This is a genomic window from Cellulosimicrobium sp. NPDC055967, assembly GCF_042269845.1.
In the GTDB taxonomy this organism is placed as follows: Bacteria; Actinomycetota; Actinomycetes; order Actinomycetales; family Cellulomonadaceae; genus Cellulosimicrobium.
Map to the genome: position 1 here is coordinate 396,519 of NZ_JBHJYJ010000001.1, position 114,664 is coordinate 511,182.

General features: G+C 74.7%; 103 protein-coding genes and 4 tRNA genes (2 of these 107 only partly in view). 50 read left to right on the forward strand and 57 right to left on the reverse strand.

The annotated features are described in order from the left end of the window. The 3 genes from topA to ACFC2L_RS01640 all read right to left on the reverse strand — a co-directional run. Positions 1–1,287, reverse strand: partial view of a type I DNA topoisomerase gene (gene topA, locus ACFC2L_RS01630; protein ID WP_375822487.1) — the 5' portion only. 1,491 nt of this gene lie to the left of the window's left edge; only the first 1,287 of its 2,778 coding nucleotides appear in the window; it begins with the start codon at positions 1,285–1,287; its stop codon lies off the left edge, out of view. Between the two features lie 168 nt (positions 1,288–1,455). Next, positions 1,456–2,577 (reverse strand): phosphatase PAP2 family protein, encoded by a 1,122-nt coding sequence (locus ACFC2L_RS01635; protein ID WP_375822488.1) that lies wholly within the window; start codon positions 2,575–2,577, stop codon positions 1,456–1,458. A gap of 62 nt (positions 2,578–2,639) precedes the next feature. Next, a complete protein-coding gene (locus tag ACFC2L_RS01640; protein ID WP_375822489.1) occupies positions 2,640–4,355 on the reverse strand; it encodes an ABC transporter substrate-binding protein in 1,716 nt (571 codons plus the stop codon). Between the two features lie 136 nt (positions 4,356–4,491). Between ACFC2L_RS01640 and ACFC2L_RS01645 the strand changes: the two genes are divergently transcribed. Further along, the gene (locus ACFC2L_RS01645; protein ID WP_375822490.1) at positions 4,492–5,199 is read left to right on the forward strand and encodes a TetR/AcrR family transcriptional regulator; all 708 of its coding nucleotides are present in this window, start codon (positions 4,492–4,494) and stop codon (positions 5,197–5,199) included. Between the two features lie 76 nt (positions 5,200–5,275). On the opposite strand, the gene ACFC2L_RS01650 is transcribed toward ACFC2L_RS01645, so the two are convergent. From ACFC2L_RS01650 to ACFC2L_RS01660, 3 genes are read right to left on the reverse strand one after another with little or no spacing between them, the layout of a single operon-like run. Further along, the gene (locus ACFC2L_RS01650) at positions 5,276–8,944 is read right to left on the reverse strand and encodes an ATP-binding protein (RefSeq protein ID WP_375822762.1); all 3,669 of its coding nucleotides are present in this window, start codon (positions 8,942–8,944) and stop codon (positions 5,276–5,278) included. Next, positions 8,944–9,708 carry a DUF4194 domain-containing protein gene (locus ACFC2L_RS01655; RefSeq protein ID WP_375822491.1) on the reverse strand — a complete coding sequence of 255 codons (765 nt, stop codon included), beginning with the start codon at positions 9,706–9,708 and terminating at the stop codon, positions 8,944–8,946. Before ACFC2L_RS01655 ends, ACFC2L_RS01650 begins: the two co-directional genes overlap by 1 nt. Further along, positions 9,705–11,414, reverse strand: a complete 1,710-nt coding sequence (locus ACFC2L_RS01660) for a DUF3375 domain-containing protein (protein WP_375822492.1) — start codon at positions 11,412–11,414, stop codon at positions 9,705–9,707. The genes ACFC2L_RS01655 and ACFC2L_RS01660 overlap by 4 nt, the downstream gene beginning before the upstream one ends. Before the next feature lie 369 nt (positions 11,415–11,783). Here ACFC2L_RS01660 and ACFC2L_RS01665 point away from each other — a divergent pair, with 369 nt between their 5' ends. Next, positions 11,784–12,485, forward strand: a complete 702-nt coding sequence (locus ACFC2L_RS01665; protein WP_375822493.1) for a vitamin K epoxide reductase family protein — start codon at positions 11,784–11,786, stop codon at positions 12,483–12,485. A gap of 134 nt (positions 12,486–12,619) precedes the next feature. Here the strand turns inward: ACFC2L_RS01665 and ACFC2L_RS01670 are convergent, their stop codons facing one another. The 6 genes from ACFC2L_RS01670 to ACFC2L_RS01695 all read right to left on the reverse strand — a co-directional run bounded on the left by ACFC2L_RS01670 (position 12,620) and on the right by ACFC2L_RS01695 (position 19,170). Beyond that, positions 12,620–14,116, reverse strand: a complete 1,497-nt coding sequence (locus ACFC2L_RS01670) for a S1 family peptidase (RefSeq protein ID WP_375822494.1) — start codon at positions 14,114–14,116, stop codon at positions 12,620–12,622. 117 nt (positions 14,117–14,233) lie between these two features. Then, on the reverse strand, positions 14,234–15,205 hold the full coding sequence (locus ACFC2L_RS01675; RefSeq protein ID WP_375822495.1) for a LysR family transcriptional regulator: 972 nt from the start codon (positions 15,203–15,205) through the stop codon (positions 14,234–14,236). An 84-nt stretch (positions 15,206–15,289) separates the two neighbouring features. Beyond that, positions 15,290–16,969, reverse strand: coding sequence for a methyltransferase (locus ACFC2L_RS01680; RefSeq protein ID WP_375822496.1), 1,680 nt, complete (start codon positions 16,967–16,969; stop codon positions 15,290–15,292). A gap of 103 nt (positions 16,970–17,072) precedes the next feature. Then, positions 17,073–17,609 carry a hypothetical protein gene (locus tag ACFC2L_RS01685; protein ID WP_375822497.1) on the reverse strand — a complete coding sequence of 179 codons (537 nt, stop codon included), beginning with the start codon at positions 17,607–17,609 and terminating at the stop codon, positions 17,073–17,075. A gap of 109 nt (positions 17,610–17,718) precedes the next feature. Next, on the reverse strand, positions 17,719–18,339 hold the full coding sequence (locus ACFC2L_RS01690) for a hypothetical protein (protein WP_375822498.1): 621 nt from the start codon (positions 18,337–18,339) through the stop codon (positions 17,719–17,721). Between the two features lie 93 nt (positions 18,340–18,432). After that, positions 18,433–19,170, reverse strand: coding sequence for a DUF981 family protein (locus ACFC2L_RS01695; protein ID WP_375822499.1), 738 nt, complete (start codon positions 19,168–19,170; stop codon positions 18,433–18,435). Positions 19,171–19,332: 162 nt separating this feature from the next. Here ACFC2L_RS01695 and ACFC2L_RS01700 point away from each other — a divergent pair, with 162 nt between their 5' ends. After that, entirely contained in the window at positions 19,333–20,016 is a 684-nt protein-coding gene (locus ACFC2L_RS01700; protein WP_375822500.1) for a TetR/AcrR family transcriptional regulator, read from the forward strand. A 132-nt stretch (positions 20,017–20,148) separates the two neighbouring features. Then, positions 20,149–22,386, forward strand: a complete 2,238-nt coding sequence (locus ACFC2L_RS01705; RefSeq protein WP_375822501.1) for a glycoside hydrolase family 3 N-terminal domain-containing protein — start codon at positions 20,149–20,151, stop codon at positions 22,384–22,386. Positions 22,387–22,471: 85 nt separating this feature from the next. On the opposite strand, the gene ACFC2L_RS01710 is transcribed toward ACFC2L_RS01705, so the two are convergent. Continuing rightward, the gene (locus tag ACFC2L_RS01710) at positions 22,472–24,796 is read right to left on the reverse strand and encodes a sodium-translocating pyrophosphatase (RefSeq protein WP_375822502.1); all 2,325 of its coding nucleotides are present in this window, start codon (positions 24,794–24,796) and stop codon (positions 22,472–22,474) included. Between the two features lie 234 nt (positions 24,797–25,030). Here ACFC2L_RS01710 and ACFC2L_RS01715 point away from each other — a divergent pair, with 234 nt between their 5' ends. Together ACFC2L_RS01715 and ACFC2L_RS01720 are read left to right on the forward strand one after the other, a co-directional pair. Continuing rightward, entirely contained in the window at positions 25,031–25,612 is a 582-nt protein-coding gene (locus ACFC2L_RS01715; RefSeq protein ID WP_375822503.1) for a sigma-70 family RNA polymerase sigma factor, read from the forward strand. Continuing rightward, positions 25,609–27,030 (forward strand): hypothetical protein, encoded by a 1,422-nt coding sequence (locus tag ACFC2L_RS01720; RefSeq protein WP_375822504.1) that lies wholly within the window; start codon positions 25,609–25,611, stop codon positions 27,028–27,030. The genes ACFC2L_RS01715 and ACFC2L_RS01720 overlap by 4 nt, the downstream gene beginning before the upstream one ends. Before the next feature lie 21 nt (positions 27,031–27,051). On the opposite strand, the gene ACFC2L_RS01725 is transcribed toward ACFC2L_RS01720, so the two are convergent. Continuing rightward, the gene (locus ACFC2L_RS01725; protein WP_375822505.1) at positions 27,052–27,882 is read right to left on the reverse strand and encodes an alpha/beta hydrolase; all 831 of its coding nucleotides are present in this window, start codon (positions 27,880–27,882) and stop codon (positions 27,052–27,054) included. Between the two features lie 116 nt (positions 27,883–27,998). Between ACFC2L_RS01725 and ACFC2L_RS01730 the strand changes: the two genes are divergently transcribed. Genes ACFC2L_RS01730 through ACFC2L_RS01740 form a run of 3 tightly spaced genes read left to right on the forward strand, consistent with a single transcriptional unit; the run spans position 27,999 to position 30,760 of the window. Then, positions 27,999–28,592 (forward strand): sigma-70 family RNA polymerase sigma factor, encoded by a 594-nt coding sequence (locus tag ACFC2L_RS01730; protein WP_375822506.1) that lies wholly within the window; start codon positions 27,999–28,001, stop codon positions 28,590–28,592. Further along, positions 28,589–29,305, forward strand: coding sequence for a hypothetical protein (locus tag ACFC2L_RS01735; RefSeq protein ID WP_375822507.1), 717 nt, complete (start codon positions 28,589–28,591; stop codon positions 29,303–29,305). Before ACFC2L_RS01730 ends, ACFC2L_RS01735 begins: the two co-directional genes overlap by 4 nt. 54 nt (positions 29,306–29,359) lie before the next feature. Continuing rightward, complete coding sequence (locus tag ACFC2L_RS01740; protein WP_375822508.1) at positions 29,360–30,760, forward strand: M18 family aminopeptidase; 1,401 nt, start codon at positions 29,360–29,362, stop codon at positions 30,758–30,760. A gap of 150 nt (positions 30,761–30,910) precedes the next feature. Here ACFC2L_RS01740 and ACFC2L_RS01745 read toward each other — a convergent pair whose 3' ends face one another. After that, entirely contained in the window at positions 30,911–31,558 is a 648-nt protein-coding gene (locus ACFC2L_RS01745; protein WP_375822509.1) for an SRPBCC family protein, read from the reverse strand. 103 nt (positions 31,559–31,661) lie between these two features. On the opposite strand from ACFC2L_RS01745, the gene ACFC2L_RS01750 reads away from it, so the two are divergent. After that, positions 31,662–34,184 carry a DEAD/DEAH box helicase gene (locus tag ACFC2L_RS01750; protein WP_375822510.1) on the forward strand — a complete coding sequence of 841 codons (2,523 nt, stop codon included), beginning with the start codon at positions 31,662–31,664 and terminating at the stop codon, positions 34,182–34,184. Between the two features lie 121 nt (positions 34,185–34,305). Here the strand turns inward: ACFC2L_RS01750 and ACFC2L_RS01755 are convergent, their stop codons facing one another. From ACFC2L_RS01755 to ACFC2L_RS01765, 3 genes are read right to left on the reverse strand one after another with little or no spacing between them, the layout of a single operon-like run. Beyond that, positions 34,306–34,773 (reverse strand): Rv3654c family TadE-like protein, encoded by a 468-nt coding sequence (locus ACFC2L_RS01755; protein WP_375822511.1) that lies wholly within the window; start codon positions 34,771–34,773, stop codon positions 34,306–34,308. Next, the gene (locus ACFC2L_RS01760; protein WP_375822512.1) at positions 34,770–35,192 is read right to left on the reverse strand and encodes a TadE family type IV pilus minor pilin; all 423 of its coding nucleotides are present in this window, start codon (positions 35,190–35,192) and stop codon (positions 34,770–34,772) included. Before ACFC2L_RS01760 ends, ACFC2L_RS01755 begins: the two co-directional genes overlap by 4 nt. 3 nt (positions 35,193–35,195) lie before the next feature. Next, the gene (locus ACFC2L_RS01765) at positions 35,196–35,402 is read right to left on the reverse strand and encodes a DUF4244 domain-containing protein (protein ID WP_375822513.1); all 207 of its coding nucleotides are present in this window, start codon (positions 35,400–35,402) and stop codon (positions 35,196–35,198) included. A gap of 151 nt (positions 35,403–35,553) precedes the next feature. On the opposite strand from ACFC2L_RS01765, the gene ACFC2L_RS01770 reads away from it, so the two are divergent. Then, a complete protein-coding gene (locus ACFC2L_RS01770) occupies positions 35,554–35,961 on the forward strand; it encodes a hypothetical protein (protein WP_375822514.1) in 408 nt (135 codons plus the stop codon). 14 nt (positions 35,962–35,975) lie between these two features. Here the strand turns inward: ACFC2L_RS01770 and ACFC2L_RS01775 are convergent, their stop codons facing one another. Genes ACFC2L_RS01775 through ACFC2L_RS01790 form a run of 4 tightly spaced genes read right to left on the reverse strand, consistent with a single transcriptional unit; the run spans position 35,976 to position 39,211 of the window. Next, entirely contained in the window at positions 35,976–36,599 is a 624-nt protein-coding gene (locus ACFC2L_RS01775; protein WP_375822515.1) for a type II secretion system F family protein, read from the reverse strand. Next, the gene (locus ACFC2L_RS01780) at positions 36,596–37,246 is read right to left on the reverse strand and encodes a hypothetical protein (protein ID WP_375822516.1); all 651 of its coding nucleotides are present in this window, start codon (positions 37,244–37,246) and stop codon (positions 36,596–36,598) included. Before ACFC2L_RS01780 ends, ACFC2L_RS01775 begins: the two co-directional genes overlap by 4 nt. A gap of 7 nt (positions 37,247–37,253) precedes the next feature. Continuing rightward, positions 37,254–38,498: a TadA family conjugal transfer-associated ATPase gene (locus ACFC2L_RS01785; protein WP_375822517.1), complete on the reverse strand. Its 1,245-nt coding sequence runs from the start codon at positions 38,496–38,498 to the stop codon at positions 37,254–37,256. Continuing rightward, positions 38,495–39,211 (reverse strand): pilus assembly protein FlpE, encoded by a 717-nt coding sequence (locus ACFC2L_RS01790; protein ID WP_375822518.1) that lies wholly within the window; start codon positions 39,209–39,211, stop codon positions 38,495–38,497. Before ACFC2L_RS01790 ends, ACFC2L_RS01785 begins: the two co-directional genes overlap by 4 nt. Positions 39,212–39,355: 144 nt before the next feature. Between ACFC2L_RS01790 and ACFC2L_RS01795 the strand changes: the two genes are divergently transcribed. The 5 genes from ACFC2L_RS01795 (at position 39,356) to ACFC2L_RS01815 (ending at position 46,288) form a co-directional block, all read left to right on the forward strand. Then, a complete protein-coding gene (locus ACFC2L_RS01795) occupies positions 39,356–40,171 on the forward strand; it encodes an HAD-IB family hydrolase (protein WP_375822519.1) in 816 nt (271 codons plus the stop codon). 416 nt (positions 40,172–40,587) lie between these two features. Then, positions 40,588–42,075 (forward strand): NAD-dependent malic enzyme, encoded by a 1,488-nt coding sequence (locus tag ACFC2L_RS01800; RefSeq protein WP_375822520.1) that lies wholly within the window; start codon positions 40,588–40,590, stop codon positions 42,073–42,075. A 3-nt stretch (positions 42,076–42,078) separates the two neighbouring features. After that, on the forward strand, positions 42,079–42,912 hold the full coding sequence (locus ACFC2L_RS01805; RefSeq protein ID WP_375822521.1) for a TrmH family RNA methyltransferase: 834 nt from the start codon (positions 42,079–42,081) through the stop codon (positions 42,910–42,912). Between the two features lie 231 nt (positions 42,913–43,143). Next, on the forward strand, positions 43,144–45,174 hold the full coding sequence (gene acs, locus ACFC2L_RS01810; RefSeq protein WP_375822522.1) for an acetate--CoA ligase: 2,031 nt from the start codon (positions 43,144–43,146) through the stop codon (positions 45,172–45,174). Between the two features lie 139 nt (positions 45,175–45,313). Beyond that, complete coding sequence (locus ACFC2L_RS01815) at positions 45,314–46,288, forward strand: pentapeptide repeat-containing protein (RefSeq protein ID WP_375822523.1); 975 nt, start codon at positions 45,314–45,316, stop codon at positions 46,286–46,288. A 118-nt stretch (positions 46,289–46,406) separates the two neighbouring features. Here ACFC2L_RS01815 and ACFC2L_RS01820 read toward each other — a convergent pair whose 3' ends face one another. Together ACFC2L_RS01820 and ACFC2L_RS01825 are read right to left on the reverse strand one after the other, a co-directional pair. After that, positions 46,407–47,831 (reverse strand): MFS transporter, encoded by a 1,425-nt coding sequence (locus ACFC2L_RS01820; protein WP_375822524.1) that lies wholly within the window; start codon positions 47,829–47,831, stop codon positions 46,407–46,409. Between the two features lie 40 nt (positions 47,832–47,871). Continuing rightward, complete coding sequence (locus tag ACFC2L_RS01825) at positions 47,872–49,002, reverse strand: FAD-dependent oxidoreductase (RefSeq protein ID WP_375822763.1); 1,131 nt, start codon at positions 49,000–49,002, stop codon at positions 47,872–47,874. A gap of 236 nt (positions 49,003–49,238) precedes the next feature. Here ACFC2L_RS01825 and mshD point away from each other — a divergent pair, with 236 nt between their 5' ends. From mshD to ACFC2L_RS01840, 3 genes are read left to right on the forward strand one after another with little or no spacing between them, the layout of a single operon-like run. Then, a complete protein-coding gene (mshD, locus tag ACFC2L_RS01830; RefSeq protein WP_375822525.1) occupies positions 49,239–50,264 on the forward strand; it encodes a mycothiol synthase in 1,026 nt (341 codons plus the stop codon). A gap of 43 nt (positions 50,265–50,307) precedes the next feature. Beyond that, positions 50,308–52,572 carry an RNA degradosome polyphosphate kinase gene (locus ACFC2L_RS01835; RefSeq protein ID WP_375822526.1) on the forward strand — a complete coding sequence of 755 codons (2,265 nt, stop codon included), beginning with the start codon at positions 50,308–50,310 and terminating at the stop codon, positions 52,570–52,572. Positions 52,573–52,575: 3 nt separating this feature from the next. After that, a complete protein-coding gene (locus tag ACFC2L_RS01840; protein ID WP_375822527.1) occupies positions 52,576–53,613 on the forward strand; it encodes an NUDIX domain-containing protein in 1,038 nt (345 codons plus the stop codon). 55 nt (positions 53,614–53,668) lie between these two features. Here the strand turns inward: ACFC2L_RS01840 and ACFC2L_RS01845 are convergent, their stop codons facing one another. The 3 genes from ACFC2L_RS01845 to ACFC2L_RS01855 all read right to left on the reverse strand — a co-directional run bounded on the left by ACFC2L_RS01845 (position 53,669) and on the right by ACFC2L_RS01855 (position 56,469). After that, the gene (locus ACFC2L_RS01845) at positions 53,669–54,670 is read right to left on the reverse strand and encodes an anion permease (protein ID WP_375822528.1); all 1,002 of its coding nucleotides are present in this window, start codon (positions 54,668–54,670) and stop codon (positions 53,669–53,671) included. Between the two features lie 5 nt (positions 54,671–54,675). Next, a complete protein-coding gene (locus ACFC2L_RS01850; RefSeq protein ID WP_021482999.1) occupies positions 54,676–55,296 on the reverse strand; it encodes a DUF47 domain-containing protein in 621 nt (206 codons plus the stop codon). 573 nt (positions 55,297–55,869) lie between these two features. Continuing rightward, positions 55,870–56,469, reverse strand: coding sequence for a hypothetical protein (locus ACFC2L_RS01855; RefSeq protein WP_253055328.1), 600 nt, complete (start codon positions 56,467–56,469; stop codon positions 55,870–55,872). Positions 56,470–56,733: 264 nt separating this feature from the next. Here ACFC2L_RS01855 and ACFC2L_RS01860 point away from each other — a divergent pair, with 264 nt between their 5' ends. The 5 genes from ACFC2L_RS01860 (at position 56,734) to ACFC2L_RS01880 (ending at position 61,780) form a co-directional block, all read left to right on the forward strand. After that, positions 56,734–58,188, forward strand: coding sequence for a sugar porter family MFS transporter (locus ACFC2L_RS01860; RefSeq protein WP_375822529.1), 1,455 nt, complete (start codon positions 56,734–56,736; stop codon positions 58,186–58,188). 87 nt (positions 58,189–58,275) lie between these two features. Beyond that, positions 58,276–58,779, forward strand: coding sequence for a MarR family winged helix-turn-helix transcriptional regulator (locus ACFC2L_RS01865; protein WP_375822530.1), 504 nt, complete (start codon positions 58,276–58,278; stop codon positions 58,777–58,779). Between the two features lie 151 nt (positions 58,780–58,930). Continuing rightward, on the forward strand, positions 58,931–60,640 hold the full coding sequence (locus ACFC2L_RS01870; RefSeq protein WP_375822531.1) for an MDR family MFS transporter: 1,710 nt from the start codon (positions 58,931–58,933) through the stop codon (positions 60,638–60,640). Positions 60,641–60,792: 152 nt separating this feature from the next. Beyond that, complete coding sequence (locus ACFC2L_RS01875; protein WP_375822532.1) at positions 60,793–61,296, forward strand: MarR family winged helix-turn-helix transcriptional regulator; 504 nt, start codon at positions 60,793–60,795, stop codon at positions 61,294–61,296. A gap of 19 nt (positions 61,297–61,315) precedes the next feature. Next, positions 61,316–61,780, forward strand: a complete 465-nt coding sequence (locus ACFC2L_RS01880; RefSeq protein ID WP_375822533.1) for a DUF2809 domain-containing protein — start codon at positions 61,316–61,318, stop codon at positions 61,778–61,780. Here the strand turns inward: ACFC2L_RS01880 and msrB are convergent. Together msrB and ACFC2L_RS01890 are read right to left on the reverse strand one after the other, a co-directional pair. Next, positions 61,749–62,177, reverse strand: coding sequence for a peptide-methionine (R)-S-oxide reductase MsrB (gene msrB / locus ACFC2L_RS01885; RefSeq protein WP_375822534.1), 429 nt, complete (start codon positions 62,175–62,177; stop codon positions 61,749–61,751). The two genes, ACFC2L_RS01880 and msrB, sit on opposite strands and share 32 nt — an antisense overlap. Before the next feature lie 137 nt (positions 62,178–62,314). Beyond that, entirely contained in the window at positions 62,315–63,826 is a 1,512-nt protein-coding gene (locus ACFC2L_RS01890) for a DEAD/DEAH box helicase (protein ID WP_375822535.1), read from the reverse strand. A gap of 278 nt (positions 63,827–64,104) precedes the next feature. On the opposite strand from ACFC2L_RS01890, the gene ACFC2L_RS01895 reads away from it, so the two are divergent. Next, positions 64,105–64,821, forward strand: coding sequence for a M50 family metallopeptidase (locus ACFC2L_RS01895; protein ID WP_375822765.1), 717 nt, complete (start codon positions 64,105–64,107; stop codon positions 64,819–64,821). A 131-nt stretch (positions 64,822–64,952) separates the two neighbouring features. Here the strand turns inward: ACFC2L_RS01895 and ACFC2L_RS01900 are convergent, their stop codons facing one another. Next, positions 64,953–65,234 (reverse strand): HesB/IscA family protein, encoded by a 282-nt coding sequence (locus tag ACFC2L_RS01900; protein WP_375822536.1) that lies wholly within the window; start codon positions 65,232–65,234, stop codon positions 64,953–64,955. A gap of 367 nt (positions 65,235–65,601) precedes the next feature. Between ACFC2L_RS01900 and ACFC2L_RS01905 the strand changes: the two genes are divergently transcribed. Beyond that, positions 65,602–65,677, forward strand: a tRNA-Lys gene (locus ACFC2L_RS01905). An 88-nt stretch (positions 65,678–65,765) separates the two neighbouring features. On the opposite strand, the gene ACFC2L_RS01910 is transcribed toward ACFC2L_RS01905, so the two are convergent. Next, on the reverse strand, positions 65,766–66,119 hold the full coding sequence (locus tag ACFC2L_RS01910) for a hypothetical protein (RefSeq protein ID WP_375822537.1): 354 nt from the start codon (positions 66,117–66,119) through the stop codon (positions 65,766–65,768). A 114-nt stretch (positions 66,120–66,233) separates the two neighbouring features. On the opposite strand from ACFC2L_RS01910, the gene ACFC2L_RS01915 reads away from it, so the two are divergent. Beyond that, on the forward strand, positions 66,234–66,473 hold the full coding sequence (locus ACFC2L_RS01915) for a three-helix bundle dimerization domain-containing protein (protein ID WP_375822538.1): 240 nt from the start codon (positions 66,234–66,236) through the stop codon (positions 66,471–66,473). Positions 66,474–66,546: 73 nt separating this feature from the next. Next, entirely contained in the window at positions 66,547–66,834 is a 288-nt protein-coding gene (locus ACFC2L_RS01920; protein ID WP_375822539.1) for a DUF4287 domain-containing protein, read from the forward strand. A gap of 121 nt (positions 66,835–66,955) precedes the next feature. On the opposite strand, the gene ACFC2L_RS01925 is transcribed toward ACFC2L_RS01920, so the two are convergent. Next, entirely contained in the window at positions 66,956–68,602 is a 1,647-nt protein-coding gene (locus tag ACFC2L_RS01925) for a beta-1,3-glucanase family protein (RefSeq protein WP_375822540.1), read from the reverse strand. 198 nt (positions 68,603–68,800) lie between these two features. Between ACFC2L_RS01925 and rlmC the strand changes: the two genes are divergently transcribed. Continuing rightward, a complete protein-coding gene (gene rlmC / locus ACFC2L_RS01930; protein ID WP_375822541.1) occupies positions 68,801–69,925 on the forward strand; it encodes a 23S rRNA (uracil(747)-C(5))-methyltransferase RlmC in 1,125 nt (374 codons plus the stop codon). A gap of 107 nt (positions 69,926–70,032) precedes the next feature. Here the strand turns inward: rlmC and ACFC2L_RS01935 are convergent, their stop codons facing one another. Continuing rightward, entirely contained in the window at positions 70,033–70,647 is a 615-nt protein-coding gene (locus ACFC2L_RS01935; protein WP_375822542.1) for a DinB family protein, read from the reverse strand. Between the two features lie 48 nt (positions 70,648–70,695). Between ACFC2L_RS01935 and ACFC2L_RS01940 the strand changes: the two genes are divergently transcribed. After that, positions 70,696–71,298 carry a pyridoxamine 5'-phosphate oxidase family protein gene (locus tag ACFC2L_RS01940; protein ID WP_375822543.1) on the forward strand — a complete coding sequence of 201 codons (603 nt, stop codon included), beginning with the start codon at positions 70,696–70,698 and terminating at the stop codon, positions 71,296–71,298. A 16-nt stretch (positions 71,299–71,314) separates the two neighbouring features. On the opposite strand, the gene ACFC2L_RS01945 is transcribed toward ACFC2L_RS01940, so the two are convergent. After that, positions 71,315–71,917, reverse strand: coding sequence for an ASCH domain-containing protein (locus tag ACFC2L_RS01945; RefSeq protein WP_375822544.1), 603 nt, complete (start codon positions 71,915–71,917; stop codon positions 71,315–71,317). A gap of 161 nt (positions 71,918–72,078) precedes the next feature. Further along, positions 72,079–73,701, reverse strand: coding sequence for a class I SAM-dependent methyltransferase (locus ACFC2L_RS01950; protein ID WP_375822545.1), 1,623 nt, complete (start codon positions 73,699–73,701; stop codon positions 72,079–72,081). Between the two features lie 209 nt (positions 73,702–73,910). Here ACFC2L_RS01950 and ACFC2L_RS01955 point away from each other — a divergent pair, with 209 nt between their 5' ends. After that, positions 73,911–74,093, forward strand: a complete 183-nt coding sequence (locus ACFC2L_RS01955; protein WP_375822546.1) for a hypothetical protein — start codon at positions 73,911–73,913, stop codon at positions 74,091–74,093. On the opposite strand, the gene ACFC2L_RS01960 is transcribed toward ACFC2L_RS01955, so the two are convergent. Continuing rightward, entirely contained in the window at positions 74,080–75,225 is a 1,146-nt protein-coding gene (locus ACFC2L_RS01960) for a VanZ family protein (protein WP_375822547.1), read from the reverse strand. The genes ACFC2L_RS01955 and ACFC2L_RS01960 overlap by 14 nt on opposite strands. A gap of 316 nt (positions 75,226–75,541) precedes the next feature. Here ACFC2L_RS01960 and ACFC2L_RS01965 point away from each other — a divergent pair, with 316 nt between their 5' ends. From ACFC2L_RS01965 to surE, 5 genes are all read left to right on the forward strand, one after another. After that, positions 75,542–76,600, forward strand: a complete 1,059-nt coding sequence (locus ACFC2L_RS01965) for a 2,3-butanediol dehydrogenase (protein WP_375822548.1) — start codon at positions 75,542–75,544, stop codon at positions 76,598–76,600. 139 nt (positions 76,601–76,739) lie between these two features. Then, entirely contained in the window at positions 76,740–77,303 is a 564-nt protein-coding gene (locus ACFC2L_RS01970) for a TIGR03086 family metal-binding protein (protein ID WP_375822549.1), read from the forward strand. Positions 77,304–77,394: 91 nt separating this feature from the next. Further along, a complete protein-coding gene (locus tag ACFC2L_RS01975; protein WP_375822550.1) occupies positions 77,395–78,261 on the forward strand; it encodes a glycerophosphodiester phosphodiesterase in 867 nt (288 codons plus the stop codon). A gap of 9 nt (positions 78,262–78,270) precedes the next feature. Then, positions 78,271–79,272, forward strand: coding sequence for a 1-phosphofructokinase family hexose kinase (locus ACFC2L_RS01980; RefSeq protein ID WP_375822551.1), 1,002 nt, complete (start codon positions 78,271–78,273; stop codon positions 79,270–79,272). Positions 79,273–79,338: 66 nt separating this feature from the next. Beyond that, positions 79,339–80,106: a 5'/3'-nucleotidase SurE gene (gene surE / locus ACFC2L_RS01985; RefSeq protein ID WP_375822552.1), complete on the forward strand. Its 768-nt coding sequence runs from the start codon at positions 79,339–79,341 to the stop codon at positions 80,104–80,106. 49 nt (positions 80,107–80,155) lie between these two features. Here surE and ACFC2L_RS01990 read toward each other — a convergent pair whose 3' ends face one another. Continuing rightward, positions 80,156–81,805 (reverse strand): mechanosensitive ion channel family protein, encoded by a 1,650-nt coding sequence (locus ACFC2L_RS01990; RefSeq protein WP_375822553.1) that lies wholly within the window; start codon positions 81,803–81,805, stop codon positions 80,156–80,158. Between the two features lie 29 nt (positions 81,806–81,834). Continuing rightward, entirely contained in the window at positions 81,835–82,542 is a 708-nt protein-coding gene (locus ACFC2L_RS01995) for an antibiotic biosynthesis monooxygenase (protein ID WP_375822554.1), read from the reverse strand. A gap of 124 nt (positions 82,543–82,666) precedes the next feature. Between ACFC2L_RS01995 and ACFC2L_RS02000 the strand changes: the two genes are divergently transcribed. The 3 genes from ACFC2L_RS02000 to ACFC2L_RS02010 all read left to right on the forward strand — a co-directional run bounded on the left by ACFC2L_RS02000 (position 82,667) and on the right by ACFC2L_RS02010 (position 86,211). Further along, positions 82,667–83,083, forward strand: a complete 417-nt coding sequence (locus tag ACFC2L_RS02000; RefSeq protein ID WP_375822555.1) for a pilus assembly protein CpaE — start codon at positions 82,667–82,669, stop codon at positions 83,081–83,083. A 32-nt stretch (positions 83,084–83,115) separates the two neighbouring features. Beyond that, positions 83,116–84,417, forward strand: coding sequence for a threonine/serine exporter ThrE family protein (locus ACFC2L_RS02005; protein ID WP_375822556.1), 1,302 nt, complete (start codon positions 83,116–83,118; stop codon positions 84,415–84,417). A 357-nt stretch (positions 84,418–84,774) separates the two neighbouring features. Then, a complete protein-coding gene (locus tag ACFC2L_RS02010) occupies positions 84,775–86,211 on the forward strand; it encodes a D-alanyl-D-alanine carboxypeptidase family protein (RefSeq protein WP_375822557.1) in 1,437 nt (478 codons plus the stop codon). Between the two features lie 68 nt (positions 86,212–86,279). Here ACFC2L_RS02010 and ACFC2L_RS02015 read toward each other — a convergent pair whose 3' ends face one another. The 9 genes from ACFC2L_RS02015 to ACFC2L_RS02055 all read right to left on the reverse strand — a co-directional run bounded on the left by ACFC2L_RS02015 (position 86,280) and on the right by ACFC2L_RS02055 (position 93,292). Continuing rightward, on the reverse strand, positions 86,280–87,149 hold the full coding sequence (locus ACFC2L_RS02015; protein ID WP_375822558.1) for a prenyltransferase: 870 nt from the start codon (positions 87,147–87,149) through the stop codon (positions 86,280–86,282). Beyond that, positions 87,146–87,499, reverse strand: a complete 354-nt coding sequence (locus ACFC2L_RS02020) for a lycopene cyclase domain-containing protein (protein ID WP_375822559.1) — start codon at positions 87,497–87,499, stop codon at positions 87,146–87,148. Before ACFC2L_RS02020 ends, ACFC2L_RS02015 begins: the two co-directional genes overlap by 4 nt. Next, entirely contained in the window at positions 87,496–87,837 is a 342-nt protein-coding gene (locus ACFC2L_RS02025) for a lycopene cyclase domain-containing protein (protein WP_375822560.1), read from the reverse strand. The genes ACFC2L_RS02020 and ACFC2L_RS02025 overlap by 4 nt, the downstream gene beginning before the upstream one ends. After that, positions 87,834–89,510, reverse strand: a complete 1,677-nt coding sequence (crtI, locus tag ACFC2L_RS02030) for a phytoene desaturase family protein (protein ID WP_375822561.1) — start codon at positions 89,508–89,510, stop codon at positions 87,834–87,836. The genes ACFC2L_RS02025 and crtI overlap by 4 nt, the downstream gene beginning before the upstream one ends. Continuing rightward, on the reverse strand, positions 89,507–90,421 hold the full coding sequence (locus ACFC2L_RS02035; RefSeq protein WP_375822562.1) for a phytoene/squalene synthase family protein: 915 nt from the start codon (positions 90,419–90,421) through the stop codon (positions 89,507–89,509). Before ACFC2L_RS02035 ends, crtI begins: the two co-directional genes overlap by 4 nt. Before the next feature lie 87 nt (positions 90,422–90,508). Beyond that, positions 90,509–91,528, reverse strand: a complete 1,020-nt coding sequence (gene galE, locus ACFC2L_RS02040; RefSeq protein ID WP_375822563.1) for a UDP-glucose 4-epimerase GalE — start codon at positions 91,526–91,528, stop codon at positions 90,509–90,511. Positions 91,529–91,573: 45 nt separating this feature from the next. Further along, complete coding sequence (locus tag ACFC2L_RS02045; protein WP_375822564.1) at positions 91,574–92,497, reverse strand: cation diffusion facilitator family transporter; 924 nt, start codon at positions 92,495–92,497, stop codon at positions 91,574–91,576. Positions 92,498–92,589: 92 nt separating this feature from the next. Beyond that, positions 92,590–92,907, reverse strand: coding sequence for a metalloregulator ArsR/SmtB family transcription factor (locus ACFC2L_RS02050; RefSeq protein WP_204539642.1), 318 nt, complete (start codon positions 92,905–92,907; stop codon positions 92,590–92,592). 40 nt (positions 92,908–92,947) lie between these two features. Further along, positions 92,948–93,292, reverse strand: coding sequence for a metallopeptidase family protein (locus tag ACFC2L_RS02055; RefSeq protein WP_375822767.1), 345 nt, complete (start codon positions 93,290–93,292; stop codon positions 92,948–92,950). A gap of 138 nt (positions 93,293–93,430) precedes the next feature. On the opposite strand from ACFC2L_RS02055, the gene ACFC2L_RS02060 reads away from it, so the two are divergent. The 5 genes from ACFC2L_RS02060 (at position 93,431) to ACFC2L_RS02080 (ending at position 94,748) form a co-directional block, all read left to right on the forward strand. Next, a tRNA-Glu gene (locus tag ACFC2L_RS02060) sits at positions 93,431–93,503 on the forward strand. A 163-nt stretch (positions 93,504–93,666) separates the two neighbouring features. Then, positions 93,667–93,740: transfer RNA gene (locus ACFC2L_RS02065), tRNA-Asp, on the forward strand. A gap of 50 nt (positions 93,741–93,790) precedes the next feature. Continuing rightward, positions 93,791–93,863: transfer RNA gene (locus tag ACFC2L_RS02070), tRNA-Phe, on the forward strand. Between the two features lie 157 nt (positions 93,864–94,020). Then, positions 94,021–94,443 (forward strand): phage holin family protein, encoded by a 423-nt coding sequence (locus ACFC2L_RS02075; protein ID WP_375822565.1) that lies wholly within the window; start codon positions 94,021–94,023, stop codon positions 94,441–94,443. Beyond that, a complete protein-coding gene (locus tag ACFC2L_RS02080) occupies positions 94,440–94,748 on the forward strand; it encodes a DUF3618 domain-containing protein (RefSeq protein ID WP_375822566.1) in 309 nt (102 codons plus the stop codon). The genes ACFC2L_RS02075 and ACFC2L_RS02080 overlap by 4 nt, the downstream gene beginning before the upstream one ends. Before the next feature lie 88 nt (positions 94,749–94,836). On the opposite strand, the gene ACFC2L_RS02085 is transcribed toward ACFC2L_RS02080, so the two are convergent. Further along, the gene (locus tag ACFC2L_RS02085) at positions 94,837–95,049 is read right to left on the reverse strand and encodes a BldC family transcriptional regulator (protein ID WP_024839011.1); all 213 of its coding nucleotides are present in this window, start codon (positions 95,047–95,049) and stop codon (positions 94,837–94,839) included. Positions 95,050–95,457: 408 nt separating this feature from the next. Here ACFC2L_RS02085 and ACFC2L_RS02090 point away from each other — a divergent pair, with 408 nt between their 5' ends. Continuing rightward, positions 95,458–95,667, forward strand: coding sequence for a DUF3073 domain-containing protein (locus ACFC2L_RS02090; protein ID WP_047231363.1), 210 nt, complete (start codon positions 95,458–95,460; stop codon positions 95,665–95,667). Between the two features lie 237 nt (positions 95,668–95,904). Here ACFC2L_RS02090 and purM read toward each other — a convergent pair whose 3' ends face one another. Together purM and purF are read right to left on the reverse strand one after the other, a co-directional pair. After that, positions 95,905–97,038, reverse strand: coding sequence for a phosphoribosylformylglycinamidine cyclo-ligase (purM, locus tag ACFC2L_RS02095; protein ID WP_375822567.1), 1,134 nt, complete (start codon positions 97,036–97,038; stop codon positions 95,905–95,907). A gap of 76 nt (positions 97,039–97,114) precedes the next feature. After that, positions 97,115–98,662: an amidophosphoribosyltransferase gene (gene purF / locus ACFC2L_RS02100; protein WP_375822568.1), complete on the reverse strand. Its 1,548-nt coding sequence runs from the start codon at positions 98,660–98,662 to the stop codon at positions 97,115–97,117. Between the two features lie 319 nt (positions 98,663–98,981). On the opposite strand from purF, the gene ACFC2L_RS02105 reads away from it, so the two are divergent. The 5 genes from ACFC2L_RS02105 to ACFC2L_RS02125 all read left to right on the forward strand — a co-directional run bounded on the left by ACFC2L_RS02105 (position 98,982) and on the right by ACFC2L_RS02125 (position 104,314). Next, the gene (locus ACFC2L_RS02105) at positions 98,982–100,040 is read left to right on the forward strand and encodes a sulfate ABC transporter substrate-binding protein (protein WP_375822569.1); all 1,059 of its coding nucleotides are present in this window, start codon (positions 98,982–98,984) and stop codon (positions 100,038–100,040) included. Positions 100,041–100,043: 3 nt separating this feature from the next. After that, complete coding sequence (cysT, locus tag ACFC2L_RS02110) at positions 100,044–100,943, forward strand: sulfate ABC transporter permease subunit CysT (protein WP_375822570.1); 900 nt, start codon at positions 100,044–100,046, stop codon at positions 100,941–100,943. Next, positions 100,936–101,811, forward strand: a complete 876-nt coding sequence (locus tag ACFC2L_RS02115) for a sulfate ABC transporter permease (protein WP_375822571.1) — start codon at positions 100,936–100,938, stop codon at positions 101,809–101,811. The genes cysT and ACFC2L_RS02115 overlap by 8 nt, the downstream gene beginning before the upstream one ends. Then, positions 101,808–102,863, forward strand: a complete 1,056-nt coding sequence (locus ACFC2L_RS02120; RefSeq protein WP_375822572.1) for a sulfate/molybdate ABC transporter ATP-binding protein — start codon at positions 101,808–101,810, stop codon at positions 102,861–102,863. The genes ACFC2L_RS02115 and ACFC2L_RS02120 overlap by 4 nt, the downstream gene beginning before the upstream one ends. Before the next feature lie 68 nt (positions 102,864–102,931). Next, on the forward strand, positions 102,932–104,314 hold the full coding sequence (locus tag ACFC2L_RS02125; RefSeq protein WP_375822573.1) for a hypothetical protein: 1,383 nt from the start codon (positions 102,932–102,934) through the stop codon (positions 104,312–104,314). 87 nt (positions 104,315–104,401) lie between these two features. Here the strand turns inward: ACFC2L_RS02125 and ACFC2L_RS02130 are convergent, their stop codons facing one another. The 7 genes from ACFC2L_RS02130 to ACFC2L_RS02160 all read right to left on the reverse strand — a co-directional run. After that, entirely contained in the window at positions 104,402–104,905 is a 504-nt protein-coding gene (locus ACFC2L_RS02130; RefSeq protein ID WP_375822574.1) for a hypothetical protein, read from the reverse strand. Between the two features lie 176 nt (positions 104,906–105,081). Next, positions 105,082–109,842 carry an ExeM/NucH family extracellular endonuclease gene (locus ACFC2L_RS02135; RefSeq protein ID WP_375822575.1) on the reverse strand — a complete coding sequence of 1,587 codons (4,761 nt, stop codon included), beginning with the start codon at positions 109,840–109,842 and terminating at the stop codon, positions 105,082–105,084. Positions 109,843–110,141: 299 nt separating this feature from the next. Further along, positions 110,142–110,513: a sterol carrier family protein gene (locus ACFC2L_RS02140; protein ID WP_375822576.1), complete on the reverse strand. Its 372-nt coding sequence runs from the start codon at positions 110,511–110,513 to the stop codon at positions 110,142–110,144. Between the two features lie 29 nt (positions 110,514–110,542). After that, positions 110,543–112,117 carry an RNB domain-containing ribonuclease gene (locus tag ACFC2L_RS02145; RefSeq protein WP_375822577.1) on the reverse strand — a complete coding sequence of 525 codons (1,575 nt, stop codon included), beginning with the start codon at positions 112,115–112,117 and terminating at the stop codon, positions 110,543–110,545. Between the two features lie 220 nt (positions 112,118–112,337). Beyond that, positions 112,338–113,222, reverse strand: coding sequence for an ABC transporter ATP-binding protein (locus ACFC2L_RS02150; protein WP_375822578.1), 885 nt, complete (start codon positions 113,220–113,222; stop codon positions 112,338–112,340). Continuing rightward, positions 113,219–114,148, reverse strand: coding sequence for an ABC transporter ATP-binding protein (locus tag ACFC2L_RS02155; RefSeq protein ID WP_375822579.1), 930 nt, complete (start codon positions 114,146–114,148; stop codon positions 113,219–113,221). Before ACFC2L_RS02155 ends, ACFC2L_RS02150 begins: the two co-directional genes overlap by 4 nt. Continuing rightward, positions 114,145–114,664: the 3' end of an ABC transporter permease gene (locus tag ACFC2L_RS02160; RefSeq protein ID WP_375822580.1), read on the reverse strand. 686 nt of this gene lie beyond the right edge of the window; the window shows 520 of its 1,206 coding nt (coding positions 687–1,206); the start codon falls outside the window, past its right edge; its stop codon occupies positions 114,145–114,147. The genes ACFC2L_RS02155 and ACFC2L_RS02160 overlap by 4 nt, the downstream gene beginning before the upstream one ends.

A 114,664-nucleotide genomic window follows, 5' to 3' on the forward strand; every position in this document is an offset into this window, starting at 1 on the left:
GCCGAGGCGCACCGACGCCGTCGACCCCTTGGCGTCCGCCATCTGCGACGCGACGGTGCGCTTCCACACGAGCTCGTAGAGCTTGAACTGATCGTCGCTGAGCTCGCGCTTGACCTGCGCGGGCGTGCGGAACGAGTCGCCCGCGGGACGGATCGCCTCGTGCGCCTCCTGGGCGCCCTGGTTCTTCGCGGTGTAGACGCGCGGCTTCTCCGGGACGAACTCGGGACCGTAGAGCTCGGCCGCCTGGCGCCGGGCCGCGGTCGTGGCCTCGGCGGAGAGCGACGGCGAGTCCGTACGCATGTAGGTGATGTAGCCGTTCTCGTACAGCGACTGCGCCGTGCGCATCGCCTGGCGCGACGACATGCGCAGCTTGCGGCTCGCCTCCTGCTGGAGGGTCGACGTCGTGAACGGCGCCGCGGGGCGGCGCGTGTACGGCTTGGTGTCGAGCGACCGCACGGCGAACGCGGCGTCCGCGAGGCCCGCCACGACGGCGCGGGCGGTCGCCTCGTCCAGGTGCGCGACGTCGTCGCGCACCGCCGCGGCCTTCAGCTGACCGCGGTCGTCGAAGTCGCGGCCCGACGCGACGCGCGCGTCGCCGACCTGCACGAGCCGGGCGCCGAACGCCTTCCCGGCGTCGGCGGCGGACGCGTCCGCGTGCTCGAACGTCCCCGTGACGTCCCAGTACTCCGCGGCGACGAACGCCATGCGCTCGCGCTCCCGCTCGACCACGAGGCGCGTCGCGACCGACTGCACGCGCCCGGCCGAGAGCCCCTGCGCGATCTTGCGCCACAGCACCGGCGAGACCTCGTAGCCGTAGAGGCGGTCGAGGATGCGTCGCGTCTCCTGGGCGTCGACGAGGTGCTCGTCGAGGTCGCGCGTGTTCTGCAGCGCCCGCTGGATGGCCTCGCGCGTGATCTCGTGGAACACCATGCGCTTGACGGGGACCTTGGGCTTGAGCGCCTCGAGGAGGTGCCACGCGATGGCCTCGCCCTCGCGGTCCTCGTCGGTCGCGAGGTAGAGCTCGTCGGCGTCCTTGAGCGCGCGCTTGAGCTCCGCGACCTTCTTCTTCTTGTCCGCGTAGACCTCGTAGTACGGGTCGAAGCCGTGGTCGACGTCGACCGCGAACTTGCCGTACGGGCCCTTCTTCATGTCCGCGGGCAGCTCGGACGGCTGCGGCAGGTCGCGGATGTGCCCGACGCTCGCCTCGACCTCGTAGTCGTCGCCGAGGTAGCCCTGGATCTTGCGAGCCTTGGCGGGCGACTCGACGATCACGAGCTTGCGTGGCATCCGATCCTGCTTTCGTCCGTGCGTACGTGTCCGTGGCGGGCGCTCCCCGCCCGACGGCGGCCGGGCACCACCCGGGGCGCGTCCGGTGCGTCGTGGTGCCGCGAGGACGACCCTCCGGTCGTCCGCCGTGGCAGCCTACGACGTTACGCCAATCGCGCCAGCCGCACCCTACCGCCGAACCGGACGGGAGTCCGGACGGGCTGTGGACTGGCGGACGAGCAGCAGGACGGCGAACGCCGCGGCGGTCACCGCGAGCACTCCCGCCACCCCGCCGGCGTACGCGGTGACCTCCTGCGCGGCCGTCGTGTCCCACGTCGCGGGCGTCGCCCGCAGCGCGAGCGCCGCCGCCACGCCGGCCGCCGCGGCGCCGAGCAGGAGGAGGACGGCCATGACCGTCGAGCCCGGCGACGGGCCGGCGCCCGGGTCGAGGGCCGACCCCGGCGTGAAGGCGCACACGAGCGCCGCCCACGCGAGGACGACGAGGACCGCGGCGACGACGTCGCTCGGGCGGTGCCACTGCCCGACGAGCGTCGAGACCCCGGTCGCGGCCGTGTACGCGCCGCCGAGGACCGCCACGAGCGGACGGGCCGCGCGCGGCACCACGAGCAGCAGGGCGGCGGCGACCGATCCGGCGACGGTGGTGTGGCCGCTGGGCAGCGAGTTCTCCCAGTGCCAGCCGCCGATCAGCTCCTCGCGACCGAGGAGCGAGTGCTTGACGAGCTGCGTCGTCACGTTCGCGCCCACGACGAGGAACGCCACCTGCACGGCGAGGCCCCAGCGGCGGCGCAGGAGCGCGATGCCCATGGCCGCGCCGAGCCCGCCGACGACGAACGCGACCGAGACCGTGTCCAGGACCGGCTTGGCCACCGCCCAGAGCTCGCCCTGGCCGGCGACGGCGCCGTCGAACGCGGCCCGCTCGAGCATCTGCCCCGCGAACGTGTCGACGAAGAACCGCCACACGAGCCACGCGCCCGCGACGGCGAGCACCGCGACGACCGCGGCGACGACGCGCGACGCGGTGCTGGGCCCGTCCGCCTCGGCGGTCGGGAGGCGCCGGGGCGCCGGGTGCGGTGCCGGCTGCTGCGCCGGGTGCGGTACGGGCGGGTACGACGCCCCGGGCGGGTAGGGGGCGCCGGACGGGTAGGCGGCGACCGGAGGGGGCGGCGCCACCGGCGGGAACGGGGCGCCGGAGGGCGCGGGCGGCAGCACCGGCGGCGTCGCCGGGAGCGGTCGCGTGCCCGTCCCGCCGCTGGTCGGCAGCGGCCGGGTCGGGGCGTGGTCGGCTGGCATCCCTCCACCGTAGAGGACGCGTGTGTGCGTTCCGGGAAGACGACGGGAAGAGGCTCCGCGCGCTACTCCCCCGCGCTGGGCACGAGCCGGGAGAGGATCAGCGACGCGGCCGGGCTGGTCGGCTGCGGCGACGCGTACGGGTCGGCGTCCGACGGGAACCCGGTGTACGCGACGGTCGAGTACTGGGCGGCCGTCGGCCGGCCGAGGAGCGGGATCGCGGGGACCTGGTCCACGTAGACGTGCTGGATCGTGGCCAGCGCCGCCGCGCGTTCCGCCTCGTCGGTCGAGGACGCGTAGGTCTGGAACGCGGCGTCGGCCTCGGCGTCCTGGAACCGGCCGAAGTTCGCGCCGGCGGTGGTGCCGAGGGGACGCAGGTGGGCGCCGTTCATCTGGCTGGAGTACGTGTCCCAGGGCGTCGCGCCGCCGTCGGTCCAGTGCATCGAGGCCTGGAAGTCGCCCCTGCCGATCTCGTCGAACCAGTCGGCCTCGTCCTGCCCCTCGACCGTCGCGACGATGCCGAGGCGCGCGGCCGCCTCCTTGACCGCCTCGAGCTCCCACATGTAGTCGGTCCACCCCGAGGGGTTCGTCAGCGTGAACGTGACGGGCGTGCCGTCCTCGTCCTGCAGCACGCCGTCCACCAGCTCGTACCCGGCGTCCTCGAGGGTCGCGACGGCGCCGGGGACGTCGACCACGAGGCGCCGGTCGGCGAGGTCCGGGGCGAGGAACGTCTCGCCCGCGGGGAGCGGCAGCCCCGTCGCGCTGCGCAGCGGCGGCCAGACGCCCGACGTCGCGAGGTTCGAGATGTCGTCGCGGTCGAGCACGGCGTTCAGCGCGCGCCGTACGGCGACGTCGTCGAACGGCGGCACCTGCGTGTTGAGGAAGAGCGCGTCGATCGCCAGACCGGTGGGGGCGAACTGGTGGAGGTGGTCGGGGTCGGCGGCGACGTAGACCGTCCTGTACCCCGGGATGTACGCCCAGCCCCACTGCACCTCGCCGCTCACGTACGCCGCGGTGAGCGAGTCGTTGTCCGGGAACGCGACGTACCGCAGCTCGGGGACGGCGAGGGGCCCGCCCCAGTAGTCGTCCCGGGCGACGAGCGTGACGCCGTCGGGCGCGAACTCCTCCAGGACGTACGGGCCCGTGCCGACGGGGGCGAGATTCGGGTCCTCCAGGAGCGTCTCGGCGGGACGTGCGGCCCACACGTGCTCGGGCACGACGAACGTGTTGATCGCCTTCGTGCGGTTGACGTACTGGCCGCTCCCGAACGTCACGACGACGTCCCGCCCCTCGACGCGGACGTCCTCGTACGGGAGGAGGTCGGGGTTGAGCGCGGGGTCGTCCTTGCGGAGCCTGAACGTGAAGGCGACGTCGTCGGGCGTGAGGGGCTCGCCGTCGGACCAGAGCACGCCCTCGCGCACCGTGACCCGCAGCTCCGTGAAGCCCGCGTCCCAGGACCAGGCGCTCGCCAGCCAGGGGGTCGGGTCCTGGGCGGGGTCGACGAGGTTGACCTGCGCGAGCGGCTCGTAGAGGACGTTGGCGTACCCGAGCTTCTGCGCGGCGGACCCGCTGTCGAAGGGGTTGTGGTCCTCCCCCTCCACCGAGTTGGGCATCCCGATCGTCAGCACGCTGGAGACCGCCTCGGGCGTCGGCTCCTGGGCCGGGCCCAGGAGGCCGCACGCCGCGACGACGAGCGCGGCCGGGACGGTGACGGAGACGACGACGGCCGCACGACGCACCGCGGCGCGGACGGTACGGCGAGCGACGGGACGAGTGGTCACGCGGGGCTCCTCATCGAGTCCGTGGTCTGCGGCGACGTCGGGCGCTCCGTCGCTCTCGACGCCATTCCGGAGGCGATTCAACCACACATTACTAACTCGTCAGTAAGAGACAGCGGGTCACAGTATGGTTGCGGTCATGACCGACGCCACCCCCGCGCGGAGCGCCACCGATGCCGCCCCCGCACGGACGCCCCGCCCCCGCCGCACGCGCCCGGCGACGCTCGAGCGCCGCGAGGAGATCCTGCGCGCGGCGATGCGCGTGTTCGGGTCCAAGGGCTACCACCAGGGCTCGCTCGCCGAGGTCGCCGAGCAGGTCGGCATCACGCACGCCGGGGTGCTGCACCACTTCGGCTCCAAGGACCGCCTGCTCACCGAGGTGCTGGAGTTCCGGGACCGCGTCGACGTCGAGCACCTCGAGGGGCAGCACATCCCCGGCGGGCTCGACCTCTTCCGGCACCTCGTCAAGACCGCCGCGATCAACGCCGAGCGGCCCGGGATCGTCCAGGCCTACACCGTGCTCACGGGCGAGGCCGTCACCGACGGCCACCCGGCGAGCGCCTGGGTCACCGAGCGCTTCGCCGGGCTGCGCGCCGACATCGCGGGCGCGCTGCGCGAGGTGATCGAGGAGCGCCGCGCCGCGGGCGACACCGACACGGACTACGAGCTCACCGACGCCGCGCTCGACCTCGCCGCGTCCACGATCATCGGGGCGATGGACGGCCTCCAGACCCAGTGGCTCCTCGACCCCGACGCCGTGGACCTCGCCGAGGGCACCGCGTTCGCGATCGAGGCGATCCTCGCCTCCACCCTCGCCGGGGCCCGGCGTCCGCGCCCGCTCGGCTGACGCCCCGCCGTCGGGCCGCGCCCGACACAGGGATCCACGTCGGCGGACCAGGGCTCTGCCTCGGCGGACCAGGGCTCTACCTCGTGGCGGGCTCGGGTTCCGGCGCGGTCGTGACGTCCGTGCCCGACGGCGGCGCCTCGCCGGCCGTGCGGCCGTCGCGGTACGCGGCGATCGACAGGGTCCGCAGGCGGGACGACCGGCCCGACGGGTTGTCCACGAACCCGACGGCCGAGATGTACGGCTCGATGACGTGGATCTTCTGCAGCGGCGTGACGATGAGCAGCTGGAGCCCGAGGCGGCGGAACAGCTCGAGCGCGAACCGGGTCGACTCGTCCGACCCCCGACCGAACGCCTCGTCGATGACGACGAACCGGAACGCCGTCGAGCGCACCGCGCCCCAGTCGAGCTTGAACTGGTAGGCGAGCGACGCCGCGAGCACGGTGTACGCGAGCTTCTCCTTCTGCCCGCCGGACTTGCCGCCGGAGTCGGAGTAGTGCTCGTGCTCGGAGTCGTCGGCGCGCGACCGCTCCGACGCGGAGAGCACGAACCAGTTGCGGACGTCGGTCACGCGGCGGCGCCACGCCTCGTCCAGGTCGGTTATGCCCTCCCGGCCGCGGAACCGCTCGACGAGCGCCTTGACCCGCAGGAACCGGTCCTCCGAGTAGGACAGCGCGGCGTCGGCGAGCGACCCGTCGCCCTCGGCGAGCGCGCGGTCGTCCTCGGCGAGGATCCCGTCGCCGTCGGTGCACGCGCGCAGGTCCTGCTGGAACTCGCGCACCTCCAGGTTCGGCGTGCGCGACATCTCGAGGCGGATGTACCGGCCCGGGTTGTAGTCGATCGCGCGCAGCGAGTCGTTGATCGTGTCGATCCGGTCGCGGATGACGTCGGCCTGCTTGGCGAGCTCGGCCGCGAAGCCCGCGATGTCGCGGATCGCGTTCGTGTTGAGGTACGCCTTGAAGTCGGCCTCGAAGCGCGGGAGGTCGTCGCGCACGAGCCGGTCGTGGATCTCGCGGTAGCCGTCGGCCGACCGCACGTCCGCGTCGAGCTCGGCCGTCTCCACCGGGTAGGCCGAGCGGAACGACGCCATCTGGCCCGCGACGCGCGTCCCGAGGTCGGCCCGCTCGCGCTGCGCCTGCTCCGCCTCGGCCGTGAGCCGCGAGCGCACCGCGTTCTCGACGGCGTCCAGGTCGGCCGCGCGCGTCGGGCCGGTCGCGCCGCCCCGGTCGGCACCGTCCCGGTCGGCACCGTCCCGGCCGGCGCCGGCCGCGCCGACGGCCGCGAGCTCGCGGTCGAACTCCGCGGTGAGGGCCGCCGTCGTCTCCTCGTCGAGCGCCTCGCCCGCGCCGTCGAGCACGGCCCGGGCCCGCTCGCGCGCGGTGCGCGCCTCGTCGAGCGCGTGCCGGTCCGCGCCGAGCGTCGCGACGACGCGGTCGCGCTCGGCCTCGAGCTCGCCGTGGCGGCGCGCGTTGTCGTCGAGCAGCGTCGCGATCCGGCCGAGCTCGTCGCTCGCCTCCTCGAGCCGCCGCTTCTCCTCGGCGAGCTCGGCGATGCGCGCCGTCTCCGCGCCGCGGTCGAGCTCGTCCCAGTCGCGGTAGACGTCGAGCCGCCCGAGCGCGGCCGAGCGCGCCTGGAGGTCGGCGCGCGCGGCGGCGGCCTCGTCGCGGCGCCGCGCGAGCGTGTCGCGCCGCGCGGTCACCTCGGCCGCCTGCTCCAGCAGCGCGTCGATCTTGGCCTGCGTCGACCACCCGAGCACGTAGCCGCGGCGGTCGTCCACGGCGCGCGTGTCGTTCTTCTCGTGGTGGTCCGGCGAGTGCTTCACCTGGCCCGCGCGCGTGATCGCCCGCGGCAGCCGGCGGAACGCGTCGAGGTCGGGCGCGCACGCGTGGTCGGCGCGGCGCTCCAGCTCGGCCTCGACCCACGCCGTGAGCGACGGCGCGTCGTCGAGCCGCCGCACGTCGAGCAGGTCGGCGAGCAGCGGGACGTCGTCGCGCGGCGCGGGCCGGGCGGCCGGGACGCGCGCGGGCACCCGGTGGTACACGAGCCGCAGGCCCAGGTGCTCGCGGTCGACCCAGGCGGACACGGCGTCGTAGTGCGCCGCGGGCACGAGGAGAGAGAGTGCGAAACCGCGCAGCACGCGCTCGGCCGCGCCCTCCCAGTCGGCGTGCTCCGGGCGCACCGCGAGCAGCTCGCCGACGAACGGCACGTCCGCCGGGGAGAGCCCGACGCCGGCGCACAGCCGGTCGCGGACCTCCAGGTGGGTGCGCGGCAGGTTGGAGCGCCGGTCGGCGAGGCTCGCGAGCTCGGCCTTGACGTCGGCGGTCTCCTGCTCGACGGCACGCACCTCCGCGGCGACCTCGCTCGCCCGCTCCTCCGCCCGGGCGAGGCCGTCGCGCACGCGCACCGCGGCGTCGTCGGCCGCACGTCGCAGCGCGGCGAACGCCTCGGCGTCGACCAGCGCGGCTGCCACGGCCGCCGCCCCGCCGCCGAACCCTGGCTCGCTCCCCACGACGCCCTCACCCTGGGGGGAGACCCCGGGTTCGGCAGCCTCGGGTGCAGCGAGAGTGAGGCCCGCCGCGGCGGCGTAGCCCGCGAGCTGGGCGACGCGGCGCTCGCGCGCGGCGCGCTCGACCTCGCGGCGCGCGACCTCGCCCTCGATCGCGGCGAGCCGGTCGCCGCCGTGGCCCGCGCGCTCGAGCTCGAGCCGCTGCCGCTCGGCCGCGAGGAGCCCCAGCTCGTCGCCGACCCGCTGGCGGCGGGACTCGCCGTCCGCGACGCGCTCGTCGAGCGCGCCGATGAGCCCGTCGAGGTCGGCCACGCGGCGCGACGCCGTGAACGCGCGCAGGGCGTCGCGGCGCGCCACGAGCGCGGCGGACCGCTCCCCCAGCGCGTCGTGCGCGTCGCAGTCCGCGAGCAGGGGCGCGAGGCGCTCGATCTGCGCGGTGGCCCGCACGACGGCGTCGTGCGCGCTCGTGAGGTCGTCGAAGTGGGCGACGAGCCGGTCCGTCCACCGGTCGGCGTCGAACGGCTCGAGCATGTGCTCGCGCACGAACTCGCCGAGGTCGCCGACCGACTTCATGGACACGGTCTGGTGGAACAGGTCCATCGCCTGCTCCGACGGGATGCCGAGCAGGCGGCGGAAGTCGCGCCCGTACTCGGGGAAGTGGTCGCGCACCTGGGCGCCGGACTCGCGCAGCCGACGCCGCAGCGCCGCCACGTCGCCGCCGAACCCGGCGAAGTCCGCCGTGATCGTCAGCGGGCGGTCGGCCGTGACGAAGAACCGGTCCGGCTGGCCCGACTGCCCCGGCGCGAGCCAGAACACCTGGGCGAGCGTGACCTCCTGGTCGAACCCGCGGTTGGAGAACCGGCCCAGCACCACCGAGTACGTGCCGCGCTCGCGCAGCCCGACGTGACGCGTCGTGCCCGTCGCCTCGTCGCGCTCGGACTTGTAGTGCCCCGCGACGTACGACCGCAGGGACCGCTCGCGCGCGCCCGCCCCCGCCGCCTTGTTGTAGGAGATGCGGTGCGACGGCACGAGCAGCGTCGTCACGGCGTCGACGATCGTCGACTTGCCCGACCCGATGTCGCCCGTGAGGAGCGCGTTGCGCCCGTCGAGGTCGAACGCCCACACACGCTGGTCGAACGTGCCCCAGTTGAGCACCTCGAGCCGCTCGAGGCGGAAGCCCGCCCGGGCGTCGAGGTCCGCCGCCGGGTCGTGCAGCTCGACCGCGCTGAACAGGCCCTCCATCACGCCACCGTCCTCGTCGTCGTGCCTGCGCTCGTCCCTGCGCTCGTCCCTGCGGCCGTCCCTGCGCCAGCGCTCGTGCCCGACGACGTCCCGCGCGCCCCGCCGTCCGCGGCCAGCTCCAGGTACTGCGCGAGGCGCGCGTCGAAGTCCGCGAGCCACTGCGCGTCGACGAACGCCTTGAGGATGCGGCGCACCTCGTACCGCCGCGCGTCCCCCGTCGCGGCGTCGGCGTCGTCGCCCGGGGTCCCGCCGTCGGGCGAGCCGTCCGGGTCGGGGCGGCCCGCCGGGCGCAGGAATCCGAGCTCCACGACGCGCCGGACGAGCCCGTCCACGCGGTCCACGAGCCGCGCCTCGTTGGCCGCCGCGCCGGCGTCCTGCGCGAGGAACACCCGCAGCAGGTCGACGATCTCCGCGCGCGCGAGCACGAGCCGCGTCTCGCCGCCCTCGGAGTCCGCCTGCGCGAGCCGCTTGCGCAGCAGCGCGAGCAGCAGGCTCACGTCGAACGGCAGCTCGCGGCGCGGGATGAGGCGGGGCACGCGCTCGTCGCGCTCGTGCTCGGGCTGCGAGCGCAGGTAGGCGTAGCCGTCGCCCTCGTCCACGACGACCTGGAGGCCCATCATCGCGACCGTGTCGCGCACCTGCGCCTCGCGCGCGAGCAGGTCGCGCCACAGCGCCTCGCCGGACTCGCGGTAGACGACGCCCTTGAGCAGCGACGTCACGACGACGGACAGCTCCGGGTCGCGCGCGGTGCGGGTCGTGCTCACGAGGTCTCCTCCGGGGCGGTGTCGGCGGTGTCGGCGGTGTCACGGGGGTGCGGGCCGGGCGGGGTGCCGGGGACGGAGACCGGGTCGCGCGGAGGACCGCCCGCCCCCGTGCGCCGCGCGTACGTGACGCGCGGGAGCCGCGCGACGCGCAGCACCGGGTCCGGCGCCCCGTCCTCGGCGACGGGCCCGGTCGGGGCCTCTCCCTCCCAGCGCACCTCGTCGGTGCGCTCCTCGTCGTGCACGACGACGAAGCGCGGGTCCTCCAGGGACAGGTACGTCACGAGCTCGGCCAGCCCGTGCTCGAGGGGCGCGTCGGCGAGCAGGTCGGCGAGCGCGACCTCCCCCGGGCCGCCGGGCCGGGAGAGCGTCGCGCGGACGGCCCGCGCGAGGCGCTCCGGGTCGACGTGCACCTGGTCGTACAGCGCGTCGACCTCGAAGTCGTCGTCGCCGGCCTCGACGTGGTCCGAGTCGAGCCGGGCCGTGGGCCGCGGCGTGAAGAGCGGCCGCTCCGTCGGCAGCACGACCTCCGGCGCGACGGCGTCGACCGCCATCCCCGGGGGGCCTCCCGCGCCCGGGCCGCCCGGCCTGCGGGCGACGTCGCGCGCGGCGAGCGCCTTCGCCTCCACGCCGCGCAGGATGTCCATGACCCGCCGGTTCTCGAGCCAGACCTGGTCGTCGAGGAAGCGGCGGAGCTGCTCGGAGAGGGTCCGCACGGTCGCCTGCGTGCGCTCGCCGGCGTCCAGCCAGTCGTAGTGCACGCGGCGCAGCCGACGGTGCTCGTCGTCCGCCGCGGCCCGCACGGCCGCGTCGTGGGCCGCGGGGGCCGCGGGTGCCGGCCGCACGACGTCGGGCACGATCGCGTCGAGGGACTGGACGCGCTCGACGAGCGCGGCGAACTCCTCCTGCCGGCGGCGGTCGAGGAGGAAGTCGTAGAACGCGTGGAACGACCGGCCCTGGTCGGACTCCGCGATGGCCGTGCGCGACCGCACGACCTCCTCGAGCAGCTCGCCCTTGGCGCCGTCCCAGCCGGTGATGCGCTCGCGCAGCTCGCGGTCGAGCGAGCGGAAGTTCGCCTCGACCTCGCGGAAGTCGGAGAGCAGGTCGGCGGCGGTCTGCGTGAGCTGCTGGTAGCGGTCGCGCTGCGCGGCGGCGTCGAGCACGGCGACGCGCCCGGCACGCACCTGCGCGATCTCCTCGTCGATCGCGGAGCGGCGCTCCTCGAGCTCGCGCAGACGCTCCGCCGGGTCGGTCTGCGTCCCGACGGCGAGCTGGCGCAGGAGCTCGAAGACCGTGTTGAGCCGCGACTCGGTGCCGACGAACCCGCGGCCGCGCAGCGACGCGACCCAGCGCACGGCCTGCTCGACGGCGGGCGTCGCGTCGTAGTGCGGCTCGCCGGAGCCCGGCGGGTACCAGGCGCGCAGCCAGCCCTGGTCCGGGTGCGCCCAGTGGTCGACGTACGCCTGCGGGGTGCGCGGGTACCGCGGCTCTGCACCGTCACGACGACCGCCGCCCCGGACGGACCCCCCGTCGACCGCCCACAGGTGGTCGTCGAGCCGCGCGACGAGCTCGCTCTCGGGGATCGCGCGCACGTTGTCCTCGACGAACAACGTGCCGAGGAACGACAGCACGAGCGGCGCCGTGTCCGCGCGCAGGAGCCGCCACGCCGCGCTCGACCGTCGCAGGGAGTCGACGTCGTCGTGCTGCACGCAGGTCCTCTCAGGGGAAGGGCGGCCCCGCGGGAAGCACGGGCGCCCCCAGATCTTAGGTCGGGCAGCCCCCGGCGCCCGGACGACCCACCGGTCGGACCGACCCGGCCCGACGGCGAGCGATGCACCAGCGCTCGAGAGATGCGCCCAGAGGTGCATCCGTCGTGCCGCCGTGCACCGCTCGGCAGCGGCCCGGATGCGGGGCCAGGATCCGGGACCATGGTCCCTGTCGGCCGAGGGTGCGGGCTTCGTAGCCTGGGTGCGGCGCCGAGCCGGCAGCGCGCCCACCCTGCCGGCCGGCGCCACCTTCTGCCCGCCCGCCGGGGCGTCCCCCGACCCGGCGGGGCCCCGCGGACCCGAGGACCGCCCGTGACCGGAACGACCACCGCCCTGACGGACGACGCGCGCCCGGGCCGGACGCCGTCGGGCACGGGGAGCGCGCAGGACGCGGCGTTCGACCCGTTCGCCCGCCCCACCGGCTGGACCCACTCCCGCGGCGTCCTCTTCGGCGAGATGCTGCTGTTCGGCCTGCTCAGCCTGACCGCGGCGTTCGTGCTGTCCTACGACGCCGTGCTCCTCGCCGCGAACCCGACGGCCACGCTGTCGTGCGACGTCAACACCGTGCTGTCGTGCGGGACGGTCGCGCAGTCCTGGCAGGCGCAGGTGTTCGGGTTCCCGAACGCGTTCCTCGGCCTCGTCGCCGAACCCATCGTCATCACGACGGCGGTCGCGGCGCTGGGCGGGACGCGGTTCCCCCGCTGGTTCCTCTTCGCCGCGCAGTGCGTGTACTTCCTCGGGGTCGTGTTCGCCTACTGGCTCTTCTACCAGTCGATGTTCGTGATCGGCGCGCTGTGCCCGTGGTGCCTGCTCATCACGGTCTCGACGACGCTCGTGTTCGCGTCGCTCCTGCACTGGAACGTCCTGGAGGACAACCTGTACCTGCCGCGCGCCGCGCAGGCGCGGCTGCTCGGGTTCGTCCGCTCGGGGGCCTTCGGCTACCTGGTGGCGGCGTGGCTCGTGGGTCTCGCGATCCTCGTGGTGCTCAAGTACGGCCCTGCGCTGCTGGCCTGACGGGACCCCCGCACGCGGCGAGCCACGCCGAGAACGTCCCTGCACGCCGTCGAGCACGAGGTTGCTCCCGGAAAGAGGACGGGAACGACAGCAACCTCGTGCTCGACGCGGACGGGGGTCAGCCGGTCAGGGGCTCAGGGGGTCGTGGTCCCCAGCGAGTAGGCGCCCGAGCCTGCGTAGGCGTGCACGACGAACCGGTAGTAGCCCGCTGCGCCGTTGTACGTCAGGGACTCGTTGGCCCCCGGCGACGTGGACTGCGCGACCGTCACCCACGAGTACCCGTTCCACTGCTGCAGGTACAGGTCGTAGTCGCTCCCGGCCGGGCCCGTGACGCAGCCGCGGTGGGAGCCCGCGGTCGCGGCCGTGTAGTACGACCCGTTCGGCTGCACGGCCGTCGCCCCGGCGGAGAGCGTGCCGGTGTACGTCCGGGCGTAGCCGGTGCACCCGGTCGGGGGCTCGGGGTCGCCGCCCCCGCCGTCGCTCGTGACGAGCGTGAGCCCGTACGCGGAGAGGATCTCCCCGACGGGCTGGAAGTACGTCGTGCCGCCGGAGCTGCAGTTGCCCGACCCGCCGGAGGTGACGCCCTGCGCCTGGTTGCCCGCGAGCAGCGAGCCGCCGGAGTCGCCCGGCTCGGCGCACACGTTCGTGCGGATGAGGCCGGTGATGGTGCCCTGCGCGTACGTGACCGAGGCGTTGTACGCCAGGACCGTCCCGCAGTGCCAGCCGGTCGTGGAGCCCGACCGGCACACCGACGCGCCGACCGGCGCCTGCGTCGCCCCGGCCACGGCCACGCGGCCGCCGGCGTAGTTGTTCACCGCGCCCACCGGCGTGTTGCCCGCGTCGACCTGGACCCAGGCGTAGTCGTTGCCCGGGAAGCTCGACCCGCGGAACGTGCCGGCGGGGCCCGAGGTGCGCGCACCGACCGAGCCGCAGTGCCCGGCGGTGACGAACCCGCCCTGGACCGCGAACCCGACGGAGCACCGCGTCCCGCCGCCGATCGTGTAGGCGTTGCCGCCCACGACGTCGACGAGCGGCCGCGGCACCTCGGTGGTCTCCTCGTACGCCACCGCGTCCGCGGGCACGCCCGCCGCCGCGACCTGCGCGGCGACGTCGGACTCGCCGCCCTCGCGCACGGAGACGACGACGCGGTTGCGCGTCACGTCGACGTACCAGCCCGGCAGCGCCGCCGGGTCGTCGGCGAGCGCGCCGTCGAGGGTCGCGCGCCAGGACTCGAGGTCGGCGAGCGTGTGGTCCACGGTCACCGCGGTGGCGCCCTCGGCCCGCACCGCACGGGCGTCGGCGGCGTCGGTGACGCCGACGTAGAGGACGTTCGCGGCGTCGTCGACCCAGGCGCCGGCGTAGTCGGCGCCCAGGCGACGCTCCAGCGCCGCCTCGGTGCCCGCCGCGTCGGACTGGAAGGCGAGCCGCGTCCGTGCGTCTCGCGCGCTGAGGCCCAGGTCGCGCTGCAGCGCGCGCTCCAGGCCGGGGGTCGTCTTGGGGACCGCGCGCACCGTCGCGCGCTGGTCCTCGGGGGCGGGCGTGCCCGCGACGGCGTGCGTCGCGGCCGCGCCCGTCAGGAGCGTCGCGGCGGCGGTGACCGCGGCGATCCTCCTGCGGAGTGGTCGTGTCATGTCGTCCATTCCCTTCGCCGGGCCGGGCGGCCCGGTCGAGGGTCACGCTAGGGAGACGTCCAGCCCACGCCCAGATCGCGATCAGGTCATACGCGGGCGCTATGTGCGGGCTCGCCCCTACGCGATCTCCACCGGGTGCTCGGCACGCCAGCGCCGGTAGCGCGGCGAACGCTGCACCGCGTCGCGGTGCGCCCCCGCGGCGGCGCGCGCGATCGCGTCGACCGGGAGGCGCTCGGCCGCGTCGCGGCGCCAGCCCACGTGGTGCGTCCAGCGCAGCGGAGCCCCGTCGAGGGCGACCGTCCGCACGCCCGGCGCGTCGAGCAGCACCGGCTGGACGAGCGCGACCGCGTGACCGCCGCGCACCTGGTCGATGCACGACGTCCGGTCCGACTCTCCCATCGCCCGCGGCGTGAACCCCGCCCGCACGCACGCGCTCACGAAGCACCGCTCGAAGCAGCCGCTGCCGGGGGCCGTGAGCCACAGCGCGTCGGCGAGCTCGCCCAGCCCGACGGCGTCCCGCGCCGCGACCGGGTGGTACTCGTCGACGAGGACGAACACGGGGTCCGTCGAGACCGCCGTCCACACGACCCCGCCCTCCGCCGGCGGGGCCGCGTCGCCGCACATGCCGACCAGCGCGACGTCGAGGGTCCCGCTCGCGAGCCGCTCCGCCGTCTCCTCGACGGACCACGACGTCGCCGTGGTGACGAGGAGGTCGTCGACCCCGAGCGCGGCGGGCAGCGCCGCGTGCAGGCGGTTCGCGAACAGCCCTCCGATCGCGGAGCTCACCGTCCCCACGCGGACGGCCCCCGTCGTCGCCCGGTCGGAGACGTGCCGCCGCGCGTCGTCGACGAGCGCCGCCATCGCGGGCAGCACGACGCGCGCGTGCCGCAGCACGAGCTCACCGAGCTCGGTCGGGCGCGCGCCCAGGCGGTCGCGCGTGAACACGCACCCGCCCAGCGCGCGGTCGATCCGGTTGAGCTGGGCGGTGAGGGCGGGCTGCGCGAGGCCCAGCGACGCCGCCGCCTTGGTCACGCTGCCCGACTCGGCCACCACCACGATCATGCGCAGGTGCCGCACCTCGAGGTCCATGCCACCCGAACGTATCGGTACGCGCCCGCCCTGTCTCGCCCGTCTCGCCCGCCTCGCGACCGCGACCGTCGCCCGACCCGGGCGTCAGCCGACCGGCACCAGGAACCCGTCGCCCACAAGGCCCCGCACGGTCGGCAGCAGCTCGCCCGCGAGGTCGTCCGCCGGCACCTCGAAGAGCGCGGCGATCGCCCCGACGAGCTGCCCGACGGTGAGCTCGCCGTCGCTCGCGCCGACGAGCGCGGCGAGCCCCGTCGACGCCTGGACGGCCCGCCCGAACCCGTCGCCCTGGCGCAGCAGGACGACCGTCGGATCGGGAGCGCCCGGCGTGTGGAACCGCTCCTCGGTCACGTCGGACGCGACGGCCAGACGCGCCTCCGCGAGCGCGGCGTCGTCGCGCGCCGTGAGCCAGTCGTGCGCCGCGAGCGACGCCGCGAGGTGGCCGCCGAGGGGCTGGCGGACCGGCCCGGTGCGTTCCTCGAGCCGGCGCAGGGTGGGGCGGGCACCGTCGAGCGGACGCCGCAACGTCACGATGCCGAACCCGACGGCCTCCACGTCGCGGGCCGCGAAGTCGTCGAGCCACGCGGCGTAGGCGGCGGCCCAGGCCGCGGGCTCGCGCTCCGGCGTCGTCCCGCCGTCGCGGATCCACGTCTCGGCGTACTCGGCCGGGTCCTGCACCTCGCGCTGGACCACCCAGCCGTCCAGCCCCGCCTCGTCGAGCCACGCCCCGACGCGCTCGTCCCACGGGACGCCGCGGCGGTGCTCCCAGTTGCCGAGGAGCTGGGCCACGCCGCCCGGTGCGAGCACCTCGCCGACGCCCGTCACGAGGTCGCGCACGACGTCGTCGCCCGCACGCCCGCCGTCGCGGTACTCGTACTCGGGCAGCGCGCCGGCGCCGCCGGCGCGGGGCGTGATGACGAACGGCGGGTTCGACACGACGAGGTCGAACCGCTCGCCCGCCACGGGCTCGAGCATCGACCCCTCGCGAAGCTCGATCGGTGCAGCAGGCCCCGCAGTCGTGTCGGGCTCCGTGTCGGCCGCCGTGTTGAACGCCCCGTTGAACGCGGTGTTGAACGCCGTGAACCCGAGGGCGCGCCGCGAGATGTCGGTGCCGACGACCGACCGCGCGTGCCGCGCGGCGTGCAGTGCCTGGATCCCGCAGCCCGTCCCGAGGTCGAGCACGCGCCCGACCGGGGTGCGGACCGTCACCTGCGCGAGCGTCAGGGACGCCCCGCCCGCGCCCAGGACGTGGTCCGGCGCGAGCCGGCGACCCGTCGCGAGCTCGCTCAGGTCCGAGGACAGCCACCACGTCACCGGGCCCGCCGCGTCCGACGCCGCGTAGGGCCGCAGGTCCACGACGGCGCGCACGGCGTCGTCGTCCGCCGCGCCCGCGGCCTCGACCAGGCCGAGCCGCCGGGCGCCGTCGACCCCCGTGCGACCCAGGGCGGCGTCGACCGCAGCGCGCGGGACGTCGTCGCCCAGGAGGAAGAGCGCGGCGAGCGCGTCCGTGGGGTCGCCCTCGCGTCCCCGCAGCGCGCGCCGCGCGGGCACCGCCTGCTCGCGGTGCAGCGCGGCCGAGGCGACGGGGCCGAGCACCCGCTCGACGCCGTCGACCGTGAACCCTGCCGCCGCGAGGTCCGCGCGCAGCGTCGCGGCGGCCGCCGCGAGCTCCGCGGGCGCGAGGCCCGCACCGGGCGCGGCGGGGCTCACGAGACCGTCCGGCGCGGCGGGCGTGGACGAGGCAGGGACGGCGTCGGCGGGAGGCATGGGTCCATCCTGGCGGATCCGCGCGCGGGGCGGTCGGTCCGGCCCCGGACGCGCCGGACCCCGGCGCGCCGAGGCGGGCCGGGGTCCGGAGGGAGCAGGGGCGTCAGCAGTTCTGCGTGCCGTACACCGCGACGTTCTGGGCGGAGGTCTGGAACGACTCGTCGGTCATGAGCGACGTGATGGAGGACAGGTCGGCGCTGGCCGGGTCGTCCACGGCGGTCTCGAGCGTGTCGGTGAGCTGGCGGAAGACGCCCGTCACCGTGTCCCAGTCGCCGCTGATCTCGGCGGGAGCCTCAGCCGCCTCGAGGGACGCGGTGAACGTCTCGAACTCGGTCACGGCGGCGGCCGGGTCGCTGGAGTCGATCGAGCCGAGCGTGCTCTGGGCGTCGAGGAGCGTCTGGTAGGCCGTGCAGAAGTCGCCCGAGGCCTCGGCGTCGCCGGACTCCTCCTCCGTGGGCTCCTCCGACTCGGCGCTGTCGGTGGACTCGTCCTCGGCCGGGGTCGTCTCCTCGGACGCGGTCGTCTCGGAGTCGGTGCTCGCGTCGTCGCCCGAGCCACCGCAGGCGGCGAGGCCGAGCACGAGGAGGGCGCTCGTCGCGAGGGCGGTCGTGGTCTTCGTGATCGTCAGTCGGTTGCGCATGAGCCCCATGGTTTCGCATGCCGTCGCGTCGCGCGCCCCCAAACCGCCGGGGTGGGGACCGCTCCCCATGTGGCGAGCGCCACGGGACGCAAGACCTGCGCGCCCCCGGTCAGTGGGTGCAGCCCGCCCGGAAGTAGTCGGTGACCGCCTGGGACGACGACGTGAGCGCGCCCGTGTCGATGCGCCGCCCGACGCGGTCGATCGCCCGGGACAGCTCGCCCGTGTCGCGTGCGCCGGTCGCCTCGACCTCGTCGGCGATCATCGTGAGATACGTCGTCACGACGGCCCAGTCGCGCGCGATCTCGCCGGGCGGCGTGGCCCCCGCGAGCGTGTCGCGGGCCGTCGTGAACCCCTCGACCAGCGCCTCGGGGTGCTCGACGGTCAGGTTCACCTGCGCCTTGGCGGCGACCCCCCACGCGACCTCCGCGTCCCGGCAGACCGGGTCGACGGCGGTCGCGGCGGCGGGGTCCGCCGTCGTGCCCTCGGCCTCGTCCCCCGGCTCGGCCGCCTCGTCGTCGGGCGTGGTCCCCGGGGCGTCGTCGGCGCCGCCGTCGTCCACCGGGGCGGCGTCCCCGCCCTGGGGCGCGGCGGGCGGCGACGGCACGGCGGCCGGGGCGGCGTCGGGCAACGACACGACGTCGAACGCCCCGCTCGCGACGACGGCCAGGCACAGCCCGGCGACGACGGCGAGGACCGCGGCGTGGGCCACGGCGCGCACCGGTGATTGCATGGCCCCTATGATGACGCCTCGCGCGCGCGAGGCGAACCCCGCGAGCCGTCCCGGCCCGCGGGTCCTGCCCGCCCGTCGGACGTCGACCCGTCGTCAGCCCATCGTGTTGACGATGAGCCCGATGTGGGTGAAGAAGTTCATCGCGCCGAACAGCAGGAACGCGACGCCGGACAGGCCCCACGCCCACCCGATGACGACGCGGACGACCCGGCGACCGGAGCGGACGGCGAAGGGGAAGAGGATCGCGCCGACGCCGACGAGCGCGATGAGCCCGGACATGAAGATCGCCTCGACGAGCGGGTAGGCGGCGAACGCGCCCGAGATGGGCTCCTCCGGCGGGGCGGCGAAGAGCTGGTACGTCACGCCGGCGATCGCGATGGCGACGAGGCCGAGTCCCATGCCGAGCACGAACACCGAGACGGGGCGGGCCACGGCCTGCAGGTGCTCCGTCGCGTCCGCGCGCTCCAGCGCGGTCCGGCCACGGGTCCACAGGTAGAACGCCGCAGCGACCAGCAGCACGCCGAACGCGAGGCTCGTCTCGCCGAAGATGATGTTGTCGAACGGGAAGCCGCCCGCGGCGAGCGGCCACGTGAGCGTCATGTGCAGCCCCGTCGCCGTGAGGATCGTGCCGAGCACGCCGAACGCGAGCGACCAGCCCTCGACGACGACCTTCCCCGGCGATCGGAGCAGCTCACGCCCGAGCATGACCAGCAGGATCAGCCCGGCGCCGACGGCGACGGACATCACGGTGTTGTACGTGGGCATCTGCGCCCAGTCGATGACGAGCCCCTCGGCGGCGACCATCTCTGTCCACTCCTCGTTCGTTCCCACGAGCCGCACTCACGACCCGAGGGCGATAACCATACGAACGTATAGGTTATTCCTCGCCCGCCGCACCGGGTCCGTCCGCACCCCCGGCGAAGAGACCCGCCCCGTCGAGGTGGAACCCTCCTCGGCCCGGAGCCGGTGGGTCGACCTCACTACGATGGCCGCGTGGACGAGGGAGCGGGGACCATCGACCGGGAAGCGCGGCGTGACGGGGAGAGCGCGGGGGCCGGGGCGGTCCACGACGCGACGCACGACGCGCCGCACGGCGCGCGCGCCACGGTGCAGGGACGCAGCGCGCAGCGGCAGCGCGCGATGGCCGAGGCGGCGGCGCACCTGCTCATCGAGGAGGGCTTCGGCGCCGTGACCCACCGCCAGGTGGCGCGGGCGGCGGGCGTGCCGCAGGGCTCGGCGTCGTACTACTTCCCGACGAGCGCGTCGCTGGTCTCGACGGCGGTCGAGGCCGCGGAGGACGTGCGCGCGACGGCGGCGCAGGAGCGGGCCGACGCGCTGTCGCGGGAGCCTCGTTCGAGCGCGGCGACGGCGCGCGAGCTCATCGAGACGCTGTACGCGCCGCACGTGGACGACACCGTGGTCGACGTGCGGCTGGACCCGATGCTGACGGCGATGCGCGACCCTGCGCTGCGGCCGATCATGCGCGCGTCGCGGCCGCGTCTGCTCGCCGCGGCGCAGACCGTGCTGGACGCGTCGGGCCACGCGCACGTGTCGGACGTCGACCTGGTGGCGCACGTCGTCGACGCGGCGCTGCTGTCCGCGGCGGCGGCGGAGGACGGGCGCGTGCTGGACCACGCGACCGAGACCGTCGCGCGCTTCCTGGACCACTGGCACTGAGGCGCACTAACTTACTTACCGGTTATTCAGTTTTGCCGGTAGAGTGGCCGCGCCCGGGCCTCCCGAGCGCGTGAGACGTGACCGCTCGACGCGCACCCGGGAACCGTCGCCGTCGCCGTGGAAGGACCGTCCGTGAGCACCCTCCCCTACCTCGACCCCGCTCTGCCCGTGGCCGACCGCGTCGAGGACCTCCTCGCGCGGATGACGCTCCCCGAGAAGGTCGGGCAGATGCTGCAGCTCGACGCGCGCGACGGCGTCGGGCCGGCGGTCCTGGACAAGCACGCGGGGTCGCTGCTGCACACGTCCCCGCAGAACGTGGTCGAGGCCCACGCGCTCACCGGGCAGACCCGGCTCGGCATCCCCCTGCTCGTCGCCGAGGACTGCATCCACGGCCACTCCTTCTGGGTCGGCGCGACGATCTTCCCCACGCAGCTCGGCATGGCCGCCACGTGGGACCCCGAGCTCGTCGAGCAGGTCGCCCGCGCCACGGCCGTCGAGGTCGCCGCGACCGGCATCCACTGGACGTTCTCGCCCGTGCTGTGCATCGCGCGCGACCTGCGCTGGGGCCGCGTCGACGAGACCTTCGGCGAGGACCCGTACCTCATCGGCGAGCTCGCGTCGGCGATGGTGCGCGGGTACCAGGGCGACGGCCTCGCGGACCCCACCGGCGTCCTCGCGACCGCCAAGCACTTCGCCGGCTACTCCGAGACGCAGGGCGGCCGCGACGCGAGCGAGGCCGACATCTCGCCGCGCAAGCTCCGGTCCTGGTTCCTGCCCCCGTTCGAGCGCGTCGCCCGCGAGGGCTGCGCGACCTTCATGCTCGGCTACCAGTCCATGGACGGCGTCCCGGTCACCGTCAACGGCTGGCTGCTCGACGACGTCCTGCGCGGCGAGTGGGGCTACACCGGCACGCTCGTGACCGACTGGGACAACGTGGGCCGCATGGTCTGGGAGCAGCACATCCAGCCCGACTACGTGCACGCCTCCGCCGCCGCCGTGCGCGCGGGCAACGACATGGTCATGACGACGCCGAAGTTCTTCGAGGGCGCGCTGGAGGCGGTCGCGCGCGGCCTCGTCGAGGAGTCGGCGATCGACGCGGCCGTGCGCCGCATCCTCACGCTGAAGTTCCGGCTCGGCCTGTTCGAGGACCCGCGGCGCCCCGACGTCGCGCGTCAGGAGGCCGTCATCGCCTCGGCGGAGCACACCGCCGTCAACCTCGAGGTCGCGCGGCGCTCCCTCGTCCTGCTCGCGAACGACGGCACGCTCCCCTTCACGGGCGGGCGCACGGTCGCCGTCGTCGGGCCGAACGCGGACGACGACCACACACAGCTCGGCGACTGGGCCGGCGCGTCGGGCCAGGCCGACTGGCTGCCCGACGGCCACCCGCGCGAGATGACCACGACCGTCCTCGACGGCTTCCGCGCCCTCGCCCCCGAGGGCTGGACCGTCACGCACGCGCGCGGCGCCGACATCCTCACGCTCGAGCCCGACCCGGAGGGCGAGCTGTTCCCCGACGGGCAGCCACGCCCGCAGGTCGTCGTGCCCGCGAAGCCCGACGACGCGCTGATCGCCGAGGCCGTGGCCGCGGCGCGCGACGCGGACCTCGTCGTCGCCGTCGTCGGCGACCGGATCGAGCTCGTCGGCGAGGGCAAGTCGACCGCGACGCTCGAGCTCGTCGGCGGCCAGGTCGCGCTGCTCGACGCGCTCGTCGCGACCGGCACGCCCGTCGTCGTGGTGGTCGTCGCGTCCAAGCCGCTCGTGCTCCCGCCGTCCGCCCACGCAGCGGCCGCGATCGTCTGGGCCGCGAACCCCGGCATGCGCGGCGGGCAGGCCGTGGCCGAGCTCGTGCTCGGGCAGATCGAGCCCGAGGGCCGGCTCCCGATCTCCTTCGCGCACCACGCCGGCCAGCAGCCCACGTACTACAACGTGGTCCGCGGCCAGCACGGCGACCGGTACGCCGATCTCACCCAGCGCCCCGCCTTCGCCTTCGGGGAGGGCCTGAGCTACACGACGGTCGACTACGCGGACCTGCGCGTCCTGGGCTCGGTGCACGGCCCCGACGACGTCGTCCGCGCCCAGGTCACGCTGACCAACACCGGCACGCGGCCCGTCCGCGAGACCGTGCAGGTCTACGTGAGCGACACCGTTACGTCGGTGACGTGGGCCGAGAAGGAGCTCAAGGCGTACCGCAAGGTCGCGCTCGCGCCCGGCGAGCAGGTGACGGTCGACCTCGAGGTCCCCGTCGCGGACTGCACGCTCGTCGACGCCCAGGGCCACCGGGTCGTCGAGCCGGGCGAGTTCGAGCTCCGCGTCGGCCCGTCGTCCCGCGAGGACGCGCTCCTGCGCGCGCCGTTCATCGTCAAGGGCTGAGAGCGGACCCGGTCCGCGAGACCAGCACACGACGACGCCCGGGCCATGGAGGCCCGGGCGTCGTCGTGTGCTGGACTGCTGCCGGTCAGGCGCCGGTCGCGACCCGCTCCGGCTCGACCGACGTCTCCTCGCGGTCGACCCGCGCCGCCCGCAGGCGGGACATGATCACCGCGCCGAACGCGATCGCCGCGGCGACCACGGCGATGCCGATGCGCAGCGCGTGGTTCGCGTCCGCCGGCACGCTCATCAGCACCACCGCGGGGGCGATGAGCACCGACACGAGGTTCATGACCTTGATGAGCGGGTTGATCGCCGGGCCGGCCGTGTCCTTGAACGGGTCGCCGACGGTGTCGCCGATGACGGTCGCCGCGTGCGCCTCGGAGCCCTTGCCCCCGTACGCGCCGTCCTCGACGATCTTCTTCGCGTTGTCCCACGCACCGCCCGAGTTGGCGAGGAACACCGCCATGAGCACGCCCGCGCCGATCGCCCCGGCGAGGAACCCGGCGAGCGGGCCGACGCCCAGGCCGAAGCCGACCGCGATGGGCGCGAACGCGGCGAGCAGGCCCGGCGTCGCGAGCTCGCGCAGAGAGTCGCGGGTGCAGATGTCCACGACCTTGCCGTACTCCGGGCGCTCCTGGAACGTCATGATCCCCGGGTGCTCGCGGAACTGGCGGCGCACCTCGAACACGATCGCGCCGGCGGCCCGCGTCACGGCGTCGATCGCGAGGCCGGAGAAGAGGAACACCGTCGCGGCGCCGAGGATCACGCCCACGAGCGTGATCGGCGAGATGATCTCGTAGTCGAGCATCGCCGTGACGAGGCCGCTCCCGACCGTCTGGACGTCCGCCATCGCGTGGCTCACGGCGTCGGCGTACGACCCGAACAGCGCGGTCGCGGCGAGGACCGCCGTCGTGATCGCGATGCCCTTGGTGATGGCCTTCGTCGTGTTCCCGACCGCGTCGAGGTCGGTGAGGATCTGCGCGGCCTCGTCGACATCGCTGCCACCGTCCCTGCTCTCCCCCACCGACATCTCGTAGATGCCCTGCGCGTTGTCCGAGACCGGGCCGAACGTGTCCATCGCGACGATGACGCCGACCGTGGTGAGCAGCCCGCACCCGGCGAGCGCGACGAGGAACAGCGCGAGCCACACCGAGCCGCCCGCGAGGAGGAACAGGCCGCAGATGGCGGCCGCGATCACGCCCGCCGTGTACACCGCGGACTCGAACCCGACGCCGATGCCGGACAGGACGACCGTCGCCGCGCCCGTGCGGGAGGTGGCGGCCACGTGCAGGGTCGGCTTGGACGTCGTGCCGGTGAAGTAACCCGTGATCCACAGGATGATGCCGGCGAGGACGATGCCGATGACGACCGCGAGGCTCGCGACGACGCGCGGGTCGGCCGCGAGGCCCGAGAGGTCGCCGAGGTCCGCGGTGCCGTCGAGCGCCGAGAACGACGAGGGCAGGTAGACGAACGCGGCGACCGCGGCGAGCACCGCACCGATGAGCGCGGAGAGGTAGAAGCCGCGGTAGATGGCCTTGAGCCCGTTCTCCTGGCCGCGGACGCGCGTGATGAAGACGCCGAGCACCGCGACGAGCGCGCCGATCGCGGTGACCACGAGCGGGAAGACGAGGCCCTCCTCGCCCATGGCCGCCTTGCCGAGGATGAGCGCCGCGACGAGCGTCACCGCGTACGACTCGAACAGGTCGGCGGCCATGCCCGCGCAGTCGCCCACGTTGTCGCCCACGTTGTCCGCGATCGTCGCCGCGTTGCGCGGGTCGTCCTCGGGGATGCCCTGCTCGACCTTGCCGACCAGGTCCGCGCCGACGTCGGCCGCCTTGGTGAAGATGCCGCCGCCGACGCGCATGAACATGGCGAGCAGCGCGGCGCCGAAGCCGAAGCCCTCGAGCACCGCCGGGGCGTCGCCCTTGTAGATCAGCACGACGCCCGCGGCGCCGAGCAGGCCGAGGCCGACGACCGACATGCCGACGACGCCGCCCGTCCGGAACGCGATGCGCGCGCCCTCGGTGCGTCCGCCGGGCCGGGTCGCGGCCGACGCGACGCGCACGTTGGCCCGCACCGCGAGCCACATGCCGAGGTAGCCGATCGCCGCCGAGAACCCCGCGCCGACGAGGAACGCCACCGAGCGCCCGACGCGGATGCCGCCGTCACCGGGCAGCAGGAACAGCAGGCCGAACACGATCACCGCGAACAGGGCGAGCGTGCGGAACTGGCGGCTCAGGTAGGCCCCGGCGCCCTCCTGCACGGCCTGGGCGATGTCCTGCATCTTCGCCGTGCCGTCCTCCGCGGCCAGGACCTGTCTGCGCAGGACGAACGCGAAGACCAGCGCGACGAGCGCGATCACCGCGATGACGGTGACGATGGTGAGACTTTCCGAACCGAGCGTGAGCATCCGTCCTCCTTGACGAACCGCGCGACCGTCGCGCCGGTCCCCTGCCGGAGCGATGGGGGTGAGTCTACGCACGTGTGGCGCACGTCACGACCACTCGTGCAGGACGTCACAAACACGGCGCGCCGACCGGCCCTGGGCCGCGCTGAACCGCGCTCTCCCGCCACCCCAACGAAACCCTCGACCCCGTCGTTGAGAAGGACAAGAGTGGTTCCACGAGCGGGGGAGGCGGTCGCGATGGCGCGATGGGAAGAGGTGCTGGACGAGATCGTCCGCACGCGGCGACGCGCCCTGGTGGGCTACGCCCATCTCCTGACCGGAGACGTCACGGAGGCGGAGGACCTCGTGCAGGACGCCCTGTTCCGGACGTTCCGGCGGGGCCGCGCGGCGACCGACTTCGCTCTCGCCGAGAGCTACGTCCGGCGCGCGGTCCTCAGCGGGTTCCTCGACGGCACCCGACGGCGGCGGCGCTGGGACGGCGTGCGCCACCTCCTCGCCCCGTCCGACCCGGCCGACCGCGTCGAACCGGTCGTCGAGGCGCGCGTCGACGTCGTCGAGGCGCTCGGCGTGCTGGCTCCCCGCGAGCGCGCGTGCGTCGTCCTGCGCCACTTCTCCGACCTCACCGTCCGGGACGTCGCGGAACGGCTCTCGCTGAGCGAGGGCACCGTCAAGCGGTACCTGAGCGACGCGAACGCCAAGCTCGCGGCACGGCTCGGCCCGCTGCGCGTCGCCGACGACGACCTGCCCGTCACGCCTCCCGTCCGCGGCACCGCCCCCTCCACCCCGCCCGCCCCGTCCGCCCCTGGAGGTGCGCGATGAACCGCCCCACGAACCCCGGCCCCGTCGACCTCGACGTCGTGCTGCGCTCGGTCGCCGACGAGGTGGTCCCCCGCACCGACGACGCGACGTCCGCCGGTCTCGTCCGCGACGGCGTGCGCCACGTCCGCCGGCGTCGCGCCGTGCTCGTCGGCACGGCCGCCGTGCTCGCCGTCGCCGCCGCGGGCGTCGGCGCGAACGCCCTGCTCGCCGAGGACCCTCGCCCCGTCCTGCCCGCTCCCGCCCCGAGCCCCGAGCCCACGCCGAGCCCGACGCCCACGTACCGGGCCGCGTTCCCCTCGCCCGTCACGACCGACGCGCTCCGGTGCGGCGCACCCGCACCCACGGCGACGGGCAGCGACCTGCTGGCGACGGCGTCGGTCGACCCGGCCGCCGTCACCGTCGCGTCCCCGGACCTCGTCGAGGTCACGGGCCGCGTGTCCGTCGACGCCGCCGCGCGCGTGAGCGCCCTGGACCCGGCCGGGCTCACCGGGTACGTCGTCGTGCAGGACGGGCTCGTGGTGTCGTCCGTGACGCCCACGAACCTCGACGGCGCGGCGCCGGTCGACCTCGCCGAGGGCGACGTGCTCGACCTCACCACGTCGGTCGACTCGTCCGCCTCGTGCGACCCCGCCGGCGTCACGGAGCACTCGCCGTCGCTCCTGCCGGGCGACTACGAGCTCGCGGTGGTCGTCCCCTGGGTCGTGTCGTCGTACGCGCTGGAGCGCGACGGTGCCTGGGGCGAGGCCGTGACCGCCGCCACCGGGTCGGGCGAGCCGCTGTTCGACGGTTGGCTCGTGACGCCGTCTGTCCCGTTCACGGTCTCGGCCGCCCCCGACGCTGAGCACTCAGCGCCCCCGGCGACCCCCGACCCGGTGCCCGGGGCCTTCACCGGCCCGACGACGACATTCCCCGCCGCGCCGTCGTACGAGGGCCTCCGGTGCGGCATGCCCGCCCCCTCCCCGACCGGCGACGAGCTCCTCGCACGGCTCGAGACCCCGGGAGCCCTCTCGGTGGCGAGCGGGACCGAGGTCACCCTCGCCGCCCGGCTCGCCGGGCTCCCCACGGCGCGCACCGAGACGGTCGACTTCCGCTGGCTCCGTGCGTACGTCGTCGCCCAGGACGGGGTCATCGTCAGCTCGACCGTGCCGGCCACCGACTCCGAGGCGTACGCCGTCCTCGAGCCGGGCGCGACCGAGCAGCTCGACCACGCCGTCACCACCGCGGTGGCGTGCGAGTGGGGGCTGCCCTCGGACGCGTCGCTGCCGCCCGGCGAGTACACCGTGCAGGTCGTGCACCCGTGGATGATCACGCGGTACTCGCTCCAGCAGCTCGACGGGTCGTGGGGCGCCGAGACCGCGAACGGGAGCCTCTACAAGGGCTGGCTCGTCTCGGCACCGGTCCGGCTGACGATCACCTGACCCGGCGCGGATCCGGGCCGGTCAGGGCCGGGCGTGCCCGTGCGGTGCGCCCGGCGTCGGCCGCTCCGTGCGGTGAGCACCCGCCGCGAGGCGGGCGACGACGTCGGGCCGGGTGAGCGGGAACAGGTGCCCCTCGCCCGCGAGGCCGACGCGCGGGACGGCGAGCCGGTCGGACAGCTCGCGCTGCTGCCGCAGGAAGCGCGCGCCCCCGCGCAGACCCGTGACGAGCAACGGGTCCGCCGCCGTGGACAGGGAGCGCCCTGAGTCGAGCAGCGCGCGCACGCGCGGCGCCTGCTCCCAGCTCGCGAACCACTCGTGGGCGAGCATCGTCCAGGTGCTCGCGCTCCCGTAGCGCACCCGCGCCACGTCGCGCGGGAGCGGGTCCGCGCGACGGGCGACGACCCGCACCGCCCCGCGTCGCAGGGCCGGTCCGGCCGTCCCGAGCGCGCTGCCGACCAGCGCAGCCAGCGCGTCCCCCGCCCGGGCGGTCGGCCGCCCCGGGTGCAGGGCCGGGAGGTGCGGCTCCCACGGGCTCGTCGGGTCCAGGAGCACGAGACGGCGCACCTCGTCCGGGTGGAGCAGCGCCCACTCCAGCGCGGCGAGCCCGCCCACGGAGTGACCGACGAGGCCCACCGGTCCGGAGCCGTCGACCCGCAGGGCCGTCCGCACCGCGTCGACCGGCCCGGTGACCGGGGTGCGCCACGCGTCGAGGACGCGGACGTCGTCGGTGCGCGCGGCGTCTCGGAGCTCGCCCACCAGCGGCGCGAAGTCCTCGGGCGTCAGCGCCAGCCCGGGCAGGACGACCCAGGTCGTCGCGCGGTCCGGCGCGTCCGCTCCTCGGCCTGCGCTCACGCACCCACCCTAGGGAGCGGGCCCGCGCCCCGCGCGGTACAACGTTTCGCGGGCGCCGCTCGTCTCAGAGTGCGACAAGACGAACGCACCCGCGACGTCCCACCTCGAGGAGGACCGTGCGACCAGCGACCGGCCAGGACCGCCCCGACGACGACCCGCTCACGGTGCTCGTGCGGGACCGCGGCAGCGCGCTCGTGGGCTACGCGTACCTCCTCACCGGGGACATCGCCGCCGCCGAGGACCTCGCGCAGGAGGCCGTGGTCCGCGTGTTCGTCCGGTCCCGTCGCCACCGGTGGCCCGACGCTCCCGAGTCGTACGTGCGCCGCGCCATCCTCTCGCTGTACGTCGACGGGTACCGGCGCTCCCGGCGCTGGCGCGACGTCGAGCACCTCGTCGCCGTTCCCAGGCACCGGGACGGACCGGCGGAGGCCGCCGACACCTCCGCCGACGTCCGCGACGCGCTACGAGCGCTCGCGCCGCAGGAGCGCGCGTGCGTCGTGCTGCGCTACTACGACGACCTCACCGTCCCGCGGATCGCCGAGCACCTCGGGCTCTCCGTGGGGACGGTCAAGCGCTACCTGCACAACGCCGTCGGCAAGCTCGAGACCCTCCTGGGTCCCCTCGACGACACTGCGGACGACGACACCGACGACCAGGTCGGGCTCGTGACACCCCACGCCCCGACCGCGCCTCGGAGGGCAGACGCATGACCCGCCTCGACGACTTCCTCCACGATCTCGCCGACACGCCACGACGCGAGGGCGTCGTGCTGCCGCTCGCCGACGTCCAGCACCGGGTCCGCCGCGGACGACGCGTCCGCCGCACCGCGACGGCCGGGATCGTGACGGCCGGCGTCGTCGGGGTCGGTGTCGCAGCCGCGGCGCTGGGACTCCCGGGATGGCGTGCCACCGAACCCCCGCCCGCGGCCACGTCCGCCCCTCCGGAGGTCGTCGCACCGCTCACCGGGACGACCGTGGCGTGCGGGACTCCCGAGGCGGACCTCGCCGCCACGACGACGCTCACGCTCACCGGGCCGGGCGGGGCCGGGGTCCTCGGCGTGCAGGACGGAGACGGTGACGTCGGGTCCCTCGAGCTCACGAACCACGGCGAGGAGCCGTTCGTCGCGGCGTCGAACGGATTCGCACGCACGGTGCTCGTCGACGACGCGGTGGTCGTCGCCGTGCCGATGATGGAGCCCGACCCGTTCCACGCGATCGACCTCGCGTCCGGGGAGCACCAGCCCTTCGGCATCACCCCGACGAGCCCGTGCGACGGCGGCGCGCTCGCGCCCGGCACCTACACCGGCTACTACGTGCTCCAGGTCGACGCGCTCGGGAGCACCGCCGACCTCGACGCCTGGGACGGCACCACCGGCACGTCCACGACGATCGTCAGCGCACCGTTCGAGGTCGTCGTCGGGTGACTCTTCCCGCCAGCGACCCGGGGTGAGGACCCCGCCGTGGGCGATGATGGGCGGGTGACCTCACCGACCACGCCCGCCGTGACCGACCCGACCCCCCACGAACGCGCGCGTGCGCACGCCCAGGACCTCGCGACCTTCGTCGAGGCGTCCCCGTCGTCCTACCACGCGGCGCACGAGGTCGCGCGCCGCCTGGAGGCCGTCGGCTTCGAACGGCTCGACGAGACGGCGGCGTGGCCGCCGGCGACCGGCAGCGAGGGCGACGGGCGCGCGGGCGGGCGGTACGTCGTCGTGCGCGACGGCGCCGTGATCGCGTGGGCCGTCCCCGCGGGCGCGACCGCGACGACGCCGTTCGCGGTCCTCGGCGCGCACACCGACTCACCCGGGTTCAAGCTCAAGCCGCGCCCGAGCGTGGGCCGCGAGGGCTGGTGGCAGGCGGGCGTCGAGATCTACGGCGGGCCGCTGCTCAACTCGTGGCTCGACCGTGAGCTGGAGCTCGCCGGGCGGCTGGTGACGTCCGACGGCGCGGAGCACCTCGTGCGCACCGGCCCGCTCCTGCGCATCCCGCAGCTCGCGATCCACCTCGACCGTGCGGCGAACGACGGGCTCACGCTCGACAAGCAGCAGCACACGCAGCCCGTGTGGGGGCTCGCGTCAGCGTCGGGACCGGCCGGGTCCGACGTCGCGGGCGCGGCGCACGGGACGAACGGCGGGGACGTGCTCGCCGAGCTCGCGCGCCACGCGGGCGTGCGCGCGAGCGAGGTCGCGGGGTACGACGTCGTCGTCGCGGACACGCAGCCGCCGCGCGTCTTCGGTGCGCACGACGCGTTCCTCGCGTCCGGGCGGCTCGACAACCTCCTCTCGGTGCACGCGGGGCTCGTCGCCCTGCTGGAGGTCGCGGGCCCGTCCGACCGACCCGTCGAGGGCGACGTGATCCCCGTGCTCGCGGCGTTCGACCACGAGGAGATCGGCTCGGAGTCGCGGTCCGGGGCGTCGGGCCCGTTCCTCGCGGACGTGCTCGACCGGATCGCGGCCGGCCTCGGCGCGACGCAGGAGGAGCGGCACCGCCAGCTCGCGGCGTCGCTGTGCGTGTCGAGCGACGTCGGGCACTCGGTGCACCCCAACTATCCGGAGCGTCACGACCCCGCGAACCGGCCGCTCGCGGGCGGCGGGCCGATCCTCAAGATCAACGCGAACCAGCGGTACACGACCGACGCGCACGGCGCGGCGGCCTGGTCCCGGGCCTGCGCGCGGGCCGGGGTGCCGAGCCAGGAGTTCGTGTCGAAGAACACCGTGCCGTGCGGCTCGACGATCGGCCCGCTCACGGCGACGCGCCTCGGCATCCGCACGGTCGACGTCGGCGTCCCCATCCTCTCGATGCACTCCGCGCGCGAGCTGACGGCGGTCGTCGACCCGTGGTACCTCTCCCGCGCGGTTGCGGAGATCTTCCGCGGCTGACCCCCCTCCCCCTCCTCCACCCGGCCGAACCGGTGGTCCTGGCTCGTCCCGCGCGTCGGACGGACCAGGACCACCTGTTCGGGCGGCCACGATCGCCTGGTCGGCGGTCGGAGGGGTCGCGGGGGCGGGGTCGGCGAGCGGGCTGATACGTCACTCACGTCCGGCGCGGGCGCGGACGCCGCGCAGCATCTTCTGCGTCATGAGGAAGCTCACGGGCTGGACCGCCTCGACGACGGCGCGGCCTGCGGCGCCGCGCGGGAGGTAGCGCTCGCGGACCAGCAGGCGTGAGCGCGGCACGCCGTCCTCGCCCGGCGGGAGCGGGCGGACGACGAACGCCCACGAGAACCGGAACGGCATCGTGTCCGGCTGCCCCGGGCCGGGCGTGCCGAGCAGCACGAGGTGCGATCCCGGCTCCAGCTCCGCGACGCGCAGCACGGCCTCGTCGGCGAGGTGGACGTCGTCGCCCACGGCCAGGTCCTGCCAGCGCTCCTCGATCGCGTCGGCGCTGCGGATGTCCAGGCCGACCAGGTTCTCCAGGGCGTCGTAGGAGTAGAAGCCGCCGCGGCCCTGGCCGAGCTGCACGAGCCACGGCCACACGTCCGCCGGTGGCGCGTCGATCGTGACGGCCCGCGTCGCGACGACGGCGCGCGCGTCCGGCACGAGGTCGTCGCCCGGCAGCACGCACTCGTGCTCGCCCTCCCAGGTGCCCCAGGTCTGGGTCATGCGCCGAGTGAGCAGGAGCGCCCCGACGGCGAGCGCCGTCGTCACCACGACCCGGACCCCGCGCACCGCTCCCATGCGTCGATCCTCGGCCGCGCGGCGCGCGCCGCGCGAGGGCCGGAAGTCCCGAGCGCGGCCGCCGTCGGCCGAAGGACGGGCCGGAGGTGGGAGACTCGGAGGCGTGCCGCACGCCCCCTCCCCCACCTCCCTGCGACCGACGAGCGCGGCCCTGCTCGACGTGCTGCGCGCGGGCGGGCGGCGCGACGAGCGGCTGCTGCACGTGCGCGAGCTGCCCGCTCGGGAGGGGGTGCAGGCCGACTGGCCGGGGTGGGCCGACGCGTCGCTCGTCGCGGGCTACCGCGCGCTCGGCGTCGAGCGCCCGTGGGAGCACCAGGTCGCCGCGGCCGACGCCGCCTGGTCCGGTCGGCACGTGGCGCTCGCCACGTCGACCGGGTCCGGCAAGTCGCTCGCGTTCTGGCTGCCCGCGCTCTCGGCGGTGCGGGCCGACGCCGCCGCGCGCGTCCTGGACCCCGGCCGCATCGAGTCGGTCGCACGCCGCGGCTCCGTGCTCTACCTGTCCCCCACCAAGGCGCTCGCCGCGGACCAGCTCTCAGGGCTCCAGCGGCTGCTCGACGCCGCCGGGACGCGCGACGTCCGGGTCGCGACGTGCGACGGCGACACCGGGCAGGACGAGCGGCGGTGGGTCCGCGAGCACGCCGACGTCGTGCTGACCAACCCCGACTTCCTGCACTTCGCGCTCCTGCCGTACCACCGCGGCTGGTCGCGGCTGCTGCGCGACCTGCGCTACGTCGTCGTCGACGAGGGCCACGCCTACCGCGGGGTGTTCGGCGCGCACGTCTCCCTCGTCCTGCGCCGCCTGCGGCGCCTCGCCGCGCACTACGCGCGCGAGGGCGACCGCCCGCCGACGTTCGTCGTCGCGTCGGCCACGACCGCCGACCCCGCGACGAGCGCCGCGCGGCTCGTCGGGGTCGAGCCCGACGACGTCGTGACCGTCGCGCGGGACACCTCGCCCGCGGGGCGCAAGACGTTCGCGCTGTGGGAGCCGCCCGTCGTCGTGGGATTCGACGCGACGTCCGCGGCCGGGCCCTCCGACACGCCCGCCGAGGGCCGCGAGGACGACCCGACCGTCCCGACGACGGTCGACGCCGCGGCGGAGCATCCCCGTCGGAGCGCGACGGCCGAGGTGGCGGACCTGCTCGCGGACCTCGTCATCGCGGGCGCGCGCACGCTCGCGTTCACCCGCTCGCGTCGCGGCGCGGAGTCCGTCGCGGTGCAGACGCAGGACAGCGTGCGCGTCGTCGACCCGCGGCTCGTGCGGCGCGTCGCCGCCTACCGGGGCGGCTACCTGCCCGAGGAGCGGCGCGAGCTCGAGGACGCCGTGCGCGCGGGCGACGTCCTGGGCCTCGCGACGACCAACGCGCTCGAGCTCGGCGTGGACATCTCCGGGCTCGACGCCGTCCTCATCGCGGGGTGGCCCGGCACGCGCATGTCGGTGTGGCAGCAGGCGGGACGCGCCGGGCGCGCGGGGGCCGACGGACTCGTCGCGTTCGTCGCCCGGGAGGACCCGCTCGACACCTTCCTCGTGCACCACCCCGAGGCCGTGCTCGACGCCCCGCTCGAGGCGACCGTGTTCGACCCCGCGAACCCCTACGTCCTCGCGCCCCACCTGTGCGCGGCCGCTGCCGAGAACCCCCTGCGGTCCGACGACCTCGCGGCGTTCGGCGACCCCGACGCGGTGCGCGGCCTGCTCGACGTGCTCGTCGCCCGGGGCGCGCTGCGCCGTCGTTCCTCCGGGTGGTACTGGACGCACGCGCAGCCCGCGTCGGGCATGACCGACCTGCGCGGCTCGGGCGGCGCGCCCGTGCGGGTCGCCGAGGCCCGCACCGGCCGGCTGCTCGGCACGGTCGACGCGGCGTCCGCGGACGGGTCCGTGCACGACGGCGCGGTGTACGTCCACCAGGGCCGCACCTACGTCGTCGAGCACCTCGACCTGACCGACCACGTCGCGCTCGTGCGCCGCCAGGACGTCGACCACGGGACGTGGTCCCGGTCCACGACGTCCATCACGATCGTCGACGAGCCCGCGGACGGGGACGTCGCCGCCGGACGAGAGGTCGTCGAGCGGTCCTGGGGGCCCGTCGGCTGGGGGTACGGCCCGGTCGACGTGTGCTCGCAGGTCGTGAGCTTCCAGCGCCGACGGCTCCCGGACATGCAGGTGCTCGGCACCGAGACGCTCGACCTCCCCGAGCGCACGCTGCCGACCATGGCCGTCTGGTGGACGGTCCCCGCGTCCGTGATCGAGGAGGCGGAGGTCGACGCCGACGAGCTGCCCGGCGCCCTGCACGCCGCCGAGCACGCGTCCATCGGCCTGCTCCCCCTCCTCGCGACGTGCGACCGCTGGGACCTCGGCGGCGTCTCCACCGCCCTGCACGCCGACACCGGCGAGGCGACCGTGTTCGTCCACGACGCCTACCCCGGCGGAGCGGGCTTCGCCGAGCGCGGGTACGAGCTCGGCGCGACGTGGCTGCGCGCCACGCGCGACGCCATCGCGCGCTGCCCCTGCCACGACGGCTGCCCGGCGTGCGTGCAGTCCCCCAAGTGCGGGTCGTACAACGCCCCGCTCGAGAAGGCCGCCGCCGTCCGCCTGCTCGACGCCGTCCTCGCCCACGCCCCCACCCCGTAGAACCGTGGTCGCGCGAGGTAGAGCCCTGGTTTGCGCGAGGTAGAACCGGGTTTCTGTGCCCGACGCCGCGTGGTCGCCTGGGCCGGTCAGGGTGGGTGGTCACCGCGACCAGGGCGCTCGTTCAGCGTGCGGTCGCCGGGCCGGCGCGGGCGGCAGCCGTCGCCCGGCCCAGCGCGACGCCGAGGACGGTGACGCCGGCGGTCGAGGCGACGTCGACCCGCACGACCCCGCCGCCCTGCTCTGCGCACGCGGTGACCGCCACCGCGTTGCGGGCCGCGACCTCACGGGCGCGGCTGCAGGGCTCCCAGCCGTCGCGGGCGGCCGTTGCCGCCGCGAGCGCCGCGAGGTCGGCGCCGGTCTGAGCCGCCCCGCGGGCCGCCTGGGCGTGCGCGAGCGCGCCCAGCCCGAGGGCGAGCACGAGCACGACGGCGACGATGCCGAGCACCAGCACCGTGCCCGCGCCGCGCTCCGCGTCGGGCGCCTCGTCGTGCCGCCCGGCCCCGGCCAGGGCAGCGCGGCGACCGGCACGGCGCCTCGCCCGCGCACGCGCGGCCGCGTCTCGCCGGACGGCGGCCCGCTCCCGGGTCATGGCTCGACCCACGCGACGGCCTCGCCGCTCGCGCGCAGTGGCGACCCCGAGAGCCACCCACCGACGACGGGCGTCGTGACCCGGACCTCGACCCACGGGTCGCCGCGCACGACGCCGACGGTCGCGTCGTCCCCCGCCACCCGGAGCGCCGTCGCGCGCACGGTCGCGTCGTCCTCGCCGATCGCCGCCGCACGGGCTGCGGCCCTCGCCGCGTCGGCGGAGCGCATCTGGGCGCCCGCCGCCGCGGCGAGGGTGAGGACGACGACGAGGACGAGGACGACCGCCGGCAGCGCGACGGCGAGCTCGGCCGTGACCGCACCCCGCTCCCGATCGCCGCGCGACCGGACCTCCGGCGAGCGCAGCGCCCGCGACCGGAAGCTGCGCCACGCACCGGTGCCCGCGCCTGCGTCCTGTCGCACGGCTCAGCCCAGCGACAGCGCGCTGCGCACGATGCCGAGCAGCAGCTCGCGCACCTCGCCGCTCTTCAGCACGACGATGAGCAGCCCGGCAAAGCCCGCCGCCGCGACCGTCGCGATCGCGTACTCGGCGGTCGCAAGGCCGGACTCGGCGTCCTGCCCCGTGCCGTCGCCCGTGAGGCGCGCGAGCACGCGCCGTACATGTCCTGCCATGGGTGCTTCCCCCTTCTCGTGGCCCGCGGTCGCGGGCGTGCGGCGCCACCGTGCCGCACGCAGGCGTGCTCACGTAGGGATCCGACTATCGATGGTGGACGGGACCCTCTCGATCCGGGCCTGTGGACGCCCACGCGCGTAGCATCCTGGCGTGGCACGAGCGTCGGAGGAGGGTGCGGCGCGGACGACGCGCCTCGACCGCGCGCGCCTGGCGGCCCTCGCCGGCGGAATCCTGTGCGTCGTCGTTGCCGTCCTGGTGGCGCTCGCCCCGACCGCCGTCGTGCGCTACCGGCACGCGAACGACGGTTCGATCGCCTGCCTGCTGGAGCAGCAGGCGCCACCCAGGTTCGACGGCTACACCGACCGCGTGGTCGGACGGTTCACGCTCCTGCCGGCCCGCCTCGACTGCACGTGGCATCTACCGGACGGCCGCGAGGTGCACACGTCCCGCACGGTCCTCCCCGGCATCACGACCGCCGCTCTCGTCCTGGGCGGGGTGGGGGTCTCAGGACTAGTGGTCGCAGGGCTCCGCGTCACCCGCCGGGAGCCGTCCGCGTAGCAGGGAGCCGAGGCTCACCGTCCGCCCACCAGACCTGACCCCAGCGAGACGAGGACGGGGACGAGCCCGACGAGCACGAACGCCGGGAGGAAGCAGGCGCCGAGCGGGAGGACGAGGTGCACGGCGAGGCGCGCCGCGGCGGCCTTGGCAGCGGCGGTCCGGTCCTGGCGCGACGCCTGCGCCGCGGCGCGCAGCGCGGGCGCGGGCGCTGCGCCGTGCAGCCAGGCCGGACGCAGCGCGCGCTGCACGACCGCGAGCCGCGGCGGGGCCGTCGCCCAGGCGGCGTCCCACGACGCGCCGAGGAGGAGGGCAGCGCCCGCGGCCCGCAGCGCGGCACCCTCACGACCACCGACGCTCGACCCGACGACGTCCAGGGCGCGCGGCACCGCGGCGCCGGACCGAACCGCGGCCGCGAGGAGCTCGAGGAGCACGCCCGTCTCGAGGGGCCCGGCGTCCTCCGCGCGCTCCCGCCCTCCGCGCCCGGCCCTCCGCGTCCCCACATCCCCCGTCCCGTCAGGGCTTCCGGCCGCACCGTCCTGCTGGGCCACAGCGCCGGCCCGTCGCACGACGGCCGCCCGCGCCGCCCACCACGGCGTCGTCGCCGCCAGGACCCACGCCGTCACCAGGAGCGCGCTCACCGGTCCTCCCCCGCGGCGCGTGCCCGCTCGACGAGCCGCCCGGACCACGTGCGTCCCGCGAGCAGGAGCAGGAGCCCGAGGAGCACCCCGACGGACCCGATGCCGCCGTCGGTCGCGGTGCCGAGCGGGTCGGCGCCGAGGACGTAGCCCAGCAGGACGCCCACGGCCGGGAGCCACAGGAGCACGCGCGCGGTCGCCCGCGGCCCGGCGAGCGCGGCGTCCCGCTCCGCGCGGGCCTCCGCGTCCGCCGCCACGGAGGCCGCGACCTCGTCGAGCACCGGGGCCAGCGGTGCGCCCACCTCGACCGCCAGCCGGCAGGCCGCCACGAGGGCGCGCGCGGTGGGCAGCCCGCCCACGTGCGGCGCGAGGTCGACGACGCGGGGGACGCCCGCGGCGTCGACCCGCACCCCGAGGGCCCGCTCCCACGCGGCACCGGGCGCGGCCCCGGACCGCAGGAGCGACCCCACCTGCGTCACGACGACGCGCACGAGCTCCGGCACGGCCTGTGCCCGGGACCGGCCCCGCAGGTGCAGCCGTCGCCCGGGCCGCGGCGACCACGGGCCGACGACGCCGCGGGCCCGGCGCCCGCCCCGCGCCGTCGCGCACCAGACCGCGGCACCGACCAGCGCACCCACGAGGACCGTCACGTCGACCTCACGCGCACCACCGCGCCACGAGCTCGTCCCAGGCCGGGCCCGCGACGGGCCCCTCGTCCTCGCCGGAAGACCCACCGCGCGGAACCGCCCCGTCCCACGAGCCCGCGACGTCGACCCGGAGCCCGGCCCGGACGTCGCCTCGCACGACACCGATCTGGGCGAGCACGCGCCGGGTCGTGCCGCCCGCGCGCACGCGGCGCAGGTGCAGCACCACGTCGAGCCCGCCGACGGCCTGCGCCGCCACGGCGGCACGGTCCATCCCCGCGAGGGCCGCGAGCGCCTCCAGGCGGGCGGGGATCACCTCGACGTCGTTGGCGTGGATGGTCGCCAGCCCGCCCTCGTGGCCGGTGTTGAGCGCCATGAGCACCTCGCGGACCTCCGCACCGCGGCACTCGCCCAGCACGATGCGGTCGGGTCGCATCCGCAGCGCGGCGCGCACGAGGTCGGCGAGGTCGACGCCGCCCGCGCCCTCGACGTTCGCCCGGCGTGCGGTGAGCGGGACGACGTGCGGGTGGTCCGGGTCGAGCTCGCGCGCCTCCTCGACGCAGACGATGCGCTCGTCGGGCGGGACGAGCGCGAGCAGCGCGGCGAGCAGCGTCGTCTTGCCGGTCCCGGTCCCACCGGAGACGAGCACGCTCGCGCGCGCCGCGACGAGCCCGCGCAGGACCGGCTCCCAGTCGCGCGGGACCGTGCCGGACGCGACGAGGTCGGCCAGGCCGAACGTCCGCGTCCGCAGCACGCGCAGCGAGATCACGGCCCCGGCCCCGCACACGGGCGCCACCACCGCGTGGAGGCGCGTCCCGTCGGGGAGCCGGGCGTCGACCACGGGCGAGGCGTCGTCGAGGCGCTGGCCGCCCGCGGCGGCGAGCCGCACGGCCAGCGACCGCACGGCCTCCGGCCCTCCGAGCGGGACGACGACGCGTTCGAGCCCGGCGCCGCGGTCGACCCAGACCTCGTCGGGCCCGTTGACGAGCACGTCGGTCACCCCCGGCTCGTCGAGGTAGCGCTGGAGCGGTCCGGCGCCGAAGATCTCCGCGTGCGCCGTGCGCGTCAGCTCCCGCAGGGCGGTCGTGCCGAGCACGCGCCCGGACGCCCGCAGCGCGTCGGCGACGGCCGCGTCGTCGGGTCCCGCCGAGCCCGGGCCAGGCTCCGCGCCGGCCCGCACGAGGCGGTCCCGGACGCCGTCCAGCAGCGGGCCGCGCCCCCGTTCCGAGCGTCCCGGCTTGGCGTCGCGCCCGCTCACCCGAGGCTCCCCGCGTACCGCGCCGCGAGGTCACGTCCCGCGCGGACGACCGGCCCGCGCCCGACGCACGGGCCCTGGCCGCGCTCGATCGCTCCGGCGAGGCCCCGGTCCCAGCCGACCGTCGTGGCGACCCCGAGCCCGACGGCGTCCGCGACCTCGCCGCCGGACAACCGCCCCGGAGCCGGCCGGCGCAGGACGAGCGCCGCCGGACCGGGGACCCGGTCGCGCACCGCCGCCGCACCCGCGACGCCGGCCACGTCGAGCGGCGTCACGACCAGCACCTCGTCGCACGCGCCGAGCAGCCCCGCGCCCGCGGCACCGGACCCGAGCGCGGCGCGGTCGACGTCGAGCACGAGCACCCCCGACCGGCCGGACGTGGCCTCGGCGAGCGCCGCCACGACGTCTGCGAGCGCCGCGGGCTCCGGGCCGCCGCCGCGCTCGGTGCTGACGACCGGGACCGTGCCCCACCGCGGCAGGCGTGCGAGGAGGTCCTCGCCGTCGAGCCGGCCGCGCGCGTCGGCGAGGTCGGGCCAGCGCACGCCCGGGTCCTGCTCGATGCCGAGCAGCACGTCGAGCCCGCCGCCCACGAGCGCGAGGTCGACCAGGCAGGTGGGGGCGCGCCGTCGTGCCACCGCCCGGGCGAGCGAGGAGGCGACCACGCTCGCCCCCGCGCCGCCGCGCGCTCCCACCACCGCCACGACCGTCCCGCCCATCGCGTCCTCCCCTACCGCCCGTCGACCGGCGCCCCACCCTGCCGTGGCCGGGCGGGCGGCGTCGGGCGGGACGTACCACCTGTGGACGGGTGCCTCGGCGAGCGCTCCTGTGGACGGCCACGTTGCGCGGCTAGGCTCGCGACCGTGACTCCGCTCCTGGACCCGACGGACCCGCCGCGCGCCGGCCGGGTCGCCGCGTTCTTCGACCTGGACAAGACGATCATCGCGACGTCGTCGGCCGCGGCGTTCTCCCGGCCGTTCTTCGCCGGCGGGCTCATCAACCGCGGGGACGTGCTGCGCAGCGCCTACGCGCACTTCCTGTTCATGGTGGGCGGTGCCGACGCGGACCAGACCGAGCGCATGCGCGCGCACCTGTCGAGCCTCGTGACCGGGTGGGACGTCGCCACGGTGTCGCGCATCGTCGAGGAGACGCTGCACGAGCACATCGACCCCGTCGTCTACGCGGAGGCGGTCGAGCTGATCGAGTCCCACCACGAGCACGGGCACGACGTGGTCATCGTGTCCGCCTCCGGGAGCGAGGTCGTCGAGCCCATCGCGGCGGTGCTGGGCGCCGACCACGCGATCTCGTCGCGCATGGCCGTCGAGGACGGCCGGTACACGGGCGCGATCGACTTCTACGCGTACGGCGAGAACAAGGCGGCCGCGATCCGCGAGCTCGCCGCGCGCGAGGGGTACGACCTGGAGGCGAGCTACGCCTACTCCGACTCGGTGACCGACGCGCCCATGCTGGGCGCGGTCGGGCACGCGTTCGTCGTCAACCCCGACCGGACGCTGCGCCGGCTCGCCGCCGAGCACGGCTGGGGCGCCCTGACGTTCTCGAAGCCCGTCGCGCTGCGCTCCCACCTCGCCGGCTCGACGCCGCTCCTCGCCGCGGCGGGGGTCGTCGCGCTCGGCGTCGTGGCGTGGCTGGTGTGGCGCACCCTGCGCCGGCGGCGCTAGGACCGCCCGCCGCGAGATAGCGACCCCCGGCCGAGATAGCGACTCCCAGCATGATCCAGAAGGGTTTCGGCGCCGGGGATCGCTATCTCGCGGTCCTGATCCGGACGTCCCGGACCAACCGCACCCGGGCGTTCGAACGGTCGTAGAACAGGGTGTGGAAGTCGCGGCCGACGGGTTGCGCTCCCCGCCCGCCCGGGCTGTGATGGAGGGACAACAGCATCTCGGCGGTACCCACGCGCAGGAAGTCCACGTAGGGACTCGCTGACCGGACGAGACCCGGCCACGACGGCCACCTCGCGCCGTTGCAGCGGACACGGTTGCACGCCTGATAGCCGCCGCGATGCTGGCGGGACGGCGCTCCTGACGGGGCGCCGTCGTCGTGCCGGGCGCGTGGTCGCCGCGCGATACTGGAGCCCATGACGTCAGCGCCGAGTGTCTCCTCCTCCATCACCGTCCGCCTGCAGGTCGAGGCGCGCCCCACCGCCGTGAGCGAGCTGACGACGGCGATCGAGCACACGGGCGGGATCGTCTCCGCCCTCGACGTCACGGCGTCGGGCCACGAGCGCATCACGGTCGACGTCACGGTCGCGACGCGCGGCGAGGAGCACGCCGGGCAGATCGTGGAGGCGCTGCGCGCGCTGCCGGGCGTCGTCGTGGACCGCGTCTCCGACCGCACGTTCCTGCTGCACCTGGGCGGCAAGCTGCAGATCGAGTCCAAGGTGCCGATCCGCAACCGCGACGACCTGTCGATGATCTACACGCCCGGCGTCGCGCGCGTGTGCGAGGCCATCGCCGCCAAGCCCGACGACGCCCGCCGCCTCACGATCAAGCGCAACACCATCGCGGTGGTCACCGACGGCTCGGCGGTGCTCGGGCTGGGCGACATCGGCCCGCTCGCCTCGCTGCCCGTCATGGAGGGCAAGGCCGCGCTGTTCAAGCGGTTCGCGGACATCGACGCCTTCCCGATCGCGCTGGACACGACCGACGTCGACGAGATCGTGCGGACCGTCAAGGCCATCGCGCCCGTGTTCGCCGGTATCAACCTCGAGGACATCTCGGCGCCGCGCTGCTTCGAGATCGAGGCGCGGCTGCGCGCCGAGCTCGACATCCCGGTGTTCCATGACGACCAGCACGGCACGGCGATCGTCGCGCTCGCGGCGCTGACGAACGCGCTCAAGGTCGTCGGCAAGGAGCTGTCCGACGTGCGCATCGTCCTGTCGGGCGCGGGCGCCGCCGGGACCGCGGTGCTCAAGCTGCTCCTCGCGGCGGGCGCGCACGACGTCGTCGTCGCGGACGTCGAGGGCGTCGTGCACCCGGCGCGACCGGGGCTGTCGCCGTCGCTCGCGTGGACCGCCGTCAACACCAACCCGCGCCACGTCACGGGGACGCTGCGCGAGGCCGTCGTCGACGCGGACGTCTTCATCGGCGTGTCCGCGCCCGACGTCCTCACCGGCGACGACGTCGCGCGCATGGCGCCCGGCGCGATCGTCTTCGCGATGGCGAACCCGCGCCCCGAGGTGGACCCGGACGACGCGGCGCGGCACGCGGCGATCGTCGGCACCGGGCGCTCCGACTTCGCGAACCAGATCAACAACGTCCTCGCGTTCCCGGGCGTGTTCCGCGGCCTCCTCGACGCGCAGTCGCACCGCATCACCGACGGGATGCTGCTCGCCGCGGCGCGCGCCCTGGCGTCCGCGATCCACGAGGACCAGCTCAACCCGACCTACATCATCCCGAGCGTGTTCAACCCCGAGGTGACGTCGCTCGTCGCCGCCGCGGTCGAGCGCGCCGCGCGCGAGGCGGACGCGACCGAGCCCGCCGCGCTCACCGGCGGGCTCCCGCGCGTCGCGTCCGCGACAGCATCCCCGTCGGCCTCGCCGGCCCCGACCACCCCGGAGGCCTGACCCGTGCAGCGCGTCACCACCCGCAACGCCGCGTTCCAGCAGTGGGAGGCGCTGCTCACCAACCGCACCAAGAGGCACCGCGCGGGCGAGACGCTCGTCCAGGGGGTGCGGCCGATCACGCTCGCCGTCGAGTCGGGCTGGACGGTGCGGACGTGGCTCGTCGACGCGGACCGGTCGCTGTCGGGCTGGGCCCACGCGATGCTCGACCGGGTGCGGACCCGGCGGTTCGCGGTGTCGTCGGAGCTCATGCGCGAGCTCGGCGGCAAGGACGACGACGCGCCCGAGCTGCTCGCGGTCGTCGCGACGCCGCCCGACGACCTGGGGCGGATCACCGTGGGCGGCCGCGCCTCCGGGGAGGACGCCGCGTTCCTCGGCGTCGTGCTCGACCGCCCCACGAGCCCGGGCAACGTCGGGACCGTCGCGCGCTCGCTCGACGCGTTCGGCGGCGGCGGGCTGGTCGTCGCGGGGCACGCCGCGGACCCGTACGACCCGCGCGCCGTGCGTGCCAGCACCGGCTCGATCTTCTCCGTGCCGACCGTGCGCGTCCCCGCGGGGCGCGACGTCCTCGACTGGGTCGCCGCGCAGCGGTCCGCCGGGGTCCCACTGACCCTGCTCGGGACGGACGAGGACGGCGACGTCGAGCTCGCGGACCACGACCTCACCGGCCCGACGCTCGTCCTCACCGGCAACGAGACGTCCGGCCTCAGCGCCGGGTGGCGCGAGGCGTGCGACGTCATGGTGAGCATCCCGATGCTCGGCTCGGCGAGCTCGCTCAACGCCGCGAGCGCGACGACGGTCGTCCTGTACGAGGCGGTCCGGCAGCGCCGGGCGCGCTGACGCTCTCACCCGGGAGCAGCCTCTGCTGCACCGCCGACAGCCGGTGCCGGGCATTTGCGAGCGGTCCCGCCGAATGGTGGACTCCTGTGACCGCGCTCACGACAACGGGTCTAGACTCCCCAAGGTCGGGGCCCACCATCGTGGGCGTCCGACCGTCCTGCGTCCGCCGCCGCTCCCTCGGCGACCCACGCACGGGCGCCGCACCAGAGTCGATGCGCACCGGAGGTCAGCGTGCCAGAGAACGAGTCCACCACCGCGGCGGCGGACACCACCCCCAGCCTGGAGAACCTCCTCCACGAGACCCGGAGCTTCCCGCCGAGCCCGGAGTTCGCCGCGCAGGCGAACGCGAAGCCCGAGCTCTACGAGGAGGCGCAGGCCGACCGGCTCGCGTTCTGGGCACGGCAGGCGAACGACCTCGTCACCTGGCGGACGCCGTTCACGGAGACGCTCGACTGGTCGCAGGCGCCGGTCGCGCGCTGGTTCGCGGACGGCACGCTGAACGCCGCGTACAACGCGGTCGACCGCCACGTCGAGGCGGGCCTGGGCGACCGGGTCGCGATCCACTTCGAGGGCGAGCCCGGCGACACGCGCACCGTGACGTACGCGGAGCTGCAGCGCGACGTGTCGCGCGCGGCGAACGCGCTCGCCGCGCTCGGCGTCGAGACGGGCGACCGGGTCGTCATCTACCTGCCGATGATCGTCGAGGCGGTCGTCGCCATGCTCGCGTGCGCACGGATCGGCGCGCCGCACTCGGTCGTGTTCGGCGGGTTCTCCGCCGACGCCCTGCGCAGCCGCATCGCCGACGCCGAGGCGAAGCTCGTCATCACGGCCGACGGCGGGTACCGCCGCGGCGCGGCCTCCGCGCTCAAGCCCGCGGTCGACGAGGCGCTCGCGCCCAAGGAGGGCGCGGACCCGACGACGGTCGAGCACGTGCTCGTCGTGCGCCGCACGGGTCAGGACACCGCCTGGACCGAGGGCCGCGACGTGTGGTGGCACGACGCGCTCGAGTCGGCCGACACGACCCACACGCCCGTCTGGGTCGAGGCCGAGCACCCGCTGTTCATCCTCTACACGTCCGGCACGACCGGGAAGCCCAAGGGCATCCTCCACACGACCGGCGGCTACCTCACGCAGTCCGCGTACACGCACCGCAACGTCTTCGACCTCAAGGCCGAGAGCGACGTCTACTGGTGCACGGCCGACATCGGGTGGGTCACCGGCCACTCCTACGTCGTCTACGGGCCGCTGCTCAACGGCGCGACGCAGGTGATCTACGAGGGCACGCCCGACTCCCCGCACCAGGGCCGCTGGTGGGAGATCGTCGAGAAGTACAAGGTCTCGATCCTCTACACCGCGCCGACCGCGATCCGCGCGTGCATGAAGTGGGGCGAGGAGATCCCGGCGAAGTTCGACCTCTCGTCGCTGCGCGTCCTCGGCTCGGTGGGCGAGCCCATCAACCCCGAGGCGTGGATGTGGTACCGCCGCGTCATCGGCGGCGACCGCACGCCCATCGTGGACACCTGGTGGCAGACGGAGACGGGCACGATCATGATCTCCCCGCTCCCCGGCGTGACGGCCGCCAAGCCGGGCTCCGCCCAGGTGCCGCTCCCGGGCATCGTCGCGGACGTCGTCGACGACGAGGCGCGCTCGGTGCCGAACGGCGGCGGCGGGTACCTCGTGCTGTCCGAGCCGTGGCCGTCGATGCTGCGCGGCATCTGGGGCGACCTCGAGCGTTTCAAGGACACCTACTGGTCACGCTTCCCGGGGATCTACTTCGCGGGCGACGGCGCCAAGAAGGACGAGGACGGCGACATCTGGCTCCTCGGCCGCGTCGACGACGTCATGAACGTCTCGGGCCACCGCCTGTCGACGACCGAGATCGAGTCGGCGCTCGTGTCCAACGAGATCGTCGCGGAGGCCGCGGTCGTCGGCGCGAGCGACGACCTCACGGGCCAGGCCGTCGTCGCGTTCGTCATCCTGCGCGGCGAGCACGCGGCGAAGGCCGCGGACGCCGAGGGGGCCGCCGCCGTGCAGACCGACCTGCGCAACCACGTGGCGAAGGAGATCGGCCCGATCGCCAAGCCGAAGCGCATCCTCGTCGTGCCGGAGCTGCCCAAGACCCGGTCCGGCAAGATCATGCGCCGCCTGCTGCGCGACGTCGCGGAGAACCGCACCGTCGGCGACGCGACGACCCTCGCCGACTCGTCGGTGATGGACCTCATCTCGGCCGGCCTGCAGAAGCCGTCGTCCTCGGAGGACTGACCGGCCTCCGCCGACCACGGGGTCGGTGTCGTTCTCGCGGGGAGAGCGACACCGACCCCGTCCGGACCCGGTCGCCCTCCCGCGCTCGGCGGTCGATATGCCCGTGCCCGGCGTCCCGCGGACGGCGTAGCGTCGGGACGTGCCACCCGTTCCCGCGGCCGACGGTCGCGCCCTCCTCGTCGAGCAGCTCGACCTGCGCAGCGACTGCGCGCGCTGCACCGGCCTGTGCTGCGTGGGGCTGCACCTCGTGCGCTCCGCCGACTTCGCGATCGACAAGCCCGCGGGCGCCCCGTGCCCGAACCTGCGCGACGACTTCGGCTGCGGCATCCACGCGCGGCTGCGCGAGTCCGGGTTCCCCGGCTGCGTCGCGTACGACTGCCTCGGGGCCGGCCAGCGGGTGACGGCGGCCGTCCGGTCCGCGCACGACGGTGCGACGTGGCGCGACGACCCCGCCGCCGCCCGCGACGCGTTCGCGGCGCTCCCCGTCGTCACGCAGCTCCACGAGCTGCTCTGGTACCTCGCCGAGGTGCTGACGCTGCCCGCCGCCGCGCCCGTGCACGACGACGCCCGGCGGGCCCTCGACCGGACCGCGCCCCTCGCGGAGCTCGCGCCGGCGGACCTCCTCGCGCTCGACGTCGGCGCCGTCCGTCGTGACGTCGGGCCGCTGGTCGACCGCGCGAGCGCGCTCGTGCGCGACACGGCCCGGCGCGCCGCGTCGCGCCGTCCTCCCCGTCCGGACGGAGCGGACACCGGGTCGCGGGCGGCACGCGGCGGACGACACGCCGAGGGGCACGACCGGGGGAAGCCGGGGCACGCCGTCGGGCACCGGGTGCCGGACGGCAGCGCGCGCCGCCGCCTGCGGCCGGGTGCGGACCTCGTCGGCGCCGACCTGCGCGGGCTCGACCTCACCGGGTCCGACCTGCGGGGCGCGCTGCTGCTGGGCGCCGACCTGCGCGACGCCCGGCTGGACGCCGTCGACCTCCTCGGCGCGGACCTCCGGGGAGCCGACGCGCGCGGTGCCGACCTCGCGCATGCACTCTTCCTCACCCCGGCGCAGGCCGGCGCCGTCCGCCGGGACGAGCGCACGACCCTCCCTGCCACGCTCCACCCCTGACCCGGGCGCACCGCGACATCGGCACTCCCTGTCGAGATCGGCAGCCGCGACTGCCGATCTGGACCGGGAGCGCCGATCTCGGCGGCCGTCGGCGCGGACGCAGTCGGCTCGACCGCCGTCAGCGCAGGGTGGCCCGCCGTGCCAGCGGGGCTGCGAGCACCGCGCACACGGCGACGAGGACCGCCGCGCCCCAGGCGAGCGAGCCGTACGACGAGAACCCGATGATCGCTCCGGCGAGGATGCCGCCGACGGCACCGCCCGTGTTCATCGCGAGGTCGGAGAGCCCCTGCACGGACGTGCGCGACGGCCCGGGCGTCGCGTCGACGAGCAGCGCCGACCCGGCGACGAGCCCGCACGACCAGCCGAGCCCCAGGAGCACGAGGCCGACCGTCAGCCGCGCGGAGTCCTCCCCCGGCGCGCCTGCGACGACGACCGCGGCCGCGAGGAGCAGCGCGCCCCCGACGTAGAGGACGCGCGCGTGCCCGACCCGGTCCGCGAGCCACCCCACGACCGGGCTCAGCGCGTACATGCCCGCGATGTGCGCGCTGATGACGAGCCCGACGACCTGGAGCGTCGCGCCGCCGTGGTTCATGTGGACGGGCGTCATCGACATGAGCCCGACCATGACGAGGTGGCTGAGGACGATCGCCCCGAGGGCGAGGCGCGCCGTCGGGCTGGCCGACACGACGGCCCACCCGGCGCGCAGGCCGTCGCGCCACGACGATCCCTTGCCGTCACCCGGTCCGGCCCCCGGCGCCGCGCCCGAGGCCGCGCCGGGCACCGCACCTGGCCCTGCGTCGGGCACCGCGTCGGACACCGCGTCGGCTGTCGCGCGCGACGCGAGCAGCGGGTCGGGTCGCAGCCAGACCACGACGACGGCAGCCGCCAGCGCGAACGCGACCGCCGCGAGGACGAACGGTGCGGCGCTCGGTGCCGTCGAGCCGTGCTGCGCGTGCGCGTCGCCGCCCAGGCGCAGGCTTGGCCCGGCGACGCGGTCGGCGAGCCCGGCGAGCGTCGGACCGACGACGGACCCGACCGTCGTCGCCCACACCACCACCGACAGGTCGCGCGCCCGCCGCTGGGGCGTCGCGAGGTCGGTCGCAGCGAAGCGCGACGCGAGCCCGGCCGCGGTCCCCGACCCGAAGAGGAGCATCGCCACGACGAGCAGCGGCCAGGAGCCCACGAGCACGGCGACGGTCGCAAGGACCGCCCCGCCCGTCGCGACGCCGAAGCCGAGGAGGAGGGACGGCCGCCGCCCGCGCTGGCCCGCGACGTGCGCGAGGGGCAGCGCGACGAGCGCGGCGCCGACGACGCCCGACGTCGACGTGAGGCCCGCGATCGCGTCCGACCCCGAGAGCGCGGACGCGACGAGCGGGGCGACCGCGATCCCGCTCGCGACGCCCACGCCGGAGAGCACCTGCGTCGCGGCGAGGGTCGTCAGGGTGCGGCGCTGCGTCGGGAGCGCGGGGACGTCGTCACGCACGTCGGAGGTCGGGGTCGACGGAGGCGTCGACGGATCGGGGGCGGGCGGCTCGGTGCTCACCGGAGCACGGTAGGTCCCGGCGGGCCGCCCTGACGAGCCCTCACGCCGCCACCGGGCGCCGAGATCCTGCCGCGTCGCCGCGCCCCGGGCTCGTCCCCAGAGCGCGCAAGACCCCGCGTGCGGCCTCACGGCCGGCCCGGTTCGCGCCGATCGTCGACGCGCTGGGCCCGTACCCGACGAGCTGCACGCGGGGGTCGCGGGCCGCCGTCGTGCCGTCGAGGACGATCCCGCCGCCGGGCGCGCGCAGGCCGAGCGGCGCGAGGTGGTCGAGCGCGGCGCGGAACCCGGTGGCCCAGAGGATGACGTCGGCGGGCTGGAACAGCAGGCCGTCGTCGTTCGCGCCCGGGGCCCACTCGACGCCCGACGCCGTCACCCGGTCGAACATGGGCCGGCGCCGCAGCACCCCGCTCGCGATCCCCGCGCGGTAGCGCGGGGAGAGCGGGAGGCCGGTGACGGAGACGACGCTCCCCGGCGGGAGGCCCGCGGACGTCCGCTCGGCGACGCGCGCGACCGCGGCGCGACCGAGCTCGGGCGAGAACTCCTCCTCGACCCACACCGGCTCGCGGCGCGTGACCCACGTGGTGCCGGACGCGTGCGGGGCGATCTGCAGCAGGAGCTGCGTCGCGGACGCCCCGCCGCCCACGACCACCACGTGCCGCCCCGCGAAGTCCGCGGCGGAGCGGAAGTCGTGCGTGTGGAGCTGGCGGCCGCGGAACGTCTCCATGCCCGGGTAGCGGGGCCAGAACGGCCGCGTCCACGTGCCGGTCGCGTTGACGAGGGTGCGCGTGCGCACGGTGAGCCCGCGCGCGTCCGGCCCGGTGCCGACCGTCGCGCGGACACGCAGCAGGGCGGGGTCGTCGGGGTCCTGGGACACGTCGTCGACGGTGACCGGGCGCACGACGCGCAGGTCGTTCTCGCGCTCGTACGCCGCGTAGTAGCGCGGCACGGCGACGTTCGCGCGCTCCGCGGGGTCGCCGGCCGGGAGCGGGACGCCCGGGAGGTCGTGCACGGCGTGCGTCTCCGCCATGGTCAGCGAGTCCCAGCGCTCCTGCCACGCGCCCCCGGGACCACGACCGCCGTCGAGCACGAGCGGGTCGAGCCCGGCGCGCCGCAGGTGGTACGCGGCGGAGAGCCCCGCCTGCCCGGCGCCGACGACCACGACGTCGCGCACGGCGCCCCACGGGCCACCGGCGCCCCCCGCACCCGTGCCCACCGTGTCCCGCACGTCCTTCACCTGGCTCACGTCCCCCTCAACGACCCGGCCCAGCCGAACCTTCCCCGCCACCCAGCAATGTGCCGAACACGACATGAGGGGCGTTATCGAGCTGATGGCGACCTCCATGTCGTGCTCGACGACGGGCAACGTCGGGTTCGGCACGGCGCGGGCGCCGGGGGCAAGATTGGGCGGTGGAGACCGCGATCCTCTGGCACACCGGGCCGCTCATCGACGACGTCGAGATCACGCAGGTCCACGAGCTCGCCGCAGCGGCCGAGAGCGCGGACGGCGTCGCGCCCCTCTCCGAGCAGCCGCTGCTCAACCTGCGCGAGGCGACCGACGACGTCGTGCACCTCCTCACGTGGCGCGAGGGCGAGCTCGCGGGCTACGCGCAGGTGGACAAGCGCGGCGACGCGCCGAGCGCGGAGATCGTGGTGAGCCCCGCGCACCGCCGGCACGGGCTGGGGTTCCACCTGCTCGGCAGCGCCGCCGACCGCGCGGCCGAACCGCGGCCGAGCGACCACGAGCAGGGCGCCGACCACGACGGGCAGCCGCACCCCTGCGCGGAGACCGACGGCGAGCCCGCCCGGGCGCCGCGCCCTCCGCTGCGCGTGTGGGCCCACGGCGACCTCCCCGCGGCCCGCGGCCTCGCCGCGCGGGCGGGGTACGACGTCGTGCGCGAGCTGCTGGTCCTCGAACGGCCGCTCGCCGGACCGCAGGAGCGCCCCGCCGTCCCCGACGGCCTGCGGCTGCGCGCGTTCGTGCCCGGGGACGACGACGACGCGTGGGTCCGGGCGAACGCGCTCGCGTTCGCGCACCACCCGGAGCAGGGCCGGCTCACCGTCGACGACCTGCACGCACGGATGCGCGAGGACTGGTTCGACGCGGCCGGCCTCCTGCTCCTCGAGCGCGACCCGGCGCCCGGCGACGGGGCGCCCGGGCTCGTCGGGTTCGTCTGGACCAAGGTCCCGACCGGTCAGCCCGACGGCGCGCGCGAGGGCGAGATCTACGTCGTCGGGGTCGTCCCGACCGCCCAGGGCGAGGGGCTCGGCCGGCTGCTGACCGCCGTCGGGCTCGCGCACCTCGCCGACCGGGGCGCCACGACCGCGGTCCTCTACGTGGACGGCGACAACGTGCCCGCCGTCCGCACGTACGAGCGCGCGGGCTTCACGCGGCGCGCGGTGCACGTGCAGTACGCGCGCCCGACCGCGCGGTGACCCGTGTCACGCACCGTTCACCAACTGGTGCCACCATGAACCCATGACCGACACGTCCACGCAGCGCACGCTCGACCCGGACCTCGCCGCGCACATCGCCGAGCACATCGCGGAGGAGCCGGAGATCGGGCAGGTGGGTGCGGAGCTCGACCTCGGTCCGCTGCCCGACGACCGGTTCGCCGACCGCGAGCTGAGCTGGCTCGCGTTCAACCAGCGCGTGCTCGAGCTCGCGGAGGACCCGAGCCAGCCGCTCCTGGAGCGCGTCCGGTTCCTCGCGATCTTCGCGTCCAACCTGGACGAGTTCTTCATGGTGCGCGTCGCGGGCCTCAAGCGCCGCATGGCGACGGGCATCGCGGTCACCGCGGCGTCGGGCCTGTCGCCCCGCCAGGTGCTCGACGCGATCAGCGAGCGCGCGCACGACCTCATGGCGCGGCACGCGCGCGTGTTCGCCGACGACGTGCAGCCCGCGCTCGCCGCGGAGGGCATCACGCTCGTCCACTGGGACGAGCTCGAGACGCGCGAGCAGGAGCGCCTGCACAAGTTCTTCCGCAAGCAGATCTTCCCGGTGCTCACGCCGCTCGCCGTCGACCCGGCGCACCCGTTCCCGTACATCTCGGGGCTGTCGCTCAACCTGGCGGTCGTCGTGGCCAACCCGACCACGGGCAAGGAGCACTTCGCCCGGGTCAAGGTGCCGCCGCTGCTGCCGCGGTTCATCGCCGTGGACGCGCGCGGGCGCCCGAGCGCGCCGACGTCGCAGACCGCCGCCCCGGACCGCGGGCCGACGTCGTTCGTGCCCATCGAGGAGGTCATCGCCCAGCACCTCGACCACCTCTTCCCGGGCATGGAGGTGCGCGAGCACCACCTGTTCCGCGTCACGCGCAACGAGGACGTGGAGGTCGAGGAGGACGACGCCGAGAACCTGCTCCAGGCGATGGAGAAGGAGCTCCTGCGCCGGCGGTTCGGCCCGCCCGTGCGGCTCGAGCTCACGCCCGGCATCAGCCCGCGCATCCGCGCGCTGCTCGTGCGCGAGCTCGGCGTCGTCGAGGAGGAGGTGTACGAGCTGCCCGAGCCGCTCGACCTCACCGGGCTCAACCTCATCGCGGACCTCGACCGTGCGGACCTGCACTTCCCGCCGTTCGTCCCGACGACGCACCGGCTCCTCGCCGAGGTGGAGAGCTCGTCCCCGACGGACGTGTTCGCCGCGATCCGCGAGCGCGACGTGCTGCTGCACCACCCGTACGACTCGTTCTCGACGTCGGTGCAGACGTTCCTCGAGCAGGCGGCGGCGGACCCGGCGGTCCTCGCGATCAAGCAGACCCTGTACCGGACGTCGGGCGACTCGCCGATCGTCGACGCCCTGATCGACGCCGCGGAGGCGGGCAAGCAGGTGCTCGCCCTCGTCGAGATCAAGGCCCGGTTCGACGAGCAGGCCAACATCTCCTGGGCGCGCAAGCTCGAGCAGGCGGGCGTGCACGTCGTGTACGGGATCGTCGGGCTCAAGACGCACTGCAAGCTCTCGCTCGTCGTGCGCCAGGAGTCGGACGGCCTGCGCCGCTACTGCCACGTCGGGACCGGCAACTACCACCCCAAGACCGCGCGTCTCTACACCGACCACGGGCTGCTCACGTGCGACCCCGACGTCGGGCAGGACCTCACGCGCCTGTTCAACCAGCTCTCCGGGTACGCGCCGCAGTCGCGGTTCCACCGCCTGCTCGTCGCGCCCCGCACCGTCCGCTCCGGCCTGGTCGAGCGGATCGACCGCGAGGCGAGCGCCGCGCGCGAGGGCCACGAGGCGTGGGTGAAGATCAAGGTCAACTCCGTCGTCGACGAGACGACGCTCGACGCGCTGTACCGCGCGTCGCAGGCGGGCGTGAAGGTCGACCTCGTCGTGCGGGGCATCTGCGCCGTGCGTCCCGGCGTCCCCGGCCTCAGCGAGAACATCCGGGTGCGCTCGATCCTCGGCCGCTTCCTCGAGCACTCGCGCATCTACGCGTTCGCGAACTCCGCGGGCCCGGCGATCGGCGAGGGCCCGGACAGCGGACCCGAGGTGTTCATCGGGTCCGCCGACCTCATGCACCGCAACCTCGACCGCCGCGTCGAGGCGCTCGTGCGCATCACCGACCCCGACCAGGTGATCGAGCTGCTCGACCTGCTCGACGCGTCGATGTCGGAGCGCACCGCGTCGTGGCACCTCGACGCCGACGGCACGTGGCACCGGCCGGAGTCGGGCCCCGACGGCACGCCCCTCGTCGACCTCCAGGCGAGCCTCGTGCAGCGACAGCGCCGCCGGCTCGTCGGGAGGCGGTAGCGGATGGGTGTGCCCTCCCCCGCCCTGCGCAGCGGTCTGCCCCTCGTGGACGCCCTCGGCCCGACGCACGTCTCGCACGCCCCGGTCATCGAGTCCGCCGGGGCCCTCGTGTGGCGCGTGCGCGACGACGACCTGCAGGTCCGGCTCGTCCACCGGCCCCGCTACGACGACTGGTCGTGGCCCAAGGGCAAGCTCGACCCCGGCGAGACCTTCCAGGCCGCCGCGGCGCGCGAGGTCGCCGAGGAGACGGGCAAGCCGGTCGTGCTGGGCGTCCCCCTGCCTGGCCTGCAGTACCTCACGCCCGAGGGCCGCGTGAAGCGCGTGCACTACTGGGCCGCGCGCCGGGCGTCACGGCGGTCCGACGTCGGTGCGCTCGCCGCGCGCGCCCCCGTCCCGCCGGTCTCTCCCCAGGAGATCGACCGCGCGGCGTGGCTCTCGGCCGACGACGCCGCGCAGCGCCTCACGCGACAGGCCGACCGCGCCCCGCTCGAGGCGCTCGTGCGCGAGCGCGAGGAGGGCCGGCTGGCGACGCACGTCGTCGTCATCGCGCGGCACGGCAAGGCCGTCGCGCGCTCGGCGTGGCACGGCGACGAGCAGGACCGGCCGCTCACCCCCGCGGGGCACGCCCAGGCCGTCGCCCTGGTGCCCGTGCTCGCGGCGTACGGGGTCGAGACCGTCGTGACGAGCCGCTGGGACCGGTGCGCGCAGACCATCGCGCCCTACGCCGGCGCGTCCGGGCTGGAGACCGTGAGCATCGACCACCTCACGGAGGCGCAGCACGAGCGCTCCCCCGCGCGCGTCGCGCGGACCGTCCGCGAGCTCCTCGAGGCCGAGCGGTCGTCGGTGCTGTGCACGCACCGGCCCGTGCTGCCCACCGTGCTTGACGTGCTCGGCCAGCACTCACGGCGGCCCGTCGCGAACGCGCTGCCGACGCACGACCCGTTCCTCGAGCCGGGCGAGATGATCGTCGCCCACGTCGCCCGCACGTCCAAGGGCCCGCGCGTCGTCGCGGCGGAGAAGGTCGCCCCGCCGCTGCACTGACCGCCCCCGACCGCACGGACGCGCGGCCCGGGCGTCACGTCCTGCGCGAGCAGGCTCAGAGCAGGATCGGGCTGAGGATCCAGTAGACGACGGCCGCGACGAGCGCGGCGGCGGGGATCGTCAGCACCCACGCGGCGCCGATGTTCTTGGCGACGCCCCAGCGCACCGCGGACAGGCGCTTGGTCGCGCCGACGCCCATGATCGCCGAGGTGATGGTGTGCGTCGTCGAGACGGGCGCGTGGAAGATGAACGCGTTGGCGTAGAGCACGACGGCGGACACCGACTCGGCGACGAAGCCGCGCGCCGGGTCGAGCTCGATGATCTTGCGGCCCAGCGTGCGCATGATGCGCCACCCGCCGGCGTAGGTGCCGAGCGAGATCGCGGTCGCCGCGGAGAGCTTGACCCACAGCGGGATCGTGTTGTCGTCCTGGAACCCGCCCGCGACGAGCGCCAGCACGATGACGCCCATCGTCTTCTGCGCGTCCTGGAGGCCGTGCCCCAGGGCCATCGCCGCCGCCGACGCCGTCTGCGCGATGCGGAAGCGACGGAACGCCCGGGCGGGCGCCGCGTTCCGGAACACCCACAGCAGCAGCACCATGAGCGCGAACGCGAGGCCGAAGCCGATGAGCGGCGAGAAGACCATGGGCAGCACGACCTTGTCGAGGATCGCGTCCCAGTGGACCGTGATGCCCGACGCGATCCCGACGCCCGCGAGACCGCCGATGATCGCGTGCGTCGAGGACGACGGCAGCCCCAGCCACCACGTGATGAGGTTCCACGTGATCGCGCCGACGAGGCCGCACAGCACGATCACGAGGCCCTGATGGGGTGGGACGTCGTTGACCGCGACGATGTCCTCGGCGATGGTCTGCGCGACGGCCGTGCCCAGCAGGGCGCCGATGAGGTTGAACACCGCCGCCATGAGGAGCGCCGCACGCGGCGTGAGGGCCCTGGTCGAGACCGAGGTCGCGATGGCGTTCGCGGCGTCGTGGAACCCGTTGGTGTAGTCGAACGCCAGGGCGAACGCCACGACGACGACGACGAGCACTGCCTCCACGGGGCTCAGGACTCCTTGAGGGCGATGGTCTCGACCGTGTTCGCGACCTTCTCGAAGGCGTCGGCCGCCTGCTCGAGGACCTCCACGATCTCCTTGAGCTTCATGAGGAGGACCGGGTCGGACACGTCGTCGAACAGCTCGGCGAGCAGCTTGCGGTGGACCTTGTCCGCCTGGTTCTCCAGGCGGTTGACCTCGACCCAGTACTCGGGGAGGTCGTCCATGGAGCGCAGGCGCGGCATCGCCTCGGCCGTGAGCTCCGACGCGCGCTGGAGCACCTGGACCTGCTCGGACACGCGGGCCGGGAGCTCGTCCACCTTGTAGAGGACGATGAGGTCGGCCGCCTCCTCCATGTAGTCCATGCAGTCGTCGAGCGCCGACGCGAGCGCGTAGATGTCGTCCCGGTCGAACGGCGTGACGAACGTCTGGTTGAGGCGTCGCATGATCGAGTGCGTCGCGTCGTCCGCGAGGTGCTCCGTCTCGCTGAGCTGCTTCGCGAGCTGCTTGCGCGTCGGGCGGTCCGCGCCCAGCAGCTCCGCCAGGAGCGTGGACCCTGTGACCAGGTGCTGCGCCGAGGCGGCGAGAAGGTCGAAGAACGAGGTGTCGCGCGGTGTCAGGCGCAGGCGCACGGGAGGCTCCGGAAGGGACGCGGGGTAGGGGCTGAGCTGGCGTCGGCCACAGGGGCCGCTCGGCCGCCGGACAGGCCGGTCGGCCGGGGTGGTCACGATCTCGGGTCGGATGATCTCTGGATGAACGCACGTCGAACTCTCGTCAAATGTATCCGACGCGCGGCGCGATGCTGGAATCGTCGGGGCGAAGGTCCCGGATCCTCAGGACGCTCACAGCCCGTGCCCGGCGTCCTCGCCGGGGCTGCCACCCGTCCCGTGCGCGACGACGCGGGCGCGGCGGGCGGGGAAGGCGGGAGAAGTTGGCGACGCCGGACCGGGAGCGCCTCTCGGCGCGTGGCCGCTCGTAGCGGCTGAGTGTGGAGCCCGGGGCTACCGCGGCCCGGCGTCGTGAACCATCGTACGTGCCGGCCGGCCCCCGAGGTACCTCGCCGACCCCGTGTTCGCGCTCCGCGAGAACCCCACCCCCCGACGTGCGCACCACCCCCGGATCCCGCACCCTCCGCCCCCACCAGCCGAAGCAGACCCCCGGGAGATAGACCCCTGGTCGCGCGACCGGCGGTTTCCCTCGGGGGTTCAGTCGAGGCGGTCCGCGCGCCAGAGCTCGGCGGCGTGCTCGAGCTCCTGCGCGGTGCGCAGGAGCGACCCGGCGCCTCGGGTCGTGCGCAGCGCGCCGTCGGGGTCGGCGACCTCGCGCGCGTCGGCGTCGAACGCGGCGCCGGTGGCGAGGATGCGGCAGAACGACCCGGCCCGTTCGAGCGCGACGGCGAGGTCGCCGGTGAACACGCCGGAGAGCACCGCGTCGACGAGGTCGCGCACGTCCTGGGGGCCGGGTGGCCGGGGGACGCCGGCGATGGCCTCGTGGACGGGGGCGGCGTCGACCCCGAGGCGGTACCGCAGCGTCACCGTCTGCGGGTCGCGGCGGACCCACTCGCGCAGGACGTACAGCCGCCAGAGCGCACCTGGCAGGGAGTTCGGGGCGGCGTCGGACCACAGGCCGGCGACGACGTCGAGCCCCTCCGTCTCGACGAGGTGGACCAGTCGCTCGACGACCTCCGGGTCCTCGGTGTCGCGCGCACGGTGGACGATCGCGTGCGCGGTCGTGTGCGCGACCTGGTCGCGCAGCGCGGGGTCGAGCTCGCCGGGGAGCTCGTCGGCGTCGCGCGGGTCGAGCATCGCCGGGCGGCGGGGTCGTTGCGTGCGGTCGGCCCGACCCGGGTCGGGCCGGTCTGCGGGGGTGGCGGGGACGTCGTCGGGCACGCGCCCAGTGTCCACCCGGCGGCGGCCCGGTCGCACCGGGCGGGCGTCGCGCGACGCCTGCGACCCGCTCCGGACGAGGCCCCACGGAGGCGGGGGCCCGTTCACCGCGCCGCCGAAAGCACCCCGCCCTACAGTGACGAGAGGGGCCTCGACCGGCTCCAGGACGGAGCGGAGGACGAGATGTCGAGCAGCGACGCAGCAGGTCACGCGACCGTGAGCGCGCGCAGCGCGCACCGGAAGGCGATCGGCCTTGCCGTCGCCGCCGCCGTCGGCGGATTCCTCTTCGGCTTCGACAGCTCGGTCATCAACGGCGCCGTCGCGGCGATCGAGGGCCAGTTCGACCTCGACTCGGCGGTCACGGGGCTCGTCGTCGCGATCGCGCTCCTCGGCTGCGCGCTCGGCGCGTGGTCGGGCGGCCGGCTCGCCGACCGCTGGGGCCGCACGCGCGTCATGGTGTTCGGCGCGATCCTGTTCTTCGCCTCCTCGATCCTGTCCGCGATCGCGTGGTCGGCGTTCGACCTCGCGATCTGGCGCTTCATGGCGGGCGTCGGCATCGGCATCGCCTCCGTCATCGCCCCGGCGTACATCGCGGAGATCGCGCCGGCACGGCTGCGCGGCCGCATGGGGTCGCTGCAGCAGCTCGCGATCACGGTCGGCATCTTCGCGGCGCTGCTGTCCGACCAACTCCTCGCGGAGACGGCGGGCGGCGCCGCCAACGAGCTGTGGTTCGGGTGGGAGGCGTGGCGGTGGATGTTCCTCGTCTGCGTGATCCCGGCGGCGGTCTACGGAATCCTCGCGATGCGCATCCCCGAGTCCCCGCGCTACTTGGTGGCGAAGGGCCGCGACGACGAGGCGCGCGCCGTGCTGGAGTCGGTCCTCGGCCCGGACGAGGACGTCGACGACCGCATCGCGCAGATCCACCGCTCGATCGCGGTCGACGAGAAGAACGCCCAGGAGGGGACGCTCAAGGGTTCGACGTTCGCGCTCAAGCCGATCGTGTGGGTCGGCATCCTGCTGTCGGTGTTCCAGCAGTTCGTCGGGATCAACGTGATCTTCTACTACTCGACGACGCTGTGGCAGGCGGTCGGGTTCGACGAGAGCCAGTCGTTCCTCGTCTCGACGATCACGTCGGTGACGAACGTCGCGGTGACGTTCATCGCGATCGCGCTCGTGGACAAGGTGGGCCGTCGTCCGATCCTGCTCATCGGCTCGGCGGGCATGACGTTGTCGCTCGGCATCATGGCGCTCGCCTTCACGCAGTCCAGCGGGAGCGGCGACAACATCACGCTGCCGGACCCGTGGGGACCCATCGCCCTCGTCGCGGCGAACGCGTTCGTCGTGTTCTTCGGGGCGTCGTGGGGGCCGCTCGTCTGGGTGCTGCTGGGCGAGATGTTCCCGAACCGCATCCGCGCGGCCGCGCTCGGCGTCGCGGCCATGGCGCAGTGGCTCGCGAACTTCGCGATCACCCTGACGTTCCCGCCGATGCTGTCGGCGTTCGGCGCCTCGATCCCCTATCTCATGTATGCCGTCTTCGCGGCGCTGTCGTTCGTCTTCGTGTTCAGCAAGGTCCCGGAGACCAAGGGCATCGAGCTCGAGGACATGGGCGATGAGCGCGTGAGCCGCACGACGCACTGAGCCCTCCTGCCGAACCCTTGCTCCGCACAATGGTTGCTGAAAGCAACTGCGAGGCGTATGCTTGCCTGCAGCAACCAAGGAGTGCCCGTGCCCGTCATCACCCCCGCCGCGACCACCGCGGACCCTGAGCTCGCACCCGACCCGTCCCCCGCGGCAGGCCTCATCCGCGCGCTCGACGAGCTGGCCCGCGCCCAGCGCGAGTCGGCCGTCCGCATCGCGCGGGACCTCGACATCCCGCGCTCGTCGTTCGGTCTGCTCCGCATGCTCCAGCGGTGCGGTCCCGTCCAGCTCGGGGACGTCGCCGCGAAGCTCCGCGTCGACCTCTCCGTGGCCAGCCGCCAGGTGAGCCACCTGGTCGACGAGGGCCTCGTCCGCCGCACCGTGGACGACGACGACCGGCGCGCCCGGACCGTCGAGCTCACCGACGCGGGGCGCGGGCTCGTCCTGCGGGCGTACGAGCACATCGACGCCCTCGCCGCCACGACGTTCGCCGAGTGGCGCGACGAGGAGATCGTCGAGGCCACGCGCCAGATCGAGCGCGTGGCGTCCGCGGTCGTCGCCGGCCACGCCGCACCCCGTACGACCGGGTGACCGACGGCGCTCGGCGGCACCACCGCCGTCGGGCACGTCCCCCGACCGCCGACCGCGCCGCCGCGCGGACCGGCCACCAGACCACCTGACACCGCCCCACGACACGCCGGCCCTCCGACACGGCCCCGTGAGCAAGGAACCTCAGCGCCTCATGACCAGCACCACCCCAGAACGCACCGCCCCGCCCGGCGGCGCCGAGTCGTCCATGACCCGTCGCGAGGTCATGGAGTCCCTCTCCGGGATCCTCCTCGGCATGTTCGTCGCGATCCTCGCGAGCTCGATCGTCTCGAGCTCGCTCCCCAAGATCGTCAGCGACCTCGACGGCTCGCAGTCGTCGTACACCTGGGTCGTCACGTCGACCCTGCTCGCCATGACGATCTCGACCCCGATCTGGGGCAAGCTCGCCGACCTCACCAACCGCAAGGTCCTCATCCAGATCGCGCTCGTCGTCGCGGTCGTGTCCTCCGCGCTCGCCGGCCTGTCGCAGAACGTCGGGACGCTCATCGCGCTCCGCGCGTTCCAGGGCATCGGCGCGGGTGGCCTCATGGCGCTCGCCACCGTGCTCATCACGGACATCATCTCGCCGCGCGAGCGCGGCAAGTTCATGGGCCTCATGGGCGGCATCATGGCCGTCAGCCAGATCGGCGGACCGCTCCTGGGCGGTGTCCTCACCGACGCCGTGAGCTGGCGCCTCAACTTCTTCGTCGGGCTCCCGTTCGCGATCGCCGCGATCATCGTGCTCCAGCGCACGCTGCACCTGCCGAAGGCCGCGCGCCGCGTCGTGCGCATCGACTACTGGGGCGCGATCCTCATCAGCGCCGGCGTGTCCTCGCTCCTGCTGTGGGTGACGTTCGCCGGGCAGAACTTCGAGTGGCTCTCGTGGCAGACGTTCGCCATGGTCGGCGGGGCTGTCCTCGCGCTCGTCGGTGCCGTGCTCGTCGAGCGCGTGACCCCCGAGCCGCTCATCCCGCTGCACCTCTTCAAGAACCGCACGTTCGTCCTCGCGGTCGTCGCCTCGGTCGCCGTGGGCGTCGCGATGTTCGGCACCGCCGTGTTCCTCAGCCAGTACATGCAGGTGGCGCGCGGCAAGACCCCGACCGAGTCGGGCCTCCTGACGGTCCCGATGATCATCGGCACGTTCGTCGCGTCGACCCTGTTCGGCCAGCTCATCACGCGGTACGGCCGTTACAAGGCCTTCATGGTCACGGGTGGCGCGGTCCTCGTGGCGTCGCTGTTCGCCCTGTCGACGATCGACTACCACACGAGCTTCACGCTCATCAGCGTCTACCTGTTCTTCCTCGGCGTCAGCATGGGCATGCTCATGCAGAACCTCGTGCTGGCCGTGCAGAACACGCTCGACGTCGACGAGATGGGTGCCGGCACCTCGACCGTCGCGTTCTTCCGCAGCCTCGGCGGCGCGATCGGCGTGTCCGTGCTGGGCGCGGTGCTCGCGACCAAGGTCACGACGTCGATCCAGGACGGCCTGACGAAGCTCGGCATCCCGGCCGACTCGATGGGCGGCGGCAACGCCGTGCCCGACGTCTCGACCCTGCCGGCGCCGATCAAGGACCTCGTCGAGAAGTCCTACGGCGACGGCATCGCCGAGATCTTCCTCGTCGCGGTGCCGCTCGCGCTGATCGCGCTGATCGCCGTGTCGTTCCTCAAGGAGGTGCCGCTCGGCACGAAGACCGGCCTGCAGGAGCGCCTCGAGAAGGAGGCGGCGCTCGCCGGCAGCGAGGCCCCGGTCGACGCAACCCCGGGCCGCGTGACCCTCGCCGAGGAGACGGAGTCGACGCTCCTCGAGGCCTTCGAGCCCGCGGGCGTGATCGACGACGAGCGGGCGGCACGCTCGCCCCGCTGACCAGCCCCGCGCGCCGAGTGCAGTGAACATGCGGTCTCGAATCGGTTCGAGGCCGCATGTTCCCTGCGTTCGGCGTGCTGGTCGCCCGTCCAGCGGGTGAGGTTTTCCGGACGAACGTGACCTCGTGCCGCATCGGGCGTCATGATGGGCGTGTGCCCGCCGACACCGCCCCGACCCGCACCGTTCCCGACGCCGAGCGCGCCACCGAGCCGGACGTCGCGTACGTCGACCTCGAACGCGAGCTGCGGGTCCTGCTGCGCCGTGGCGGGGCGGCGGCGACCGCCATGGCACGCCGGATCCACCCGGACCTCGAGGCGAGCGCCTACCCGCTGCTCGCGCACATCGCCGACCACCCGGGCGTCCGCGGCTCGGAGCTCGCCGCGCACTTCGGCGTCGGGCGGGCGACGATCTCGCGCCAGCTCAGCCGCCTCCACGCCCTGGGCCTCGTCGCGCGCGAGGTCGACCCCGACGACTCGCGCGGGCAGCTCATCACGCTCACGCCCGACGGCGAGACGCGGCTCCATGCCGCGCACAGCGGCCGGGTCACCTCGATCACCGAGGCGCTGGAGGGCTGGGACCGGCGCGACGTCGCGACGCTCGCGACGCTCCTGCACCGCTACTCCGAGGACGTCGTGCGCTGGTCCGCGAACCGGTGACGGCCCGCACCCCCGCGGCGTGACCGTGCCCGACGGCGTCCGTCCGGCCCGCGGCCTCGTCGCGCCCGCTCCCTCGCGGCCCCGGCGACGGCGCCGGCTCCTCGTCGCCCTCGCGCTCGGCCTGGTCGTGCTCGCGGGGCTCGTCGTCGCGACGCGCGTGCCCGACCCGTGGGGTGACGTCGGCGGTGACGTCCTGTACGCCGTCGCGACGTACGTCCTCGTGGTCCTCGTGCTCGCGCGCGTGCGCCCCGTCGTCGCGGGCGCCGTCGCGCTCGGCTGGTGCTGGGCGGTCGAGGCGCTGCAGGCGACGGGCCTGGCCGCGGCCGTGAACGACGCGGTCCCGCCCGCGGCGTGGCTGCTGGGCAGCACGTTCGCGGTGCGGGACCTGGTCTGCTATCTGGTGGGCGTCGGGATCGCGTGCGCGGTCGACGCGTGGGCCGGCGCCCGGTCGGCTACTGCTCGCCGGCCTCGAACGTCAGGCTGACCGAGTTCATGCAGAACCGGTCGCCCGTCGGGGTCTGGGGAGCGTCGTCGAACACGTGGCCCAGGTGCGACCCGCAGCGCGCGCAGCGCACCTCCGTGCGCACCATGCCGAGGCTGCGGTCGGTGAGGAGCTCGACGCGGTCGCCTGCGAGCGGGCTGAAGAAGCTCGGCCACCCGCAGTGCGAGTCGAACTTGGTGTCCGAGCGGAACAGCTCGTTGCCGCACGCCCGACACGCGTAGACGCCGACGCGCTTCTCGTCGAGCAGCTCGCCCGTCCAGGCGCGCTCCGTCCCCGCCTGCCGCAGCACGGCGAACTCCTGCGGTGACAGCTCGGCGCGCCACTCGTCGTCGGTCTTGACGACCTCGTAGGGCTGGTTCTCGTGGGTCTGGCTGGTCATGATCCACCTCCGACCATCCCAACCGCGCGCCCGGCCCCCGTGTTCCCACCGCCCCCCTCCGCTGTGGGCATGAAATGGGCCCGGTCTCGACGAGAAGACCGGGCCCATTTCATGCCCACAACAGGGTGGGTGACGAGTCAGCGCGGGCTGGACGTCGAGTACACCGTGCTCGAACCGCCGGCCGGGCGCTGCGCGCGGCCGCGGCCGCCGCGGCGGCGACCTGCGGACTGGCCCGTCGAGCCGTTGCCGGTGCCCGAGGCGCCGCGTCCGTCCCTGCCAGCGCCCTCCGGGCGACCCGCACCCGACGCGCGCTGGCCGCCCTGGCCGCGCTGCGCCGTCGTGCCCTGGCCGGCGCCCTGGGCCGCGGGACGACCGCCGCCCTGGCCGCCGCGGTTGCGGCGCGACGCGCGCGACCCGCCGTTGGTGGACGTGGTGCCGCGCTTCGCCTGCGTCTGCGGCGGCGTGATGTCCGCCGGGCGCACGTACTCCGCGACCTCGCCGACGAGGCCCTTGATCGTCGCGTCGCCGGGGGCGACGGGCTTCGGCTGGGCCGTGATCTTCGCCTTGCGCGTCAGGTCGCGCACGTCGCCGCGCTGCTCCGGGAGCATGACCGTGACGACGACGCCCTCCGACCCGGCGCGCGCGGTGCGACCCGAGCGGTGCAGGTACGCCTTGTGCTCGGCCGGCGGGTCGACGTGCACGACGAGCTCGACGTCGTCCACGTGGATGCCGCGCGCCGCGATGTCCGTCGCGACGAGCACCTTCACCGCGCCCGAGGAGAACGCCTCGAGGTTGCGCTCGCGCGCGCCCTGGCCGAGGTTGCCGTGCAGGTCGACGGCCGGGACGCCGTTCGCGGTGAGCTGCTTCGCGAGCTTCTTCGCCTGGTGCTTGGTCCGCATGAACAGCACGCGGCGGCCCGTGCCGGACGCGAGCTCGTGCACGATCTGCTTCTTCGCGTCCGCGTCGCGCACCGCGAGGATGTGGTGCGTCATCTGCGGGGGCGCCGCCGCGGCGTCGTCCACCGAGTGGCGCACCGGGTTGCTGAGGTAGCGCTTGACGAGCTGGTCCACGCCGTTGTCGAGCGTCGCGGAGAACAGCATGCGCTGACCCTGCTTGGGGGTCTTGTCCATGATGCGCTTCACGCCGGGCAGGAACCCGAGGTCGGCCATGTGGTCGGCCTCGTCGAGCACGGTGATCTCGACGGCGTCGAGCGTGAGCAGGCGCTGGTTGAGGAGGTCCTCGAGGCGGCCGGGGCACGCGATGACGATGTCCACGCCCTTGTCGAGCGCGGCGACCTGGCGCGACTGCGCGACGCCGCCGAAGATCGTCGTCGTCACGAGGCCGAGCGCCTTGGCGACCGGCTCCATCGTGGCGTTGATCTGGTTGGCGAGCTCGCGCGTCGGGCACAGCACGAGCGCGCGGGGGCGACGCGGCTGGCGCGACGACTTGGCCCACGACAGGCGCGAGACGGTCGGCAGCGAGAACGCGAGGGTCTTGCCGGAGCCCGTGCGGCCGCGGCCGAGGACGTCACGGCCCTTCAGCGAGTCGGGCAGCGTGGCGGTCTGGATGGGGAACGGGGAGTCGATGCCCTGGCGCGAGAGCTCGCGCACGACAGGGGTGGGCAGGCCGAAGTCGGCAAAGGAAGTCACAGGTGATGGGCCTCTCGGGGCTCAAGGTCGGGGTCCGCCGCACGCAATCCGGGGGGATCTCCACGACGCGGGGCGCGCGGGATCGCGCTGCCCTCGAACCTCCAGTGTCTCATGCCCGACGCCGCGGCACGGGTGAGGTGCGTCTCGTCGCGCCGTCCGCGGGCACAGCAGGCTGTGGTGGAATGGCGCGCGTGCCCGCGCTGACGTCCTCCTTCGCCGTAGCCCGAGCCGTGCTGTCCGACGGCGGCACCACCGCGGGCGGCGACGTCGCCTCCTCCGTGGGGGACGTCGTCGGGCAGGTGTGGCAGGCCGCGACGACGCCCGTCGCTCCCCCGTCGACCGCCGTCGTCGTCGCGATGGGCGCGCTCGCGCTGGCCGTCGTGCTCGTGACCCCGGTCTGGCGCGTCGCCCGGCACGTCGTGACGATCGCGCACGAGGCGGCGCACGCCCTCGCCGCGCTGCTCACAGGGCGCCGCCTGTCGGGCATCCGGCTGCACTCCGACACCTCCGGCCTCACCGTGTCGTCCGGCCGGCCGCGCGGGTTCGGCATGATCCTCACCGCGTTCATGGGCTACGTCGGCCCGGGCCTCATCGGGCTCGGGGCCGCCGCCCTCCTGCGCCAGGGCTACGCCGTCGGGCTGCTGTGGCTGCTCGTCGTGCTGCTCGCCCTCATGCTGCTGCAGATCCGCAACTGGTTCGGGCTGTGGTCCGTGCTCGTCACGGGCGCCGCCCTCGTGGGCGTGTCGTGGTGGGCGACGCCCGACGTGCAGAGCGCCGTCGCCTACGCCGTCACGTGGTTCCTGCTTCTCGGCGCGGTCCGGCCGGTGCTCGAGCTGCAGAGCGAGCGGTCGCGCGGACGGGCGGCGACCTCCGACGCCGACATCCTCGCGCGCCTCACGCACGTGCCCGGGCTGTTCTGGGTCGGGGTGTTCCTCGTCGTCACGCTGGGCGCCGCCGTGCTCGGCGGGTCGTGGATCGTGGGGCCGGCGGCCTGAGCCGACCTTCCCGGACACGACGACGGGCCGCCCGCCGGAGCGGACGGCCCGTCGTGCGACCAGAGACGCACCCGGAGGAGGAGGACGCGTCGTCGAGATCGTCCGGCGCGAACGCCGGGAGAACTGGTGGGTCAGCCCTGAGGAGTCAGGACGAACGCCGGGCCCTGCGCGTTCGGGTCCGTGTCGAGCGTGAGGTTCGCGAGGGTCGGGGCCGTGGCGGACTCCACGAACACCTTCGCCTCGCCGTCCTCGACGACCGTGTCGTCAGGCTGCGGGCTGGGCACGAGCGCGAGCTCGAAACTGCCCGCCTGGTCAGCGGACTCGGCGATCCGCAGACCGCCTCCCTCCGGGACACCGGCCTGGGTCTGCAGGTCGTGGACAGCGGTACGGGCGTTGTCGGTCAGGGTGAGCACGAGAGCTCCTCTCGTCGCCGGGCGGAACCCTGCGGGACACGTCCGTGCGGCCCACGCCTGGCCGGCGTGACCTGCCGTCGGTGCACCCTCCCGCGGGCCCCTCGGTCCACTCCACCGAAACAAGAACGGGCTCGACTCGCAAGCGAATCGCCCGATTCTCACCGAATTTCTCACGGAGCAAGACCGCGCGTGACAACGCCCGACGACGCGCGTAGGGTCCGCGCCCGAGCGCCCTCTACGCCGAGGTCGGCAGCTCCTGCCGAGATCGGCGATCCCGGTTGCCGATCTCGACCGGAGCTGCCGAACTTGACGCGAACTGCCGACCCAGGCACGCGGGTAGCCTGTGCCTGGGCGCCGGCGGCGTCCAGGGCCTCTAGCTCAATTGGCAGAGCTGCGGACTTTTAATCCGTAGGTTGTGGGTTCGAGCCCCACGGGGCCCACCAAGGACGTCCCAGATGGACGTCGCCGATCACGGACGCGTCCTTCCCGGCGCGACGGACGTCAGCGGATCGACGAGGACCCTGCGCCGCGTCAGCGGGCACGGCGACGGAGGACGACGTGCTCCGCGGTCACCAGGGCCGCGCACCCGAGGAGCACGAGCGCGACCGTCACCCAATTGGCCTGGACGCACGCGCCGGTCGCGTCGGACGACAGGGGGTTCAGTCCCCCGAGCGGCTCCTCGATGCACGTGTATCGCCGGCCGTCGTCGGTGACGTCGCGTGGTGCCGTGGTGACGAGCATCAGGACCAGGAGGAGCAGCGCGCTCGTGGCGGCAAGGAGGGCGCGGAACCGCTGACCCGGGGCGCCACGCTGCCGCACCGCCGGCCACACCGCGGCGGCCAGGAGTGCGAGGAACGCGCACAGCACGAGGATCGTGGACGGCATCGTGCCCGAGCGAATTGCGGGCCGGTGGCACGCACGGGTCGCCGCGCGGCGCGTGCGCCATGTGTTCATCCGCTGTTGGTTGTGCGCCGCGCCGTGGGGCCGGAACGTCGGGCCATGGCGATGGAGGACGAGGACCGCGAGATCGATGTCGTGGTCGAGCGGATCAGTGCGCGTTTCCCGGAGGTGCCGGTGGACGACGTCCGCGAGCAGGTGCTCGCAGAGCTCGGGCGGTACCAGACCCCGCACGTGCGCGACTTCGTCCCCGTCCTGGTGGAGAACGCCGTGTCGGACGTGCTGCGGTCGTGCAACCGTCCACCGCGCCCCGCGCGGAGGACGCCTCGACCGGACCGATGAGTCCGGGTGTGGGTGACCGTCGGTAGGTTCACCGGCGGGTCGAGCGGCCCGCCCCCGACGACGAGGAGCACGCATGTCCTTCCAGGCCTATCTCGACGCGGTCGAGGACAAGACCGGTCTCACCCCGCGCCAGCTCGTCGACCTGGCGCACGAGCGAGGGTTCGACGAGTCCACGAAGGCGACGCCGATCCTCGAGTGGCTCCAGGACGACTACGGGCTCGGTCGGGGCCACGGCATGGCGATCGTGCACGTCATCACCAAGGGCCCGCAGATCTCGTCGAAGCACGTGGGGTCCGACGGCACGCACCGCGACGAGTCCGACACCCTGTGGCTCGACGGCAAGGCGACCAAGCCAGCCTGACGCCCCGCGGACCCCGCGCGGGTCGCCCTGGCCGTGCCCCGCGCACCGGTGCCCGACGACGTCCCGCGAGCGGGCGGCATCGGGCACCGGTGCGTGCTGCCGGGTCAGGGACCGGGCGGCGTCAGAACGACCAGCGCTGGGCCGCGCTCTGGTTGCAGGTCCAGAGCTGGACCTTCTGGCCGTCGTGGAGCGGCGCCCCGCCCTGGGCGTCGAGGCACTTGCCGGACTGCGGGTTGCGCAGCGCCTGGGTGCCGGCGTCGTAGACCCACTTCTGGGCGCCCGTGCCGTTGCACGTGTAGATCCACACGACGGTGCCGTCCGCGGTCCCGCTGCGCGCGACGTCGAGGCACTTGCCCAGCGCGCGCACCGTCCCGTCGGACCCGCGCGTCCACTGCTGCGCCGCGTTGCCGCTGCAGCTCGCGAGCTGGACCTGGTTGGTGTCGGTCGGGTCGGCCCACGGCACGTCGAGGCACAGCGCGGTGCCGGCGCGGATCGTGCCGGTGCCGGTCGGCAGCCCGCCGCCCGGGTTCGGCTCCTCGGTGCCGCCGCCGTCGCCGATGGGCGTCGCGGTGCCCGTGAACGGGTCGAGCTTGATGTACGCAGCGGTCGGGTTGCCGTCGTGGACGAGCGACTCGTGCGCACCGACGTCGTCGAACGCGAACGCGTACGCCCTGCCGTTCGCCATCTGCTGGTGCGCGAGCTTGGCGTAGACGTTGGTCCGGGGGTCCTGGTAGAAGCCGGCGTTGCTGGTGTCGGGCTGGTTCGGGTTGGTCAGCGCCGTGGTGCGGATGAGCGCGGCGCACAGCGTGCGGGCGATGGGCCCGACGACGTGGTCGTTCGGCGCCTGGAGGTCCTTGTGGCACCCGTACACGCTCGACGCGTCGGGCTTCTTGAAGGCCGCCACCTCGGCCCCGGACCCGTTGCGGAAGCGGAACCAGTCGCCGTCGACCCGCCCGCGGAACTGCGTCCCGGGCTCGTGGGAGAACGGCGTGACGACCATGTCGCGCGTGCGGTAGGAGTTCCAGACCTCGGTGACGTACGAGTCGATCGAGGCCGAGGAGATCTTGCCGACGTCGATCCCGTGCGACGGGTTGAGCGCGCGCAGCCGGCTCCCGTCGGGCGCGCGCTGCACGAGCCCGCCCCACCCGGCGCCCTCCAGCGCCGTGTAGAAGGCTTCGTAGCCGTTCGGCTTGAGCATGCCCGTGCTGAGGACGTGCCCGTCGGACCGCTTCACCCCGACCTGGTACGGCGCGGACCAGTGGTCCACCTGCGTGCTGTTGATCCACAGCCCGCCGTCGTTGAGCGTGTACTCGGTCCAGTTGAAGAGGATGTTCCGGTTGGGGTCGGAGTCGTTCTGGACCGCGGGCTGGACGAGGCGCCCGTCGAGCACGATCTGGAACGACATCTTCTGGCCGTACGAGTAGTAGACGCGCCCGGACAGCTTGGGGAGCTGGATCGTCACGGACTGGCCGGGGCCGGGGCCCGCGATCGACGCGTCAGGTGCCGGGACGGGCACGGGCCCCACTCCGCCGGGCCACGGGTGGAACGTGCCGCCCGCGTCCGCCCAGCCGGCGACGCCGTCGCGCTCGCCGAGGACGTACAGGTAGATCGGCCCCTTGCCCGAGTCGTTGGTGATCGTGAGCGGGATGGTCGCCGGGACCGCGCTCGCGGGGGCCGCCGTACCGACGACCGCCCCGCTCACCGCGAGGACCGCCGCGCACAGCGCGGCCCACGCTCGTCTGCTTCTTCTCCGCCTGTCGAGATTCATGCCGGATCTGCTCCTTGTTCGGTTACTTCGTCGTCACCGCACTCGCCGGACCGGCCCGGCGACAGCGCCGTCCCACACCGGTGTGGGAGCGCTGCCACGACCGTAGCGGACCGCAGCCCCGGACGCCAGGGAGCGCTCCCCCAGCGCCGTCCGGGGGATCGCGACCTCAGGACCGGGCCGGCGCCTAGACTCGAACGAGTGCAGTGCCACCACTACGACGCCGGCCGGTGCCGGTCGTGCAGCCTCCTCGAGCTGGCGTACCCGGCGCAGCTGACCGGCAAGCAGGAGCACTGCGCCGACCTGCTCGCGCCGCTCGCGCCCGACCTGACCTGGCTGCCCACGGTCGAGTCCGCGGAGTCGGCCTTCCGCAACAAGGCGAAGATGGTCGTCACCGGCACGTCCGACGCCCCCGTTCTCGGCATCCTCGGTGAGGGCGGCGGCGTCGACCTCACCGACTGCCCGCTCTACCCGCCCGCCCTCCAGGCGTCGTTCCCCGCGTTCGCGGAGTTCGTGACCCGCGCGCGGCTCGTCCCCTACGACGTGCGCGCCCGCCGCGGCGAGCTCAAGTACGTGCTCGTCACGCTCTCCCCCGACGGCGACCTCATGGCGCGGTTCGTCCTGCGCTCCACCGAGTCGTTGCCCCGCATCCGCAAGCACCTGCCGAGCCTGCTCGACACTCTCCCCTCGCTCCGCGTCGTCTCGGTGAACCTCCACCCGGAGCACAAGGCCGTGGTCGAGGGCGAGACGGAGATCCTCCTCACGGACGCCGAGACGCTGCGCATGCGCGTCAACGGGATCGACCTGCACCTGCGCCCGCAGAGCTTCTTCCAGACCAACACCGACGTCGCCGCCGCGCTCTACCGCCAGGGGCGCGAGTGGGTGGACGACGCCGCGCCCGCCACGGTCTGGGACCTCTACTGCGGGGTGGGCGGGTTCGCGCTGCACGTCGCAGGGCCGGGCCGCGACGTCGTCGGCGTCGAGACGAGCGCCGAGGCCGTCGCGAGCGCGCGGCTCACCGCGCGCGACGCGGGCCTCGACCGCACGACGTTCCTCACCCAGGACGCGACGGCGTTCGCGCTGTCGCGGCAGGACGTGCCCGACCTCGTCGTCGTCAACCCGCCGCGACGCGGCATCGGGGAGACGCTCAGCACGTGGCTCGAGGAGTCCGGCGTCGGGCACGTCGTCTACTCGAGCTGCAACGCGACGTCGCTCGCGCGCGATCTCGCGCTCATGCCGTCGCTGCGCCCGCGCGCCGCCCGGGTGCTCGACATGTTCCCGCAGACGTCGCACTACGAGGTCGCGGTCCTGCTCGAGCGCGCCTGACCGCTCCGCTCGTACGGCTGCCGTTCACCCCGGCGCCGAGGTCGACCCGAGCGGCCGAGATCGACCCTCCGGAGGCCGATCTGGTGACGGGCGGGTCGATCTCGCGGTCAGGGTCGCTCTCCCGCGCGCCGGGCGGCCTCGACGGCGGAGGCCTCGAGCCGCTCCCGGTAGGCCGCCCACTCGGCGTCGTCGAGCGCGGGCAGGTTGCCCCGGCCGTCGCCCGCCGCGCCGTCGACGAGCTCACGCACGATGTCCGCGTGGCCGGCGTGGTGCGCCACCTCCGCGAGCACGTGCACGAGCACCTGGTGGAGCGTGACGTCGCGGTTCCCCGGGCGCCACCACGGCACGTGGCCGGGCGCGTCCAGGTCGAGCGACGCCACGGTCGCGTCGCACAGCTCCGACGACCGGCGGAAGAGCTCCAGGATCTCCTCCCGGCTCTCGTCCGCCGTGGCCCACATGTCGGCGTTCACCTCCGCGCCGTCGGCGAACCAGGGCAGCTCCAGGTCGTGCGTGCCGCCGAACGCCTCGTGCAGGTAGCCGAGCTGCACGCTGCCCACGTGCTTCACCAGGCCCAGGACGTTCGTGCCGGTGCGCGTGAGCGGACGGCGGACGTCGTACTCGCTCAGCCCCTCCGCCTTGGCGAGCAGCGCGTCGCGCTCCCTGCTCAAGTACCGCTGCAGCGTCGCCTTGGGGTCGTGGTCAGGTGCCGTCGGTGTGCTCATCCACCGGACGCTACCGACGCCCTCCGACGCCGGTGCCAGACTCGCCCCATGGGCACCGTGCACGCAGAGATCACCGACCGGCTGGCGGCGTTCGTCCTCGCGCAGCCGGTGTTCTTCGTCGGTACCGCCCCGCTCGCGGCGGACGGCCACGTCAACGTCTCGCCCAAGGGCATGGCGGGCACGTTCGCCGTGCTCTCGCCGCACCGCGTCGCCTACCTCGACTACACCGGGTCGGGCGCAGAGGCACCCGCGCACCTGCGGGAGAACGGCCGCATCGTGGTGATGTTCTGCGCGTTCGCAGGGCCGCCCAACATCGTCCGGTTCCACGGCACCGGCCGGTACGTCGAGGCCGGGAGCGCGGAGTTCGACGCGCTGCGCGGGCACTTCGCCAAGACGGAGACCGCCGGGCAGCGCGGCGTCGTCGTCGTGGACGTCACGCGCGTCTCCGACTCGTGCGGGTTCTCCGTCCCGCACCTCGAGCTCGTCGAGGACCGCGACCTGCTCGACCGCTGGGCCGGTCGCAAGACGCCCGAGCAGCTCGACGACTACCGGGTCACCAAGAACTCCACGAGCATCGACGGCCTCCCCGCGATCGGCGACCCTGGCGAACCTGTCAGCGCGTCGTCGCGGTCGAGCGCGACCACTCGCTGACACGTCGAGGGGCCCGTCACCTGTCAGGGGTCGCGGGCGTCGCGTCGAGGTAGGCCCGGCCGCGCGGGGAGAGGCGGTAGCCGACGTCCAGGCTCACGGTGAGGCCGAGCTCCTTGAGACGGCGCACGCGCACCTTGAAGTCGTCGCGCGCCATCCCGAGGCCGGCGGCGAGCTCGCGCGCGACGACCCCCTCGTTCGCCGCGACCAGCTCCAGGTACTGCCGGGTCCACGGCGCCGCGGCGGCGCGGTCCTTGCGGTCCAGTGCCGCGCGGATCTGCTCGACGGCGGCCGCGTCCAGGTCGGCGTCCTCGCGCAGCGCGACGCGCGGGTCGGGGCCCGCGAGCCGGATGCCCACGCGGTAGAGGTCGCCCTCGCGCGCGGCGCCCCGGGCGAGCACGCGCTCCGGGGAGTCCATCCCCGCGAGGCGCGCCTCGTCGTCGGACACGAGCGGCGCACCGTCCGCGCCGGTCGGCACGCGCTCGACCGACGTCACCTCGACGACCCCGACCCGCGTGCGCTGGAGCGTCCCCACCTTCACGCGCGGCGTCGTCCAGCGGCGGAACGCCAGCGTCACCGTCCCGTCCTGGAGGCCGCGCAGCGTGCGGGCGTCGAGGAGCACGCCTCCGAGCGTACGACGCCACCGCCCCGATCTCCCGAGGGAGAGCCCCGGTCACGCGAGGTAGAGACGTGGTCACGACCAGGGCTCTACCCCGGCGAACCAGGGCTCTACCTCGCCGCACCAGGGCTCTACCTCGGCAGGGTCGGGTCTCGGGGCCCTGGTCAGGCGAGCTCGGGGCGGCGGGCGACGGTGAGGACGTGGGTGTCGGGCCAGTCGACGGGCTCGCCGGTCGCGGCGTCGTGCAGCGCCGCGACGGGCGCGAGGGCGTGCTCGACGACCCACTCGTTGCGCCACGCGCCGCTGCCCGGCTCGAGCTCGAAGCCGGCGTCCGCGAGCAGGTCCGCCCACCGCGGGCCGCTGAGGTCGCAGAACCGCTCGTGGCACTCGGACAGCCAGTTGTCGACGTAGTCCTTGCGGGTCAGGAACTCCATCGCCTCGCGCAGCGTGAGCCGCCACGACCCGGGGCCCAGCCGCGCGGGCGCGAACGCGGCGCCGGACAGGCGCGGGAAGTCGTGCGCGAACTGGACCAGGCGCGCGTCGGTGGACAGCGCGCCGACCCACGCGGCGACGTCCGCGCGCGCGAGGCGGTCGAGGTCGACCCGCGCCCCGCCGGGCCCGTCCCCGGTGGCCGCTGCGCCGTCGTCGGTCCGCAGGGTGAGCACGACGACGCGGTCCGGCTCGGCCGGGCCGCACACGTCGGAGTTGATCCACACCCCGCCGGGCCTGGTGTGGGCGTGGACGCGGCGCGCGAACGTCTCGACGTCGCGCACGCCGTCCCCGTACGACGAGACCTCGTGCGTGAGGGCGATCGTGAGGGTCGTGTCGACGGTCGCGTCGGGCATCACGGACCGGTCGAGGATGTTCGCCTGCACGAACCACACGTGCGGGTTCGCGAACGCGCCCTGGGCCTTCTTGTGCTCGGCCTCGGCGACGAGGTGCCGCGCGACGTCGACCCCGAACAGGTCGGACTCGTGCAGGCGCGGCTCGCGCGCGACGTGCTCCAGGAGGCCGCCGGTCGCGCAGCCGATGTCGACGATCCGCCCGGGCCGCACGTGGGGCGCCACCTGGGCCCACTTGCGCGCGGACGCGTCCTCGAACGCGGCGGCGTAGGTGCGGTAGTCGCGCGTCGAGGTGAGGTCGCCGTCGCCCGAGACGACGGGGTCGGCGAAGATCCGCCGCACGTCCTCGACGAACCGGTAGCGCGCGTAGAACTCGGGCACGGCCGGGTGCGCGACCTCCCGCCAGCCCTCGTCCCCCGCGGCGATCTGCTCGACGACGTCCCACGGCCGGGCGGGGAGCTCCCCGCCCGGCTCGGCGGCGTCGAGCTCGACCCCCGCGACGCGGTAGCCGAGCGCGCGGTACGCGTCCACGAGCGCCGGCGTCGAGCAGGCGACGACGGTGTCGGCGGGGTCGGGCGCGACGCCCGTCGCCGTCGCGACGCTCGTCACGACGAGCTGCGCGAACCGGTCGTCGGGCGCGACGTCCGGCACCGGCACGACGACGGACGCGAGCCCCTCGCGCGTCGTCACGTTCTCGACGAGCGCCTCGCGCCGGTGTCCCGGCAGCGGGTTGCGGCGGGTGCCCGCGTGGTTCGCGGACGTGACGACCCACACGACCTCGACGTCCGGGGCGCACCGGACACGGCGCCCGTCGAGGTCGCGGACGAGCCCGGCGCGCAGCGCCCGGAGGTAGTCGACCTGGTAGCGCGTGACGACGTGGTGGCGCCCCGGGAAGAGGACGCGACGGACCGGCCGACGGACCGGCGGAGCGGCAGGAGGGTGCACCCGCACACCGTGCGGCGTGGCGCCGCCCCGGTGCAACCTGTCTCACGTCTCGGTCCGCGTCGACGACGCGTGTTCGCTCTCCGTGAAGGCCCCGGACCGGAGAACCCGCTGGTTGCCGGGGCGCACGCGCGTGAGCGCTCCCCGGTCCGGCCGTCCTGGACGCCCGTCCACGATGCGGAGCACAGGGGACGTATGGGACGGTGTTCGCGATGTTCTGGATCGTGGCAGGGGCTGTGCTCGTCGTGTCCGGCCTCGCGATCGCCGCGACGGCCGCCCGCGGCGCGCGCCGAGCCGGTTCCACCGGGGCGAACGGGATCGCGATCGCGGTCGGCGGCGGCCTCGTGATCTGGGGCGCGATCGCCCTGACCGTCGGGCTCCTCACGCAGGACTGAGCGCCGCCTCCCGGGCGTCGACGACCTCCGCCCCGGTCACCGCCCCGGAGAGCCCGCGCCGTCCGCGCGTGAACGGGACCGCGGCGACCGACACCACGGCGAACAGCCACGCGACCGGCGCGGCCACGTCGCCCACCACCGCGAGCGCCGCCGGGACGTCCGTCGGCAGGTCGGCGAGCAGGCCCAGCGCTCCCCACAGCGCGCCCCCGGCTGCCGCGCGGGCGACGCGCTGCGCCGTCGTGCCGGGCCGGCCCGCCCAGCGCGGCGCGAGCCACACGGTCCGTTGCCCCCAGGACGCGCCGCTGCCGAGGAACGTCGGCACGACGAACACGAGCGCGAACGGGACGAGCGTGCCGAGCAGCCACTGCGCCCAGTCCGTCCCGTCGGGCAGCGGACGCCCGAGCAGGAGGAGCACCGTGCGGTAGCCCACCTGGAGCACCACCCCGAGCGCGGTGACGAGCAGCGCGTCGAGCAGCATCCCCAGCCAGCGGCGCCACACCGTCACGGGTCGCGCCTCGTCCCGGCGCGCCTCGAGCTCCGCGGCGCGCGGCATCCACCGCAGCACGAGCGGCGCTGCGAGCGCCCCGAGGAACGCGCCGAGCGTGTTGGTCAGGACGTCGTCGACGTCGGCGACGCGGTACGAGCACGGGATGAGCCCGAAGATCCCGGTGTACTGGGTGGTCTCGACGAGCACCGACGCGGCCAGCCCGGAGAGCGTCGCGACGACGACGCCGCGCCCCAGGTAGCGCCGCACGAGCAGCCCCCACGGGACGAACAGGACGACGTTGAACACGACCTGGAGCACGGCCGCGCTGCGCAGGGTCGCGCCGGGGCCGAGGCCCGCGGTGTCGCGCCGGATGTCGGCCAGGGAGTGGAACGGCACGTGCTCCGCCCCCGCGACGCCGTACCGGGCGCACCACTCGGCGAGATCCCCGCTCGGCAGCGGCAGGAGCGTGTACGCGACGAGGGCCACCCCGTAGACGGCGACGGCCGCGGCCCCGACCAGGCGGCGGCCGCTGAGCCCGCCGTACCGGCGCGACTGCCACGCGAGGGCGGGCACGAGGAACGCCGCGAAGAGGAGCGCGCCGCCGATCACGCCGACGTACGCCGGCCACGTCCAGCGGTCGATCACGCGAGGCTCCCACGAGGCTCGGGGGCGGGCCGGCGTGCGCGGGTGCGGGTCGTGGTCACGGGCTCCAGTATCGCGGCGGCTCCCGCGGCACCGCGCTCCGGCGCCTGCCTCCGCACCTCGCTCCGCCCCCCGGACGAGCGCCGACGACGACCGGCCCCGCCGGTGAGGACCTTCGGCGCGGCGTGGGGAAGGACCCCGGCCTACCGTGGAGGTGCGGTCGGTCGCCACGGCCCGCCGAGGGACCACCGAGGACCGGTCCGGGACCGCCCGCCGCGCACCGACCGGTGCGCGCGGCCCGACGGACGAGGTGAGGACGATGAAGGCGGCGCGGTACCACGGCAAGGAAGACCTCCGGATCGAGGACGTCCCGGAGCCCGAGACCAGGCCGGGGACCGTGAAGATCCGGCCCGCGTGGACGGGCATCTGCGGGTCCGACCTGCACCTGTACCTCGAGGGCCCGTTCCCGCCCGCGCCGTCGGAGACCGAGCCGCACCCGCTGTCGGGCGAGACGCTGCCCGTCGTGTTCGGCCACGAGTTCTCCGGGGTCGTCGAGGAGCTCGGCGAGGGCGTCGACGGGCTCGCGGTCGGGGACGCCGTGGTGGTCGAGCCGTTCATGGTGTGCGGCGAGTGCCCGCCGTGCCGCGACGGCCTCTACAACGCGTGCGTGAAGATGGGGTTCATCGGGATCTCCGGCCGCGGCGGCGGGCTGTCCGAGCACATCGTCGTCGAGCGCCGCTGGGTGCACCCCGTGGGCGACGTCCCGCTGGACCAGGCCGCGCTGATCGAGCCGCTCGCGGTCGCGTACCACGGCGTCCGTCTGTCCGGGGCGCAGGCGGGCGACACCGTCCTCGTCGGCGGGGCGGGGCCGATCGGCCTGCTGACGTGCGCCGTGCTGCACGCGATCGGGGCGCGGACGATCGTCACGGAGGTGAGCGGGGCGCGCAAGGCCAAGGCGCTGGAGACGGGCGTGGCCGACGTCGTGCTCGACCCGCGCGAGGTCGACGTCGCCGCGCGCGTGCTCGAGCTCACCGACGGCCGCGGCGCGGACGTCGCGATCGAGTGCTCGGGCGCGCAGCCGGTGCTCGACACCCTGACGCACGCGCTCAAGGCGGGCGGGACGCTCCAGATCGTGGCGCTGTTCTCCGCGCCGCCGACGCTCGACGTCATGACGGTCCTGCTGCGCGAGCTGACCATCAAGGGCGCCATCGGGTACGCGGACGACCACCCCGCGGTCATCCGGCTCGTGCAGGAGGGCAAGGTCGACCTCGCCCCGTTCGTGACGAGCCGCATCGCCGTCGAGGACGTCGTGGAGAAGGGGTACCGCGAGCTCATCGACCACAAGGACGACCACGTGAAGATCGTCGTGTCGGTGTGAGACAGCGGCGCGCGGCCCCCACCGTCCCCGGGGGCCGCGGGCCGCGCTCGACCCGTGCTCGCCGACGCGCCGCGCTCGACCTGCGGTGCGCCGCCCGGCGTGCCACGGTGGAGGCTCACGAGGCCCCGGGAGGTGCCGCATGGACGTCCTCGCCGCCCACGGCGACGCGATCGGCGCGTTCGACGCGCTCGTCCGCCCGCTGCGCGACGACCAGTGGGCGCTGCGCACCCCGGACGCCGACTGGACGGTGCGCGACCTCGTCAACCACCTCACGGCCGAGCAGCTCTGGGCGCCCGAGCTGCTCGCCGGGCGGTGGATCGAGGACGTCGGCTCCGTCTTCGAGGGCGACGTGCTCGGCGACGACCCGGTCGACCGGTGGGTCGACGCGTCCGTCGAGGCCCGCGAGGCGTTCCTCGCGCCCGACGCCCTGGACCGCCGGGTGCACCTGTCCTACGGCGACGAGTCCGGCGCGGAGTACTGCGCCCAGATGACGTTCGACCTCGTGGTGCATGCCTGGGACCTGGCCCGCGCCGTCGGGGCGGACGAGACGGGCGAGCCCGCGCTGGTCGCGTGGGCGCTGCACTACGCGGAGTCCCGCTCGACGTTCCTCGAGCCGGGCCCGCTGTTCCGTGGCCCGCTCGACGTCGACGACGGCGCCGACGACCTCACGCACCTCCTCGCGCTCACAGGCCGCCGCCGCTGACGGTCGCACGCCGGGTGAACCTTCGCGGAACGGTCCGTCCCGCGGGTGGCCCGGCAGGACGGCGGCGCGGGTCGCGCGCGACACTGGCCCCATGCCCTCCACCGCCGCCGGTCGTCCCCCGGAGCAGCGCACGACGGCGCACCGCGCCCGCCTGCTCCGGCCCGCCGCGGACCGCGGGGGCCGCCCGCTCGTCGTGGGCCACCGCGGCAACTCGTCCGTGGCGCCGCAGAACACGCTCGCGGCGTTCGAGGCCGCGGCGCGCGCGGGCGTCGACGCGATCGAGCTCGACGTGCACCTCACGGCGGACCGGCAGGTCGTCGTGCTGCACGACGACGTCGTGGACGAGACGACGGACGGGACCGGCCGCGTGGACGGGCTCACGCTGGCCGAGGTGCGCGCTCTCGACGCCGGGTCGTCGTTCTCGCGCGCGTTCGCGGGCCAGCGCGTCCCGACGTTCGCGGAGGTCGCGCGGTTCGCCGTCGCGCACCCGGGTGTCGGGATCCTCGTCGAGCTCAAGGGCGTCTGGTCGGTCGAGGACGTCCTGCTCGTGACCAAGCAGGTCGACGACGCCGGGCTCGCGGACCGGGTGCTCGTCCAGTCGTTCTGCCCCCCCACGGTCGCCGCGCTGCGCGACGCCGCGGGGCACCTCGACCGGGCGCTGCTGCTCGCGCTGCACCCGGACAGCCTCGCCGAGCTCGTCGAGGTGTGCGCGGACCTGGGGGTCGTGGCCTGCAACCCGGAGGTCGCGCTCCTCGCGCACGAGCCAGGACTCGTGGACACGCTCCACGACGCGGGACTGCGCGTGCACGTGTGGACCGCGAACACGACGGACGAGTGGGACGACCTCCTCGTGCGGGGCGTCGACGGCGTCATGACCGACCGGCCGGACCGGCTCGTCGGCTGGCTCGACGCCCGGTTCGAGGACCCTCGACGGGTGAGCCTGGCGCCGCGCCCCTAGCGTGGACGGATGAGCGCCACCCCGACGCCCTCGCCCGGTCCGCTCCCCACCCCGCCCGACCCGCCCGGCCCGGTACCCGCACGCGCCCCGGCCGTGTGCGTGCTCGCGCTGACGCCGCTGCTCACCGTGGAGATCGAGCCTGCCGGGCCCTACGAGACCTCGCCCGAGGTGCACGTCCACCCCGGCGGCCAGGGGCTGTGGCTCGCGCGCATGGCGTACTCGCTCGGCGCGCAGGTCGTGGTGTGCGGGCCGTTCGGCGGGGAGACGGGGACGGTCGCGGCGCACCTCGCGCGCGCCGAGCACCTCGACCTGCGCGCGACGACGACCGGCGGCAACGGCGCGTACGTCCACGACCGCCGCAGCGGGCACCGGGAGGAGGTCGTGACCATGGACCCGTTCCCGCTCAACCGCCACGAGGTCGACGACCTGTACGGCACCGTCCTCGTCTCCGGGCTCGACGCCGCGGTGACCATCCTCACCGGGTCGGAGACCGCGGTCGGGGTCCCGGCGTCGTTCTTCGGACGGCTCGCGCGCGACCTGCACGCCTCGGAGCGCCAGGTGGTCGCCGACCTCTCCGGGGAGCAGGCGCGCGCCGTGGCCGACGCGCCCGGCGCGGTGCTCAAGATCAGCCACGAGGAGATGGTCGACGGCGGGTTCGCCGACGACGACACCGAGGCGGCCCTGCTCGCCGCCGCGCGCGGCATGGTCGACGCCGGGCCGCGCGCGGTCGTCGTGTCGCGCGCGCACGACCCCTCGCTGCTCGTGACGCGCGAGCACACGTACACCGTGCGCACGCCGCGCATCACGACCGTCGACCACCGCGGCGCGGGCGACTCCATGACGGCGGGCATCGCCGTCGGGCTGGGCCGCGGCCTCGAGCTCCCGGACGCCGTGCGTCTCGGTGCCGCGGCGGGAGCGCTCAACGTCACGCGGCGCGGTCTCGGCACGGGCCGCCGCGACCAGATCGAACGCCTCGCGCGCCGCATCACGGTGCGCGAGGCGCGCACCTGAACCCGACCGCCGGGCCCGACCCCCGACCCTCCGACCCTCGACCCCCGACGACTGAGGAGAACCACCGTGCGTGCTCTCGTGACCAACGACGACGGGATCGACTCCCCCGGCCTGGCGGTGCTCGCCGGGGCGGCGCTCGACGCCGGCTACGAGGTCGTCGTCGCGGCCCCCGCCCGCGAGTCGTCGGGCGCCAGCGCGTCCCTGCTCGGCGCCGAGCGCGACGGGCGGCTCGCCGTCGAGCCGCGCCGCGCGCCGGGCCTGCCCGACGACGTGACCTCCTACGCCGTGCGCGCCGCCCCCGCGCTCATCGCCTTCGTCGCCGCCTACGGCGGGTTCGGCCCCCGGCCGGACCTCCTGCTCTCGGGGGCGAACAAGGGCGCCAACACCGGCAACGCGATCCTGCACTCCGGGACGGTCGGCGCGGCGCTGTCCGCGATGACGCACGGGATCCGGTCGCTCGCCGTCTCGGTGGACGCGGCCGAGCCGCAGCACTGGGACACCGCGCGCCTCGTCACCGACCACGTGCTCGCGTGGATGGACGACCCCGCGTCACGGGACGTGCCGCTCGACCGGCGCACGCTCAACGTCAACGTCCCCGACGTCCCGCCGGACCGGCTGCGCGGGCTGCGGCAGGCTCCGCTCGCGACGTTCGGGCTCGTGCAGGCGAACATCCACGAGGACGGCGACCGGCACCTGGTACTCCAGTACTCCGGCACGGAGCGGCACTCCGAGCCCGACTCCGACACGGGCCTGCTCACGCGCGGCTGGGCCACCGCGACGCTCCTCGTCGCGCCGTACGCCGACGCGACGGTCGAGGTCCCTGGCCTGACCTGAACCCGTTCGTGGGGTCGGTCGAGCAGGGGGACGCGTCCGGGTCCGGTCCTCAGCCTCGGGGGCGGCGGTCGCCGTCCCCCGGGTCGCCGTCCCCGTCGTCCCCGGGGACGCCGTCCCTGTCGTCGGCGGGGTCGACCGATCTCGCCTCGTCGGTGGTGTCCTCGTCGGGTACGGCGCCGTGCTCGGCCGTGCGCTCGCGCTCCTCGATGACGTCCTGGCCCGGTCCCGCGAACGCGCGCGACCGCTCCTCCCCCTCGGGGGTCCCGCTGAAGAAGGCGGACTCCGCGGCCTCGGGCGTCGCGTCGTCGTGCCCGACGACGGGGAGCGGCCGGGTCCCTCCCGGCACCTCGGCGTCGTGTCCGGTGCGGGCGCCGACGTCCCGCTCGTCCGGTCGCCCCACCGGGCCCGGCACGACCCCGACGAGGCGCGTCGGGTCCTCGCTCGGCGCGGCGCCCGCGCCCGCCCCCGCGCGCCGGATCGTCCCGAGGACCACGGGCGCGTCGGCCCGCCGCGAGCCACGCTCGGCGGGCAGGCGAGGCGGGCGCGCCGGGGCGACGGGGGCTCCGTCCCCGCCCTCGGCGGTGCCCGCCACGTCGCCTCGGGCGCCGTCGCTCGCCGCGGCGACCGACCCGTCGTCGGCCACGTCGACGGCGTCCGCCGCCCGTTCGAGCCGTGTGCGCGGCAGACCTTGCGGCGCCGCGCGCTGGAGCCAGTCGACGAGGCCCTCGCGCACGAAGCACCGCAGGTCGAACAGCGTCGGGGCGTCATGCGCGCTCACGAGGGCGCGGACCCGCACGAGGCCCCCGACGGCGTCGGTCACCTGGAGGATGCCGACGCGCTCGTCCCACAGGTCGGTGAGCGCGAGCAGACGCCGCAGCTCGGCCCGCATCGGGCCCACCGGCACCTCGAAGTCGAGGTCGAGCTCGACGGTCCCCAGCAGGTCGGCGGCGCGGCGGGTCCAGTTCTGGAACGGCGTCGTCGTGAAGTACGTGGACGGCATGATGAGGCGGCGGTCGTCCCAGAGGTGCACCACCACGTAGGTCATGGTGATCTCCTCGATCCGGCCCCACTCGCCCTCGAGGACCACGACGTCGTCCACGCGGATCGCGTCGGTGAACGCGATCTGCATGCCCGCGAACACGTTCGCGAGCGACGTCTGCGCCGCGAGGCCCGCGACGATCGAGATGAGCCCCGCCGACGCGAGCAGGCTCGCCCCGGCGGCGCGCGCCGCCGGGAAGGTGAGCAGGATGCCCGCGACCGCGCACACGACGATCACCGCCACGGTCAGTCGGCGCAGCACCGTGATCTGGGTACGGACGCGGCGCGCGTGCCGGTTGTCCGCGGTGTCCATGCGGTAGCGCTGGAGCGCGGAGTCCTCGAGCACGAACGCGATCGCGCCCACCCACCACGCGCCGACGACGATGAGCGCGATGAGCAGGAGGTGCTCGACCGCGGGGCGCCACGGCGTGGACGCGTCCGTCGTCAGGCGGACCGCGATCCACACCGCGACGACGGTGAGCACCGCCCGGTCCGGTCGGCGCAGCCGCCGCGAGAGGTCGCGGGCGAGCTCGCTGCGCCGGCCCGCCCGGCGGACCACCGCGGAGATCACCGTCCCCAGGACGAACGCCAGCAGGACGCCCGCCGCGACCGCACCGAGGGTGACGAGGACGTCGGTCGTGTTCTCGATCTCGGTGTCCATCCCCCCAGGCTAGGCAGGGCTCCGGGTGGTCACCTCCGGGCCGCGGGACGGGAGCGACGCTCCCCGCCCCGTGGTGGGCGGGCGAGCCACGGGGCGAGCAGCCGCGTCACGCGCGGCAGCACGAGGTAGGTCATGACGGGCGTGAGGACGAGCGTGGTGGCGAGCACGCGTGGGACGACCGGCACCGCGTCCCAGGCCGGGACCAGGCTCCCGACGAGCAGCGTGAACGCGAGGTTGACCGGGAAGAACCCGAGCCAGATGCTCACCGACTGCTTCCAGCGCGGCGGCGCCGCCGCGCTCGCCGGTGGCGCGGTCGACGTCGGGGCGTCGAACCAGCCCTCGATGCCCGTGCGGCGCTGGACCCGTGTCTCCTCGACGAGGTCCCTCCCCTGCGCGAGCCAGCGCACCCGGTCCGGCGACGTCTCCCACGCGTCGAGCGTGGTGGCATCGGCGAAGCGGTAGAGCATGTGCCAGTCGTGCGACCCGGCGGCAGCACGCACCCAGCCGGAGCCGAGGAACCCGGGGTAGCGGTTGGCGAGGTTGACACCGGTCTGCACCCAGCGCGTGACCGCGGGGACGTTCTCGGGCAGGACCCTCCGCTCGATCGCGACGGTCACCGGCCCAGCGGCGGGGGTGACGAGCGGACGGTGGTCGGCACGGGCACGCGGGGTCGGAGGCAGGGCACGGGCGGGGTCGCCGCCGGTCCGCCGCTCGCCCTCGGGGACGTCGTAGGTCATGGGACGAGTGAACGTGGCAGGTGTTTCCGGGTCGTGAACCTGCGCGGGCGCGGGACGGATCGTCCCGCGGGTCGGGACGACGGCCGACGCGCGGGCCGCGCGGGCCGGGCCTACCGTGGCAGGCATGATCTCGTGGGAGCTCGCGCTCGCGCTGCGCGACGCGGGCGTGCGGTGGTCCCCGGCGTCGGGCGACCGCTTCCGCCTCCTCGCCACGGGCGGCGACGGCGACGTCTTCACCGTGAGCGACATGACGATCGAGCCGCACGAGTTCGACACCGGCGTCGTGCTCGGCTTCAACGGGACCACCGAGTGGGCGCTCGACTCGGTCGCGCTCGAGGACGCGCTCTGGCACCCGCTCGAGGAGCAGCTCCGCGAGCTGCTCGGGGGCACCTTCCGCGCGCTGGAACGGTCGGCGGCCGGGTACGTCGTGCGCACCGAGGTGCTCGACGACCTCGCGACGTTCGCCGGGACGGACGCGGCAGACGCCTACGCGCGCGCCCTGCTCGCGCTCGTCGCCGCGAGCACCGAGGACCTGCCCTGACCCGCCGGCGGACGACGAGCTGGCTCGAGGACGTGCGACGCGCTCCGTCCGTCGTGCGGCGCGTGCTGCGCGCGCTGGGCGACGAGCTGCCCCCTGCGGTCGATCCCGAGCCGCCCGAGGTGTCGCCCGACCTCGTCCCTCTTCTGCGCGAGCTCGGGACCGCTCTGCTCGACTCCGGGCGCTCCGTGACGGACGTCGGGGACGACCTGGAGGCCGTCGCGCGGCGCTCGGGCGCGTCGACCGTCGGCACGCTCGTCCTCCCGACCGGCGTCTTCGTCCGGGTCAGCACCGCGGGCGGCACGGTCGCCGACTTCGCGGCCGCCGCCGCGAGCGGACTCAACCTCGACCAGATCGGGGCGCTCACGACCCTCGTGCACCGCCTGCGCACGACCGACGTCCCGCTCGCCGAGGCCCGCGCCGAGCTGCGCGCGATCGTCGAGCGCCCGCCGCGGTTCGGCGCGGTCCTCACGATCGTCGGCCACGGGCTGCTCACGATCGGGTTCGGCCTCGTGCTCAACCCGACCGCCCGGCTCCTGCCGGTCTACCTCGCGCTCGGGATCCTCGTCGGCGCACTGCGCTGGCTCGGGACCCGGTGGCCGACGCTCGCCACCGCCCTGCCCGTCGTCGCGGCGTTCGTCGTGACGCTCCTGGCGGTCGACGTCGTCCACCCCTGGCTCGGCGACGACCCGCTGAGCGTCCTCGTGCCGCCCCTCGTCTCGTTCCTGCCCGGCTCGGTGCTCACGGTGGCCGCGATCGAGCTGACGAGCAACCAGATCGTCGCCGGCGCGAGCCGGCTCGTGTACGGGGTCGCGCAGCTCCTGCTCCTCGTGTTCGGGGTCGTCGCGGGCGCGGCGGTCGCGGGTCCGCTCGTCGCCGCCCCCGCCGCGGACCAGCTCGGGTGGTGGGCGCCGTGGGTGGGGATCCTCGCCGTCGGGCTCGGGCAGATGTACTTCGCCTCGTCGCCGCGCGGCTCGCTGCCCTGGGTCCTGCTCGTCCTGCTCGGCGCGTACGCGGCGCAGCTCGCCGGGGCGCTCGCCGCGGCACCGCTCGCGGGGTTCGTGGGCGCCCTCGTCATCGCTCCGCTCGCCGCGCTCGTGGAGCGGACGCCGCACGGGCCGCCCGCCGCCGTCACGACCCTCCCGGCGTTCTGGCTCCTCGTGCCCGGGGCGCTCAGCCTGCTGGGCCTCTCCGACCTGGTGAACGGCGGACCGGAGGCGGCCCAGGAGATCGCGAACGCGGTCGTCGCCGTGTTCGGGATCGCGCTCGGCACCCTGGTCGGGTCGGCGGTCACACGGGACGCGGGACGGGTGACACGTACCCTCTTCACATCCTGACCACACGGTCGGCACCCCATTCCCGAGGCTTCCCCCCGTCAGAGGGTCCCGCTGGACGCACGTCTAGTTGAAGATGGAACAGCCGACCGGTCTCCGTGGTCCACCCTGCGACCAGACCAGCCGGCGTCGTGGTGAGAGGGCGCACGCGCCCCGCCCCGACCGCACGCCGTCGTGGTCACCCAGCGCTCCGTCCTGCGCAGGTGCACCAGGGATGGGAGCGCTTCCGCGTTCGACCGCCCGCGACCACGGCCCGATGATCGGATCGTTCGCTTGACCACTGCACAGCACCACAAGACCGCACCGCACACGACCAGCACCACCGGCGCGCGCCCCGCCGCTCCCGGCGAGGCGCGCTAGATGGGCCGCCACACCGCGAGCCGGGCCTCGCTCCCCGCAGCCCTCGCCTCCGCCGCGCGCCGCGGCGCGCACGGCGCCGCCCGGGTCGTGCCCGGCCGTCGCCGCACCCTCGGGACCGGTGCCGCCGTGGCGGCCGTCGCGCTCACCGCGAGCACCGCCGCGGCCGCCTTCGCCGACGGTCCCGCGTCGTCGTCGACCGCGTCCGCGTCCGCCGCGCAGGCCACGACGCCGTCCGTCACCACCGCTGCCGGCACGGCAGCCACGGCCCTGGGGGCGGCCGCGGCCGACCCCGCCACCGTCGACGCCGCGAGCGACGCCCTCGTGCGTGCCCAGTTCCTCACCGGGGAGGGCGCCGCCGGGCTCACCCCCGAGCAGATCGCCCAGATCGAGGACGCGCGCGCCCGGCTCAGCACGGCCGTCACCGCGTCCTCGACCGGCGGCGCGGCCGCGTTCGCCGGCCTGCCCGCGCTGGTCGGCTCCGGCCTCGCCGCCGCCGCGGGCGACACGGGGGCCGGCAGCGCCGCCGAGGACGACGCCGCGGACGACACCGAGGGCGATGTGCTGCTGACCGCGGCCGACACCCTCGACGCGAGCGTGCCCGGCCTCGTCGAGCGCGGCTCGGACCGTGCGAGCCGGTCCTCGGCGCGCACGTCCCTCGACGACCTCACGGCCTTCCCGACGCTCGATCCGACCGTGCCCGACCTGGCCGAGCAGTCAGGAGAGACGTCCGGCGAGGCGGCCGACGCCGCCGCGAGCGCCGACGCCTCGACCGAGTCCCCCGAGGAGGACGCGGCGGCCGCCGAGTCGGCGACCGCGTCGCCCGACCTCACGACCGGGACGGCGCCGGACGCCACGGCCGACGCCGCCGAGGCGCCCGTGCCCGCGGGCTCCACCGAGGAGATCGCCGCGCTGACGGCCGAGCTCTCCACGCTGCTCGACGCGGCCGGCTCGGGCGTGACCGTCCAGGTGGTGCCCGGTCCGCCGTCGGCCGAGGAGATCGCTGCCCAGCTCGACCAGTGGGCCGCCTCCACCGCGGGCTTCGGCAACGGGCAGATCCCCGCGAGCGCCCTGTGCGACCTGTCGTTCGCGCCGGGCGAGCAGCTCCGCTGCGACGCCGCCCACCAGATCGAGGCGCTCAACCAGAAGTTCGTCGAGACGTTCGGCGTGAACCTCTCGGTGACGGACTCCTACCGCTCCTACGCGTCGCAGGTCGCGGTCAAGGCGTCGCGCGGCTACTTCGCCGCGCCCCCCGGCATGTCGAACCACGGCTGGGCGCTCGCGCTCGACCTCGGCGGCGGCATCCAGGGGTACGGCACCGCGCAGTACGAGTGGATGCGCGCCAACGCGCCGGCCTACGGCTGGGACAACCCCGAGTGGGCCCGCGCCGGCGGCTCGAAGAACGAGCCCTGGCACTGGGAGTACGGCGACCTCTCCTGAGGTTCCGCTCCCCCGACCACGGCCCCGGCGCCGCGACGACCTCGCGGACCGGGGCCGTCGTCGTCCCGTCAGGCGAGCGCGGTCGCGACGAGCAGCATCGTCACGAGGAAGCCCGTGACGAGGTTGAGCCACAGGAACGTGCGCCACCCGGCGTTCGCGCGCTCGCAGTCGTCGTCGCGCACGTCGCGGAACCGCAGCACGTTGGCGGCGTACGGGAGCGGCAGGAGCGCGGCGAGGACGCCGGGCCACGGCACGACCGCGAGGACGGCGGCCGCGGCGACGTACGCCACGGCCGCGCCGAGCACGGTCGCGTGCGCCCCGACCGCCGTCGCGACGGACGCGATGCCGCCCTCCCGGTCCGCCCGGACGTCCTGCACGGCGCCGAACGCGTGCGACGCCATCCCCCACAGGACGAAGCCCACGAGCACGGGCCACACCGAGCGCGCCGACAGGTCCGCGCCCACGAGGACGAGCGCGTACAGCAGCGGCCCGGCGAAGTGCATCGCCGACGTGAACGAGTCGAGGAACGGGCGCTCCTTGAACCGCAGGCCCGGCGCGGAGTACGCCACCACGCCGAGCACGACGAGCGCGAGGACCAGCCCGGCGAGCGGGTCGCCGAGGAGCAGCAGGGCGACGAGGAACGGGACGTTCGTCGCGACGCACGCGCGCAGGATGCGGCGGTGCGTGGCACGCGCGGTCGCCGGGTCGGCGAGCGCGCCCTCGATCCCGCCCTTGCGCGGGTTGCGCAGGTCGCTCGCGTAGTCGAAGACGTCGTTCACGCCGTACATGAGCAGGTTGTAGGGCACCAGGAAGTACAGGGTCCCGACGACGAGCGCGAGGTCGACCCGGCCCTCCGTCGCGACGAGGTAGCCCGCGGTGAACGGGTAGGCGGTGTTGATCCACGAGAAGGGCCGCGACGCGGCGAGCACGTCCTTCACCGGGCGCCCTCGTCCGGTCGCCCGTCGGCGGCCCGACCGCCCACGGCGCGGTCGCCGGTCGCGCGCCCGCGCGTCCCGAGCGCCGTCCACAGCACCGGCATGGCCAGCGCGGCGGCGAGCGCGTAGGCGAAGTCCTCGAGCGGTGCGCCCCAGAGGTAGACGCCGAGGATCTTGCCCGGGTCGTAGACGTAGAGGTCGGCCGCGATCATGAGCGTGTCGAACACGAGCGTGAGCACGCACAGCACGACGGCCGTCACCACGAGCGGGCGGGGCCGCAGGCGCCGCAGCACGCGCCACGACACGACGATGAGCGCCGTCAGGACGATGACGTTGAGCACGAGGTTCGTCACGCGTCGCCCTCCGCCCGGCTCCGTCGCGCGGCGAGCACGCGCTCGGCGCCGCGCCAGACCAGCAGCGCGGTGTAGCACAGCAGCGTCAGGAAGACCGCCTCCTCGACGGGGAGGTCGGGCGCGAGCAGGAGCCCGGTCATCCACGGGCTCTCCCCGCGCGCGAAGATGCCGAGCACGAGCCCCGCGGCGTCCCAGAGGAGGAACCCCACGACGCCGAGCCCCACCGTGAGCGCGGCGCGGCGCGGGTCCGCCCAGAACGCGAGGCGGAAGCGCCGGTCGAGCACGGCGAGGCCACCGAGCGAGACCGCGAGCGCCCCGAGGTAGACCAGACCCGTCACCGGCGGACCTCGACCGGTCGCGCACCTGACGGCCGGACCCGCTCGGGCCGTCGGCTCGCCGCGAGGTAGCCAGGGCGCAGCGGCGTCGGCAGCGGGCGCGCCGACGTCTCGCCGAGCAGGCGCTTCGCGACGAGCTCGGCGCTGATGAGGCACATCGGCAGTCCCACGCCCGGGATCGTGCCACCTCCGGCGTGGTAGAGCCCGTCGACACGGCGGGACGCGGTACCGGGCCGCCACAGGGCGGACTGTCGGAGCGTGTGCTCCATGCCGAGGGCGCCGCCGCGCCAGGACGAGAGCTCGGCCGCGAAGTGGGCGGGCCCGAGCACGCGCCGCGTGACGACCCGGCCTGGGAGGTCCGCGACGCCCGCCCACCGGCCCACCTGGGCGAGGTAGCGGTCCGCGAGCGCGTCGAGCGTGCGACGCGACGCGGCGTCCGCGCCGAGCGTCGGGTCGGCGGGGAACGGGACGAGGAGGAAGAGGTTCTCGTGCCCCGGTGGCGCCGCGGGCGCGCCCGACGACGGCCCGTCGGTCGCGGAGGTGCGCGACACGTAGAGGGACGCGGGGTCGGGGACGCGCAGCCCCGCGGGGTCGCTGCGCCGGTCGGTGCCGAGCACGGCGTCGAAGTTCGCGGGCCAGTCGCGCGTGAAGAAGAGGGAGTGGTGCGCGAGCTCGGGCAGCTCGCCCCGTACCCCGGCGAGCACGAGCAGCGCCGAGATCCCCGGTCCCTTGCCCTCCCACGACGCGGCGGGCAGGTCTGCCCACCGCGGCTCGAGGAGCGCGGTCTCCGTGTGGTGCCGGTCGGCGGCCGACACGACGAGGTCCGCCTCGACGAGCTCGCCCGAGGCGAGGCGGACGCCCGTGACGCGCCCGCGGCGTCGGGCACCGGGGACCACCTCGATCCCGGCGACGTCCGCACCGGTCCGGAGCTCGACGCCCTCCGCGCGCGCGAGCCGCACCACGGCCTCGATCAGCGTGTGCATCCCGCCGCGCGGGTACCGCACGCCGTCGACGAGGTCGAGGTGGCTCATGAGGGAGTACAGCGCGGGCGCGCGGTAGGGCGAGGACCCCAGGAAGACGGCGTGGTAGCCCAGGAGCTGGCGCAGCCGAGGGTCCTCCACGGCGCGCGCGGCCCGGTCGGCGAGCGGCTCGCGCAGCAGCGCGGCGAGGCGCGGGAGACGACGCAGCACCTCCGGGGCGAGCGCGCGGTCGGGCCGCTCGAACGTGGTGTAGAGGAAGTGGTCGAGCGCGAGGCCGTACGCCTCGCTCGCGTCGGCCGCGTACGCCGCCATGCGGTTCCCGGCACCGGGCTCGATCGCGTCGAACCGGGCGCGGTTCACGCCCGGGCTCGCGGAGAGCTCGAACGTGGACGCCGCACCCCCCGGGCCGTCGGGCTCGAAGAACACGCGGTAGGCCGGGTCGAGCGGCACGAGGTCGAGGTGGTCGTCGACGCGCGCGCCCAGGAGCGCGAAGAAGTGCTCGACCACCTCCGGCATGAAGTACCAGGACGGCCCGGTGTCGAAGCGGAACCCGTCCAGCTCGAGCGTGCCCGCCCGGCCGCCCAGGTCCGCGTGACGCTCCAGCAGCGTGACGGCCGCGCCCCCGCGCGCCAGGAGCGCCGCGGTGGCGAGCCCCGAGATCCCGCCCCCGACGACGACGACGCGCGGTGCCCTCACGCGAGCACCTTCCGCGGACGCGCGGGTCGGCCCGACGCCATCTGCCCGAGGAGCTGACCACCCGCGGCGCGGGCGGCGAGCGCGACCTTCACGGGGTCGGGGACGCGCACGCGGGCCCGCAGGATGTCCTCGGGCGGCGTCGCCGCGAGCCGGGCGAGCAGCCGCTCGTACACGGCGACCGTCGCGGCGACCGCGACGCGGGGGCGCACCGGGAGGCCCGGCAGCGCCGCGCGCGCCGCCGCGAGGTCCTCCTCGACCTCCCGGCAGAAGGCCTCGACGTCGCGACGGCGCAGGCGGCCCGGGACGACGCCGGGCAGGTAGGCACGTCCGAGCTCGTCGTGGTCGGTGCGCAGGTCGCGGAGGAAGTTGATCTTCTGGAACGCGGCGCCGAGCGCGCGCGCCCCGCGGACGAGGACCGGGTCGGCGACCCGCAGGGGCTCCCCGGGGCGACGGCGCGCGTTGAGGAAGACCGCGAGGCACATGAGGCCGACGACCTCCGCCGAGCCGTACACGTACCGCTCGTAGCTCTCGCGGTCGTGCACGCGCACCGTGAGGTCCGTGCGCATCGACGCGAAGAAGGGGTCGACCTCGTCGTGGCCGACGCCGCACCGGCGGGCGGTCAGCGCGAAGGAGTGCACGACGAGGTTGGTCGACCACCCGCGGTCGAGCGCGCGCGTCACCTCGGCCTCCAGCTCGTCGAGGAGGTCCGCCGCGCCGTCGCCGCGGCGCGTGTCCACGACCTCGTCGGCGATGCGCACGAGGCCGTAGATGGCGTCGATCCCGTCACGCGTCGGCGCGTCGAGCAGGCGCGCGCCCAGCCCGAACGAGGTCGAGTAGGACGCGAGCACGACCCGGCTCGTGCGCGCGGCGGTCAGGTCGTACAGCCGTGCCGGGTCGCTCTCGTCGCGCACAGGTGGTCCCGTCTCCCGTCGCCGGGGCACCTCCCCGGTCATTCCTCAGCATGCTGAGGAATCCAGGGTCGCACGAGATGGGCGGACTCACACCTCGGGGGCGCCCTCCGCCCCGCCGGCCGCCGCGACCTCGATCCGCCGCGGGCCCGCCTGCCAGGCCTCCCACGCCGACGAGATGATCTCGGGCAGCCCGTTCGTCGCCGTCCAGCCGAAGAGCTCGTTGATCCTGCGCGGGTCGCCGACGAGCTGCGGCGGGTCGCCCGCGCGCCGCGGCAGGACCTCCGGCGTGACGTCGAGCCCGCTCACGCGCCCGATCTCGTCGATCACCTCGCGCACCGACGACCCCTGCCCCGTCCCGACGTTGAACACGTCGAAGGGGCGCTCCTCGACGTCGAGGTACCCGAGCGCCGCGAGGTGCGCGTGCGCGAGGTCCAGGACGTGGATGTAGTCACGGATGCACGTGCCGTCCGGCGTCGGGTAGTCGTCGCCGAAGATCTTGGGCTGCTCGCCGCGCTCCAGACGGTCGAGCACCATGGGCACGAGGTTCAGCACAGCGGGGTCGCCGAGGTCCGGCCAGCCCGCGCCGGCCACGTTGAAGTAGCGCAGCGCGACGAACCGCAGGCCCCACGCGCGACCGGCCGCGCGGCCCAGCCACTCGCCGACGAGCTTGGTCTCGCCGTAGGGGTTGATCGGCTCGGCGTGCAGCTTCTCCTCGACGAGCGAGACCGACGGCATCCCGTAGGTCGCCGCGGAGGACGAGAACACGAGGCGGTCGACGCCGGCCGCCTGCATCGCCGTGACGAGGTTCGTGAACCCGCCGACGTTCTGCTGGTAGTACCAGGCCGGCTTCTCGACCGACTCGCCGACCTGCTTGCGCGCCGCGAAGTGGACCACCGCGCGGACGTCGTGCTCGGTGAGGGCACGCGTCAGCACGTCCACGGCCTCCGGGGACGCGACGTCGACCTCGACGAGCGTCGCGTCGCCGACGCGGTCCGCGCGACCGGTGCTGAGGTCGTCGACCACGACCACCTTCTCGCCGCGCTCCTGCAGGAGGCGCACCACGTGCGCGCCGATGTACCCGGCTCCGCCGGTCACGAGGATCGTCATGGCACCCACCCTAGTGGGGCCGCCCCGCTCCCCCGCCGCGCGCTCCTACGCGTGGTCGTGGGCCTCGCGGTCGCGCAGGGCCGCCGTCTCGAGCTGGAAGGTCGAGTGCTCGACGGAGACCGGGAAGTGGTGCGCGACGCACGCACGGACGCGCTCCGTGATCTCGAGCGCGTGCCCGTCGCGGAAGCACGCGGCGTCGACGACGACGTGCGCGGAGATGGTCGGCAGACCCGTCGCGACGGTCGACGCGTGGAGGTCGTGCACGTCCTCGACGTGGTCGAGCGAGAGGATGTGCGCCCGGACGTCGTCGAGGTCCAGCCCCTCCGGGGTGAACTCCATGAGGACGGCGGTCGCCTCGCGCAGGAGGCGGAAGGCGCGCGGGACGATGAGGAGCGCGATGAACAGGCCGGCGATCGCGTCGGCCTGCTGGTAGCCGGTCGTCGCGATGACGACGGCGGCCACGATCACCCCGACCGACCCCAGGGCGTCGTTGACGACCTCCAGGAACGCCGCGCGCAGGTTGAGGTTCGCGCGGCGCCCGGACGCGAGGACGGCGATCGCGACGACGTTGCCGACGAGGCCGACGATCCCGAAGACCAGCAGCTCGGACGAGGGCACCTCCGGCGGCGAGAACAGCCGCCGGACGCCCTCGACGACGGCGTACGCGCCGACCGCGAGGAGGAGCGCCGCCTGCGCGAGGGCCGCGAGCACCTCGACGCGGCGGAAGCCCCACGTGCGGCGCTTGGTCGCGGGCCGCAGCACGAGCGACGCCGCGACGAGCGCCACGGCCAGCCCCGTCGCGTCGGTGAGCATGTGCGCCGTGTCCGTGAGGAGCGCGAGGCTCCCCGTGAGGACCGCGCCGACGGCCTGCGCGACGAGGATCGTCGCGGTGATCCCGAAGGCGACCGCGAGCCGCGCGCGGTGGTCTGGCGTGGCACCCCCCGCGCCGTGGTCGTGTCCGGCTCCCATGAACCCTCCATTCATCGCCGAATACCGATGATATCGGTATTCGGCGATGAATACCAGGCCTGCTGCGCCGTGAGGCGCGTCACCGCGCGGGGTCAGGGAGCGAGCGCGACGTGCTCCGCGTCGGCGAGCAGGTGCGCCACCTCGGGCCGCACGAGCCGGTACCAGGACGAGCGCCCCTCGCGGCGGACCGCCACGACCCCGACGTCGCGCAGGGTGGTCAGGTGCGCGGAGACCGTGGACTGCGCGAGCCCCAGCTCGCGCGTGAGGTCGACGACACGCCGCTCCGCGCCGGTGAGCAGGTGGACGATGGCCAGCCGGCTCGGGTCCGCGAGCGCATGGAGCAGTCGCGCGACCGCCTCGTGGTCGTGCGCGCCGTCGTGCCGGGGGTCGCTCGCGGCGCTCGTCGTCACCACCCGATGGTAGCGATCGGCGTCCGCACGCCGCGCGACCTCAGTCCCAGCCGAGCTCGTGCAGACGGTCGTCGTCGATGCCGAAGTGGTGCGCGATCTCGTGGACGACCGTGACCGCGACCTCCTCGACCACGTCCTCGCGCGTCTCGCAGATCGCGAGGGTGGGGTTGCGGAAGATCGTGATGCGGTCGGGCAGCGCCCCCGCCGCCCACATGTGGTCGCGCTCCGTGAGCGGCACCCCCTCGTAGAGACCGAGGAGGTCGGGGTCGTCGGCGGGCGCGTCGTCCTCGACGAGCACCACCACGTTGTCCATCTGCGCCGCCAGGTCCGCCGGGACGAGGTCCAGCCCGTCGCGCACGGCGTCCTCGAACTCGGCCCGCGTCATCTCCACCACGCGACCATCCTCCCCTGCCGGCGGCATCGTCCGCGGCACCGTCCCGCGGCACCGTCCGCGGGCAGACCCGGCCGAGCGGTCGACCAGGAGGTCGCGGTCCCGCCGCTGTACACTGGCGCACGTTCCTGAGCCCCCATCGTCTAGCGGCCTAGGACCCCGCCCTTTCACGGCGGTAGCACGGGTTCGAATCCCGTTGGGGGTACGCGAGATCGCACCGGGACCGGTGACCACCAGCGGATTTACGGATCGGCTCATCGGTACGGTACGATCCTCTCGGTTCGAAAGCGGGCCACCACACCACCAGGTTCACTGGTGAAAATCACCGGGTCCCCTGGTGTTAAGGTGTGTCTCGCGAAGAACAGCAAGGCCCTGTAGCGCAGTTGGTTAGCGCGCCGCCCTGTCACGGCGGAGGTCGCGGGTTCAAGTCCCGTCAGGGTCGCGTGAGGCGAAGAGCCCGGTCGGCATCGGCCGGCCGGGCTCTTCCCCCATGGCTCTGTAGCTCAGTTGGTAGAGCGTTCGACTGAAAATCGAAAGGTCACCGGATCGACGCCGGTCGGAGCCACCGAAGAGACCCCCACCCGGGATCCGGGCGGGGGTCTTCTGCATCCCCGCGACGACGTCGCACGGCTCCCCCTCCGCGCCCGGACCGGCCCGCGGGAAGTTGCGCACGGCCCCGGGTGCCGGTTGAGTGGTGGGGTCACCTGCGGAAAGGCGGAGAGATGAGCGACTGGATCGACGGGCGCATCCCGCCCGAGGAGCAGAAGCCGACGGTCGGGCAGCTCGTCGAGCGGCTGTCCGAGCAGGCTACCCGCCTCGTCCGGTCCGAGATCGCGCTCGCGAAGGCCGAGCTGACGACGAAGGCCAAGCACGCCGGCATCGGCATCGGCCTGCTCGTCGTGGGCGGGGTGCTCGTCCTCTACGGGCTGGGCTTCCTCTTCCACTCCGCCATGGAGGGGCTCGCGACCGTGATGCCGCTGTGGCTCGCCGCACTGATCGTCGGCCTGGTGCTGGTGCTCGTCGCCGGTACGCTCGCGTTCGTCGGCGTCAAGCAGCTCCAGCGCGGCGTCCCCCCGACCCCGACCGGGGCGGTCGACAGCATCAAGGAAGACGTCGCGACCATCAAGGAAGGACTGCGCCCGTGAGCGGAACCGACGGGGCCGAGGTGCCCCCGCTGTCCCAGTCCCAGCTCGAGGACGAGATCGCGCGCACGCGCGCCGAGCTCGCAGGGACGATCGACGAGCTCACGACGCGCCTGGACCCGCGCGTCCAGGCGAAGGCTGCGGCGCAGCAGGCGAAGCAGGCGGCCTCGGACACGGGAGCGTTCCTCACGGGCGGCGGGCTGCCGGAGGAGGACCCCGACCGCTCGCGCAACGTCAAGCTGCTGCTGGGTGCCGTCGTCGCGGGTGCCGCGCTGATCGCTGCGGCGGTCCTGCGGCGGCGCTCCTAGAGCGCCTCCCGCACACCCCTCTGGCCGAGCCGCCGCAGGTGCCGTGTCCGTCGCGCCGGCCGTGCCGGCGGCTCGGCGCGAGGACGGCTCAGGACTTGTCGGTGCCCTCCGCCGGCTCGCTGGCGGCGCCGAGCAGCGCCCGGACCTCGGACTCGCGGTAGCGGCGGTGCCCCCCGAGCGTGCGGATCGACGAGAGCTTGCCCGCCTTCGCCCACCGGGTGACCGTCTTGGGATCGACGCGGAACAGGCTGGCGACCTCGGCGGGCGTGAGCAGAACCTCGGACTCTCCGTGCATGGACATCACGACACCTCCTCCTGGTACGCGCTGGTCCGGCAGATACCCCGGATCACGACGACAGCACGACGCCAGTACCCTCCATTGTCGCAGCATGCGGATTTCGGGCGACTTGACGGACGGGTGAATTAGGCGCTCTATGGTCGGAACGGCCGGATAGGCGCTCGTGCGGCTTACGAGCCGTGCGGGGCGCGGTCCTCGGCCAGACGGCCGCGCCTCCTACGACGCGGGCCCGCTCCTCCGCTCGTGGAGACTGTGTGACGGTAGGCACGTCCGCGGCCCGTCACGGTCTTCTGAGTGGATGGAATAGGCCCTGAGCATGTACCGTTGGACCCTGAACAGACGAAACTACACCCCGGGGCCGCACGTCTGAGCACGTAGCCGCCCCGCTTCTACGTTGAGGGGGTCGGAGCCATGGGCCGCGGCCGTCAGAAGGCAAAGCAGACCAAGGTCGCTCGCGCGCTGAAGTACTACAGCCCCGAGACGAACTACAGTGCGCTCGAGCAAGAGCTCACCGGTCACAGCCACACGGATGTCGTGACGGACTCGCGCTTCGGCGCCGAGTCGTCGGACGACCTCGAGCGCTACGACCAGCGCTACAACGACTGGTCCGACGACCGCTGACGGTCGTCGACCACCTTTCTCTCCGCCACCTCTCGCGCGGAAGCATCTCGACCACGACTGCGCCGTCGTCTGCCCACCGCAGGCGACGGCGCGGTCGTCGTCAGCGATCCGTACCCACGCGTAGTCGGTCTGGCGCGCTCTGACGTCCTCGTCGCCCGACGTCGTCGTCCCGGGGCAGCGGGAGCCGCCCCCGAGCGGGTCGGCACGTGCCGGACCCGCCCGGGGACCACGGAGAAATCAGGCGCGGTAGTCGCCGACGAGACGCACGGCGCCCGCCTGGACGCCCTTGGTGCCGGCGACGAGGTCGCCGTCCGCGACGTCGGAGGCCGCCGCCGGGTCGAAGGCCTCGACCGTGCCGAGCACCCACGCGGGCACGCCGAGCGCGGCGCAGCGGGCGAGCGCGGCGTCGACGCCGTCCGCGCCAACCACCGCGACCATGCCGACGCCGAGGTTGAGCGTGTTCTCGAGGTCGCCGCGCGGCACGCCGCCCAGCTCGCGCACGAGGCGGAAGACGGGCGGGACGTCCCAGCTCGCGCGGTCCACGACCCCGACGAGCCCGGCGGGCAGGACGCGCGCGAGGTTCGCGGCGAGCCCCCCGCCCGTGACGTGCGTGAACGCGTGGACCTGCGCGGCGTCGTCGGCGGCCAGCGCGAGGCAGTCGCTCGCGTACACGCGCGTGGGCTCCAGGAGCTCCTCGCCGACCGTGCGCCCGAGCTCGTCGACGTGCCGCTCCAGGCCCCAGCCCGCGTGCTTGAGCACGGCGCGCACGAGCGAGTACCCGTTCGAGTGCAGGCCCGACGAGGCCATGGCGACGAGCACGTCGCCCTCGCGCACCCGCTCGGGGCCGAGCAGCCCGTCGGCCTCGACGACGCCCGTCGCCGCGCCGGCGACGTCGTACTCGTCCGCCCCGAGCAGGCCCGGGTGCTCCGCGGTCTCGCCGCCCACGAGCGCGGTGCCCGCGACCTCGCACGCCGCCGCGATGCCGCGGACGATGCCCGCGATGCGCTCGGGCACGACCTTTCCGCACGCGATGTAGTCCGTCATGAACAGGGGCTTGGCGCCCACCACGACGATGTCGTCCACGACCATGCCGACGAGGTCGAACCCGATCGTGTCGTGGACGTCGAGCGCCTGGGCGATCGCGACCTTGGTGCCGACGCCGTCGGTCGACGTCGCGAGCAGGGGGCGGCGGTAGGTCGCGACCTCGGAGAAGTCGTAGAGCCCCGCGAAGCCGCCGACGCCACCGAGGACCTGCGGCCCGTGGGTGCGCCGCACGGCGTCCTTCATGAGCTCGACGGCCTTGTCACCGGCCTCGGTGTCGACGCCCGCGGCGGCGTAGGTGAGGCCCGTCTGGGGCGAGTCGGCAGTCACGGTGTCGGCTCCAAGGAGGTCTCGCGGCGCACGCGCCGGTGGTGCTGGTGGTCTCGGGTCGGATGCGGGGCTGAGCTCACGGGTGCTGGAGCGCGCCGGACCCGCCGGCGGTCACCGACAGGCTGCGCAGCCCGTCCTCGGGCGCGCCGAGCGGGAGCTCGGCCTGCTCGAGGAGGTGCTTGCCGAGCTGGTCGTCCGGCGGCAGCTCGATGGGGTATCTCCCGGTGAAGCACGCGGTGCAGAGCTGCGACGACGGCTGCTCGGTCGCCGAGATCATGCCCTCGGTCGAGATGTAGCCCAGACTGTCCGCGCCGAGCGACTTCCCCACCTCGTCGGGCGAGAGGCCGTTGGCGATGAGCTCGGCGCGCGACGCGAAGTCGATGCCGTAGAAGCACGGCCACTTCACGGGCGGGGAGCTGATGCGCACGTGCACCTCGGCCGCCCCGGCCTCGCGCAGCATGCGGATGAGCGCGCGCTGCGTGTTGCCGCGCACGATCGAGTCGTCCACGACGACGAGGCGCTTGCCCCGGATGACGTCGCGCAGCGGGTTGAGCTTGAGCCGGATCCCGAGCTGGCGCAGCGTGTCCGACGGCTGGATGAACGTGCGCCCCACGTAGGCGTTCTTGGTCAGCCCCTGCCCGAACGGGATGCCCGACTCGGCGGCGTAGCCCACCGCGGCGGGCGTGCCGGACTCGGGGACGGGGATGACGAGGTCGGCGTCGACGGAGTGCTCGCGCGCGAGCTGTCGGCCCATCTCGACACGGGCGGCGTGCACGGAACGGCCGTTGATCGACGTGTCGGGGCGCGCGAGGTAGACGTACTCGAAGACGCAGCCGGCGCGCTCGGCGGGCGCGAAGCGTTGCGAGCGCAGGCCGTCGGCGTCGATCGCGATGAGCTCGCCCGGCTCGACCTCGCGCACGAACGACGCGCCCACGATGTCGAGCGCCGGCGTCTCGCTCGCCACGACCCAGCCGCGCTCGAGCCGGCCGAGGACGAGCGGGCGCACGCCCTGCGGGTCGCGCGCGGCGTAGAGGGTGCGCTCGTCCATGAAGACGAGGGAGAACGCGCCGCGCAGGCGGGGAAGGACCTCGAGCGCGGTGGCCTCGAGCGTGTGGTCGGCGTCGCCCGCGAAGAGCGCGGTGACGAGCGCGGTGTCCGTGGTGTTGCCGCGCGCGAGCTCGCCGCGGCGCTGGTTCCCGTACCGCTCGGCCACCAGGTTCACGAGCTCGGCCGAGTTGGTGAGGTTGCCGTTGTGCCCGAGCGCGACGGTCCCGGACGCGGTGGCGCCGAGCGTCGGCTGCGCGTTCTCCCACGTCACGCCGCCGGTGGTCGAGTACCGGCAGTGCCCGACGGCGATGTGCCCCGTCAGGGCGTTGAGGGCCGTCTCGTCGAACACCTGGGAGACGAGTCCCATGTCCTTGTAGACCAGGATCTGCTCACCGTTGCTGGTGGCGATGCCGGCCGACTCCTGGCCTCGGTGCTGCAGCGCGTACAGCCCGAAGTAGGCGAGCTTGGCGACCTCTTCGCCGGGCGCCCAGACACCGAAGACGCCGCAGGCGTCCTGGGGACCTTTCTCGCCGGGCATGAGGTCGTGGTTGAGAAGTCCATCTCCGCGGGGGGCCACGTACCTCAGTGTCCCACAGCGGACGCGTCCGGACCGAAGCGCGAGGTCATGCGGACGACCGGGGCGGCGCACGCCCCGCGGCGACGCACGGGCCGTCGTTCACGGTGGCGTTACGTCGTCCCACCTGTCGGGCAGGGGTTCCGCTGGGTGGGAACGCCACGCTTGAATCTCGACTTATTCGACCGCGGCAGTCCAGTATCACGCTGGCTGCCCCGGCCCGCGGCTCGATCACCTGATCGACCTCACGCTCCACCCCCTGCTCCACCCCCGCTCGACCACCCGCTCCCGGTCTCCCGGGACCCCGACGAAGGACGACACCATGCGACGCCTCCGGACGACGATCACCCTCGCGGCTGCCGCGGCAGCCACCGCCCTGGTCCTCACCGCCTGCGCGCCGACCGCCGTCGACGGGTCGGGCGGCGGCGACGCGAGCGGCGACGGGAGCTCCGACGTCGAGCCCACGACGCTCTCCCTCGTCGGCTTCGCCGTCCCGAAGGCGGGCAACGACGCCGCACAGGAGCTGTGGGGCGAGACCGAGGACGGCCAGGGCGTCACCTGGGAGACGTCGTACGGCGCCTCCGGCGACCAGAGCCGCGCCGTCGCCGACGGCCTGGCGGCCGACTACGTGCACTTCTCGCTCGAGGGCGACGTCACGCGCCTCGTCGACGCCGGCCTCGTCGCCGAGGACTGGAACGCGGGCGATCACCAGGGCATCGTCAGCCAGTCCGTCGTCGTGCTCGTGGTGCGCGAGGGCAACCCGAAGAACATCCAGGGCTGGGAGGACATCGTCCAGCCCGGCGTCGAGATCGTCACCCCCAACCCCGGCTCGTCCGGCTCGGCCCGCTGGAACATCCTCGCCGGCTGGGGCAGCGTCATCGCGAACGGCGGCTCGGAGGAGGACGCGACCGAGTACCTGCGGAAGTTCTTCACCAACGCCGTCGCGCTCCCGGGCAGCGGCCGCGACGCGACGACCGCCTTCACGTCCGGGACCGGCGACGTCCTCCTCTCCTACGAGAACGAGGCGATCCTCGCGCGGCAGAACGGCGAGACGTTCGACTACGTCGTCCCCGACCAGACGCTCCTCATCGAGAACCCGGCCGCGGTGACGGTCGACGCCGACCCCAAGGCGCAGAGCTACCTCGACTTCGTGCTCACGCCCGAGGGCCAGGAGGCGTTCGCGCACGTGGGCTTCCGCCCCCTGACCGGGGACGTCGACTTCGAGGTCGAGGGCGCGAACGACCCGAGCGACCCGTTCCCGGCCGTCCCGACGCTCCTCACCATCGCCGACGACTTCGGCGGCTGGTCGGCCACGAACGACAAGTTCTTCGGTGACGAGGGCCTCGTGACGAAGATCCAGGCCGAGACCGGGAAGCAGTGACCCGTGACCACGACCCTCGCTGAACGACCGGGCCGGGCGGCGCGCGAGCGTCGCCCGGCTCCGGCCGCGTCGCGGCCGCGCCGGGTCCGCCGGGCACGCCGAGCGCCCAACGGCCCCTACCGCCTGACCGCGGCCTCGGGGCTCGGCCTCGGCGTCGCGCTCGTGTGGTTCTCGGCGCTCGCCCTCGTGCCGCTGATCGCGGTGCTCGTCGAGACGTCCGCCGGCGGGTGGCCCGCGTTCGTCGCCGCGATCACCCAGCCGCAGACGGCGGCGGCGCTCACCCTCACGGTCACGCAGGCGCTCGCCGTGACCGCCGTGAACGTCGTCATGGGCACGCTCATCGCGTGGGTCCTGGTGCGCGACCGGTTCCCTGGCAAGCGGCTCCTCGAGGTGCTCATCGACATCCCGTTCGCGCTCCCGACGATCGTCGCCGGCCTCGTGCTGCTCGCGCTGTACGGGCCGTCGGGACCGCTCGGGATCGACGTCGCGAACACGCGCGCCGCCGTCTTCCTCGCGTTCCTCTTCGTCACCCTCCCCTTCGTGGTCCGCAGCGTGCAGCCCGTGCTCGCCGAGCTCGACCGCGACGTCGAGGAGGCCGCCGCGTCCCTCGGCGCGACGCGGTCCATGACGTTCCGCCGCGTGGTCCTCCCCGCGCTCGCGCCCGCGATCACCGCGGGCGCGGCGCTGTCGTTCGCGCGCGCGATCAGCGAGTACGGCGCGCTCGTCCTCCTCTCCGGCAACCTGCCGATGCGCACCGAGGTCGGCTCCGTGCGGATCCTGGCCTACCTGGAGAACGGGCAGCCCGAGCAGGCCGCGGCCGTCGCCTCGGTGCTCCTCCTCGTCTCGCTGCTCGTCATCGCGACGATCCAGCTCCTCCAGCGCAGGGTGGCCCGCTGTGGATAGCTCCCCCTGGGTGCGCCGCACGCTGCGCGCCGTCGTGGTCGTCTACCTCGTGCTGCTCGTGGGCTGGCCGGTCTCGCTCGTGGTGCGTGGCGCGTTCGCGGACGGGCTCGAGACGTTCCAGCGGGCCCTGTCCGACCCGTCCGTCGTCTTCGCCCTCCAGCTCACCGCCGCCGTCGCGGTGCAGGTCGTGCTCATCAACACGGTCTTCGGCGTCGGGATCTCGATGCTCATCGTGCGGTACGACTTCCCGGGCAAGGCGCTCCTCAACGCCCTGCTCGACCTCCCGCTCTCGGTCTCGCCGATCGTCGTCGGGCTCTCGCTCGTCCTCGTGTACGGCAAGAACGGCTGGTTCGGCGGCGCGCTCGAGGACGCCGGGTTCCAGGTGATCTTCGCGCCGCCGGGCATCGTCCTCGCGACGGCGTTCGTGTGCCTCCCGCTCGTGATCCGCGAGGTCGTGCCCGTCCTCACCGAGCTCGGCACCGACGAGGAGCTCGCCGCGACGAGCCTCGGGGCGAGCTGGTTCCAGACCTTCCGGCGCATCACCCTGCCCGCCACCAGGTGGGCGGTCGTCTACGGCGTCGTGCTCACGCTCGCCCGGGCGCTCGGCGAGTTCGGCGCCGTCAAGGTGGTGTCCGGCAACTTCGAGGGCCGCACCCAGACGTCCACGCTCCTCGTCGAGCAGCGCTACCAGGACTTCGAGCAGGGCACGGCCTACGCGATCGCGTTCCTCCTCGCGTCCGTGTCCGTCGCGTGCATCGTCGCGGTCACCTTCCTCCGCTCCGACGACCCGCCGACCGCCAGGTCCGCAGTCCGCGCCCCCGACCGCACCTCTGACCGCCCCGCCGCACTCACGGAGGCCGACGCATGAGCATCGAGATCCGCAACGTCCGCAAGACCTTCGGCGACTTCGTCGCGCTCGACGACGTCTCCGTGTCCGTCCCGACCGGCCGCCTCACCGCGCTGCTCGGCCCGAGCGGGGGCGGCAAGTCGACGCTCCTGCGCGTCGTCGCCGGGCTCGAGGTGCCCGACTCCGGCGAGATCGAGATCGAGGGCCGCGACGCGACGAACCTGCCGGCCCGACGCCGCAACGTGGGCTTCGTCTTCCAGCACTACGCGGCGTTCAAGCACCTGAGCGTCGCGCGGAACGTCGCGTTCGGGCTCGAGATCCGGCGCACGCCGAAGGCCGAGATCGCCGAACGCGTCGACGAGCTGCTGCGCCTCGTGCACCTCGAGAGCTTCGCGCACCGGCTGCCGTCGCAGCTCTCCGGAGGCCAGCGCCAGCGCATGGCGCTCGCGCGCGCCCTCGCGATCCGGCCGAGCGTCCTGCTGCTCGACGAGCCGTTCGGCGCGCTCGACGCCAAGGTCCGCAAGGAGCTGCGCGACTGGCTGCGCCGCCTGCACGACGAGGTCCCCGTGACCACGGTGTTCGTCACGCACGACCAGGAGGAGGCGCTGGAGGTCGCGGACGAGATCGTCGTCGTCAACGAGGGCCGCATCGAGCAGGTCGGCACGCCGGACGACCTCTACGACCGCCCCGCGAACGACTTCGTCATGGGCTTCCTCGGCCCGGTGACCCGGCTCGGCGGCGTCCTCGTGCGCCCCCACGACGTCCACGTCGAGGTGCTGCGCGACGGCGCCCCAGACCGCACCGGCGACGACACCACCGACGGCGTCCCCGACGATGCAGCGCCGTCGCGCCCGGGCCGCTCGGTGCCGGGTGTCGTGACCCGCACGACGCGCGTGGGCTTCGAGGTGCGTGCCGAGGTCGCCACCGCGGACGAGGTGGTGTCCGTCGTCGTGACCCGGGCCGAGGCGCGGACGCTGGGTCTCGTGCCGGGCGTCGCCGTGCGGCTCGCCCCGGCCGAGGGCGCGCCGACGTCCGCCGCTCCCCGACCCGTCGGCGCGCCGGTCCCCGGCTGACCGGGCACCGACCCGACGCCACCTGCCCGCCTGCCCACGAGCCGAGAGCCGCTCGCTATCCTGCCCGCGTGGCTCCCTCCCGCGTCGACCGCTCCGCCCGGGACGGCGACGACGGGGACCGTGGCGACCGGGACCGCGGCGACCAGGACCGCGCAGGCCGGGACCGCGCGGGCCGGGACCGCGGCGACCGGCCGCGGCACCGCCGCGACCGGGCGGCCTACCGGTTCGTGGAGGTCCGGGCCGCCGCCGGCCCGGCCCGGCTCGACGGGATCGCGGCGGCGTGCGGGGCGTTCCTCACCGGCACGGTCCTCGGCTTCCTCGTGCTGCTCGGGCTCGGGCTCGTCGGGGGTGAGCTCGTCACGGGCGGGCGGCACGAGGCCGACGAGGTCCTGCGCTCGACGATCGGCTGGTGGGTCCTGACCCTCGTGCTCGCCGTGCTGGCGTTCGTGCCGGCGCACGCCGGGGCGACGCTCGCCGTCGCCCGCGCCCTGCTGGGCGAGGGTCGCCCCCGCACCGACGTCCCCCCGCACTCGGTGCGGCGGCGCGTCGCCGGGTCGAGCCCGCCGGGGGCGCTCGCCGGGCTCGCGTGGACGCTCCTCGTGCTGGCGCTCCTCGCCGGGGCGGTCGGGCTCCTCGCGATGGACCGTGACGACGTCGAGCGCACGCCCATCCTCGCGGTCTCCGCGGTCGTCGGGTGCGTGGCCGCGACCGGGCTGCTGCTCCTGCGGGGGCTGCGCGTGCGCTGGACCGCCTGGCAGGACGCCGTGCGCACGACGTGGGGGCCGAACGAGGTGCGCCTCGCCGAGGGTGCCGAGCGCCGTCGGCGCGCCGCGCTCGGCCCGTCAGCCCCCGCTCCGCGCGACGGCCGGCGCGCGCGCCGGGACGACCGGGCGGCCGCCGTCCTGGGCGGCGCCGGCCTGGTCGGCGTCGTCCTGTTCCTGGTCGGCCTGTGGATGCGGCATCCGCGCAAGTTCGGTCCGGACCGGTACTACGGGCCGGTGGGCGAGGTGTCGATCGACGTCCTCGTCGGCGTGGGCGGTGCGCTGGTCGGGACGGCGCTGCTCCTCGGCACGACGTGGCTCCTGCTCCCGGTGTCGCGGCAGGGACGGCGCCGTCGCGCGGGGCTCGCGCTCCTGCGCTCCCCCGAGCCGTCCGCGCCGCCCGCCGACGACGTCGTCCGGGAGCTCCTGTCGCCCTGGTCGGCCTCCACGACGCTCGCCCTGGCGCTCCTTGCGGGCTCCGGGCTGCTCGCGCCGTCCGTCCTCGCCGGTCTGGCGGGCGGTGGCGTGGGGCTCCTCGTCGAGGGGGTGCCGTTCACCGCCACGACGGCGGCCCTGGTCGTCCTGACCCTCGCGGCGCTGTGCGTCGTGGTGGTCGGCACGACCCGGTCGGCACGCCACCGCACCCTCGTGCGCGAGCGCTGGCACGTGGGCGACGACGGGCCCGGCTGACGCTCGCACCCAGCACCCAGCGCCCGGCACCCAGCACCTGGCGCTCGGCACCGCACCGGTGCACCGGCACCGGGTGACCGGGTCGGGTCAGCGGCGTCCGCGCAGGCTCCGCCGGTCCGCGAGGACCGCCCACAGGCCCGCGACGGCCGCGCCGAGCGCGGCGCACGTGACGACGATGACGGTGAAGTACACGCCCGGCTTGAAGACCGGCGCGGCGGCGGGCGACTGCAGCCAGGCGCCGCCGATCCCGAGGCCGAGCACGGCGCCCAGCACCACGCCGACGGTGAAGAACGCCCCGTAGCGCGGTGCGCGGCGGACGGTCGTCGGGTCCACGACGGTCTCGATCTCGACCTCGTGCGACGCCTCGGTCTCCTCCCCTGCCTCGCGCTCGGCGCGGCCCGCCCCGGCCGTGCCCGCGGGCACGGCGTCCTCGGCACCGGCGGACGCGCGGGGCGTCGACGGCGCCGCGTCGGGCTCGGAGTCACGCTCGGTGTCGGGCGCTGCGTCGGACGCCGTGCCACGCGCAGAGTCGGGCACGGCCGACCCGTCGGGGGCGTCGGCGTCGGGAACGGGGGACTGCTCGGAGCTCACGACCACGACCCTACCCGCGCTTGCTGAGAGCTCCGCGCGCCCTGGGCGGGGGTTCGGGCTCGGGACGTCGCACCCGTCGGGCCCGGACGCACCGCGACCCGGGCCCGTCGGACGGGACCCGGGTCGCGGGACGCGGCGCCGCCTCGTCGGCGGCGCCGCACGGCGTCAGCGAACCGTCAGCCGCAGGTCTGGCCCTCGAACGGGACCTCGTACTCCTGCGTCACGCCGTCGAGCGTGGCGGTGAAGGTCACCGTCCCGCCCTCGACCGACGTGGCCCGGGTGTTGAACGACTGGTACGCGTTCTTGCCCGGCTGGAGGTTCGGGAACCGCTTGGAGCCGTAGGGCGTCTCGACGACGACCTCGACCGGGACGTCCTCGCCGTTGGTCGCCCGGACCGCGACGTGGACGAACTTGCCCATGCAGCGGGCAGAGGCCTCGACGTTCTCGAGCACCACGGTCGGGGCCGCGGCCTCGACCGTGACCGGGATCCGGGCGGTCGTGCCGCTCGGCGACGCCACGACCCACAGGTCGTAGTCGCCCGCCGCGGCGTCGGCCGGGACCGTCGCCGTCAGCGTCGCCGCCCCGTCCGTCACCGTGGCGGTGCCCGCCGGGGTGCCCGGGTTCGCCGGGTCGAACGTGGCGTCCCCGGCGACGAGGTAACCGTCCACCGAGGTGTTCGCCGGCGACCCGAGCGACGTGAGGTTCAGGCCCGAGAGCCCGACGCTCACCGCGGAGCCCGCGGCCACCGGGCCGGGGAGACCGTCGACCACGACGCGCGAGCGGTCGAACGACGGCGACACCGGCGAGCTCTGCTGCAGGTACGCGATCCACGCGTCCCGGTCGACCAGACCGGAGTCGCGCGGGTCCGTGCCCTCGGTGAACACACGGAAGTTGTCGCCGCCGGTGGCGAGGAACGAGAACGTCGCCACGCGGTACTCCCCCGCGAGGTCGATCGGCTCACCGTCGATCGTCACCGACGAGACGTTGCTCCCCGGCGCCGCGTTCGGGTCGGCGGTGCTCGCCGTCCACGACACGTTGTCCGAGAGCCCCAGGGCGAGGTACGGACGCGACGGGCGCGTGCCGTCCGGGTTCGTCTGCCACTGCTGCTCGAGCATCTCGACGACCTGCTCGCCCGTGAGGGTCACGGTCCACAGGTTGTTGACGAACGGCAGCACCGCGTTGGCCTCGGCGTAGGTGATGACGCCGTCGCCGTTGTGGAAGAGCTCGTTGCGGAGCCCGCCCGGGTTGACGACGCCGATGTCCGCACCGCCGCGCGCCGGGTCGGCGAGCGTGGCGAGCAGCGAGTCGGCGACGAGGTTGCCGAGGGTCGACTCGGACCCGCGGTCGTCACGGCCGGAGGTCTGGTTCGGTCCGGACCCGACGTACGTGCCGCCGGGGCCCGTGTAGGAGCCGCCGGCGAACGCGGTCGTGATGTCCGCCGTGACCTCGCCCACCGGCTGGGCGCCGATGACGTCGGCCTGCTGGAGCGCCGCGTCGACGATCGTCTTGACCTCCGCGACGCGCGGGTACGTCGCGACGAGCGTCGCGTCGTCCGTCGTCGTGCGCGCGACGTTCTCGGCCGTGTACGCCGTGACCTCGTGGGTCTCGGTGTCCACGGTGAGCGACACGTGCCCGATGAACTCGCCGTAGCTGCCGGTCTGGACGATCGGGCGGGTCTTGCCCTCGACCCCGGGGACCGGGGCGTCCCACGCGTACTGCTTGTGCGTGTGGCCCGTGAAGATCGCTGCGACGCGCGCGTCGGTCTCGTTGACGATGTCCGCGAAGGCGCCGCCCGCGGCGACCTCCTCCTCGAGCGTCGCGCCGTCGGGCGTGCCCGCACCGGCACCCTCGTGGACGAGGGCGACGACGACGTCCGCCTCGCCGTTCGCCGTGTCGCCGTCCTGGAGCTGGGCGGTGACGCGGTTGAGCGCCTCGACCGGGTCCCCGAAGTCGAGGTCCGCGATGCCGGACGGCGTGACGAGCGTCGGGGTCTCCTCGGTGACGACGCCCACGAAGCCGACGTCCAGGCCGTCGATCTCGACCACCTGGTACTCCGGCAGCGCCGGGTTCGTCGTGCCCTTGTCGTAGACGTTCGCGCCGAGGTAGTTCCAGTCGGCCTCGTCTGCGACGCGGCCCGTGAGGTCCGCGAAGCCCTGGTCGAACTCGTGGTTCCCGACGGCGGACGTCGCGAGGTCGAGCGCGTTGAGCACGTCGATCGTCGGCTGGTCCTCCTGGAGCGCCGACGCGAACAGGGAGGCGCCGATGTTGTCGCCCGCGGAGACGAACGCCGTCCCGTCGGGGTTCGCCGCGCGCAGCTGCTCGATCGTGCCCGCGAACTTCACGGTGTTGGCGTCGATGCGACCGTGGAAGTCGTTGATCGCCAGCAGGTCGAGCTGCGTGGTCCCGGGCCCGGTGTCACCGAGCTGGAGGCCGACGAGCACCGGGTCGTGGTCGGACGACCGGAACGGCGTCGTGTCGTAGAGGATCGACGCGTTGTAGTTGTACCGGCTGTACTCGTTGGCGATGGGCTCGACGGAGTTGATGTTCCACACGTCGGTGCCGGTGACGGCGCTCGCCGCGCCGGCCGAGGCGAACACGTGGTCGAGCGACCCGACGTACCCGTCGAACAGGTAGGTGTGCTCGCCCGTCGTCTCGCCGAGGTCGGTGTATCCCGCCTCCTTGAGCACCTCGAGCGGGTCCTCCTGCGAGTACGAGTTGAAGTCGCCCGCGAGCAGGATCTTGTCCGTGCCCGCGTCCGCCGCGACGTCCTCCGCGAAGCCGACGAGCGCCGTCGCCTGCGCGACGCGCGACGCGTTGAACGCGCCCTGGCCGTCGCCCGAGTCCTCGTCGCCGGGCAGCACGGGAGTGCCGGAGCCCTTCGACTTGAAGTGGTTCGCGACGACGAGCACGTCGTCGCTCGCCGCGTCGTCACCCTCGCTGATCCCGCCGACCGGCTGGAACACCTGCGCGAGCGGCTCGCGCGCGTTGACGAACGCCGCGTCGTCGAGCAGGATCCGCGAGTCCCCGACCGGCTCGGCCGCGTCCACCTGGTAGATGTACGCGAGCCGGATCACGTCCTCGTCGTCCGGCAGCGCGGCCGGCGACGGGACGAACGCCCACTCGTCTCCGCCCGCGGACTCGTTGAGCGCGTCGACGAGGTCGGAGAGCGCCTGGTCGCGGTCCTTGCCGAACGGCGTCGAGTTCTCGATCTCCATGAGCGCGACGACGTCGGCGTCGAGCGCGTCGATCGCCGCGACGATCTTGGTCTCCTGGCGCTCGAGGTTCTCGGCGTTCGCCGCGCCCCGGGCGTCGCAGCCACGGTTGACCGTGATGGGGTTGCCGGCACGGTCCGTGTAGTAGGTGCAGCCCGTGAGCTGGTCGCCTGTCGTCGTGAAGTAGTTGAGCACGTTGAACGTCGCGACCGACAGGTCGCCCCCGACCTCGGCCGGGGCGTCCTCGCGCGTGTTCGCGAACGTGGCCGGCTGCACCGTGGCGGCGTTCCCGCCGTCACCGGCGGTGAGCTGCGTCAGCGGCTGGAACGTCCACGCGTCGAACCGGTAGTCGAGGATGACGGGCGTCGTGAAGGACACGCCCGCCCCGACGCGCGCCGGCGCCCCGCCCGTGAGGTACGGGAGCGGGATGCCCTTGTTCGCCGTGTTGTTGAAGTTCGTCGTCGCGCCGTCGTCGAGCACGACCGCCCGTGCCGCGCGGTCCGTGACCGCGGCGGCGGCCTCCGCGCTGCCCGGACGCCCGGCCGACGTCGGCTGGACGAACGGGTCCGTGCCCGCGGCGAGCAGGAACGAGCCGTAGAAGTTCGTGTCGTAGTTGTCCGCGACGACGTAGTCGCCCGCGGGCTGCACGAGCATGCCCTCGAGCACCTCGCGCGCGGCGTCGGTCGCGGGGAACGCGACGTTCGCGGGCTTGACCGCCTCGGCCGCCTCGTCCAGGACCGTCCAGCCGCCCGCGGCAGGAGTGATCTGGGTCAGCGTGAAGTACTCGGAGACCGCGCCCGTGACCTCGACGTGGTCGCCGACCTGCACGGCCGCGGCACCGGCCTTGGAGTAGACGAAGATCGCGTCCGACGCCGCGTGCGAGGCGTCGAGGTCGCCGCCCGTGCCCTCGGTCTGCAGGTAGAAGCCGTCGTAGCCGCCCGTGGGGTAGGTGGCGGTGACGACGCCGCGCGTCGTGACGGTCTGGCCGACGAGCGGGCTCGCCGCACCGGTGCCCTGGATCTCCGCGATCGGGACGACCTCGCCCGGCTCGGGGCCGGGGCCACCGCCGTCGTCGCCGCTGTTCTGCGGGGTGACGGTGCTGGAGAGCGAGAAGTCCTTGCTGTTGTCGTCCGTGTCCGCGAAGCCCGTGCGGTTGATCGACGCCGGCACGTTGTTGGCCGACGGCGCGGGGCTCACGGCGGTCTCGAACGTGTTCGACGTCCCGTACCCGACGAGGTCCACGACGTTCGCGGCACCCGCGGCGTTCCCCGCGGGCAGCGTGACCGCCGACGTGGAGCGCACGAGCGCGAGGGTGCCCGTCGTGCCCGACGGGTTGAGGCCTCCGGTCGCGTCCGGCGTCGGCAGCTCCGCGCCGTTCGAGCCGTTGGAGCCGCCCTGCACGAGGAAGTAGCCTCCGGGCGCGACGGTGCCGGTCAGCGGCGTGACGCCGGTGAAGGCGCCCGTCCCCGTCGCCGAGCGGTACTGGAGCGACATGCCGGAGAGGTCGATCGCCGCCTGCGTGGGGTTGTACAGCTCGACGAACTTGTGGGTGTAGGGGGCGTTGGCGCTGCCCCCGCTCAGGTAGGCCTCGTTGATGACGAGGCCCGACCCGTCGGGCGCCGCGCTCGCGGCGGTGGCCGCCGCGACGGAGATCGGCACGGCGAGCGCCACGGTCAAGGTGCCCGCCACCACCCTCCGTCGCCGCAGGTGCTGGTGGTCGGTCACGCTGACTCCTTCATCTCGTGCGGACGGCCGGGCAGCAGTCGCGCGTCCATCGATCGAGTCCACGACTCGGGACGGGTCGACGCCCTGCCTCCGCAGGACATCGCACCCCACCTCGATGAACGGGCGGTTGCTGCCACGTCACCGCCGCGAGAACGTCGCCGCACGTCGTCGTGCCGCGAGCGCCCGCACGGACGGCGGCCGGTCATCATCGGACGCTAGCCCTCCGCGTGCCCCACCGCCAGACCTGGGACCGAGAACGTTACGCACCAGTAACACGCCGGCCCGGACGCGCGTCGCGCTCAGCGGGGGCGGGCCGCCTGGAGCGGGAGGAGCCACGAGATGTCGGACCGCTCGCCCGACGCGCGGACACGGCCGTCGGCGACGGCGTCCGCCCACGTGAGCGCGCCGGTCACGAGGCCGAGCCACGTCTGCGGGTCGGTCTCCACGACGTTGGGCGGCGTGCCCCGGGTGTGCCGGGGACCCTCCACCGCCTGGACCGCGCCGGCCGGAGGCACCCGCACCTCCACGGTGTGCCCGGGCGCGACGTCCGCGAGCTCCTCGAGCGTGAAACGCACCGCGGTCGTCACGGCCGTGCGGTCGGCGGGGTCGTCGCGCCAGGCCGCCAGGGCGAGGCGGCCGGCGGCAGGGTCGGTACGTCGTCGGGCGGGCACGAGGCCAGCCTAGGACGCCCCGCGCGACCTCAGCCGACGGTGAACCGGACGCGACGGCCCTCCACCGACGCCTCGCGCAGCGTCGCGCGGACCGGGTCGCCGAGCGGGAGGTCCGCGCCCTCGACCGGAGCCCGGACCGCGGGGTCGGCGAGCACGACCTGGCCGCGCCGCGCACCCGAGGCGTCGCCGCCCTCCCGCTCGAGACGCCGGCCGCGCTCGCGGTCGTCCTCGACGTCGACGACGACGCCGTCGAACTCCTCCCCCTCGCGCCCGCTCAGCAGCGCCGCCTCGACGACGTCGACGATCGCGCGCTCGTACGAGGCCGCGCGCTGGCCCGTCCGTGCCATCGTGCGCGGCAGCCCGGGCAGCGCGTCGAGCACCCAGCGCGGCACCTCCTCGCCCGCGCACAGCGCGAGGCACACCTCCGTGCCGTAGCGGTCGACGAGCCGGCGCAGCGGCGCGGTGACGTGCGCGTACTCGGCGCCGATCGCGGCGTGCGCGGCGTCGTCGGGCACGCCGGGCTCCTGCCCCGTCCCCCCGAACGCCTCGTACGACGCGCCGCGGAAGAGCGACGTCGCCTCGTTGAGGAAGGCCGCGTGGCGCGGGACGCGCGAGTCCAGGGTCGGCACGAGGTCGGCGTACACCGTCTCGCGCGGCCAGTCGATGCCGAGCGCGCGCGCCGTGCGGCGCAGGCGCGCGAGGTCGCGCGGGTCGGCCTCGGGCAGCGCACGGAAGACGCCGACGCCGCCCGCGCGCATGAGGCGCGCCGCCGCGATGCCCGTGAGGAGCGAGATCTGGGCGTTCCAGCCCTCCGCCGGGAGGGTCGAGCGGAACTCGAGGCCGAACGAGCCGTCGTCGCGCGTGACGATCTCCTGCTCCGGGACCTCGAGCGACACTCCCCCGCGCACGCGCTCGAGCGCGAGCCGCAGCTCGCCCACCTCGCGGAGCAGCAGGAGCGCGGCACCCCCCGCGTCCTGCGCGCCACCCGCGTCGATCGCGGCCTGGGCCTCGTCGTAGGTGAGGCGTCGCGTCGACCGCACGACGGCGCGGCGCACCGTCGCGTCGAGGATCTCGCCGCGCGCGTCCAGCACGACGCGCCACGCCGCCGCGGGGCGCTCCTGGTCCGGCAGGAGGCTCGCCGCGCCCTCGGAGAGCACGGCGGGGTGGAGCGGGGTGCGGCCGTCGGGCGCGTAGAGCGTCGTCCCGCGCTCGTGCACCTCGGCGTCGATCGCCCCGCCCGGCGCGACGAACGCGCCGACGTCCGCGATGGCGTAGTGCACGACGAACGCCGCACCCGCGGGACCCGCCGGGTCGTCCCCCGCGCGCTCGAGGTGGAGCGCCTGGTCGAGGTCCATCGACCCGGGCGGGTCGATCGTCACGAACGGGACGTCACGCAGGTCGACGCGGCCGTCACCGACGACGGCGTCGCCGTCCCGGACGACCGCCTCCGCCTCGGCGAGCACCGCGGCGGGGAACGACTCCGGGACCTCCATCTCACGGCGCAGCGCCGCGAGCGCGCCGGTCACGGTGAGGACCGGGTCCACGGGGGGCGTCGGCGCGGGGGGCTCGGCGGGGCGCACCAGGCGCAGGTGACGGGCGGGCACGAGGCCGACCCTACCCACCCGGCGCCCGAGCGTCTCCCGCCCGACCGTCTCCCGGGCCACCACGGCCTCCCGGCGGGAGGCGGCGGCTCTGCGGCAGAGGGCGCGCGGGCCAGGGCGTCCGACAGACCTGGCCCGCGCGACGGGTACGCGTCACCACCGACGCGTACGGCTGGAGGCAGCACCCGCCGCCCGGATCGAGCGGGCGGCGGGTGCGCCGGTCTCACATCCCGCGCGTCCCGAACCGGTCGCGCGCGGCGTCGTCGCCCGAGCCCGCCGCGGCCGCCGCGAGCTCGCGGCGCACCTCCTCGCGGAGCTTCCCGTGGTTCTGGGGCTCGGGCGCGGCGCCCAGGAGCAGCTTCGTGTAGTCGTGCTGGGGGTCGAGGATCACCTGGTCCGACGGCCCGCGCTCGACGACGTTCCCCCGGAACATCACGAGGATCTCGTCGCTGAAGTGCCGCGCGGTCGCGAGGTCGTGCGTGATGTAGAGGACACCGAGGTTCTCCTCCCGCTGCAGGCGCGCGAGCAGGTTGAGCACCCCGAGACGGATCGACACGTCGAGCATCGACACCGGCTCGTCCGCCACGAGGAAGCGCGCGCCCGGCGCGAGGGCCCGGGCGATCGCGACGCGCTGGCGCTGCCCGCCCGACATCTCGTGCGGCTGCTTGGCCGCGAACACGGGCGCCGGCGTGAGGTTGACGCGCTCCAGGAGCTCGTGGACCCGCGCGTCGAGCGCCTGCCGACCGCGGGCGACCTTGTGCAGGCGCAGCGGCCGCTCGAGGTGGTGGCCCACCGTGTGGAACGGGTTGAGCGACGCGAACGGGTCCTGGAACACCATCTGCACGTCGTGCCGGTAGGCGTCGAGGCCCCGGCCACGGGTCGCCGACGGCGTGCCGTCCAGCAGGATCTCGCCCGACGTCGGCGTCTCGAGCTGGGCGATCATGCGCGCCACGGTCGACTTGCCCGAGCCGGACTCCCCGACGACCGCGATCGTCTTGCCCGGCTCCAGGGTGAACGACACGTCGTTCACCGCACGCAGGCGCGTGCGGCGCAGCCCCTTGCGGATCGAGAAGTCCTTGACCAGGTTGCGGACCTCCAGGGTGCTCATGCGTGCGGTCCTTCCTGGCTCTCTCCGGTGCCCTCGCCCGTGCGGACGAACGAGCCGCGGTCGCCCGTGAGGCTCGGGAACGAGCCCAGCAGGCGCCGCGTGTAGGGGTGCTGGGCGCCCTCGAAGATCGACTCCGCCGTGTCGATCTCGACGATCTCGCCGCGCAGCATCACCGCGATGCGGTCGCTGATCTCCAGCAGGAGCGGGAGGTCGTGCGTGATGAACACGACGGCGAACCCGAGCTGCTCGCGCAGCCGCATGATCTCTCGCAGGATCCCGCGCTGGACCACGACGTCGAGCGCCGTCGTCGGCTCGTCCATGATCATGACCTGCGGGTTGAGCGCGAGCGCCATCGCGATCATGACGCGCTGGCGCATGCCGCCGGACAGCTCGTGCGCGTAGCTGTCGAGGCGCAGCGGGTCGACGCCCACGAGCTCGAGGAGCTCCGCGGACCGGGTCGCCCGCTCCTTCCGCGACATCTCCGGACGGTGGGTCTTGAGCACGTCCCCGAGCTGGTCGCGCACGCTGATGACCGGGTTGAGCGAGTTCATCGCGCCCTGGAACACCATGGAGACCTTGTCCCACCGGAAGGCGCGCAGCGCGTCCCCGGAGAGCGCGACGACGTCGACGTCGTCGCCGCCCTGGTCGTGGAACGTCACCGACCCGGACGTGAGGAGGGCCGGGGGCTTGAGGAGGCGGTTGATCCCGTACGCGAGCGTCGTCTTGCCGCAGCCCGACTCGCCAGCGAGGCCGAGGATCTCGCCGCGGTGCAGCGTGAGGGAGACGTCCTTCACGGCGTGGACGACCGGCTCGACCTCGTAGTCGATGGAGACGTGCCGCGCGGTGAGCACCGGGTCCTTGCCGACGAGGTACGCGGCGTGGCGCGCGCTGGTGAGCGGCTCGGCGGCCGTGGTCGTGGCGGTCATGCGCCCACCGTCTCCTTCGCGTCGTCGGTGTCGGTGTCCGTGCCGTCAGGGTCGGTGCCGTCAGGGTCGGTGCCGTCAGGGTCGGTGGCGTCAGGGTCGGCGCCGTCGGCGGTGTCCGGCCCGGTGCCGGCAGGGTCCGCGTCCACGGCGAGGCCGGCCTTGCGGGCCTTGCGCACGCTCTTGACCGCGGCCGGGCCCAGGCGCAGGCGGGGGTTGATGATCTCGTCCAGGCTGAAGTTGATGAGCGCGAGCCCGCAGCCGAACAGGGCGATGAGCAGGCCCGGCGGGACGAACCACCACCACATGCCGAGGCTCAGTGCGTTGTTGGCGCTCGCCTGGTTGAGGATCGTGCCCCACGTGATCGAGCCCGAGGGGCCGAGCCCGAGGAACGACAGCCCCGCCTCGGCGAGGATCGCGAGGAGCACCGCGCCGAGGAACTGCGCCGTGAGGAGCGGCAGGAGGTTGGGGAAGATCTCCACGAGGATGATCCGCGGCGTCTTCTCCCCCGCGACGCGC

Coding starts and splice junctions, on each gene's coding strand:
- ACFC2L_RS01690 (WP_375822498.1), bottom strand. CDS start 18,339: ATGCAATCACCGGTGCGCGCCGTGGCCCACGCCGCGGTCCTCGCCGTC.
- ACFC2L_RS01870 (WP_375822531.1), top strand. CDS start 58,931: ATGACCAGCACCACCCCAGAACGCACCGCCCCGCCCGGCGGCGCCGAG.
- ACFC2L_RS01720 (WP_375822504.1), top strand. CDS start 25,609: ATGAACCGCCCCACGAACCCCGGCCCCGTCGACCTCGACGTCGTGCTG.
- ACFC2L_RS01675 (WP_375822495.1), bottom strand. CDS start 15,205: ATGGACCTCGAGGTGCGGCACCTGCGCATGATCGTGGTGGTGGCCGAG.
- ACFC2L_RS01835 (WP_375822526.1), top strand. CDS start 50,308: ATGACCGACACGTCCACGCAGCGCACGCTCGACCCGGACCTCGCCGCG.
- ACFC2L_RS02045 (WP_375822564.1), bottom strand. CDS start 92,497: ATGGGAGCCGGACACGACCACGGCGCGGGGGGTGCCACGCCAGACCAC.
- ACFC2L_RS01975 (WP_375822550.1), top strand. CDS start 77,395: ATGCCCTCCACCGCCGCCGGTCGTCCCCCGGAGCAGCGCACGACGGCG.
- ACFC2L_RS01650 (WP_375822762.1), bottom strand. CDS start 8,944: ATGGAGGGCCTGTTCAGCGCGGTCGAGCTGCACGACCCGGCGGCGGAC.
- ACFC2L_RS01910 (WP_375822537.1), bottom strand. CDS start 66,119: ATGCCGTCCACGATCCTCGTGCTGTGCGCGTTCCTCGCACTCCTGGCC.
- ACFC2L_RS01915 (WP_375822538.1), top strand. CDS start 66,234: ATGGCGATGGAGGACGAGGACCGCGAGATCGATGTCGTGGTCGAGCGG.
- ACFC2L_RS02090 (WP_047231363.1), top strand. CDS start 95,458: ATGGGCCGCGGCCGTCAGAAGGCAAAGCAGACCAAGGTCGCTCGCGCG.
- ACFC2L_RS01940 (WP_375822543.1), top strand. CDS start 70,696: ATGGGCACCGTGCACGCAGAGATCACCGACCGGCTGGCGGCGTTCGTC.
- ACFC2L_RS01645 (WP_375822490.1), top strand. CDS start 4,492: ATGACCGACGCCACCCCCGCGCGGAGCGCCACCGATGCCGCCCCCGCA.
- ACFC2L_RS02155 (WP_375822579.1), bottom strand. CDS start 114,148: ATGACCGCCACGACCACGGCCGCCGAGCCGCTCACCAGCGCGCGCCAC.
- ACFC2L_RS01800 (WP_375822520.1), top strand. CDS start 40,588: ATGACGTCAGCGCCGAGTGTCTCCTCCTCCATCACCGTCCGCCTGCAG.
- ACFC2L_RS01980 (WP_375822551.1), top strand. CDS start 78,271: ATGAGCGCCACCCCGACGCCCTCGCCCGGTCCGCTCCCCACCCCGCCC.
- ACFC2L_RS01970 (WP_375822549.1), top strand. CDS start 76,740: ATGGACGTCCTCGCCGCCCACGGCGACGCGATCGGCGCGTTCGACGCG.
- ACFC2L_RS01920 (WP_375822539.1), top strand. CDS start 66,547: ATGTCCTTCCAGGCCTATCTCGACGCGGTCGAGGACAAGACCGGTCTC.
- ACFC2L_RS01670 (WP_375822494.1), bottom strand. CDS start 14,116: ATGACACGACCACTCCGCAGGAGGATCGCCGCGGTCACCGCCGCCGCG.
- ACFC2L_RS01925 (WP_375822540.1), bottom strand. CDS start 68,602: ATGAATCTCGACAGGCGGAGAAGAAGCAGACGAGCGTGGGCCGCGCTG.
- ACFC2L_RS01790 (WP_375822518.1), bottom strand. CDS start 39,211: ATGGGCGGGACGGTCGTGGCGGTGGTGGGAGCGCGCGGCGGCGCGGGG.
- ACFC2L_RS02085 (WP_024839011.1), bottom strand. CDS start 95,049: ATGTCCATGCACGGAGAGTCCGAGGTTCTGCTCACGCCCGCCGAGGTC.
- ACFC2L_RS01765 (WP_375822513.1), bottom strand. CDS start 35,402: ATGGCAGGACATGTACGGCGCGTGCTCGCGCGCCTCACGGGCGACGGC.
- ACFC2L_RS01685 (WP_375822497.1), bottom strand. CDS start 17,609: ATGCGCAACCGACTGACGATCACGAAGACCACGACCGCCCTCGCGACG.
- ACFC2L_RS01715 (WP_375822503.1), top strand. CDS start 25,031: ATGGCGCGATGGGAAGAGGTGCTGGACGAGATCGTCCGCACGCGGCGA.
- ACFC2L_RS02105 (WP_375822569.1), top strand. CDS start 98,982: ATGCGACGCCTCCGGACGACGATCACCCTCGCGGCTGCCGCGGCAGCC.
- ACFC2L_RS01965 (WP_375822548.1), top strand. CDS start 75,542: ATGAAGGCGGCGCGGTACCACGGCAAGGAAGACCTCCGGATCGAGGAC.
- ACFC2L_RS01955 (WP_375822546.1), top strand. CDS start 73,911: ATGTTCTGGATCGTGGCAGGGGCTGTGCTCGTCGTGTCCGGCCTCGCG.
- ACFC2L_RS01935 (WP_375822542.1), bottom strand. CDS start 70,647: ATGAGCACACCGACGGCACCTGACCACGACCCCAAGGCGACGCTGCAG.
- ACFC2L_RS01840 (WP_375822527.1), top strand. CDS start 52,576: ATGGGTGTGCCCTCCCCCGCCCTGCGCAGCGGTCTGCCCCTCGTGGAC.
- ACFC2L_RS01860 (WP_375822529.1), top strand. CDS start 56,734: ATGTCGAGCAGCGACGCAGCAGGTCACGCGACCGTGAGCGCGCGCAGC.
- ACFC2L_RS01635 (WP_375822488.1), bottom strand. CDS start 2,577: ATGCCAGCCGACCACGCCCCGACCCGGCCGCTGCCGACCAGCGGCGGG.
- ACFC2L_RS02055 (WP_375822767.1), bottom strand. CDS start 93,292: ATGACGCGGGCCGAGTTCGAGGACGCCGTGCGCGACGGGCTGGACCTC.
- ACFC2L_RS02075 (WP_375822565.1), top strand. CDS start 94,021: ATGAGCGACTGGATCGACGGGCGCATCCCGCCCGAGGAGCAGAAGCCG.
- ACFC2L_RS02000 (WP_375822555.1), top strand. CDS start 82,667: ATGATCTCGTGGGAGCTCGCGCTCGCGCTGCGCGACGCGGGCGTGCGG.
- ACFC2L_RS02010 (WP_375822557.1), top strand. CDS start 84,775: ATGGGCCGCCACACCGCGAGCCGGGCCTCGCTCCCCGCAGCCCTCGCC.
- msrB (WP_375822534.1), bottom strand. CDS start 62,177: ATGACCAGCCAGACCCACGAGAACCAGCCCTACGAGGTCGTCAAGACC.
- ACFC2L_RS01745 (WP_375822509.1), bottom strand. CDS start 31,558: ATGGGAGCGGTGCGCGGGGTCCGGGTCGTGGTGACGACGGCGCTCGCC.
- ACFC2L_RS01855 (WP_253055328.1), bottom strand. CDS start 56,469: ATGCTCGACCCGCGCGACGCCGACGAGCTCCCCGGCGAGCTCGACCCC.
- ACFC2L_RS01990 (WP_375822553.1), bottom strand. CDS start 81,805: ATGGACACCGAGATCGAGAACACGACCGACGTCCTCGTCACCCTCGGT.
- galE (WP_375822563.1), bottom strand. CDS start 91,528: ATGACGATCCTCGTGACCGGCGGAGCCGGGTACATCGGCGCGCACGTG.
- ACFC2L_RS01680 (WP_375822496.1), bottom strand. CDS start 16,969: ATGCCTCCCGCCGACGCCGTCCCTGCCTCGTCCACGCCCGCCGCGCCG.
- ACFC2L_RS01755 (WP_375822511.1), bottom strand. CDS start 34,773: ATGACCCGGGAGCGGGCCGCCGTCCGGCGAGACGCGGCCGCGCGTGCG.
- ACFC2L_RS01710 (WP_375822502.1), bottom strand. CDS start 24,796: ATGCTCACGCTCGGTTCGGAAAGTCTCACCATCGTCACCGTCATCGCG.
- ACFC2L_RS01995 (WP_375822554.1), bottom strand. CDS start 82,542: ATGACCTACGACGTCCCCGAGGGCGAGCGGCGGACCGGCGGCGACCCC.
- ACFC2L_RS01735 (WP_375822507.1), top strand. CDS start 28,589: ATGACCCGCCTCGACGACTTCCTCCACGATCTCGCCGACACGCCACGA.
- ACFC2L_RS02120 (WP_375822572.1), top strand. CDS start 101,808: ATGAGCATCGAGATCCGCAACGTCCGCAAGACCTTCGGCGACTTCGTC.
- ACFC2L_RS02150 (WP_375822578.1), bottom strand. CDS start 113,222: ATGAGCACCCTGGAGGTCCGCAACCTGGTCAAGGACTTCTCGATCCGC.